Raw genomic sequence first — 109,974 nt, forward strand, 5'->3', positions numbered from 1 at the left:
CCGATGCCGTGAACGTCGGTCAGCTGCAGGCGGTCTCCACGGTGGCCAACAGCGGTTGGAACGTCACGGCGCAAGGCGCCAACGCGAGCAACGTCGCACCCGGCGCCACCGTGGATTTCTCTAGCCCGGACAGCAACCTGGCCATCACCAAGGGCGCCACTGACAATAAGCTGCGCTTTGCCCTGTCCCGCAACCTGGATGTGGATACCGTGACCCTCGGCACCACCCAGCTTCAGGCCAGCGGCCTGACCCTGACCGGTGGCCCGAGCATCACCACGGCCGGTATCGACGGCGGCGGCCTCAAGCTCAGCAATATCGCCGCCGGCACGGCGACCACCGATGCGGTCAATGTCGGTCAGCTGCAAGCCGTCTCCTCGGTCGCCAACAGCGGCTGGAACGTCACCGCGCAGGGCGCCAACGCGAGCAACGTCGCACCCGGCGCCACCGTGGACTTTGCCAGTGCGGACAGCAATCTCGCCATCACCAAGGGCGCCACTGACAATAAGCTGCGCTTTGCCCTGGCGCGCGATCTCAATCTGAACTCCGTGACCCTGGGCACCACTCAGCTGCAGGCCAATGGCCTGATGCTCGCTGGCGGGCCCAGCGTCACCGCTACCGGGATCGACGGCGGCGGCTTCAAGCTCGGTAATATCGCGGCCGGCAGCGCCGCCACCGATGCGGTCAACGTGGCGCAGCTGCAAGCCGTCTCCTCGGTCGCCAACAGTGGCTGGAACGTCACCGCCCAGGGGGCCAACGCCAGCAATGTCGCGCCCGGCGCCACCGTGGATTTCTCTAGCGCCGACAGCAACCTCGCCATCAACAAGGGCGCCTCCGACAACCATCTCCGCTTCACCTTGGCGCGCGATCTCAACCTGGACTCCATCACCCTGGGCGCCACCCAATTGCGCGCCAACGGCCTGACGCTCGCTGGCGGGCCCAGCGTCACCGCTACCGGCATCGACGGCGGCGGCTTCAAGCTCGGCAATATCGCGGCCGGCAGCGCCGCCACCGATGCAGTCAATGTCGCCCAAATGACGGCAACGGTCAGCAATGCCATCAACGGCGCGTTCCGCTATTACAGCGTCAATGACGGAGGGACGCCGGCAAGCAATCGCGCCAACGACGGCGCCACCGGGCTCCTGGCCATGGCGGTCGGCGTCGGCGCCAGCGCGTCCGCGGCGACCAGTTCGGCCATCGGCAGCCACAGTGCCGCCTCCGCCGTTGGCGCGACCGCGCTCGGCGCACATGCCATCGCCGCCGAGGTGAAAACGACAGCCGTGGGAGAGAACGCCAGGGCCAGCGCCGCCGGCAGCGTGGCCCTGGGCGCCGACGCCAGCGATGGCGGCCGCGGGGCGGAAACCTATGTCGGCAAATACTCGGGTGTCGCCAACACCACGTCCGGCACCGTGTCGGTCGGCAATGCCGCGACAGGTTCGACGCGCACCATCAGCAATGTGGCCGACGCCAGGGAAGCCACGGATGCCGTCAACCTGCGTCAGTTGGATGGCGCGATACAGGAGTCCAAGGCCTACACCGATACCAAATTGACGGGTGTCACCGACCTGCAGAACGGCACGGACGGCTTCTTCCAGGTCAAGAATACCGACGCCAAGGCCAAACCTGTTGTCTCGGGCAACAACGCCGCCGCCGCGGGCGCCGGCGCTGTCGCGGCGGGCACGAATTCTCTTGCGGTGGGAACCTCGGCCAGCGCCACGGCCGAGGGGGCCGTCGCGCTGGGCTCAGGCTCGGTGGCCGATCGCGCCAATACGGTTTCCGTCGGCTCGGCGTCGAACAAGCGCCAGATCGCCAATGTCGCGGCAGGGACCGAGGACAGCGATGCCGTCAATGTCAGCCAACTCAAGGCCGCGCAGGCGGGCGGCGTGCAGTACGAGCGCCAGGCCGATGGCAGCGCCGACTACAGCCGCATCAGCCTGAGCAACGGAGCCGCCGGCACCACTATCTCCAACCTCGCCCCCGGCGTGGCAGGCACGGACGCGGTCAACGTCAACCAGCTCAATGCCGGTATCGCCAGCGCCAATCAGTACACCGACCAGCGCTACGCTCAGACGCAGCGGCAGATCTCGTCGCTGCGCAGCGACGCCAATGCCGCGGTGGCCGGCGCCATTGCCCTGGCCAACCTTCCCCAGGCGTATGTGCCGGGCAAGAATATGTTGGCCGTAGGTCTCGGCTCCTACGAAGGACAAGGCGCGGTTTCCCTTGGGGTGTCGCGGCTCTCGAGCAATGGGCAATGGGTCTTCAAAGCCGGTAGCAGCGCCAATAGCCGTGGCAAGTTTGGCGTCGGCGCGGGTGTGGGTTTCCTATGGTGAAGAAAATGAAAAATCTGCGTTTTCTGGGCACAGGCGCCATCGCCGCCGCCCTCTCCCTGGCGGCCTGCGCCACCCTAGCCCAAAGCGCGCAGCCGGTCGCGCCATCCCCAGGCTTGGCCAGTCCGCGCATCATCGAAAAAGCCAACTATGGCGACTGGCGCGTCGTCTGCCTGGACCAGCCCGGCGGCCTGTGCAGCGCCTACCAGGAATTGCTTCAGCGCGACACCCGTCAACTGATCGCGCGGGTCGAACTCACGCGCGTGGAGCGCGACGGCCTGATGGCGACGCTGCTCTTGCCGCTGGGGATCCTGCTTGCCGAAGGCGTCGGCATCCAGGTCGATGGCAGCGGATCGACAACCCGTTATGCCTTCGCGGCCTGCCAACGGCGCGGCTGCATCGCCCAGCTGATGGTGGACGCCGACCTGAGACGCGCCCTGACGCAAGGCAAGCAGCTCACGCTTCTGGTGGCCGCCGGCAATGGTGAAAGATTAGGCCTTACGCTTTCGCTCCAGGGATTGACCACCGCCCTGGCCGAACTGCCCGCGCGCTGAGCGCGCAAGGCCTTACACAGTCGTCCAGTCGCCGCGCAGTTCGCTGTCGCGCAGGATTTGCAACAGGGTTTCGGCCGGCTGGCTCAAGCGCGCCGCGCCCAAGGTGACGAACTCCACGTCGGGCAAGGGCGGCAGCCGTGCGGCATTGACTGGCGGCGCCAGCCCGCGCCCGCTCATGAACTGCGGCCTTACGGTCAGCCCCAGGCCGCCGCGCGCGGCGGCGCTGCTGCCGGCCAGCGAACTGCTGGTGCACACGATGCGCCAGCTGGCGCCGGCCACGGCCAGGGCATCGAGCACCACCGAGCGCGTCACGCTGGGCTCGGCGGCCAGCACCAAGGGCAGCGGCTGCTCCAGGTCCACCTCGGTGCCGCTGCGCGCGATCCATTGCAGATGGCTGGTGAACAGCCGCGTGCCGCGCGTATCGCCCAGCCGCCGCTTGCCCACCAGCAGGTCGATGGCGCCGGCATCCAGCAATTCATACAGCCTGCCCGTCATGGCAATGGTGATCTGCAACTCCACGTCCGGATGGGCATTGCGAAAGGCAGCCAGGATGCCCGGCAAGGGACCCAGGGCAATATCGTCGGAACAGCCCAGCCTTACCCGCCCGCGCAAGCGCGGCGAACGGAACTGCGATTCCGCATGGGCCATGGCCTCCAGGATGACCCGCGCATGGACCAGCATGGCTTCGCCGTCGGGCGTGAGGGCGACCGTATGCGTGTCGCGCGTGAACAGGCGCCGCCCCACCGCGCCCTCCAGGCGGCGGATGTGTTCGCTGACCGTGGACTGGGTCAGGCCCAGGACGCGGCCGGCGGCCGAGAAGCTGTGCGAGGCAGCCACCGTCGCGAAGGTGCGCAGCCAGACAGGATTGAGCATGGCGTTGTTATCGATAATTTCGATAACAGTAAGTGTACCTAACGAATATCCCGATAGCCTGCCGCTCACTAGAATGACGGCACCGCACAGCGCAGTGTGCTTTGCCAGCCTTCAGGACCCGAGTAGTTCATGCCCAAGTCTTCCGCCCACACCGCCATGCTATGGACCGTAGCAGGCGGTTTTTTCATGCAGGCGCTCGATACCACCATCATCAACACGGCCTTGCCGTCGATGGCCAGCAGCCTGGGCGTGTCGGCCCTGGAAATGCATCCCGTGGTGGTGGCCTACACCTTGACCATGGCCCTGCTCACCCCGGCCTCGGGCTGGCTCTCCGACCGTTTCGGGTCGCGCCGGGTCTATTTCGTGTCCATCCTGCTCTTCGTGCTGGGCTCGGTCTTCTGTGCCCTGTCGCAGTCGCTGCCGCAATTGATCGCCGCGCGCGTGGTGCAAGGCGTGGGCGGCGCCATGCTGCTGCCGGTGGGCCGCCTGGCCGTGCTGCGCGCCATACGCGGCGAAGCCTATGTGGCCGCGCTGGCCATGATCTCCATCGCCGGCCAGGTGGGCCCTATCGTCGGGCCCACCCTGGGCGGCTGGTTTGTGCAATCCATGAGCTGGCACACCATCTTCCTGATCAACCTGCCTGTCGGCGCCCTCGGCCTGGTGGCGGTCTGGAAATACCTGCCCGATGACAGCCTGCCGGACGCGCCCCGCTTCGACTGGCTGGGCGGCGCCCTGCTGTCGCTGTGCATGGTGAGTTTTTCGCTCGCGCTGGAAGGTCCGGCCTCGTCCCACCGCCTGCTCACCGCCGGCCTGCTGCTAGGCCTGAGCCTGCTGTCCGTGGCGGCCTATATCTGGCATGCGCGGCGCCACCCCGATCCGCTGTTTCGCCTCGGCCTGTTCCAGGCGCCCAACTTCAGCGTGGGCCTGGCCGGCAATCTGGTCTGTCGCATCGGTTCGAGCGCCGTGCCCTTTCTGCTGCCGCTGCTGATGCAATTGCAACTGGGCTACAGCCCTCTGCACTCGGGGCTGATGCTGCTGCCGGCCGCCGTGTCCGGGGCCATCGCCAAGAGCGGGATCGCCCCCCTGCTCAAACGCCATGGCTACACCCGCTTCCTGATCTGGAACACGGTCATCGTGGGCGCGTCCATCGCGGCCTTCGCCACCTTCTCGCCCGTCACCCCCCTGTGGCTGGAGATCGCCGTGCTCTGCCTCTTCGGCGCCAGCAACTCCATGCAATTCGCCGCCATGAACGGCGTCACGCTCAAAGGCCTGCCGCCGCGCGACGCCGGCAGCGGCAACAGCCTCTTCTCCATGGTGCAGATGCTGGCCATCGGCCTGGGCGTGACGATCGGCGGCGGCCTGGTCTCGCTGTTTGCCGCCGGCGGTGACGCCGCCAACGCCTTCCGCATCGCCTTTGCCGTCACCGGCGCGGTCACAATGGCCTCCGCCCTGGTGTTTCGCCGCATCGACACCCCGGTCCAGCTCAGGCCGCAAGCGGCCTGAACCGCCTCGGGCCCCATCAGGGCAGCACGCTGGCCAGGCTGCTCGCCACCTCGATAAACATCGGCCCCTCGGCGCCCAACCCCTGCGCGATGGCCGCATCGATCTGCGCGGCCTGCGTGATGCGTTGCGCCGGCATGCCGTAGGCGCGCGCCAGCGCCAGAAAATCCGGGTTCGACAGCGTGGTGCCGCTTACGCGGCCGGGGTAGTGCCGCTCCTGGTGGATGCGGATGGACGCATAGCTGCCATTGTTGGACAGGATGAACAGGATGGGCAGGCGGCGCTGCGCCGCCAGGATCATTTCATTGCCCGTCATCAACAGGCCGCCGTCGCCCACCATGCACACCGCGCGCCGCCCGCGCAGCGCCGTGGCGAGGGCCGCGGGCACGCCATAACCCATGGCCCCGGCTATCGGCGACATCAGGCGCTGCGGATGCACAAAGGGAAAATGCCGGTAGACCGGCGCGGCGAAGGTGCCCGCGTCCAGGCAGACGACCAGGTCGGCCGGCGCCTGGCGCGCGACGCTGCGCACCACGGCCGTGAAGTCCACCCCGTCTTGCGGGGCGCGCTCGGGCCAGGCCGCGCGCGCCTCGTGCAGGGCGCGCAGGCGCGCGATCCAGGCCTGCCGGTCGGCGGGCGCCTGGCCGGCGCGCGCGGCCAGGGCGCGGGCCAGCGCCTCCGGGCTGCAGACCAGGCCATGGTCGGCGGCATGGTTAAGCCCGACGATATGCGGGTCGGGATAGCAGTGCGCCAGGGTCTGGGCCGGCTTGGGCAGCGCCGGAAAGGCATAGCCCTGGGTCGGGATATCGCCCAGCCGGGTGCCCAGGGCCAGGATGAAATCCGCCTCCTCGAAAGCCGCGATCTGCGCCGCCGGATTGGCCAGGCCCAGTTCGCCGACATAGTGCGGATGCGTGTTCGGAAAGACGTCATGGCGGCGGAAGGACACCGCCACTGGCAGGGACCAGGCCCGCGCCAACGCCAGCAGCGCCTCGCGTCCTCGCCCGGCCTCCAGCGCGCCGCCGGCGATCAGCAGCGGACGCCGCGCCCGCGCCAGGTCATGGACCAGGGCGTCCATGGCCGCGTCGTCGGGCAGGCTGGCCGCATGCGGCACGGCCCGCCAAGGGGGTTGCGCGGCCGCCTGCTGCTGGATGTCTTCGGGGATGACCAGCACCACGGGTCCCGGCGTGCCCGACGTCGCCATGCGCACGGCCTTGAAGGCCGCCTCGGCCAATTGCCCGGGCTCGGTGGGCTCGAACACCCATTTGGCGATATCGCCAAACATCTTCTGATAATCAATCTCCTGGAAGGCCTCGCGCCGCAAATCCTTCTTGGCCACCTGGCCCACCACCATGATGAGGGGCACGGCGTCCTGTTGCGCCGTGTGCACCGCGATGGCGGCATTGCTCATGCCCGGCCCCCGGCTGACCAGGGCCACCCCGGGGCGGCCGTTCAGCCGCGCATCGGCCATGGCCATATAGCCGGCCCCGCCCTCGTGGCGGCAGGTCACGGTGTCGATGCCCGGAAAGTCCACCAGGGCATCGAGGATGCCGAGATAGCTCTCGCCGGGGACGAGGAAAACGCGGTCCACGCCGTTGGCGGCAAGGACATTGAGCAAGGCGTGCGAAGCAGTCTGGAGCATGGATGGGCGCGGGACAAAAGGGATGGACCGCATTCTGGGCTCGGCTGACGGCCGGCTTCAATATCCCGCGGCCGTTATCAGCTATGCCGCTTGGGCATGGCTTGAAGCGGCGATTCCAGGCATCATCAGCGCCATGGAGCGGCAAGCCAAGGACTCAGCATGGACATCAAGCGTCTGGAGTATTTTCTCAGTGTGGCCGAGCACGGCAGTTTCTCGCGCGCGGCCAGCGTCATCGGCGTGGCCCAGCCCGCCCTGGGCCGCCAGGTCCAGCGCCTGGAGGAAAGCTGCGGCGCCCGCCTGTTCTACCGCCACGGGCGCGGCGTGTCGCTCACGCCCGAGGGCGAAGCCTTTCGCCAGCGCATCCAGCCCCTGATGCGCGAACTGGCCTCGGCCATGACCGGGCTGGCCGACAACGACCGCGCCGTCACCGGCCTGGTGCGCATCGGCATGACGCCGACCATCCTGTCGCTGCTGGGCCTGCCGCTCATCCAACGCCTGCGCGCGCGCCATCCCGGCCTGCGCCTGAACTTTCTGTCGGGCTATAGCGGCTATGTGCACGAATGGCTGGTCGACGGCCGGCTGGACATCGCCATCCTGCACGACGCGCGGCGCTCGCGCCATATCGGCGTGGACTTCCTGGGCGAGGCGCGCCTGTTCCTGATCTCGGCCCGGCCGCCGGCCCGCCTGCAGCGGGCCGATATGCAGACCCTGGCCGGCCTGCCGCTGGCCTTGCCCAGCGCCACGCACGGCCTGCGCCGCACCCTGGAGGCCGCCGCCGCCCGCGCCCGCGTCGCCCTCAAGGTGGAGTACGAGCTGGACGACCTCGACCTGATGAAAGCCATGGCCGTCACCGGCGCGGCCCACACCGTGCTCGCGCTGCCGGCCGTGGCCGAAGAATTGCGCAGCGGCAGCCTGCACGCCACGCCCCTGGGCTCGCCCCAGCTGGCCACCCGGCTCATGGTCGCCACCTCGGTGGCGCGCCCGCTCACGCGCGCGGCGCGCAGCGTGGCCGAAGAGCTGGCGCCCACCCTGCGCGACACCCTGGCGCGCAGCGGCATGGACCTGCACATCGATCCGGCCTAGTACAAAAAAGCATAGCTGATACAAGCGCGGCCCCATCGGCGCGCGGCCGGCGGGCGGCCAATAATGTCCGGCAATCCGCCCTGGCTCCGTCACGGCGCATCGACACAGCGCGCCCAGACGCGCATCCGGAGGAAGACCATGACCCGTCGCTGGACCCTTGCCCTGGCCTGCGCGGCCATGCTGGCCCCCGCCGCCAGCCAGGCCGCCCAGGATTATCCCAACCATCCCGTAAGCATCGTCGTGCCGGTGGCCGCCGGCGGCTCCATGGACATCGCCGGCCGCGCCCTGGCCCAGCACCTGAAAGACGCGCTCGGCCAGCCCGTCATCATCGAGAACAAGCCCGGCGGCAGCGGCAACATCGCCTATGGCCACGTGGCGCGCGCCAAGCCCGACGGCTACACCCTGCTGTTCTCCTATGAAGGTTTTCATGCCGGCAACCCCGCCCTGGCCGCCAACCTGCCCTGGGATCCGGTCAAGAGCTTCACCCCCATCGCCGAAGTCACCCGCGGCCCGCACGTCATCACCGTGCCCAAGACCTTGCCCGCCAAGGACTTGCGCGACTTCATCGCCATGGCGCAAAAACCCGACGCCGACCTCTATTACGGCTCCTCCGGCACCGGCTCCATCCAGCACCTGGGCACGGAACAATTCAAACTGCTGACCCATGCCCGCCTGACCCACGTGCCCTACAACGGCGCCGCGCCCGCCATGCAGGACCTGCTGGCCAACCGCGTACAACTGCTGATCACCACCCCGCCCACCGTCATCGGCCAGATACAGGCCGGCCAGCTGCGCGGCCTGGCCATCACCAGCAGCCGCCGCCACCCCATGCTGCCCGATGTGCCGACCACGGCCGAGGCCGGCCTGCCGGCCTTCCAGCTGGAAGCCTGGTTCTCCATCTTCGGCCCGGCCGGCATGCCGCCCGAGGTCGTGCGCAAACTGACCCAGGCCATGAAGACCGTCGTGACCTCGCCAGCCTTCCAGGACCAGATCATCAAGCAGGGCAATTACGCCAGCTACCAGCCGCCCGAAGTCGTGGGCGACCTGCTGAAGAAAGATCTCGCCCACTGGGCCGACGTCGTCAAGCAAGCCGGCATCACGGCCAACTGAGGCCGTCCACGAAGTGGCCAACATGGCGCTACAGGTGCACGGCGGCCTGGGTTACTCGGAGGAATACCCGATCGAACGCATCTTCCGCGATACGCGCGGGGGCATGATTCCCGAAGGCACCACCGAGATCCAGACATTGATCGCCGGACGCGAAATTCTGGGAATCAACGCGATCGCCTGAACGACGCGCATGGCCGCCGCCTTGCACCGGCAAGGGGCAACGCTTACCCTGGGCGCCATGGAACTGCGACAACTCCGTTACTTCGTGCGCGTGGCCGAACTGGGCAGCATCGGCCGCGCGGCGCGCGATCTCGATGTGGTGGCCTCCGCGCTAAGCCAGCAGATCAGCCGCCTGGAAAGCGAACTGTCCACGCGGCTGCTGCTGCGCACGCCCACCGGCGTGGTGCCCACGCCGGCCGGCCAGGCCTTTCTGCGCCAGGCCCAGCTCACGCTGCGCCATGCCGAAAGCGCCGTGGCCGCCGCGCGCGAGGCGCGCCTGTCGGGCATGGTCAGCGTGGGTTTCGCGCCCACCACGGCTTCGATGCTTGCCCGGCCCTTTTTCGCCGCCATGACCGAACGCTATCCCAGCGTGCGCCTGCACCTGGTCGAAGGCCTGTCGGGCAATCTCAACGAATCGCTGGCTTCGCGCCGCCTGGAACTGGCCGTGCTGTTCCAGAACGACGGCGGCAAGAGTCGGAATGCCATTCCTGTCCTGGACGAACGGCTCTTCCTGCTGGCGCGGCGCGGGCTGCTGCCGCTGGCCGATGGCCAGCCCGTGGCGATGGCGCAATTGGCGGGCTTGCCGCTGGCGGTGACCAGCAAGGCGCATGGGCTGCGCGCCTGGGTGCAGGCCGCCTTCGAGCGCGCCGGCCTGGAGCCGTGGATCGCGGTCGAGATCGACGGCCTGACCACGCTCATGGACATCGTGCAGGCCAATGCCATGGCCACCATACAACCCGGCGCGGCGGTCGCCCGCGTCGAAAGCGGCCTGCTGGACATGCATCCCATCGATGACCCCTTTCTGTTCCGGCGCAATCTGGTGAGCTGCCTGAACGAAGACGAGCTTTCGCCGGCGGCCATCGCCACCCGGGTCGTGCTCATCGACGTCATGCGCGGCCTGGTGCGCCATGGCAGCTGGCCGGGCGCCACCCTTCTCGATCCGTGATGCCCCCATGCCGGTGCGCGGTCTAGGCGGCGACCGGCCCGCCCGATACAGTCTTCACGACCAGCCCCCACCTCTCGGATCGTGATGACAGCACCCGGCATACTCTCCATCCCCTCTCTCCAATCCCAGTGCTCGCCCGAGGAATGGCAAGCCCGCGTCAACCTGGCCGCCTGCTACCGGCTGGTGGCGCTCTACGGGATGTCGGACATGATGGCCAATCACATCTCGGCCCGCGTGCCCGGCGAGGACAATGCCTTTCTGATCAATGCCTACGGCATGATGTACGAGGAGATCACCGCCTCCAGCCTCATCAAGGTGGACCTGGACGGGGACATCCTGGCCCGGCCCGATTTCGGGGCGCTGGACTACGGCATCAACAAGGCGGGCTATGTCATCCACAGCGCCATCCATGGCGCGCGCCACGACGTCGATTGCGTGATCCACACGCATAGCTGGGCCTCCATGGCCGTGTCCTCGCTGGAATGCGGCCTGCTGCCCGTCACCCAGACCGCCATGCGCTTCCTGAAAATCGGTTACCACGACTACCAGGGCGTGGTGCTGGACACGGCCGAGCAGGCCTCGCTGATCGCCGACCTGGGCGCGGGCGAGGCCCTCATCCTGCGCAACCACGGCGCGCTGACGGTCGGCCGCTCGGTGGGCGAAGCCTTCAATTGGATGCATCGCCTGGAGCTGGCCTGCCGCTCGCAGCTGGCCGCCATGGCGACAGGCAGCCCCTTCAAGGCCGTGCCGCCCGAGGTTCTCGAAGACACCTGGAACAACTACCAGCCGGGCACGCGCCGCCCCTATGGCCTGATGGAGTGGCCCGCCCTGCTGCGCAAGCTCGACCGCATGGATCCGGGCTACCGCCTCTGAGCGCCGACGGCTGGGGCGACGCCGCGCGCGTCCAGGGACAAGACCAACCATAACAAAGCAGAACCCCGAGGAGACATCATGAAACACCCTATCCTGGCCAGCGTCTTGCTGGCCTGCGCCTGTGCATCGGCCCAGGCCGCCGACTACCCTAATCACGCGGTCAAGACCGTGGTCGCCTTCTCGCCCGGCGGCACCACCGACACGCTCACGCGCAGCACCACCACCATCCTGGCCCGCGCCCTGGGCCAGCCCTTCGTGGTCGAGAACCGGCCCGGCGCCGGCGGCAACATCGGCACCGAATACGTGGTGCGCGCCGAACCCGACGGCTATACGCTCATCGTCAATTCGGTCGGGCCGGTGGCCGTCAACCCCTCCCTCATGAAGCTGCCCTACAATCCCCTGACCGACCTCGTGCCCATGGTGCAGATCGCCACGGTGCCCAATGTGCTGGTGGTGCCGCCATCCTCGCCGGCCAAGGACATCAAGGGCTTTCTCGAATACGCCCGGACGACCAAGAAGCCCCTGAACTACAGCTCGACCGGCGTGGGCACCTCGTCCCACCTCTCCAGCTATATGCTCATGGACCAGCTGGGCGTGCAGGCCACGCATATCCCCTACAAGGGCGCCGACGCCGTCAACGACCTGCTGGCCGGACGCATCGACTTCATGTTCGCCACCATCCCCTCGGTCATCGGCCAGATCCGCGCCGGCAAGCTTCGGCCGCTGGCCGTCAGCACCATCAAGCGCTCCTCGGCGCTGCCCGAGCTGCCCACCATCGCCGAATCCGGTTATCCAGGCTTCGACGCCGGTTCCTGGTTCGGCTTTTTCGGTCCCAAGGGCACCCCGCCCGCGGTGGTGGCCACCATCAACCGCGAGGTCAATGCCGCGCTGCCGGCCCTCAAGACGCAGATGCTCAACGAAGGCGCCGAACCGCTGGGCGGCACGCCCGAACAATTCGCCGCCTTCATCAAGAGCGAATACGACAAATGGGCCGTCCTCGTGAAGAAGTTCGATGCCCCCACCAACTGACGCCCCGCTGCGCATTCTCTGTTCCGAGGCCGACGCGCCGCGCCCGAGCCAAGGCCCGGCTCAGGCGCGGCCGGCCCGCTACGGCAAGGCGATCGGCCGCCACTCGGCCGCCAGCGCGAGCGGGCAGCCGGTGAGCTCCTGCAGTTCCTCGAACGCCAGGCCCGCCACCATCGCCCTGACCTGCATGCCCGCGGGCGTGATGTCCAGGATCGCCAGGTCGGTATAGATGCGGTCCACCACCCCGGCGCCCGTCAGCGGGTAGCTGCATTCGCGCACGATCTTGGGCTGTCCATCCTTGGTGAGATGTTCCATCGTGATGTAGACCTGGCGCGCCCCGGCCACCAGGTCCATGGCGCCGCCGACGGCTGGAATGGTGTCGGCCGCGCCCGTGTCCCAATTGGCCAGGTCGCCCTTTTCGGAGACCTGGAAGGCACCCAGCACCGTCAGATCCAGATGGCCGCCGCGCATCATCGCGAACGACACCACGTGGTCGGTGATGGATGCGCCCGGCAACAGCGTCACCGCCTCCTTGCTGGCGTTGATGAGGTCCAGGTCCAGCGGCGCGCCGGGATCGCCCGGCCCCATGCCGACGATGCCGTTTTCCGTGTGCAGGATCACGTCCCGTCCAGGCGGCAGAAAGGCCGCCACCAGCGTCGGAATGCCGATGCCCAGGTTGACGTAGGCGCCGTCCTCGATGTCCGACGCCACCAGGCGCGCGATGTCGCGCCGGCTGAGTTTTTCATAGCCCATGACCCGCTCCCACTTGCACCACCCGCTTGACGAAAATGCCCGGCGTCATCACGTGTTCGGGCGCAATGCCGCCCAACTCAACGATTTCGTCCACCTGGGCCACCGTCGTGGCGGCGGCCATGCACATGACCGGCGCGAAGTTGCGGCCCGCGTAGCGGTACACCAGGTTGCCCCAACGATCCGCCGTGCGCGCCTTGACGAAGGCGAAGTCGCCCTTGAGCGGCGACTCCAGCACATAGCCCACGCCGTCGATGACGCGGGTCTCCTTGCCCCGGGCCAGCGGCGTGCCGTAGGCCGTGGGGGTAAAAAAGGGCCCCAGACCCGCGCCGGCGGCGCGCATGCGCTCGGCCATCGTGCCTTGAGGCACGCATTCCAGCTCGACCTTGCCGGCCCGGTAGGCCTGCGCGAAAGCAGCCGCATTCGGGTTCTTGCGATCGGAGGACCGCGCGAACGAGCAGATCATCTTGCGCACCCGGCCGGCCCGCACCAGTTCGCTCAGCCCGCGTTCGCCGTTGCCCGCGTTGTTATTGACGATGGTCAGCTCGCGCGCGCCCTGGTCCAGCAGCGCGCAGACCAGTTCGGTCGGCACGCCCGAGGCGCCAAAGCCGCCGATAAGAATCACCGCCCCGTCCTGCACGCCCGCCACCGCGGCCGCCAGGGACTCTACTGTCTTGTCCAGCATGGATCTGTCTCCTCCGTCCTCAGCGCGTATCCGGGCCGCCGAGAATGGCGGTGGACTGACTGGACAGCGTGCCGCCGTTGCCATGCACCAGCGCGATGTCGGCGCCGGGCACCTGTCTTGCGCCCGCCTGGGCCCTGAGCTGGCGCACGGCCTCGATCACCAGGAAAATGCCATACATGCCGGGATGCACGCAGGACAGCCCGCCGCCATTGGTATTGACAGGCAGTCGGCCGCCCGGCGCGATCGCGCCGCCCTGCACAAAAGCCCCGCCCTCGCCTTTCCTGCAGAATCCCAGGTCCTCCAGGAAGAGCAGCGTATTGATCGTGAAGGCGTCATACAGCTCGGCCACATCCACGTCGGCCACCGTCAGGCCGGCCATCGCGAGCGCGCGCTTGCCCGACTCCGCCGCCGCGGTGACGGTCAGGTCGTCCATGGACGAAATCTGCCGGTTCCACACCGCCGTCGCGCTGCCCAGCACATACACCGGCGGCTGCTTCAGCTGGCGCGCGCGATCCGCCCGGACCAGCACATAGGCGCCGCCGCCGTCGCTCACCAGGCAGCAATCGCGCACGGTCAGCGGATCGGACACCGGACGCGAGGCCAGCACGTCGGCGATCGATAGCGGGTCGCGCATCGCCGCCTCCGGATTCAGCCGCGCCCAGGCGCGCGCGGCAACCGCCACTTCGGCCAGCTGCTCGCGCGTCGTGCCGTACTGGTGCATGTGCCGGGCGGCCGCCAGCGCGTAGGACGTCACGGGCTGCAGGGGCGAATAAGGATGTTCGAAGGGCTGGGGGTCCAGCAGCGTGCGCGCCTTCACGCCTTCTTTGCGGCCGAACACCGCCGTCTTTTGCGTGCTGCCGTAGCAGACCAGGACCGCATTGCACTGCCCGGACACCAGCGCCATCACCGAAGGCAGCAGGTGCGAGACGAAGCTGGATCCGCCCAGCATCGTGGCTTCGATGTAGCGGGGCCTCAGGCCCAGGTACTCGGCCACCGGCATGCTCCACATCGTGGCCGACGAACTGCAGGTCGCCAAGCCGTCGATGTCTCGCAGGGTCAGGCCGGCGTCCGCGACCGCGCGCGCGGCGGCCTGCGCCAGCACCTCCATTTCGGTATAGCCGTGGGCTTCGCCCAGGCCCGCCTGCCCCACCCCCGCGATGGCGACCTGTCCGCGCAGCGATTCCAGCGACATCATGCGGCCTCCGTCGGGACAAACACCAACAGCGGCAAGCCCTCGCCGCGCAGCACGCGGGCGCGGACCGGCATGCCGATGCGCAGGTCGTCGAGCGCCACACCATCAATGCGGCTCATCATGCGCACGCCTTCCTCCAGGTCGACAAGCGCCACGTTGTAGTCGCCGCCCGCATCGGGCTTGCGCCGCACGATGCTGAACGAATAGACCGTGCCCAGGCCCGACGGCTCGGTCCATGCCAGCTCCTGCGCGCCGCAGTGCATGCACAGCACGCGCGGGAAGAACTGATGCGCGCCGCAGGCCGCGCAGCGCTGGATACGGAAGCGGCCCTCGGCGAGATTCGAAAAATACTGTTCCTGCGGCCCGCGCGGCGCGCCGCCCTCCATTTCCTTCTGCATTGCCCTGTCTCCTGATTGTCCTGCGGGGCGGGCGCCCCTATTCCTCACAATTCCGAGAATGTCCGGCCTTGCGCGACCAGCCTTTCCAGCAAGGGCGCGGGACGCCACAATTCGCCGTGCGCCGCGTGGAACTGCCGTATCGTCGCCAGCACCTGGTCCAGCCCCTGCTGGTCGGCATAGAACAAGGGTCCGCCCCGGTGCACCGGGAATCCATAACCATTCACATAGATGACGTCGATGTCCGATGCGCGACGCGCAATGCCCTCTTCCAGAATGCGCGCGCCTTCATTGACCAGCGCATACATCGTGCGCTGCACAATCTCTTCATCCTCAACCACGCGGCGGGCGATGCCGTCCTCGCGCGCGCAGGTCTCGATCAGGGCCAGCACATCGGGGTCTTCCAGCGGCGTGCGGCTGCCGGGCTCATAGCGGTAGAAGCCGCTGCCCGTCTTCTGGCCAAAGCGTCCCTGCTCGCATAGCCGGTCGGCCACGCGCGAATAGCGCAGGTGCGCCGGGCGTGTGGGCGCCATGCGCTTGCGGAAGGCCCAGCTGATGTCCAGCCCCGCCATGTCGGCCATGCGCAAAGGCCCCATCGCCAGCCCGAAACGCTGCAGCGCCTCATCCACCTGCGACGGCGTCGCGCCTTCTTCTAGCAAAAAGTGCGCCTCGCGCGTATAGGGACTGACCATGCGGTTGCCGACGAAGCCGTCGCACACGCCCACCAGCACCGGCAACTTGCCGATTCTGCGCGCCAGCCGGAAGACGGCCGCCACGACATTGCCGTCGGTTTCCCGGCCTTTCACCACTTCCAGCAGGCGCATGACGTTGGCGGGGCTGAAGAAATGCATGCCCAGCACCTGCGCCGGACGCTTCGTGAACGCCGCGATTTCGTCGATGTCCAGCCGCGAGGTGTTCGACGCCAGAATCGCGCCGGGCTGGCAGATGCGGTCCAGCGCCTGGAAGATCTCGCGCTTGACGGCCATGTCCTCGAAGGCGGCCTCGATGACCAGATCGGCGTCGCGCAGCTCGTCCATCCGCAGGCTTCCGCGGATGCGCCCCTGGCGCTCTTCGACCTGCGCGGCGCTCAGCCTGCCCTTGGCCGCGGTGGCGGCGTAATTCTTCCTGATCGCGTCCCAACCGCGCGCCAGCGCCTGCGCCTCGCGCTCGACCAGCACCACTTCCAGGCCCGCATTGGCAAGACTCATGGCGATGCCGCCGCCCATGGTGCCCGCGCCCACCACGCCCACCCTGGCGATCGGCGCCTGGGCGCGCCAGTCGGGCGGCAGCTTGACGGCGGCGCGCTCGGCGAAGAAGAGATGCCGCTGCGCCTTGGACTGACTGCCGTTGACCAGTTCCAGAAAGCGCTCACGCTCGTGCGCCAGCCCATCGCCGAGCGTCGAATGGCTGGCGAAGGCCACGCAATCCACGCAGGCCAGCGGCGCCACGCAGCCGCGGTAGCGCCGCGCCGCTTCCTTCCGGGCGCGTTCGTACACCCCAGGATCGGCGGGCGCCGCCACCGGTCTTGCGCCCACGACCCGCGGCTCCAGCGGCGCATCCGCGACCGCCAGCGCATAAGCCGTCGCCCGCGCGATCAGATCCTTCGCGCAGACCTCGTCGACCAGACCCCATTCCGCCGCCAGACGGGCGTCGACAGGATCGCCGCCGCAGATCATGGACAGCGCCCGTTCGACGCCCACCAGGCGCGGCAGGCGCTGCGTGCCGCCGGCGCCGGGCAACACGCCCAGCTTCACCTCGGGCAGGCCCAGCGACGCGCCGGCCAGCACCAGGCGGTAGTGGCATCCCAGGGCCAGTTCCAGGCCGCCGCCCAGGGCGGCGCCGTGGATGGCGGCGACCACCGGCTTGGCCGCGCGCTCGATCCGGGCGATAAGCGCGCGCAGCGTCGGCTCGCGCGTCGACAGCGGCGTGTTGAATTCGCGGATCTCCGCGCCGCAGCAGAAAAAATCCCCCTCGCCCGCCAGCACCAGCGCGCGCACCGCTTCGTTGGCCAGCGCGGCGTCGATGGCCGCAAGCAGTTCACCGCGCAGCGCCGCGCTCAGGCTGTTGACCGGCGGATTGCGCAGTGTCAGCAGCGCGACGCGCCCTTCTTCCCGGAGTTCCGTTTGAATCAGCATGACCGCCTCACTCCAGTTCGACAACGGCCTGGCCTTCTTCCACCTCATCGCCTTCACCGACGAGCACGCGCGCCACCACGCCCGCGCGCTCCGCCTCCACGGGGATTTCCATCTTCATCGATTCGACCTTGGCGACGCTGTCGCCCGCCTCGATCCTTTGGCCGGGGCTGACGGTGACGGCGACCACACGGCCCACCACGGGGGTTTCCACTTTGAACATTAGCTGCTCCTGAATGTTGTCGTTACGAAGCTGTCTATATAAAGCTGTCGATACGCAGCGGCGAGGCCCTTAGGCGGCCTCGGACTGCGCTTCGTCCAGCATGCGGCCCACCATGCCGGTGCCCACGCGCCCGGCGCGAAACGCCGGGTCTTGGAGCACACGGCGCACAAAGGGGATGTTGGTCTTGACGCCTTCCACGCGGAAGCGCGCCAGCGCCGTGTCCAGCAGGTCCAGCGCCGATGCGCGCGTGGCGGCATGCGCGATCACCTTTGCCAGCATGGGGTCGTAATGGCTGGACACGCGGCAGCCTTCGGCGTAGCCGGTCTCGACGCGCACGCCGGGCATCGCGGGCGGCTGGAAGGCGCGCAGCACGCCGGGCGACGGCAGAAAGCGCACCGGGTCCTCGGCATAGACGCGCGCCTCGATGGCGTGGCCGCTCAGGGACGGCGGCCGCGGCAGCACGTCCGCCATGCGCTCGCCGGCCGCCAGCCTCAGCTGCGCGGCCACCAGGTCCACGCCGGTCACGGCTTCGGTCACCGCATGCTCGACCTGCAGGCGGGTGTTGATCTCCAGGAAGGAAAAGCCGCTGTCGGGCGTGTACAGCATCTCCACCGTGCCGATCACGTCGTAGCCCATCGTCGCCAGCATGGCCTCCAGGCGGGCGCCCATTTCCTCGATCGCCGCGCGCGGCAAGGCCGGAGCCGGGGCTTCTTCCAGCACCTTCTGGTGGCGGCGCTGTGTGGAGCAGTCGCGTTCGTACAGGCAGCGCACCTGCCCGTGGCGGTCGGCCAGGAACTGGAATTCCACGTGGCGCGGGTCGCGCAGCAGTTTTTCCAGATACAGATCCGAGCCGCCGAAGCTGCGTTCGGCGATCTGCCTGGCGCGCGTCCATTGCGCTTCCGCATCCTGCGGCCCCTCCAGGGCCAGCATGCCGATGCCGCCGCCGCCCGAGGCCGGCTTGATCAGCACCGGATAGCCCAGCTCCTGCGCGGCCTGGCGCAAGGCCGCGAGGTCATCGCCCAGCACCGCGCTGCTCGGCGCCATGGGCATGCCCAGCGCCCGCATGGCCTCGCGCGCCTGGGTCTTGTGCCCCAGCATGCGGATCCAGCGCGGCGACGGCCCGACAAAGACCAGGCCGGCATGCTCCACGGCCTCGGCGAAGGCCGCGTTCTCCGACAGAAAACCATAGCCGGGATGCAGGGCGTCCGCGCCCGTTTCGCGCGCGACACGCAGCAAGGTCTCCTGATTCAGATAGCTCTGCGTGGCGGGCGAAGCTCCGATCGGGACCGCCTGGTCGGCTTCGGACAGATACGGCAGATCACGGTCGGCCTCGGCATAGACGGCGACCGACGCTATCCCCAGGCCGCGCAAGGCGCGGATGACGCGCCGGGCGACGGCGCCGCGATTGGCTACGATGACTCGTTTCATATTGGGCTCCTGGCGTCAGGGGCGATAGCCAAAGGCGCGCGGGCCGGGTTCGCGCAGCGGCGCCGCCAGCTCCACGAATTCCTCCAGCGCCCGGCGCGTCGTGGCGGGGTCAATGATGTCCTCGACGACGAAGGCCTCGGCGCTGCGGAAAGGCGAGGTCAGGCTGCGCACGCGCGCCTCGATCTCGCGCATCTTGGCCTGCGGGTCCTCTGCGGCTTCGATCTCGGCCTTGTAGGCCACCTCCAGCCCGCCCTCCACCGGCAGCGAGCCCCATTGGGCGGACGGCCAGGCGTAGCGGAAGTTGAAGCGGCCCGCGCTCTGATGCCCGCCCGCCGCCACGCCGAAGGCCTTGCGCACGATGATCGAGCACCACGGCACCGTGGACTGGGCCACGGCCGTCAGCGCGCGCACGCCATAGCGCATGGCGCCGGCTTTCTCGGCGTTCAGCCCGATCTGGAAACCGGGCACGTCGACCAGGTTGATCACGGGCAGGTGAAAGGTCTCGGCCAGGTCGAGCAGCCGGGTGAATTTTTCGGCGGCCGGCCCGTCCCAGCCGCCGCCGTAGTGATAGGGATCGCTGCCGAATACCGCCACCGGCCAGCCGTCGATGCGGGCCAGGCCGGTGATGATGGCGCGTCCCCAGCGCTTGCCGATCTCCATGAACGACCCTTCGTCGACCAGGGTCTCCAGAATCGGCCGCATTTTGTAGACGGCCCGCGTGTCCGCGGGGATGGCGTCGCGCAGCCATTCCTGCGCGCCGGCGCGGCCCGGTTCCGCGGCCCGCGGCGGCAGCTCATGCACCGAACGCGGCAGATAGGAAAGAAAGCGGCGCACCTTGGCGAAGGCATCCTCTTCCGAGTCCGCCTCATCGTCCACCACGCCATTGCGGGTATGGATGTCGCTGCCGCCCAGCTCGTTCTTGTCGAGGTTCTGGCCGATGCGGGCCACGACGGGCGGCCCGGCGATGAAGAGCTGCGAGGTGTCGCGCACCATGACCGAGTAGTGGCTGGCCGCCACGCGGGCTGCGCCCAGGCCGGCCACCGATCCCAGCGCCAGCGAGGCGACGGGCACCGTGGCCAGGTTCTGCGCCATCAGCGGCCACATGCGCAGCTTGGGCAGCAACGTGTGGCCTTTGATTTCGATGTTGCGCACCGAGCCGCCGCCGCCCGTGCCGTCGACCAGCCGGATGAGCGGCAGGCGCAGGTCCTGCGCCATGCGTTCGGATTCGACCAGCTTGTCGCCGACCGCCCCGTCATTGGCGCCGCCGCGGACGGTGAAATCGTCGGCCGCGATGACGACCGGCCGGCCCTGCACCTTGGCGCGGCCGATCAGGAGGTTGGACGGGGTGAAGTCCGCCAGGCGGCCTTGCGCGTCATAGTCGCCGCTGCCCGCCAGGATCCCCACCTCCCGGAAGGATTCCGGATCGACCATCTTGTCTATGCGCTCGCGCACCGGCAGCTTGCCGTTCTCGCGGTGCCGGCGCACCTTCGCCTCGCCGCCCATGCGCGCCGCCAACTCCTTGCGCAACGCCAGTTCCTGCAGTTCCTTTTCCCAAGACACCTTGTGCTCCTTGCTGCCAATTGCCCACGCGGTCAGCGCCGCCGGTTCAGTCGATCTTGATGTTCGCGCGCTTGATCAGCGTTTCGTTCTGCTTGAGTTCGTCGACGATCTTCTGCCGGAACGCCTTGGGCGACTGCGTCGACGGATTGCCCTGCACCGCCAGCCGCGCGCGTACCGTCGGATCCTTGGCCGCCTCCGCGATTTCATGGTTCAGGCGCTCGACGATGGCCGGCGGGGTGCCGGCCGGCGCAAACACGCCCACCCAGAACGAGATGTCAAAACCTGGATAGCCCAGCTCGGCCACGGCGGGCACATCCGGCAGGTCATGCCAACGCTGCGCGGTGGACACGGCCAGCGCCTTCAGCTTGCCCGACTTGATGAGGGGCACGCCCGACAGGGTGTCAAAACCGAAGTCGACCTCCTTGGACAGCAACCCCGCCTCCATGGGCGCGGCCCCGCGGTAAGGCACGTGCAGCATCTGCACGTCGGACATCGTGGCCAGCTGCGCGCCGGCCAAGTGCATCAGGTTGCCGTTGCCGGCCGAACCGTAGCTGACCGTGTTGGGGTTGCGCCGCGCCAGCTCGACCAGCGACTTGACGTCCTTCACGCCAGCCACGCGCGCATTCTCGGTGTTGATGGTCAGGATGAAGGGCACGGAGACCACGGTGCTCACCGCCGCGAAGTCCTTCAGCGGGTCGTACTGCAGGTCCTTGTAAAGCAAGGGGTTGACGGTGATCGAACTGGAATTGCTGACCAGGATGGTGTAGCCGTCGGGCTTGGCCTGAGCCACCGCGCGGGCGGCGATCATGCCGTTGGCGCCCGTCCTGTTCTCCACGACAACCGTCTGGCCCATGCGATTGGCGAGCGCGTCGCCCACGATGCGCGCCACGGTGTCGATCGTGCTGCCCGGGCTGAAGCCCACGATGAACTTGACCGGGGCGTTGGGATAGTCGGCCGCGCTTGACGCCGCCGGCAACACGGCGCACCCGGCGAGCGCGCCTGCGGCCAGCCATTGTTTCACTGTCATGATGTGTCTCTTCCTTGATGGCAGGGATCCGCGCCGGGCGCTGCTTGGGCGCGCGGCTGCGGATTGCGTTGGTGGTCTACTGCGCTGCGACGGCGCCGGAGGCCTTGACGGCCTGGCCCCACTTCTCCTCTTCCTCTTTCATGAAGGCGGCGAACGCCTTCGGCGTGCTGTTGACGACTTCCCCGCCCAGCCCTTCGATGCGGGCCTGCATTTCTGGCGTGGCGACGATCTTGGACACGTCTTCATAGATGCGCTGCGCCTGCGCCTGCGGCAGAGCGGCCGGCGCCAGGATGCCGAACCAGGTGGCCGCCTCGAAGCCAGGCATGCCCGCCTCGGCGAAAGTCGGCACGTCGCGCAGCGCCTGCACCCGCTTGCCGTTGGCCACGGCCAGCGCGCGCAACTTGCCGGATTCGATCAGCGGCAGCGCCGAGGTGATGGTGGCCAGCATCATTTGCACCTGCCCGCCCGCCAGGTCCGTGAAGGCCGGCGCGTCGCCGCGGTAAGGCACATGCGTGATGTTCGACTGCGTGGCGATCTTGAAAAGCTCGCCGCTCAGATGCTGCGCCGTGCCATTGCCGGGCGAGGCAAAGTTCACCGAAGCGCCGTTCTGCTTCAGGTAGGCCAGGAATTCCGGCAGAGTCTTCGCCGGGATGGCGGGATTGATCACCAGCACCAGCGGCACCTTGGTCACCAGCGTGATCGGCGCGAAATCCTTGACGGGGTCGTAGTTGAGCTTGCTGTACAGATGGCCGCTGATCGTGTGCGCGGACGTCGTCATGAACAGCGTGTAGCCGTCGCCGCGCGCGCGGGCCACGGAGCTGGCGCCTATCGTCGTGCCGGCGCCGGCGCGGTTCTCAACGATGACCGATTGCCCCCACGACTGCGTGAGCCGCTCGGCCACGGCGCGCGCGACCACGTCCGTGGCGCCGCCGGCCGGATACGGCACGACCATGGTCACGGGTTTCGAGGGATAGGTGTCGGCGTGCGCCGTCGCCGCGAACAGCATCGCGGCGCAAGCCAGCGCGCGCAGCCAATTGCATTGCATGGGGAGGTCTCCTCTTGTCATCGATTGAAGGTTTGGTTTATTCTTGTCGTTCCGTTATACAGAACGCTTATTCTATTTTATATTTGTTCAAACCCGGGCTGTCAACGAATAAATACGCGCCGGCCGACAGCGCGAAACAGCGCCATCAAGAGAGGAATGACACTTCATGTCCGAATCATCGGAAACCCTTAAACCCATGCTGATCGGCGGCGAATGGATCGCCCAGGACGACGCCGCCTTCGACTCGGTCAACCCTGCCACCGGGGTCCGCAACTACCGGATCAGCGCGGCGTCGGACGCGCAGGTCGATCAGGCGGTGCAGGCGGCCTGGCAGGCGCAGCGCCAGCCCGCGTGGCGCGACATGCTGCCGCACCAGCGCGCCGCCATCCTGCGCCGCATTGCCGACGGCATGGACCAGAACGCAAGCTTGCTGGCGCAGCTGCAGATGATCGAGAACGGCAAGGTATGGGCCGAGTGCAAGGCGCAGGTGGCCAGCGCGGCCGCCACCTTCCGCTACTACGCCGGCGTGTGCGAAACGCTGGGCGCGGAAGTCACCCCCGCGCGCGGCAACTATCTGTCCATGACGCACTACGACCCCTACGGCGTGGTCGTGGCGATCACGCCCTGGAACTCGCCCCTGACCATGGAGGCGCAAAAGGTGGCGCCCGCGCTTGCCGCCGGCAACGCCGTCATTCTCAAACCCTCCGAAGTCACCTCGTCGCCGGCGCTGGCCCTGGGCCGCATCGCCCTGGAGGCCGGCTTGCCGCCGGGCATCCTGAATGTGGTGACCGGCCTGGGCGCCACCGTGGGACGTCGTCTGGTCGAGCACCCCGGCGTGCGCATGGTGTCCTTCACCGGAGGCACCGGCAGCGGCCGCGCCATCGCGCATGCCGCGGCGGAAAAGCTGATGCCCGTGGCGCTGGAGCTGGGCGGCAAGTCGCCGCATATCGTGTTCGCGGACGCCGACCAGGACGCCGCGATCGACGGCGTCATCGGCGGCATCTTCGAAGGCAGCGGCCAGTCCTGCGTGGCGGGCTCGCGGCTCTACGTGCAGCGCGGCATCGCCCAGGCCTTCATTGAAAAACTGGTGGCGCGCGCCGGCCGCCTGAAGGTCGATCTGCCCGACGCCGAAGGCGCGCAGATGGGCCCGATCGCGTCCTTCGGCCATCGCGAAAAGATCGAAAGCATGGTCGATGGCGCCAGGCGCGAAGGCGCCGAGGTGCTGCTGGGCGGCGCGCGCCCCGAGGGCAAGGCGCTGGAGGCTGGTGCCTTTTACCGCCCCACCATCCTGGGCGGCCTGTCGCGCGACGCCCACGTCGTGCGCGAAGAGATCTTCGGCCCGGTGCTCTGCGCCCTGATCTTCGACGACGAGGACGATCTGGTCGAGCAGGCCAATGACAGCGCCTATGGCCTGGCCTCCGGCATCTGGACGGCGGACTACCGCCGCGCCTGGCGCATCGCCCGGCGGCTGGAAGCGGGCAGCGTCTGGATCAACACCTACAAGCAGCTGTCCATCTCCACGCCCTTCGGCGGCTTCAAGCAAAGCGGCATCGGACGCGAAAAAGGCGTGAGCGGACTGCGCCTGTACCAGCAATCCAAGGGCATCTATTTCGGCATGTAGGCCGAACCGCTTTGCGCAAGATCCCTCGGGGCCGCCGGCCGCGGCCCATCCATCACTTCATCGGAGACTATCCTCATGCCTGAATTTCAACGAGCCGGCTTCATCGGCCTGGGCGTCATGGGCGAACCTATCTGCCGCAATCTGGCCGCCAAGAGCGGCCTGCCCGTGCTGGGCTGCGACAAAGACCCCGGCCCGCTGCAGCGGCTGGCCGCGCATGGCGTCAGGGCCGCGACGGCCCAGGAGATCATGCGCGATTGCGACGTGGTGTTCCTGTCCCTGCCCTCCGGCGAAATCGTGGCCCAGCTGGCCCGCGCGGCCGACGGCCTGCTGGCGAACGCGCGCGACGGCCAACTCATCGTGGACCTGAGCACCTCGCCGGTCGACCTGACCCGCGACCTGGCGGCCGAATTCGCCGCCAAGGGCGCCACCTTCATCGACGCGCCCGTGGCCCGCACGCGCGCCGCGGCCGAAGCCGGCACGCTGTCCGTCATGATCGGCGGCGACGAGCCGGTGTTTGCGCGCGTCAAGCCCCTGGTCTCGACCTTCGCCAACGAAATCACCCATTGCGGTCCCATCGGCAGCGGCCAGGTCGTGAAAATCCTCAACAACATGGTGCTGTTCGAGACCGTGCTGGCGCTGTCCGAGGCCCGCGCGATCGCGCGCCGCTCGGGCGTCGATCCGCAGGTCCTGCTGGAGACTTTCACGCGCGGTTCGGCGGATAGCTTCGCGTTGCGCAACCACGGCTTAAAGGCTATTCTTCCCGCAGACTTTCCGGAAAAAGCCTTTCCTGTGGACTACGCCCGCAAAGATCTGCGCTACGCGCTGGCGCTGGCGGAACAGACCGGCGTGCAGGCGCTGGGGGCCCGCAACGTGGACCACTGGTTCGAAGCGGCGCTCGCCCAGGGGCATGGCAACCGCTATTTCCCGGTCATCAGCCGGGTGATCGATCCGGAGTCGGGAACCCCCGCCTAATCACCCCCTACCATTCCCATGAGTCGTACCCCTACTCAGGACCATTCCACCGACGGCGTCGCCGCCGTCGAACGCGCCCTGACCATCGTCAGCGCCGTCGCGCAACGCACCGATCCCATCACGCTTGCCGATCTTTCCCGGGCCACGGGGTTTTACAAGAGCACGCTCTTGCGGCTCATCGCTTCACTGGAAAAGGCCGCCCTGGTGGTGCGGCGCGCCGACGGGCGCTACGCCCTCGGCCCCTATGCCCACCACCTGGGCCGCGCCTACGAAGCCACCTACCGCCTGACCGAAACCATCCTGCCGCTTCTGCAAGGGCTGGTCGACAAAGGCACGGAGAGCGCATCCTTTCATGCCTACCACGACGCGCGGACGCGCGTCTGCCTGCTGCGGGTGGATTCCCACCACTCCACGCTGGACCGCATCCGCGTCGGCGACCTCCTGCCGCTGGACAAAGGCGCGGCCGGCAAGCTGCTGACGGCCTATCTGGTCGACGGCGCATCCCCCCCCGAGGCCGGCCTGATGCTCACTTCCATGGGCGAGCGCGACCCGAACTGCGCCGCCGTGGCCAGCCCGGTGTTCGGCCCCGACGGCGACCTCTGCGGCGCCATCTCCCTGTCGGGCCCGAAAGAACGCTTTTCGGCGGCCGCCGTCAAGAAAATGGGCAAGCTCGTCCAGGATGCCGCCGCCGAGGCCACCCGCGCCCTGGGGGGCCGCTGGCCGTCCGGCAAATAGCCGTAAAACGGGCGGGTAAACGGCAAGCCGCGGCAAGACGCCCGCGACGGCGCCCGGATCCAGGAAGTGGCTTGCCGCGGCCCATGGGGCCATAGTGGATAGAATAGCGTTATCGCGGTGCGCGGCCGATTCCTCGCGCATCCGGGCAACAGGCGATACCACGGCTTTTCCAGACTACCAATGTCCCATTCGGGCGCATGATGTTCAGGAGAAAGAAAGATGGTCGACCGACGCGATTTTCTAAAGATTTCCGGGCATCTTGCGGGTGCCGCCATGCTGGGCGGCGCAGCGTGGCGCGCCGGCGCGGCCGAGGCCGAGGATGTCTCATATCTTCCGGCCACCGAACTGATCGCCCGATTCCGCTCCCGCCAGCTATCGCCGGTCGAGGTGCTGGAGGCGCAGATCCGCCGTATCGAGGCGCTGGATGGCAAGGTCGACAGCATCACGGTGAGGTTCTTTGACCAAGCGCGGCGGGCCGCGCGCGAGTCGGAGGCGCGCTACAAGGCGGGCAATCCGCGCCCGCTGGACGGCATTACCGTCGCGGTCAAGGACGAATATGACGTCAAGGGCTGGCGCACCACCATGGGCTCGATGCTGCTCAAGGACGCCCCGGTGGCGGCCGAAGACGGCCCGGTGATCGAGCGCCTGCGCGCCGCCGGCGCCATCTTCCATATCCAGACGACCGCGCCCGAGTTTTATGTCTGGATGACGACCGCCACCAAGCTCTGGGGCACGACGCGCAACCCCTGGAATCTCGCCTACACCCCTGGCGGTTCGTCGGGCGGTTCCGGCGCGGCGCTGGCCGCCGGCTTCACCACCCTCGCGCTTGGCTCCGATATGGGCGGCTCGATACGCATTCCATCATCGCAATGCGGCCTGTACGGCTTCAAGCCGCCATTCGGGCGGGTGCCGACAAGCGAAGTGCCCTATGAATCCGAAGGGCCGATGGCGCGCACCTTCGACGACCTGAACCTGTTCAGCGAGGCGATGGCCGGCCCCCACCCGCTCGTGCATTCCTCGATCCGCCCGAGGCTGCACTACCCGCCGCAATACGCTCCGGTCACCGGCTGGAAAATCGCCTACGATCCCATGCCCAAGCTCACGCCGCTCGATCCGGCCGTGGCGGCGGGCATGGCGCGAGCGGTCGAATCGCTGCGCCGCGCCGGCGTGACCGTGGACACCGTGGACGTCGGCTTCAACTCGGACGACATGGACACCTATATCACCGGCCTGATGTCGAGCAGCATGGGCGGCCTGATGGTGGACGCGCTCAAGGCCCCCGACCAACTCATGCCCTATACGCGCCATATGTTCGAGACCTTGAAGAGCAAGGTCGGCCCCGACGCCCTGGTCCGCAATGAAGAACTGCTCAACGCCTACCAGCGCCGCGTGCAGGAGACCGTGTTCACCAAGGGATACCGGGCGCTGATCATGCCGACCCTGGGCACGCCGCTGATTCCCGCCGAACATGGCTTGAAACCGACCACCGACACGGCAAGACTGGGCGGCCGGGACGTCACCGGGCTCAAATTCGCCCAGACCTGGGTGTGGAACATGCTGGGCCTCTACCCGGTCGTGTCGGCGCCCATCGGCCTGGGGCCCGGCAATATGCCGATGGGGATGCAGATCATCGCCGACACCTATGACGATCTCACCGCCTTTCAGCTCGCCTCGGCCTATTCGCGCGTGGCGCCGCCGCTGTACACCGGCACGGCGTTTCCGGATTTCCGGCGGCAGGCGGTCTAGCCAACACGAAGCCCCGCGCTCCGCGCGGGCTGGAGGCAGGCCCGCCTACGCCCCCTGCAGCAGCAAGACCACGCCATGCAGGGCCAGGCCGATCAGGCCGCCGACCAGGGTGCCGTTGAAGCGCACGTATTGCAGGTCGCGGCCGACGTTGAGTTCCAGCTCGTCGACCAGATGGCGCTCGTCCCAGTTCTTGACGGTGCGCGCGATGTGTTCGGTGACGCCGGCGCGCAGGCGGCCGGTCAGGCGGCGCGCCGCGCCGAGGATATGGGCGTTGAGCGCGGCGCGCACGTTCTCGTCGCGGCCGAGCTTGGCCGCCAGGCCGGCCAGGGCGGCCTCCAGGTGGCGCGCCAAGGCGGAGTCATCGCGTGAGAGGTCGCGCCGCAAGGCGCCGTGGATGTCGTCCCAGAGCGTCTGCACATAGGTCTGCACGCGCGGTTCGGCCAGCAGTTTTTCCTTGAGCAGGCGCACTTGCTCGCCTACTTCGGGGTCGTCGCGCAGGCGCGCGATGTAGTCGGCGATCCATTGTTCGTAATCCTGGCGCACCGGGTGGCCGGGTTCGGCCAGCACGTCGCGCAGTTCGTCCATGAGGGCCCGCGCCAGGCGGTCCGCGAGGTTGTCGGCCATGTTGTCGACCGAGGCCACGAGGTCGACGGTGGCGATGATGCGCGGCCATTCCTTGCGCGCGAACCGGACCAGCAGGTCCGAGGCGCGGGCCTTGACCTCTTCCTGGGAGAGATAGCCCGCCAGCCGTTCAAGGGCCGCGTCCAGCAATTCCTGGTGGCGGCCATCGCGGGTCAGCAGCGTCAGGAGTTCGCCGGCGGTCTGGGCGGCGTCCCAGCGGCGCACCGCGTCTTCGACAAAGTCGCGGATGGCCCGCCGCACGGCCTGTTCGTCCAGCAGTTCGAGCATCTGCAAGGCGGTCTGGCGCGCGCCCTGGGCCAACGCGCGCGCCTGGGCCGGACGCGCCAGCCAGCGCGCCAGGCGCGCGGCGGGGTCGAAGACCCGCAGGCGGTCCAGCAGGGTGTCCGGATCGAGGAAATGGTCGCGCACGAAGACGGCCAGGTTTTCGCCGATGCGGTCTTTGCTGTTGGGAATGATGGCGGTATGCGGAATGGGCAGGCCCAAGGGCCGGCGGAACAGGGCCACCACGGCAAACCAGTCGGCCAGCGCGCCCACCGTGGCCGCCTCGCAGAAGGCCCGCACCCAGGCCCAGGCGCCCTGCCCGCCCATGAGGTGGCTGGTCACGAAGCCGGCCACCATCATGAGGAGCAGGACCAGGGCCCAGCGTTTCATGCGGACCAGTTGGCGGCGGCGGAATTCGGGCGCGGAGAGGGTCTCGGACATGGCAAGACGGCGTGGAGCGACACCCAGAGCGTACACGACCCCGGGGATCGACAGACGCCGGGGCGCGCACCATAATGCCCGCAGCACCCGCCACAGGAGACGCGGCATGCCCGCCAAACGCTATCTGGACGACCTCGCCGTGGGAGATAGTTTCATCAGCGGCGAATACACCATCACGCGCGCCGAGATCATCGACTTCGCGCAGCGCTACGATCCCCAGCCCTTTCATCTGAGCGAAGAAGCCGCGCGCCAGTCCCTGTTCGGCGGCCTGGCGGCCAGCGGCTGGCATACGGCGGCGGTCAGCATGCGCCTGCTGGTGCAAAGCCTGCCGCTGGCCGGCGGCGTCATCGGCGCGGGCGGTGAAATCAGCTGGCCGCGCCCCACCCGCCCCGGCGATGTGCTGCGCGTGCGCAGCGAGATCATGCAGATCATGCCCTCGCGCTCCAAGCCAGACCGCGCCATCGTGCTGCTGCAAAGCGAAACCCTGAACCAGAACGCCGAGGTCGCGCAGCGCTTTGTGTCCAAGCTGGTGGTGTTCCGCCGGCCGGGCTAGCCGCCGGGCAAGGCCCACCAATCCGGCAGGAGCCGGCGCACGCGCGTCCAGCGGTAGCGGTCGTCGATCAGATGCACGCTGCCCTGGTCGGTCTCGGCGCGGATCACGCGGCCGGCCGCCTGCACCACTTTGCGCAGCCCGGGATAGAGATAGATGTAGTCGTAAGCCTGTTCGGCGCCGAAGCGCCGCGCCATGAGGCGCATCATGGCCTCGTTGACCGGGTTGAGCTGGGGCAGGCCCAGGGTGGCGATGAAGGCGCCCACCAGGCGCTGGCCCGGCAGGTCCACGCCCTCGGAGAAGGCGCCGCCCAGCACGGCGAAGCCCACGCCCTGGCCGCCCTCGACGAAGCGGGCCAGGAAGTCCTCGCGCTCGCCCTCGCCCATGCCCGGGGTCTGGCTCCAGACGGGCAGGCCCGGATGGTGGCGCGCCAGCCACTCGGCCACCTGGCGCGCATAGTCGAAGCTGCTCAGGAAGGCCAGGTAATTGCCGGGCCGCTCGCGGTATTGGCGGGCGATGATGGCGCCGATGGGCGCCACCGAGCGCTGGCGGTCCCGAAAGCGCGTGGACACATGCCCGGCCACGGTCACGGCCAGCTGTTCGGCCTGGAAAGGCGCGGGCACGTCCACCCAGGCCGTGGCCGCCGGCAGCCCCAGCATGTCGCGGTAGAAGCGCTCGGGACGCAGCGTGCCGGAGAACATCACCGTGCAATGCGCGCCCGCGTGGCGCGGCGCCAGGAAATTCGCCGGCACCACATTGCGCAGGCTCAGCTCGCTGTCCTCGCCCTCGCGCCGCAGATCGGCCAGGCTGTGGTCGCCGAACTGTTCGGCCAGGCGCGTGAACCGCAAGGCCTCGAAGTAGAAGGCCAACAGCGCGTCGTCGGCCGGCAGCGCCTGGGCCGCCCGGGCCTGGTGGTCGGCCACGGCCTGCACCAGTTTCTGCAGCGCGGCCAGCACGCCCGCGGGCACGCTGTCATGCACCGTGTAGTCCTCCTCGGCCTTGCGCGCCAGCGCCCGCCAGGCGCGCTTCAGGCCGTCCAGCGCGGCGCGCAAGGGCTGGGGCGCGACCCGGCGCGCGGCGCTCAGCGCCGACAGGCGCAGGCGGGCGCTATACATGGCGCGGGCGCGCTCGACCAGGTTGTGCGCCTCGTCCACCAGCACCGCCACCCGCCATTGGCAAGCCTGCGCCAGCATATGGAGCAAACCGTTGGCGTCGTAGTAGTAGTTGTAGTCGCCGATCACCACATCGGCCCAGCGGGCCATTTCCTGGTTGAGGAAGTAGGGGCAGAGGGCATGCTCGCGCGCCGCGCGGGCCAGCGCCGGCTGGGAATAATCGCCCGCGGCCTCCAGGGCTGCGCGCGCCGCCGGCAGCCGGTCATAGAAGCCGCGCGCCAGCGGGCAGGATTCGCCGTGGCAATGCTTGTCGGGATGCAGGCAGGCCTTGTCGCGCGCCAGCATCTCGACAACGCGCAGGCCGGGCGGCAATTGCGCCAGGGCGCGCAGGGCCAGCGCGCGGCCCGAGCCTTTGGCGGTGAGAAAGAACACCTTGTCCAGGCCCTGGGCCGCGCAGGCCTTCAAGGCCGGAAACAGCGTGCCCAGGGTCTTGCCGATGCCGGTGGGCGCCTGGGCCAGCAGGGCCCGGCCGTCGCGCGCGGCCCGGAACACGGCCACGGCCAGCTCGCGCTGCCCCGGCCGGAAATCGCCATGCGGAAAACGCATCGCCGACAGCGCGGCGTCGCGGGCGCGCCGGTGCAGGGCCTGGCGCCGGGCCCATTGCGCATAGGCATCGCAGGCCTGGCGAAAATGCTCGGCCAACGCCTCGGCGTCCTGCCACTCGGTCAGAGCCGTCTCGTCCAGCGTCTGGACATCGACATAGATGAGCGCCAGCGTCAGCCCCGGCAGGCCGCGCGCCTGGCATATCAGGTGGCCGTAGACGCGCGCCTGCGCCCAGTGCAGCGCGCGCTGGTTCTCGCCCATGGCGGCCAGATCGCCGCGGTAGGTCTTGATTTCTTCGAGGCGGGCCAGGCGGGCATCGAAGCCGTCGGCGCGCCCGCGCACGGTGAGCTCGCCATGCGCGCCGGACAGGGGGACCTCGCTCTCATAGCCGTCGCCGCGCCGTTCGGCCACGGCGGCATGCCCGGCCATGCCCTCCTGCGCGCTGGGCGCGGGCGTGAAGCGCAAGTCCAGGTCGCCGCGCTTGGCGCTGAATTCGCACAAGGCGCGCACGGCCACCGTCAATCGCATGCCCAGCTCACATAGCACACGCGCGCGGCGATGCCATGGCGCGCGCAATAGCGCAGCCAGGCGATCTGGTTGTCCTGCAGGCGGTCGCCCGGCCCCTTGACCTCGATGAATTCATAGCGGCGCTGCGCGGGCCAGAAACGGACCAGGTCCGGCAGGCCGCTGCGATGCGCCTTCAGGTCGGCCAGCAGGCGTTCGAACAGGCGGCGCAAATCCGCCGCCGGCAGGCAGCCCAGCGCCTGCTCCAGCAGTTCGGGGCCCAGCATGCCCCAGTGCACAAAGGGCGATTGCAGCCCCTGCTTGGCCGCGTAGCGCTCGCGGATCACGGCGCGGTAGCTGCCGTCGTCCAGCCGCGCCAGGCAGGCCTGGAACAGCGCGGCGCGCCGCGCCACGAAATCCGGCGTGTCGAGGTCGGCCGGGCCGCGCTGGAAGGGATGGAAAAACGCCCCCGGCAGCGGCGCGAAAATGGCCTCCCAGCACAAGAGCCCGAACAAGGCATTGACCAGGCCGCTCTCCACATAGTGCACCGGGCCGTCCGGGCTGCCGTAATGGTCGCGCACGACAAACTCCACCGGCCGGGCCTCGGCTGGCGGCGCCAGGCGGAGATGCTCGCTGACGAGCGCCGGCGCGGACGGGCGGCGCGGGGCGTCCAGGCCCAGCTGCCGCCGCAGGCGCGGCAGCATGCGCGCCAGGCGCTGGCTCTCGCCCTCGTCTTCGGGCTGCTCGGCCGCCCGCAGCGCCAGGGCGTAGGCTTCTTCGGGGCGGCCCTGCTGCTCCAGCACCCGCATCAGGCGGTGGCGCGCGCCGCGATAGTCGCACGCCCGGTAAGCCGCCTGCGCGCCGTCCCAGTCGCGCAGGCGCTCGCAGGCCTGGCCGATACGCATCAGCAGCTTGGCGCGCCGCGCCATCAGCCAGGGGTTGGCGCTGGCGGCCGCGCGGACCGCTTCGCGCAAGGCCGCGTCGGGGCCGGCCTCCTCGAGCTGTTCGCGCCAGCCGTGCAGGCGCAGATAATCCTCCACGTCGGCGCGGTGCTGGAAGGCGCGCGAATCGCGCGAAAAGTCCACGCGCTCGTACTGGAAGATGCCCAGGTCGGCCAGGACCAGTTCGTCCCATTGCTGGCGCAGATTGCCGAAGAACATCAGGCGCAGACGCTGGCAGACCGCGTCCACCCTCACCTGCCAGACCGCCTCGGCGGCCTGCGGCCACCAATCGCGGTGCGGCCGGGGGCCGGCGGCGTCCAGAGCCTGCAGCAGCGCCTCCTTGCGCAGCGCCGGCGCCAGCCCGGCCAGACGGGCCAGCTCGGCCTTGGTGTACAGCCGGCCCAGATCCTGGGCCGAGAGCTCGGGATTGGCGCTCAGCCAGCCCAGCGCCAGGAGCGGCGCGGCGGCCGCGGCGATATCGCCGATCTCGTCATAGGCCAGCTTGCTGGCGCGAAACAGGCCGCCCTTGCGCGCCAGCAGGCGCACCAGCAAGGCTTGCGAGGCCTGAGGCAGGCCGGAAAACCGGGTCAGAAAAGCGCGCTCTTCGGCGTCCAGCAGGTCGTCGTAGCGCTGCGCCACCCAGGCCAGCGCGCGCTGGAAGTTATGCAGGTAGTAATAGCGATGCGCAGGCAACATCGGAAACGCGGATGGCTGTATGGATATACAGCGGCATCATACCAGCAGCGTCGCCCGCTGCGGCAGCGGGATCTCCTCGTCGGGCTGGTCGCTGTCCGGATCGACCGGGATGTCCCCGGGCTCCGGCCCCGGGTCCTGCGGCGCGGGCCGGGGCGGCGTATGCAATAGACGGTGTCTCATGAGGCCTCCTGCCGGGGCCATCGCGCTGGCCGGGCCTGGCCCGCCAGCGCGGCGGCGCTCAGAACAGCGACGAGCGCGCGTTCTTGGCGCGCGGCTGGGGCTGCGCGCCATCGGCCCAGTTGGACTCGGTCTGCTCATCGGCCGAGGGCAGCCGCTCGATCAGGGCTTCGTTGGGGTCGCGCGAGATCTTGGGCGGGAAGTTGGGAACGTCCACCAGGCTGGTCGGCGGCAATACCTTGGCGTTGATGCTGACATGCCGGGCCGGATTGTCGGGTGCCGCCACCGCGTCTGCCTGTCGATCGGCCGCGCGGGACTCGATGTTGGCGGGATGGCGGCCTGCGGCCGCCGGCTTGTCGGCACGGGTATTCATGACTGCTCCTGTTTGTGGGCGCCCGATGGGCGCCGGCCATTCAGAACCTGCTCGGCGTCACGCCAGCATGACTGCGCCGGGCCGGATTGACAACTGCTGTCACCCCCAAGGCCCCGATGCTGACGTCACCCTGAATCTCTCTTTTACCCCGAAACGCCGGGATTTTCCGACACGGAATGTTTCAAATTGACCGGCTTTCTGGACGCCCTCTTGCGTCCCGCGTATGGTGAAACGACGCACGCTGTGAGCAGACCCAGGTCGACGACCCCGCCCCCGAACCGCCCGCCCGGCCCAGGAGGACCGCCATGCCCGACCGTATCGGCAAGATCGTCATCACGCATCCGGACCGCATCGTGCTGCGCGCGCCCGACACCCGCAAGCTGGACCTGGCGCGCTACTACGAGGCCATCGGCCCGCGCATCCTGCCGCATCTGCAGAAGCGCCGCGTCGCCCTGCTGCGCTATCCGGACGGTGCCGACAAGCCGGGTTTTTTCCAGAAGCACATCACCACCGATCTGCCCAAGGGCGTGAGCCGCGATGCCGCCGGCGACCTGACCATAGACAGCCTGGAGGGCCTGATCGCGCTGGTGCAGTGGGGCGTGATCGAGCTGCATACCTGGGGCTCGCGCGCGCCCAAGACCGAGGCGCCGGACCGCCTGACACTGGACCTGGATCCCGGCGAGGGCGTGGATTGGCGCGCCATCGTCGAAGGCGCCCAGCTGGCGCGCGGGCTCATGCAGGAAGTCGGCCTGGTGCCCTTTCTGAAATCCACCGGCGGCAAGGGGCTGCACCTGGTGGCGCCGCTCAAGCCCGCCGCCGGCTGGGACGACGTCAAGGCCCTGGCTCATGGCCTGGCGATGCGGCTGGAGACCGTGCTGCCCGAGCGCTTCGTCGCCAACATGGCCAAGGCCAAGCGGCGCGGCCGCATCTTCGTGGACTATCTGCGCAACGGCAACGGCGCGACCGCGATCGCGGCCTTTTCGGTGCGTGGGCGCGTCGGGGGGCCGGTATCCATGCCCCTGCCCTGGGACTTGCTGGACACCGGCGAGGATTTGCGCGGGCCGGCCTTCAATCTGCGCAATGCGCGCCAATGGGCCGAGGCCCATCCCGACCCCTGGGCCGACTATGCCGCCAGCCGCCGCCAGGTCGGCCCGCGCATGCTGGCCCGCCTGGGCCTGGCGCCCTCGGAACCCTGAATCGCCTCAGGGCACGAGCCGCTGGCGGCGCAGGCGCAAGGCATTGGCGATGACGCTCACCGATGACAGCGTCATGGCCAGCGCGGCCCATACCGGCGAGAGCAGCAGGCCGAAGAAGGGATAGAGCAGGCCTGCGGCCAAGGGGATGCCGACGGCGTTGTACACAAAGGCGAAGAACAGATTCTGGCGGATATTGCGCATGGTCGCGCGGGCCACCATGCGCGCCCGCGCGATCCCCATCAGATCGCCCTTGAGCAAGGTGATGCCGGCGCTTTCCATCGCCACATCGGTGCCGCCGCCCATGGCGATGCCCACATCGGCCTGCGCCAGCGCGGGCGCATCGTTGATGCCGTCGCCGGCCATGGCGACCACATGCTTCTGCCTCTGCCAATGGCGCACGATGGCCGCCTTGTCCTTGGGCAGCACCTCGGCCTGCACGGTGGCGATCCCGAGTTCGGCGGCCACCGCCTGCGCGGCGGCGCGCCCGTCGCCCGTCACCATGACCACCTGGATGCCGGCCTCGCGCAAGGCGGCCAGGGCCGGCGGCGTGGAAGCCTTGACCGCGTCGGCGATGGTCACATTGCCCGTGTAGCGGCCGTCGCGCGCCCCATGCAGCACCGTCGCATGGCCCGCTTCGTCCTGCCCCTCGGGCAGGACCACGCCGCGCGCCTTCAGAAAACGCCGGCTGCCGCAGAGGATGCGGCGCCCGCGCACCTCGCCCTCCACCCCCAGGCCGGCCCAGGCATGGAAATCCTCCACCGGCCACAGCCCGGTCCCGCGCTCGCGGGCCTCGGCCACAAGCGCCGCGGCCAGGGGATGCTCGCTGGCCCGCTCGACGCTGGCCAGCTCGGCCAGCACCTGCCCGGCCTCTTCGCCGGCGGCGGTATGAAGCTCCAGCACGCGCGGCCGGCCCTCGGTCAAGGTGCCTGTCTTGTCGACCAGCACCACATCGACCTGGGCCATTTTCTCCAGCACCGCGGCGTCGCGCACCAGCACCCCCATGCTGGCGGCCCGCCCCACCCCCACCATGATGGACATGGGCGTGGCCAGGCCAAGCGCGCAGGGGCAGGCGATGATGAGCACCGACACCAGGGCGATCAAGGCATGGCTGAACGCCGGCGCCGGGCCCAGGAAAAACCAGGCGGCGAAGGCCAGCGCGCCGGCCAGCAAGACCAGCGGCACGAAACGGCTGGCCACCATGTCGGCCTGGCGCTGCACCGGGGCGCGGCTGCGCTGGGCCTGGGCGACGAGCCGCACGATTTGCGACAGCAGCGTGTCGGCGCCGACGCGCTCGGCGCGCATCAAGAGCGCCCCCGTCTGGTTGACGGTGCCCGCCGTCAGCGGCTGGCCTTCGCGCTTGGGCACCGGCGCGGGCTCGCCGCTGACCATGGCTTCGTCGACCGTGCTGCGGCCTTCGATGACCACGCCGTCGACCGGGATTTTCTCTCCGGGACGCACACGCAGCACATCGCCCGCCACCACCTCGTCCAGCGGCACCTCGCGCTCATCGCCATCGGGCTGGCGCCGGACCGCCGTCTTGGGCGCCAGGTCGAGCAAGGCGCGGATCGCGCCCGAGGTGCGCTCGCGCGCCCGCAGCTCCAGCAGCTGCCCCAGCAGCACCAGCACGGTGATGACGGCCGCCGCCTCGAAATAGACCGCCACCGCGCCCTGGGGCCGGAACACCGGCGGGAACATCCCCGGCGCGAACGTGGCCACCATGCTGTAGAGCCAGGCCACCCCCGTCCCCATGCCGATCAGGGTGAACATATTGGGGCTGCGCTGGAGCAGCGAGTCCCAGGCGCGGACCAGGAAGGGCCAGCCCGCCCACAGCACCACGGGCGTGGCCAGGATGGCCTGCGCCAGATTGCCCGTCTGGGCGGCAAACGGCGGATGCCAGCCGAACAGGTGGCCGCCCATCTCCAGCAGGAAAATCGGCAGGGTCAGGATGAGGCCAATCCAGAATCGCCGGGTGAAATCCCGCAGTTCGGGGTTGGCCTCCTGGCCGCTGCTGGCGATCAAAGGCTCCAGGGCCATGCCGCATATCGGGCAGTGCCCCGGCCCCTGGCGCCGGATCTGCGGGTGCATGGGGCAGGTGTAGACGCCCGCCGCCATGGCCTGCGCCGCGCCGGCCGGGCCATGGTCATGGCCATGGTGATGGCTGTCGTGGTCGTGGTCCTGCTTGCCGGCTTGCGCCATGCGCGCTCTCCCTCTTTGGCCTTGCCTCACCTTAGCGGATGTCCGGGGGGGCCGGTCAAGCCGGCGCCAGCAAGGCGCATACCATCTCGACATGGCCCTCGCGCCAATAGCCTTCCCGGGCGGCCGCGTCCTGGTCCGAAATAATCCCTATCACCAGGGCGTGCACCACCGGCGAGAGCAGCAGCCAGACATGCCGGGCCGCCTCGGGCCGGCACAGCCCGCGCTCGGCCGCCAGCGCGATCAGCTCGGCCAGGGCCTGCTGCTGGCGCCGGCTATCGCTGCGCCAGCGGTCGATCAGCTCGGGCAGGCGCGCGCCCTCGGCCATCAACAGCCGGAAGGTGCTCATCAAGGCCGGCTGCGCGAAGGCGCCATGGATGCTGTCGACAAAGCGCTCGGCCAGCTCGCGCAGGCTGCCGACCCCTTCAAGCATGGCTTGCGGGTCGATGGGCGCGGGCTTGAGCCACTGGTCCAGCAAGGCGGCCAGGACCTCCTCCTTGCTCGTGAAATGCCCATACAGGCCGCCCTTGGACAGCTGCGCCCGCCGGGCGATGTCGTCCATGCGGGTGGCGGCGTAGCCGCGGGCCGAAAACTCGGCCAGGGCGGCGTCCAGAATCTGGCTGACGCGCACCTCGGCCGGCAGGCGCCGGCGCCCCCTCGGATCATTGCCTTGTTGTGAAATCGTCATGGGTATCGGACACTAGGGCCTGTTCATCGCAAGCCGATTACATACCGACTGGTCGGTCGTTACCTTGATTTTCGTCAAGGATTGCGCTGCGGCTTTGGCCGACAATCGTCCTGCGGGCCCACCCGTCCGCATCGCCGCAAGGCGTTTCCCCTTACCCAGCGGCGCCCACCCGGCGCCGTGCAGCTGAAGGTGGCAGGCACATGAGCAAGCGCAAGCCCTCCCGGCAAGGCATCTCCGCCCTGGACACGGCGGCCAAGGCGGCGCTTGCGCGCTGGACCGGCTCGCTCTCGCCGGCGGCGGGGCTGCTGGCCTGGACCGATTGGGCCGCCCACCTCGCCAACGCCCCCGGCAAACGCATGGCGCTGGCCGAGCTGGCCCTGCGCCAGACCGGCCAGCTGGCCCAATACCTGGGACAAACCGCCCTGCCGCCCACGGCCGGCGCGGCCCCCGCGCCGGCCCCGGATCGCCGCTTTGCCGATCCGGCCTGGCAGCAATGGCCCTTCAATATCTATCAGCAGCAGTTCCTGCTCGCGCAGCAATGGTGGGAAGCCGCCACGCGCGAGGTGCCGGGCGTCGAGCCGCACCATGCGCAGGTGGCCGCCTTCGCCGCGCGCCAATGGCTGGACATGCTCTCGCCCGGCAACACCCTCTGGACCAATCCCGTCGTCCTGCGCCAGACCTGGGAGGAAGGCGGCGCCAACCTGGCGCGCGGCGCGCGCAATGCCGTCGAGGACGCCCTGCGCGAACTCGGCCGCCAGCCGCCAGCCGGCGCCGAACACTTCCGGCCCGGCAAGGAAGTCGCCGTCACGCCCGGCAAGGTGGTGTTCCGCAACCGCCTGATCGAACTGCTCCAGTACGCGCCCGCCACCGAAACCGTCCATCCCGAGCCGGTGCTCATCGTGCCGGCCTGGATCATGAAGTACTACATCCTGGACCTCTCCCCGCACAATTCGCTCGTGCGCTATCTGGTCAGCCAGGGCTATACCGTGTTCTGTGTTTCCTGGAAGAATCCCGACGCCTCCTACCGCGACCTGGGCATGGACGAGTATCTGGACGAAGGCATCCAGGCCGCGCTGGCGGCCGTGGGCGCCATCGTCCCGGGCCAGCGGGTGCACGCCACCGGCTATTGCCTGGGCGGCACGCTGCTGGCCATCGCCGCGGCGGCGATGGCGCGCGATGGCGACGAGCGGCTGGCCAGCCTGTCGCTGTTCACCGCCCAGACCGATTTCAGCGAACCCGGCGAGCTGGGCCTGTTCATCGATGAAAGCCAGGTCAGCATGCTGGAGGCGCAGATGGCGCGCACCGGCTATCTGCGCGCCGGCCAGATGGCGGGCGCCTTCCAGATGCTGCGCCCCTACGACCTGTTGTGGTCGCGCATGGTCAATGATTATCTGCTCGGCCGGCGCCGCCCCATGTCCGACCTCATGGCCTGGAACGCCGACGCCACGCGCATGCCCGCGCGCATGCACGGCCAATACCTGCGCCGCCTCTTCCTGGACAACGACCTGGCGCAGAACCGCTACGAAGTGGGCGGCCGGCCCGTCATGCTCGGCGACCTGCGCCTGCCCATTTTCTCGGTCGGCACCGAAACCGACCACGTCGCGCCCTGGCGCTCGGTCTACAAGCTGCACTACCTGAGCCCCGCGCCGCTGACCTTCGTGCTGACCAGCGGCGGCCACAACGCCGGCATCGTGAGCGAGCCCGGCCATCCGCGCCGCGCCTATCGCATCCTGTGCCGGGCGGCCAACCAGCCCAGCCTCACCGCCGACGACTGGCTGGCCCAGGTGCCCCAGCAGGAGGGCTCCTGGTGGCCGGCCTGGGTGCAATGGCTGGACAGCCAGTCCGGCCCGGCCCGCGCCAAGCCGCCCGGCATGGGCGCGCCGCGCCGCAAGTTCCCGGTCCTGGGCGACGCGCCCGGCACCTATGTGTTGGAGAAGTGAAAACATGACCCGCCGCCTGCTCAGTCTTGCGATCAGCGCCAGCCTGCTTTCGGGCTGCATGTCGCTGGCGCCGGAACACACGCGCCCGCCCCTGCCCGTGGCCGCCACCTTCCCGCAGCCCGGCGCCCCGGTCAGCGAGACCGTGCCGGCGGCCGCCGTGGATTGGCAGTCTTTCTATACCGACCCCGAGCTGCGCGGCCTGATCGCGCGCGCCCTGATCAACAACCGCGACCTGCGCATGGCCGTGCTGCGCGTCGAAGAGGCGCGCGCCGCCTATGGCATCCAGCGCGCCGATCAATTCCCCACCCTGGGCGTGGGGGCCGACTTTCTGCGCCAGCGCAGCCCGGGCGACCTCAGCTTCACCGGCGAGCCGCTGACCGCCTCGCAATACCAGGTCGGCGTCGGCCTGGCCTCCTGGGAACTGGACTTCTGGGGCCGGGTGCGCAATCTCAAGGACGCCGCGCTGGAGAACTACCTGGCCACCGACGCGGCGCGCCAGGCCGCCACCCTGTCGCTCATCGCGCAGGTGGCCGACAGCTATCTCACCCTGCGCGAGCTCGACGAACGCCTGGCCCTCACGCGCGCCACCATCGCCAGCCGCGAAGAATCGCTGCGCATTTTCCGCCGCCGCTACGAGGTCGGCGCGATCTCCAAGCTGGACCTGACCCAGGTCGAAACGCTGTGGCAGCAGGCCAAGGCGCTGGGCGCCGAACTGGAACGCACGCGGGCCGCCCAGGCCCAGGCCCTGCAGGAACTCGTCGGCCAGCCCATCAGCCTGCCCGAGGCGCGCACGGCCCTGGATGACGATGCGCTCATGCGCGAGCTGCCGGCCGGGCTGCCCTCGGATCTGCTGACCAACCGCCCCGACATCGTGGCCGCCGAACATCAGCTCAAGGCCAACAATGCCAATATCGGCGCCGCGCGCGCGGCCTTCCTGCCGCAGATCACGCTCACCGGCGCCTTCGGCACCGCCAGCAGCCAGCTCGGCGGCCTGTTCGAGGGCGGCAGCCTGGCCTGGAATTTCGCGCCCAGCCTCAACCTGCCCATCTTCGACGCCGGCCGCCGCCAGGCCAATCTCGAACTGGCCCAGGCGCGCCAGCAGCAGGCCGTGGCGCAATACGAAAAGAGCATCCAGACCGCCTTCCGCGAAGTCGCCGACGCCTTGTCGGCCCGCTATTGGCTGGCCGAGCAGGTCAAGGTCCTGCACGCCACGGTCGACGCCCAGGCCGAACGCGAGCGCCTGGCCCGCCTGCGCTATGACCACGGCGCCTCGCCCTTTCTCGAAGTGCTCGACGCCCAGCGCGACCTGCTGGAAGCCCAGCAGCAATGGGTACGCACCCGGCGCGCGCTGCTGTCCAGCCAGGTGGCGCTGTACGCGGCCCTGGGCGGCGGCACCCATGCCCAGCCCGTCGAGGCCGCCGAGCCCGCCACCACCGAACATCCGTAACGAGGTCCCCCAAGATGAACGCCCGCAAATACCTGCCCTTGGCCATCGTCGCCGTCGTGGCCTTGCTCGGCTACTACGGTTGGCGCACCCTGAACGACCGCGGTCCCGGCGAGGGCTTTGTCAGCGGCAATGGCCGCATCGAAGCCACCGAGATCGACGTGGCGACCAAGCTGGCCGGCCGCGTCGAGGACGTGCTGGTCAATGAGGGCGCCTTCGTCAAGGCCGGCGAGCCCCTGGCCCGCATGCAGATCGACACCCTGAACGCCCAGCGCGAAGAGGCGCGCGCCCAGCACCAGCAGGCCATCAACGCCGCGGCCAGCGCGCGCGCGCAGATCGCCTTGCGCCAAAGCGACAAGGTCGCCGCCCAGGCCGTGGTGGTGCAACGCGAGAGCGAACTGGACGCCGCGCGCCGCCGCCTGGCGCGTTCGCAGACGCTGTCCAAGGAAGGCGCCTCCTCCATCCAGGAGCTGGACGATGACCGCGCGCGCATGAAGAGCGCCGAGGCCGCCGTCGCCGCGGCCCGCGCCCAGGTGGCCGCCGCCGACGCCGCCATCCAGGCCGCCCAGGCCGAAGAAGTCGGCGCGCGCTCGGCCATCGCCGCCGCCGATGCCACCATCGCCCGCATCCAGGCCGACATCGTCGACAGCGAGCTGCGCGCCCCGCGCGACGGCCGCGTGCAATACCGCGTCGCCCAGCCCGGCGAAGTGCTGGGCGCCGGCGGCAAAGTCCTCAACCTGGTGGACCTCTCCGATGTCTACATGACCTTCTTCCTGCCCGAGCAGGCGGCCGGCCGCGTGGCGCTGGGCACCGAAGTGCATATCGTGCTGGATGCCGCGCCCCAATACGTCATCCCCGCCTCGGTCAGCTTCGTGGCCAGCACCGCCCAATTCACGCCCAAGACCGTGGAGACGGCCAGCGAGCGCCAGAAGCTCATGTTCCGCGTCAAGGCCCAGATCAGCCCGGAACTGCTGCAGAAACACCTGACCCAGGTCAAGACCGGCCTGCCCGGCGTGGCCTGGATCAAGCTGGACCCCGATGCCAAGTGGCCCGCCAATCTTGAAGTCAAGGTGCCCTGATGGACGCGCCTGTCGCCCGGCTGGAGCATGTCACCCTGCGCTACGGCAAGACCGTCGCGCTGGATGACCTGAGCCAGGACATCCCGGCCGGCCGCATGGTCGGCCTCATCGGCCCGGACGGCGTGGGCAAGTCCAGCATGCTGGCCCTGGTGGCCGGCTCGCGCGCCGTGCAGCAGGGCAAGGTCACCGTGCTGGGCGGCGATATGGCCGATGCGCGCCATCGCGACCAGGTCTGCCCGCGCATCGCCTACATGCCCCAGGGCCTGGGCAAGAATCTCTACCCCACGCTCTCGGTCGAGGAAAACCTGCAGTTCTTCGGCCGCCTCTTCGGCCACGACGCGGGCGAGCGCCGCCGCCGCATCGACGATCTCACGCGCGCCACCGGCCTGGCCCCCTTCCTGGACCGGCCGGCCGGCAAGCTGTCCGGCGGCATGAAGCAGAAACTGGGCCTGTGCTGCGCGCTTATCCACGACCCGGACTTGCTCATCCTGGATGAACCCACCACCGGCGTCGATCCCTTGGCCCGCGCCCAGTTCTGGGATCTCATCAACCATATCCGCAAGGACCGCCAGGCCATGAGCGTCATTGTCGCCACGGCCTATATGGACGAGGCGCAGGGCTTTGACTGGCTGATCGCCATGGACGCCGGCCGCATCCTGGCCACGGGCACGCCGGCCGAACTGCTGAGCGCCACCCACAGCGACTCGCTGGAGGAAGCCTTTATCGCGCTGCTTCCGGAAGAGAAAAAACGCGGCCACCAGCCGGTCGAAATCCATCCCCTGGACGTCGATGAGCAGGCCGAGATCGCCATCGAAGCGCGTGATCTCACCATGCGCTTTGGCGATTTCGTGGCCGTGGACCACGTCAACTTCCGCATCCGCCGCGGCGAGATTTTCGGCTTCCTCGGATCCAACGGCTGCGGCAAGTCCACCACCATGAAGATGCTGACCGGCCTGCTGCCCGCCAGCGAAGGCCAGGCCTGGCTGTTCGGCAACGAGGTGGACCCGCGCGACCTCGATACGCGCCGCCGGGTGGGCTATATGTCGCAGGCCTTCTCGCTGTATGGCGAACTGACCGTGCGCCAGAACCTGGTGCTGCACGCGCGCCTGTTCCATGTCCCCGAGGCCGACATCCCCGACCGCGTCCAGGAGATGGTCGAGCGCTTCGACCTGGCCAATGCCCTGGATACGCTGCCCGACAACCTGCCGCTGGGCGTGCGCCAGCGCCTCTCGCTGGCCGTGGCCATGGTGCACAAGCCCGAGCTGCTGATTCTCGACGAGCCGACCTCGGGCGTGGACCCCGTGGCGCGCGACAACTTCTGGCGCCTGCTGATCGCGCTGTCGCGCCAGGACCAGGTCACCATCTTCATCTCCACCCACTTCATGAACGAGGCCCAGCGCTGCGACCGCATCTCGCTCATGCACGCCGGCCGGGTGCTGGTCAGCGACACGCCCGAGGCCATCACCCGCGAACGCGGCTCGGCCACCCTCGAAGAAGCCTTCATCGACTATCTGGTGGAGGCCGGCGCCGGCACCAAGCCGCAGGACGACGAGCAGGCCGCCGCCGAGCTCACCGCGCAGGAGCCGCCCAAGACACGCCGCCTGAAGGGTTTTCACTTCAGCCGCGCGGCCAGTTATATGTGGCGTGAGTCGCTGGAGCTGCAGCGCGACCCCGTGCGCGCCACCCTGGCCCTGGTCGGCTCGCTCATCCTGATGTGCGTCATGGGCCTGGGCATCAGCATGGATGTCGAAGACCTGCACTACGCGGTCCTGGACCGCGACCAGAGCAGCCTGAGCCACAACTATGCGCTCAATCTGTCGGGCTCGCGCTACTTCATCGAGCGCCCGCCCATCACCGACTATGCCGAAATGGACCGCCGCATGCGCAATGGCGAGCTTTCCCTGGCCATCGAGATCCCCCCGGGCTTCGCGCGCGATGTGCAGCGCGGCAAGGATGCGCAGATCGGCGTCTGGATCGACGGCGCCATGCCGCAGCGCGCCGAGACGGTGCGCGGCTATGTCCAGGGCATGCACCAGGGCTGGCTGCTGGACCAGGCGCGGCAGCACTATGGCTCCTCGGCCCACCTGCCGGTCAGCATCGAATCGCGCTTTCGCTACAACCCCGATGTGCGCAGCCTGCCGGCCATGGTGCCCGCCGTCATCCCCTTGCTGCTGCTGATGATGCCGGCCATGCTGACCGCCCTGGCCGTGGTGCGCGAAAAAGAGCTGGGCTCCATCATCAACCTCTACGTGACGCCGGTCACGCGGCTGGAGTTCCTGCTGGGCAAGCAGGCGCCCTACGTCGCCCTGGCCATGCTCAACTTCCTGCTCATGGTGCTGCTGGCCGTCACCGTGTTCGACGTGCCCATCACCGGCAGCTTCATCACTTTGCTGCTGGGCGCGCTGATCTATAGCGTGATCGCCACCGCCATCGGCCTGTTGGCCTCGACCTTCACGCGCAGCCAGATCGCCGCCCTGTTCTTCACCATGATGGGCACCATGGTCCCGGCGGTGCAGTTCGCCGGCCTGATCAACCCCGTGTCCTCGCTGGAGGGCGGCGGACGCCTGATCGGCCAGATCTATCCGGCCACCCATATGCTGACCATCACGCGCGGCGTCTTCAGCAAGGCCCTGCACCTGAACGATCTGTACAGCTCCTTCTGGCCGCTGCTCCTCGCCGTGCCCATCATCCTGGGCGCCTCGGTCTGGCTGCTGAAGAAGCAGGAGAGCTGAACCATGGGCCGACATCTCGCCAACATCTACCGCCTGGGCGTCAAGGAATTGTGGAGCCTGGCGCGCGACCCCATGATGCTGATCCTGATCGTGGTGTCCTTCACCGTCATGATCTACACCGCGGCCACGGCCGTGCCGGAAAGCCTGCACAACGCGCCCATCGCCGTGGTCGACGAAGACGTCTCGCCGTTGTCGCAGCGCATCGTCTCGGCCTTCTATCCGCCGCATTTCACGCCGCCGGCCAGCGTCACGCCAGCCGAGGCCGACGCCGGCATGGACCGCGGCCTCTACACATTCTGGATCAATATCCCGCCCAACTTCCAGCGCGACGTGCTGGCCGGCCGCCCCGCCGAGATCCAGCTGAATATCGACGCCACGCGCATGAGCCAGGCTTTCACGGGCAGCGGCTACATCCAGCAGATGATCAGCGACGAGGTCAATGCCTTCGTCAAGCGCTACCGCAAGATCGAGGCCCTGCCGGTGGACCTGGCCATACGCATGCGTTTCAACCCCAACCTGACACAATCGTGGTTTGGTGCGATGATGGAAATCATCAACAACGTCACCATGCTGTCCATCATCCTGACCGGGGCGGCACTGATCCGCGAACGCGAGCACGGCACCATAGAGCACCTCCTGGTGATGCCGGTCACGCCGACCGAAATCATGCTGGCCAAGGTCTGGTCCATGGGGCTGGTGGTGCTGGTCGCGGCCGGGCTGTCGCTCAGCTTCATTGTGCGCGGCGCGCTGCAGATCCCCATCGAGGGGTCCGTCGCCCTGTTCCTGACCGGGGCCGCGCTGCACCTGTTCGCCACCACCTCCATGGGGATCTTCATGGCCACGCTGGCGCGCAGCATGCCGCAGTTCGGCATGCTGCTGGTGCTGGTGCTGCTGCCCCTGCAGATGCTCTCGGGCGGCAGCACGCCGCGCGAAAGCATGCCGGAGTTCGTACAGAACCTCATGCTGGCCGCCCCCACCACGCACTTCGTGGAGCTGGGCCAGGCCATTCTCTACCGCGGCGCGGGCCTGAATGTCGTATGGGCGCCTTTCCTGGCGCTGTTGATCATAGGCAGCCTGCTGTTTGCCTTTTCGCTCGGGCGTTTTCGCAAGACCCTCAGCCAGCTGGCCTGAACGAGGGCCCTCCTTTTCACCTCTTATTGCAAGGACGGATCATGAAAAAAGCCACCACCTCCCCAAGCAGCCCGCCGGCGGCCTCCCTGCTGGGGGCCAATCTCGCTTATTGCCAGCGGCTGGCCGCGCTGGCCCAGGAAAGCCAGGCTCGCTGGGCCGAACTGGGTCGCCAGGTCTGGGGCGAAAACGCCAGCCGCTACCAGGCCACGCTCGCGCCCCTGGCGCAGACGCGCGACTGGCAGGACCTCGCGCCCGCCCTGGGCGACGTCGCACGCCAGCAATGGCAACAGCGCCTGAGCGCCGCCGAAGCGGTGGTGCACACCCTGCTGTCCGAGCAGACCGCCCTGGCCGCCGGCCTGTCCGAAGCCGCCAACGCCTGGCTGCAGGACGCCGCCTGCACCTGCAACGGCCTGGCCGGCATGCCGGCCGGCAAGCTCTGGGCCAGCATGGCCGAACAGATGAGCGCCGCCACCCAATCGCTGCAAGCCGCGGGAGACAAGCATGGACGCTGAACGCACGGCGCTGGTGACCGGCGGCATGGGCGCATTGGGCCAGGCCGTGGCCCATGCCCTGCACGATGCCGGGCACAAGGTCATCATCACCTGCCACCAGCAAGGCGCCGCCGTCGACGGCTGGCTGCAGGCGCAGCAGGCCGGCGGACGCGAGTTCCTGGCCTATGCCGTGGACGTGGCCGACCACGGTTCCTGCCGCCGGCTGGCCGAGGCCCTGGCCGCCGACGGCCACACAGTGGACATCCTGGTCAACAATGCCGGCGTCACGCGCGACGCCAGCCTGCGCAAGATGCGCCCCGAAGACTGGAGCGATGTCCTGCGCACCAACCTGGACTCCATGTTCAACATGACCCAGCCCTTCGTGGACGGCATGACCACGCGCGGCTGGGGCCGCATCGTCAACATCTCCTCGGTCAATGGTTTCAAGGGCGCGTTCGGCCAGACCAACTACGCGGCGGCCAAGGCCGGCATCCACGGCTTTACCAAGTCGCTGGCGCTGGAAGTCGCGCGCAAGGGCGTCACCGTCAATACCGTCTCGCCCGGCTACCTGGACTCGCCCATGGTGGCGGCCGTGCCGCCCGATGTGCTGCGCGACAAGGTGCTGCCCCAGATCCCGGTGGGCCGGCTGGGCAGGCCCGAAGAGATCGCCGCGCTCATCGCCTTCATATGCAGCGATCTCGCCGGCTTCATGACCGGCAGCAACGTCGCGATGAACGGCGGCCAGTACTGATCCCGGGCAGGCCGCTGTTGCCTTCAGGGGATTTGCGCGCTGTCAAAGCCGCGCGAATCCCGCTACCCTAAGATGGAATTGCGGGTTCCATTCACATAACACTCACACAGAGGTTGCCATGCTGAAGATTCTTGTCCCCATTGACGGTTCCGAATGCGCGCTGCGCGCGCTCAATGACGCCATCGGCCTGGCTAAGGAAAGCAGCGGCGGCGCGGAAATCCATCTGCTCAACGTGCAGGTGCCCATCGTCTCTGGCCACGCCAAGATGTTCCTGAGCAAGGAAACCATCGACGCCTATTACAAGGCCGAAAGCGACGAGGCGCTGGCCGCGGCCGTGGCCGCCGCCAAGGCGTCGGGCATCGCCTTCCATGCCGAGATGCGCAATGGCCAGTTCGGCGAAACCATCGCCAACTACGCCAAGGAAAAACACTGCGACCGCATCGTCATGGGCACGCGCGGCCTGGGCGCCGTGGGCGGCCTGGTGCTGGGCTCGGTGGCCCAGAAGGTCATCCACCTCTCGCCGGTGCCCGTGACCCTGGTCAAGTAAGGTCACCCGGCAGCAGACCCAGCGGGCTTCGGCCCGCTTTGTGCTTTCTGGCCCCCGGTCCAGCCTGTCGCCGGCTTGCGACCGCTCCCGGTGATGTGAAATATTTACGAGTTATTAACGAGTTACCACGGCATGCTTGTATCGTTTGTGCGGAATTTGCAATAATGTCCGCGCCCGCCCCGCGGGGCGTCCTGTCTCACAATCCTGCCTCACTCAACCGGCGAGACCCAAATGATCAAATCCGACGACACCGGCAAACTGATATTGCGCCTTGCGCTGGGCATCATCATCCTGCTGCACGGCCTGTCCAAGCTGAGTTCCGGCGTGGGCGGCATCGCGGGCATGCTTTCTTCGCACGGCCTGCCCGGCTTCATCGCCTATGGCGTGTATGTGGGCGAAATCCTCGGCCCGCTGTTGCTCATTCTCGGCATCTATACGCGCCTGGGCGCTTTCTTCGTCTTCGCCAATATGATCGTCGCCCTGCTGCTGGCGCACGCCAGCCAATTCGGCAGCCTCAATCCGCAGACCGGCGGCTGGGCGCTGGAACTGCAAGGCATGTTCCTCTTCACCGCGCTGGCCCTGATGTTCACCGGCGCCGGGCGCTTCAGCCTTGGCGGCACGGGCGGCCGCTGGAACTGAGCGTCAGGCCCCGCTTGCGCAAAAGCCCCCACGGGGGCTTTTGTGTTTTTTGCGGACCTTACTGGCGCATGCCGATGGCCAGGCGGTTCATGGCGCTCATCAGGGCGATGGCGAAGCTCAAATCGGCGATCTCCGCATCGCTGAAATGCGCCTTGAGCGGCTCGAAATCGGTATCGGGCGCGTGGGTCCGCGCCACATCGGCCAGGGACTCCGCCCAGGCCAGCGCCGCGCGCTCGCGCGCATCGAAATGCGAACTCACCTGCCAGCCGGCCAGGCTGTCGAGCTTGGCCTGCGGCACGCCCCCGGCGCGCAGCGCCGCCGCATGCATTTCCAGACAGAAGGCGCAGCCGTTGATCTGCGAAATACGCAGGTAGATGAGCTCGATGAAGGCCTTGCCCAGGCTGCTTTTGTCCAGGGCTTTCTTGGTGGCGAGCAGGCCTTGATAGGCCTCGGGAGACAGCGTGCCATAGGGCAGGCGCAGCGGGGTCATGACAGTTCTCCGGTCAGGATGGCGGGATGAAGAAAGGCGGCCAGGGCCTGGCGCGCCTGCGCCAGGTCTTCGGCCCTGGGGCGCAAACCCTGCAAGTACACGAAGCGCACGTCCTGGATGCCCAGAATGGACAGGGCGTAGCGCAGATAGGCCGTCAGGAAATCGGGCTGCCGGGCCTCGCTGCCCAGGAAAGGCGCGCCCGAACGCACCAGCACCAGGGTCGGGCGGTCCCGCAACAGGCCCACCTTGCCTTCGGGCGTGACGGTGAAACTGCGGTCTTTGCGCAGCACATAGTCCAGCCACAGCTTGAGCGCGGCCGGCACCGTGAAATTGTGCATGGGCGTGCTGATCAACAGCGCGTCGCTGTCCTCCAACTCGCCGATCAACTGCTCGGACAAGGCAAAAGCCGGATCGTCATGCGCGGCGCCCGAGGTGATGCCCTCGGCATAGTGCGCGGTCAGCGGCGCCAGCGGCCGGCCGGCCAGGCTGCGGGCCCGCACGCGCGGCGCGCCCGGGCCGGCCAGCATGTCGCGCACTTGGCGCACGCCCAGCGAAGCCTCGCGGTGCGGGCTGCAATCCAGGAAATAAAGCTGCTTCATGGGGATCTCGTCTACAGGGTCTGGCGGAAATGCATGGCCGCCGACAACAGCCCCTGGCGGAAGTAAAAACGCTGCGCCAGGGCATTGCCCAGGCCCGTGTCCAGCACCAGCTGGGCGCAGGCCTCGCGGCGCGCCTCTTCGCGCACCGCGTCGATCAGCATGGCGCCCACGCCCTGGCGCCGGGCCTCGTCGATGGTGACCAGGTCATCGATATAGATAAAGCGGCCGTAGATCAGGTTTTCCTGCAGGCGGTAGCCGGCCAGGCCCATGATCCTATCGCCGCGCCAGGCGGCCAGCAGGCGATAGCCCTGCCCGGCCTGGCGGCGCAGCTGCCCGACATAGGCCGGGACATCGCTCAAATGCGGCCGCAGTTCCCGCATGACGGCGAAACTGGCGAGGCAATCGGCCTCGGTTTCAATATGGCTTAGCCGGAGGGGGTTCATGATGCTCCTTGTGGTCCAGCCCTCACTTTAGGCGGATAATGTCCTAGTCATAAGGTCCAAGAATTGATTATTTGACTAGGACATCAAGCATGGACTTGCGGCAACTGCGGCCCAGCCGCGAGCACGACGCCCCCATTTATCTGCAACTGTACCGGCGCTTTCGCGAAGCCATCGCGGCCGGCAAGCTGCGGCCCGGCGACCGCGTGCCCTCGGTGCGCAGCCTGGCCAGCGAACTCAATCTGGCCCGCGGCACGGTGGAGCTGGCCTATCAATTGCTGGCCAGCGAGGGCTATTTCCTGGCGCGGGGGCCGGCCGGCACCGTGGTCTCTCCCCAGCTGGCCTCGCTGGAACCCGCGCGGGCGCCGGCCGCCCCGCCTGCTGGCGCCGCCCAGCGCCCGGCCGGCACCGCCAGGCATCCCTGGCCGTTTCAGCTTGGCCTGCCGGCGCTGGACGTCTTTCCGCGCAAGACCTGGGCGCGCCTGGCCGCCCAGGCCGCCCGCGACATGAGTGTTGCGGCCCTGAACTATCCGGATCCCGATGGCCACGAGGCCCTGCGCCGCGCCATCGCGGCCTATCTGGGCATCTCGCGCGGGATCGCCTGCGGCCATGAGCAGGTCTTCGTCACCCAGGGATACCGGGGCGCGCTGGAACTGGCCTGCCAGGCCGTCCTGCGGCGCGGCGACCTGGGCTGGCATGAAGACCCCGGCTATCGCTTTGCCCGCGCCTATCTGGAGCGCGCCGGCATGCGCCTGGCCGCGGTGCCGGTCGACGAGCAAGGCCTGTCCGTCGCCCAGGGCCGACGGATCGCCGAGGCCGCGCGTTTCGCGGTCGTCACCCCCACGCACCAGAGCCCCCTGGGCGTGGCGCTGTCGCTGCCGCGCCGCCTTGCCCTGCTGGAGTGGGCCGGCGAGCGCCAGGCCTGGATCATCGAAGACGATTACGACAGCGAATTCCGCTATCACGGCCGCCCCCTGCCCGCCCTCAAAAGCCTGGACCGCGATGGCCGTGTCCTATATACCGGCACATTCAGCAAAGTACTGTTTCCGGGGCTGCGCCTGGCCTATCTGGTCGTGCCCCTGGCGGAGGTCGAGCGCTTCCGCGCCGCGGCCCTGCATCTGCCCGGGCCGGCGCTGGCTCCCCAGGAGGCCACCACCCGCTTCATGGAACAAGGCCATTTCGCGCGCCACCTGCGCAGGATGCGCGCGCTGTACGCCACGCGGCGCGCCTACCTGGCGCAGGCCTTGGAGCAGTCCCTGGGGCGGCACCTGGAGGTGCAGAACCAGGCTGGCGGCATCCATATCCTGGCCCGCCTCAAGCCAGCCGGTCTCGCGGACGCGGCCCTCGCCGCGCGCGCCCAGGCGCGGGGGCTGGCCGTCCAGCCGCTGAGCCAATGGTATATGGGGCCGCCCACCGCCAGCGGCCTGCTGCTAGGCTTTACCAATATCGCCTCGCCCGACATGGCCGCCGGCCTGAGCGCCCAACTGGCCCGCGCCCTCGGCCTGAGGTCGTAATCAATGGTCACGATTGAATCGTTTCTGAGTGGTTTCAGGGGGAAACGCCCCGGCGGACTTATGGCCTAATCCACAGCAGCCAAGAAAAGCGCCCCTCACCCGCGCATGGCTGCACTGGAGCTTTGCATGATCCCGCGTCCCCGCCGCTATCCCTGTCTGTTGAGCCTGGCCCTGCTGGCCGCCAGCCTGCCCGCGCATGCCCAGGTCAGCTACGACCCGCCCGAGGCGGTCGAGGCCGCGCCCGCGGACGCCGATCCCGCCTCGGCCAATATGGCGCCTGTCGCCGTCAGCAACCAGGCGCCGCCGCCCCTGCCCGTCTACCAGCAGCCGCCCGTTCCCGGCGACGGCTATATCTGGGTGCCCGGCTATTGGGCCCGCAATGCCTACGGCTTTTACTGGGTGCCCGGCGCCTGGGTCATCGCCCCCTATGTCGGCGCGCTGTGGACCCCGGGCTACTGGGCCTTCGATCTGGGCGTCTACCGTTGGCATGCCGGCTACTGGGGGCCGCACGTCGGCTTTTATGGCGGCATCAACTACGGCTTCGGCTATATCGGCATCGGCTATGTCGGCGGCTATTGGCGCGACCGCGCGTTCTACTACAACCGCGCGATCACCAATGTGAACGTCAGGCGCGTAACCAATGTCTACGTGCACAACGTCACCATCAACAATATCGACCGCCGCCGCATCAGCTATCACGGCGGCCCCGGCGGCCTGGACCGCCGCCCCAGCCCGCAGGAAGACGCCGCGCGCAGGGACCGCCGCACGCCGCCCACCCGGGACCAGCTCGATCATGCGCGCTGGGCCGGCAACAACCGGGCTCAATGGGCCGGACGCGGCGACGGCCCGCGGCAGATGGTGGCCGACACCCCCATCGGGGGGCCGCGCGCCAATATGCGCTGGAACAGCGACGACTATCGCAACCCGCGCGGCCCGGCCAATGGCGGGCCCGGCAGCAACTTCGGCGGCAAGCGGCCGGATGATGCCCGGGCGCAGGGCGACCGTCCTTCCGCCGGGCGGCCCGACGCCGGCAACCGACCGCAGCAGGGCAATCGTCCTGACAACTTCAACCGGCCCGAACAGGGCAACCGCCCGGACAACGCCAACCGGCCGCAGCAGGGCAATCGCCCCGACAACGCCAACCGGCCGCAACAGGGCAATCGTCCTGACAACTTCAACCGGCCCGAACAGGGCAGCCGTCCCGACAACGCCAATCGGCCGCAGCAGGGCAATCGCCCCGACAACGCCAACCGGCCGCAACAGGGCAGCCGCCCCGACAACGCCAACCGGCCGCAGCAGGGCAACCGCCCCGACAACGCCAACCGGCCGCAGCAAGGCAACCGCCCCGACAACGCCAACCGGCCGCAGCAGGGCAACCGCCCGGACTACGCCAACCGGCCGCAGCAAGGCAACCGCCCGGACAACGCCAACCGGCCGCAACAGGTCAACCGCCCCGACAACGCCAGCCGGCCCGAGCGCATGAACCAACCGCCGGCACGGCCGCAAGCGCAAGAGGCACGCGCACCGCGCCCCGAAAGCCGTCCGGAAGGCCGCGGCCGCCCCGAAGGCGGCGGCCGCGGCGGTGACCGCGGCGAACGCAATTAGCGCAATAGAGCGCCCGGCACAGGGGCGCCCGGCTCAGGGGCGGCCGATCGCGGCCAGGTCATCCTGGTATTGCTTGCGGGCGCCCGCCTCGCAGGCCTTGCGTTCAGCCGGCGGCTGCGCGCGGCAGGCTTTGCGCGCCTCGGCATAAGCCGCGTCCGCTTCCTTGCGCGCGGTGCGCTTTTTCTCGGCTGGCGTGCGGTCTTCGCGCTGCCATTGGGGCGGATCCCCAGGCAGGGTCACCGGCGCCGGCGCGGGCTGGCCGCCAGGGGCGGCCGAGCCGCCATAAGACGGCGTCCGCGGCATCTGATAGCCCGCCGGCGGCGCCTGGCGTTGGTCGGGAGTGACCGGATAACCGGTCTGCGCCACCAGGGTCTGTGCATGGGCCGACCCGAGGGCCAAGCTGGCCAACAATATGAAGCGACGCATGGCAGCCTCCTCGTCTTGACGTGGTCAACGCCTTGAGCGTCGATCCGGGCGCGCGGAGCGTCAAGCCCAGGAGGTAATCGAATGTGTATGCGCCCTGGCGGGCCGTCACATCTGTCTGTAAATTAGAGTCCGGCCTCTGCGCGCACCCCGCGGCAAGCGGTCATGGAGATCATGATGAAACAACACGCCCTGATATTGGCCGCGGCCCTGGCGCTGGCCGCGCATGGCGGCGCGGCGCTGGCCGTGCTGGCACCGGGCGCCAAGGCCCCGGCCTTTACGGCGCAAGCCTCGCAAGGCGGGCAAGTCTTTGATTTCGACATGGCCCAGGCCCTCAAGAAAGGCCCCGTCGTGCTGTACTTTTACCCGGCCGCCTTCACGCAGGGCTGCACGATAGAAGCGCGCAATTTCGCCGAGGCCATCGACGAGTATCGCGCGCTGGGGGCTACGGTCATCGGGGTATCGGCCGACGATATCGAAACGCTCAAGAAGTTTTCGGTCAGCGAATGCCGCGGCAAGTTCGCCGTGGCGGCCGACGCCGACGGCAAGATCATGAAGGCCTACGATGCGGTATCGGACAAGCGTCCCGAGTCGGCCAAGCGCACCTCTTATGTGATCTCGCCCGCCGGCGAAGTGGTGTACGAGTACACCGATATCAGCCCCGAGCACCATGTGCCCAACACCCTGAAGGCCTTGAGGGCCTGGCGCGCCAGCCATCCCTCGGGCGAATAGGCGCGCCGACGCGCTAGCGCGCCTTGGGCGTGGCGGCCGGCTTGGCTTGGGACGGGCTGCCCTCCACCACGCGCAGCGCCTTCACCTCGACCTCCGAGGTGCCCATGAGTTCGCGGTCGAACTCGCCCGAGATCTCTATCTGGGTCTGGTCATTGATGGGGCTGCCCTGCGGAAAGAGATGGGCGTCGATCTCCACGCGAACCTGGCCCGTGCCATCGTCGAAGAGGTATTTCTCGTCATTGATCCGGCGCACCAGCCGGCCGCGCAGGACGACATGGGCGTCATCCGGCGCGGTGGACAGCATCTGCCGCACGGTCAGGTTGGGATCGAAGGCGGGCCCGACATACTGGGCCATGGATTGGCCGCCGGCCAGGGATAAGAGGAGGACGGCGGTCTTGATCAGCAGCAATCGCAAGCGCATGGCATTTCTCCGGGAAAAAGGCGTATCAGTGTAGATACGCCGCTTTTCAAGGCCGGAAAATGACATACAAAACGGGACCAGTCCTGTCAGATAATTTCCTTGACCACGTCGGCGGGCCGGCACAGCCGCGCGCCTTTTTCGGTCACCACGAAGGGGCGGTTGATCAGGATGGGATTCTCGACCATGGCGTCGAGCAGGTCCTCGTCGGAGAGCTGCGGGTCGTCGAGCTTGAGTTCTTGATAGAGCGCCTCCTTGCTGCGCACGGCCTGGCGCACGCTCAGGCCCGATTGCTGGATCAGGCCGGCCAGGGTCTGGCGCGAAGGCGGGGTCTTCAGGTACTCGATGACCGTGAGCGCATAACCGGCATCCTGCAGCATCTGCAGCACGGTGCGCGACGTCCCGCAGCGCGGGTTGTGATAGATGGTGGCGGAATGCTTGGCGGACATCTGGGGCTCCTGCGGATGATATGCCCCTAGTCTACCCCGCCCGCCCTCACTGGAAAGGCCAGACCGTCGGGTGGGTGCCCGGCGGTACCGAAGGCCGCGTCCAGCCGGCCGGCGTCGCCGAGAACTGCGCGGCGTGGCGCACCGCGCTCAACGCGCCGAAACCCGATTGCGTGGTTTCCAGCAGGCCGTCGATCGGCGGCATGGGACAGGACAGGCCATCGGCCACCCGGCCCAGGCCGCGCAGCCATTGCGCGGTGCGGGCCAGCGAGACGCGCACATGCCAGCTGCCTCCCTCTGTCGATTGGCGAGCCAGCGCGGCCTGCGCCCCGAAAGCCATCAGGAAACCGGAGGCGTAATCGAGAATCTGCACGGGCAGCGGCTTGGGTTCGGCCTGGCCCGCGGCCAGCGCCTCGGCATGGTTGAAGCCCGTGGCCGTCTGGACCAGCGAGTCAAAGCCGCGGCGGCCCGACCAGGGGCCATGGGTGCCATAGGCCGACAAGGACACATAGACGATGCCGGGCCGCAGGCGCGCGACTTCTTGCGGACCGAAACCCAGGGCATCCATGCCGCCCGGCCGGTAGCCCTGCACAAAGACATGGGCGCTGCGCAGCAGATTGCCCAGCGCGATGCGGCCATCGGCCGTCTCCAGGTCGGCATGCACCGAAAGCTTGCCGCGGCTGGTGTCGATGATGTTGTCGATATTGGGCAGATGCGGCGAATTGACAAGCATGACATCGGCGCCGTAGGCCGCCAGGGTGCGCCCGCCTACCGGCCCGGCGATGATGCGGGTCAGGTCCAGGACGCGGATGTCTTTCAGCGGGCGGGCATCATGGCCATACTTGGGCAGCGGCCGGGGATCGGCGTCGCCGATGCGCTCGATGCTCACCAGCGGTTGGCCGGCCAGGGCCGCCGCCTGCGGGTGCGCATCCCATTCCTCGAAGCTGCGCATGGCCGCCACCACCAGGCCGGCATCGGCGGCCACCTGTTCGAACTCCTGCGCTTTCCAGCGCTGCAGCGCCTGGGCGACGGCCTCGCGCGTGGCGCCGTCGCCGGTCGGACAGCCCAGCAAGGCCAGGGCCCCGTCGCGGTGATGGGCGAAGTTGGCGTGGATGCGGATCCAGCCGCCATCGCCGCAGCGATAGGTGCCGGTGATCTTGTCCCAGGGATTGGGCGTGATGCCGTTGATCGTGTAATAGCTGCGGCACTCCTGGGCGGCATGCAGCATGTCCACCGCCACGCGCTGGCGCGGCTTGCCGCGCAGATGCCAGAGTTCGGCGGCGGCGAGCGCGGCGGCCGCGATGCTGGCTTGCGCGGCCGTGCCCACGGCGAATGAAGAAGGCAGCACCGGCTCCACGCCACGCAGTTCGATGTGATCCAGCGACTCGTCCGGCAGACCCGCTTCGCGCCATATGGCCCGCAAGGCGGCGAGCGAACTGGTCTCGCGGTTGTCGAAAGCGCGGGCCCGGCTAAGGGGCGAACGCAAATCCATCAAATGTCCCATGGCGCAATATCTATATTTCTCTGGCATGACGATTACATGACCCCTTGCAGGGAAACGTCAAGCGCGGCGCGCGCCGTCGTGTTTCATGGTTTGACCGGACAGGCCTCAAATGCCGCGAAACCCCTGGGTCCTGCCATGCCTGGTCACATCTGTACCGGCCTATTACACAGTGGCGGGGCGGCCCGCTAGAATGACGCCCCGTCCTCCTCCCTGGCGACGATGATGCAAACCCTGGTCTGGCTGCGCAGCGATCTGCGCCTGCACGACAACCCGGCGCTGGCCGCCGCGGCAGCCCAAGGGCCGGTCCGCGCGGTGTTCCTCGCCGCGCCCGGCCAATGGCGGGCGCATGGCGACGCGCCCGTCAAAGTGGATTTCTGGCGCCGCAATGTGCTGGCGCTGGGCCGCTCGCTGGGAGAACTAGGCATCGAATTGCATGTGCTGCCGGTGCGCGATTGGTCGCGGGCGCCGCAAGCCCTGGCCGGTTTCTGCGCCTCGCATGGCATCGGCGCGGTTCACGTCAATGTCGAATGGGCCATCAATGAACAGCGCCGCGACCAGGCCTGCGAGGCCCGTCTGCGCGAGGCCGGCATCGCCTTTGTCCGCCACCACGGCGGCACCCTGTTGCCGCCGGGCAGCGTGCGCACCGGCAAGGGCGACCCCTACCGCGTGTTCACCCCTTATGCGCGCGCCTGCCGCGAGATCCTGCGCGCCGCGCCGCCGGCGGCGGTGCGCGCGCCCAAGGCCCAGGCCCCGGCCCGCGAGATGGCGCCCCTGCCGGCGAGCTGGCCCGAAGCCGCCCCCACCCTGGCCGCGCTGTGGCCGGCCGGCGAAGCCCATGCCCATGAGCGCCTGCGGGCCTTCCTGGACGAAGGCCTGGCGCGCTACCACGAGCGCCGCGACCTGCCGGCCCTGCCAGGCACCAGCGCCCTATCGCCCTATCTGGCCTGCGGCGTGCTGTCGCCGGCCCAATGCCTGCGCGCCGCGCTGCGAGCCAACCGGGGCGAGATCGACAGCGGCCAGGCCGGCGCGCGCGCCTGGATCACCGAATTGCTGTGGCGCGAGTTCTACCAGCATCTGCTGGCGGCCTACCCCGGCCTGTCCATGCACCGGCCCATGCGGCCGGAGACGGCGCATCTGGCCTGGCGCGATGCGCCGCAAGACCTGGCGGCCTGGCAATCCGGCCGCACCGGCATTCCCATCGTCGATGCCGCGCAGCGCCAATTGCTGGCCACCGGCTGGATGCACAACCGGCTGCGCATGGTGAGCGCCATGTTTCTGTCCAAAAACCTCTTGATCGACTGGCGCCTGGGCGAGGCCTGGTTCATGAACCATCTGGTGGACGGCGAGCTCGCGGCCAACAACGGCGGCTGGCAATGGAGCGCCTCCACGGGCGCGGACGCCGTGCCCTACTTCCGGGTGTTCAATCCCATCACTCAGTCGCGCCGCTTCGATCCGGACGCGGCCTTCCTGCGCCGCTGGCTGCCCGAACTGGCCGGGCTGGACGATAAGGCCATCCACGAACCCTCGGCGGGCGAACGCCGCGCGGCCGGCTATCCCGACGCCATCGTCGATCTGAAGGCCAGCCGGCTGCGCGCCATCGAGGCCTACGCGCGCCTGTCGCCGTCCTGAGCGCGGCGCTACAGCCCCTGTTTCTCGAGGCGGCGCAGAAACACCGTCAGCTCTTTGATGACCTGCTGGTCGCCATGGCCGCGCGCGGCCTCCATGCCGGACTCCCAGGCCTGCCGCGCGCCGGCCGCATCGCCGGCTTCCAGCAGCGCGCGGCCCAGCCATTTCCAGGCCACCGAGTAGTTGGGATCGAAGGCCAGCGCGGCGCGCAAATGCGCGATGGCCGGCGCATAGCGCTGCGCCTCGGCGTAGGCCTTGCCCAGGGAAAAACGCAACAACATGTTGTCCTGGCCCTTGGCAAGCATGGATTCAAGACGTTCGGTCAGGCCTTGCATGTCGCTGATACTCCAGAAAACTCGGTGAGGAATCGCGACCATGATAGCGGCCTGCCCCCGGAAAACAGGGAAAAACCATCTGTGTCGTGGCGTTTCAGCCGCGCCTCGGCAGGGCATTTATCGGCCATAGTACGGGTCTGATTTGCGTCTTTCCCGAGCCTGACCATGCCCTTGTCCCTGCCCAGCCCGCGCCACGCCGTCCTCGCCGTTCTGCTGGCCGCGGGCGCGCCGGCCATGCACGCCCAGGCGGCCGATGTCCCCGCCGATCTTTATGCGCGCGTGGACCGCATCACCTGGGGCGCCACGCCCGAGACCCTGGCGCAAGCCAGGCAGCAGGGCTATGAAGCCTGGCTGCAGGGGCAGCTCAAGCCCCCGGCCCGGCCCGCCCTGCCCCGCGAGGTCGCCGCCCGCATCGCGGCCCTGCCGATCTCCACCACGGACGCGGCCCAGGCCGCCGTGGCGCTGCGCGAACGCAGCCAGGCGGATAAACAGATCAAGAACGCGGACGCGCAGCTGCAGGCCCGCCGCGACACCAACAAGGCCATACGCGAGCGCGGCGAGCAGACGCGCGAACGCGCCGTCTGGCTGGCGCTGTACTCGCCCAATCAATTGCAGGAGCACATGACCTGGTTCTGGATGAACCACTTCAATGTCTGGCTCAACAAGGGCTATGTCGGCGCCGTGCTGGATGACTACGAAGCCCGCGCCGTGCGGCCCCATGCGCTGGGCAGCTTCCGCGACCTGCTGGAAGCCACGCTGCGCTCGCCGGCCATGCTTATGTATCTGGACAACGCGGCCAGCCGCGTGGGCAAGATCAATGAAAACTACGCCCGCGAACTCCTGGAGCTGCATACCCTGGGCGTGGACGGCGGCTACAGCCAGCGCGATGTGCAGGAGCTCGCCCGCATCCTGACCGGCGTCGGCGTCAACACGAGCGGCACGCCGCGCCGGGCCAAGGGTGCGCATGCCGCCGACCTGATCAGCGAAGGCCTGTTCGAGTTCAACCCGGCCGCCCATGACTACGGCGACAAGGTCTTGTTGGGCCACCCCATCAAGGGCCGCGGCTGGGCCGAGGTCGAGCAGGCCCTGGATATCCTCGCCAGCCATCCGGCCACGGCGCGCCACATCAGCCGCAAGCTCGCCACCTTCTTCGTGGCGGACGCGCCGCCCGAGGCCCTGGTGGACCAACTGAGCCGCAGCTTCACGCAAAGCCATGGCGACATCGCCGCCGTGCTGCGCGTGCTGTTCAATTCGCCGGCCTTCGCGGCCTCGCTCAAGGACGGCAAGTTCAAGGACCCGGTGCACTACGTCTATGCATCGCTGCGCCTGGCCCTGCATGATCAGCCGCCCCTGTCCAACGCCCGGGCCGTCGCCGCCCTGATCTCCACGCTGGGCCAGCCGCTCTACGGCCGCCTGACGCCCGACGGCTATCCCTTGACCCAGAACGACTGGGCCGGTTCCGGCCAGCTCAATGCCCGCTTCGAGGCCGCCCGCGCCATTGCCGCGGCCACCGGCACCTTCTATCGCGAGCCTGATCAGCCCATGCCGCGCGTCAAGCTCTCGCGCCTGTCCGAGGCCTATGGCCCAGCCTCGCCGTTTAATCAATGGCCGGCCGCCAGCCGCGAAGCCATCGGGCAGGCACGCAGCGTGACGGACGCCAATACCTATCTGCTGGCCGCGCCGCCCTTTATGCGGCGCTGACCTTCCTGACTTCCGAGACCCGCCATGAAGCGCCGTGACTTCCTCACCTTTGCCGCCAGCCTGCCGCTAACGCTGCATGCGACCCGTCTGCTGGCCGCGCCAGCCACCGACCAGCGCCTGCTGGTGGTCTTCATGCGCGGCGCCTACGACGCCGCCAGCCTGCTCATCCCGCAGAACGACTTCTATTACGAAAGCCGCGCCACGATCGCGATCCCGCGCGCCGGCAGCGGGGCCGGCGCCGCCCTGCCCCTGGCCGACCACTGGGGCCTGCATCCGGCGCTGGCCGGCTCCCTGCTGCCGTATTACCAACGAGGCGAACTCGCCTTCCTGCCCTTTGCCGGCACCGAGGACGTCACCCGCAGCCATTTCGAGACCCAGAACCGCATCGAGCGCGGCGCGGCGGCGGCCGACGGCGCGGGCCGCGAGACCTCGGGCTTCCTGAACCGCCTGGCCGCGCAGCTGGGCATGCCCGCGGCCGCTTTCACCCAGGACGTGCCGCAAATCTTCCGCGGCCAGGCCAAGGTGCCCAATATCAACCTGGCCGGTTCGGCGCGCAAGGCCCGCCTGGACGACGACCACGATCGCATCATCGCCAATATGTACCAGGACACGGGCCTGGCCTCGACCGTGGCCGAAGGCATGGAAATCAAGAGCGCGGCGCAAGGCATGGAGGCCGAGCAGAAAGAAGCCAATGGCAAATCCCTGTCCGTCACGCGGCTGCAGGCCGAGGCCCGGCGCATCGCCGGCTTTATGCGCGACCGCTACAACCTGGGCTTTGTGGATGTCGGCGGCTGGGACACCCATGTCAACCAGGGCGGCGCCCAGGGCCAGCTTTCCGGCAAGCTGGAACAGCTGGGCCAGGCCCTGGCCTCCTACGCCCAGGCCATGGGCCCGGCCTGGAAGAAAACCACGGTGGTGGTCATCAGCGAGTTCGGCCGCACCTTCCGTGAAAACGGCACGCGCGGCACCGACCATGGCCATGGCACCGTCTACTGGGTCATGGGCGGCCAGGTGCGCGGCGGACGCATCGCCGGCGAACAAATCGCCGTCCAGCCCGGCAAGCTCTTCCAGGACCGCGACTATCCGGTGCTCAACGAATACCGGGCCGTTTTCGCCGGCCTGTTCTCACGCCTCTACGGCCTGGACGACAAACGCCTGGCCGCCATCTTCCCCGGCGTGCGCCCCCGGGATCTCAAGCTGGTCTGAGCCCTGCCTGGCCCGCGCGCGGCGGCCGGGCTACACTTTCCGGTCGGGGCCCGCGCGGCCCCTCATCCATTCGGAGGCACAGCATGTCCACTCTCTATGACTTCAGCGCGGCATCCCTGGACGGCGCGTCTGTGCCGCTGTCGCGATGGCGCGGACAGGTCGTGCTGGTGGTCAACGTGGCCTCGCAATGCGGTTTCACGCCGCAATACTCCGGCCTGGAAGCGCTCTACCAGCGTTTCGAGGCCCAGGGATTTGCCGTGCTGGGCTTTCCCTGCAATCAGTTCGGCCGCCAGGAACCGGGCGACGCCGCCGAGATCCGCCAGTTCTGCGATACGCAGTACGGCATCAGCTTTCCCATGTTCGCCAAGATCGACGTCAATGGCGGCGACGCCCATCCGCTGTACCGCTGGCTCAAGGAACAAAAGCCGGGCGTGCTGGGCACCGAGGCCATCAAATGGAATTTCACGAAATTCCTGGTGGGCCGCGACGGCCAGGTCATCGCCCGCTATGCGCCCACCGACGCGCCCGACAGCCTGGCCGGCGCCATCGAACGCGCCCTGGCGGCCCCCGCCGAGGCCGCGTGAGGCTCAGGCCGCCAGGGGCGGCAGGCGGCGCTTGATCGGCGAGGTCTTGACGATGGCCGTGTTTGTCTCCGCGTAAGCGGTGATGCGCTCCAGGATGCCGTCCAGCTCGGCGATGGAGCGCAGGACCAGCCGGGCCACAAAGCAGTCGTCCCCGGTCACCTTGTCGCATTCGATAAAGGCCTCGATGGCCACGATCAGCGCCTCGACCTTGCGCAGCTGGCCCGGCAGCGGCCGGATCCGCACAATGGCGGTCAGCCCATACCCCAGGGCGGCCGGATCCAGTTCCACCCGGTAGCCCGTGATCACGCCCTGCTCCTCCAGGCGCCGTAGGCGCTCGGTCACGCTGGGCGCCGACATGCCGACCTGGCGCGCCAGCTCGGCCACGGGACTGCGCGCCTGGCGGTTCAGGCTGGCGATGAGGCGGCGGTCCACCGCGTCCAGGATGGGCTTATCGCTTTGAAAGGCTTTTTCCATTTTTTTCCTGCTTATCCAAGGAATTCGTGGAAATTGTCCTCGTATTATGCATGCACCAAGGGAGTTCCGGCTGGGATAATTTTTCCCATACCCACTCTCTCCGGAGTCCGTCATGCATACCCTCGGCGCGACGCCCGCCACCGAAACCGCCGGCCTGTGGCAGATGGCCGCCGCCATGACGCTGTCCGGCACCATCGGCCTCTTCGTGCTGGAATCAGGCCAAAGCGCCTGGAACGTGGTCTTCTTCCGCTGTCTGTTCGGCATGCTGGGCCTGGCCGCCTACGCGCAGCATCGGGGCATGCTGCGCCATCTGCGCCTGTCCCGGCGCGACTGGGCGCTGGCCCTGCTGTCGGGCGCGGCCCTGGTGATGAACTGGGTACTGCTCTTTTCCGCCTACCGCCTGGCTTCCATTTCGCTGGCCACGGCGGTCTACCATGTGCAGCCCTTTCTGCTCATCGGCCTGGGCGTGCTGGTCTTGCATGAAAAGCTCAGCCGCGCGCGCCTGGCCTGGACGGCGCTGGCCTTCGGCGGCCTGCTCTGCATCCTGCAATGGCGGCACGGCCCGGCGCCCGGCGGCTATCTGCTGGGGCTGTCGCTGGGCCTGGGCGCGGCCGCCTGCTATACGCTGACCGCGCTCATCGTCAAACAGCTCAAGCATGTGCCGCCCCAGGTGCTGGCGCTGGTCCAGGTCAGCCTGGGCGTCGTGATGCTGCTGCCCCTGGCCGATTTCTCGGCGCTGCCCGCCGCCCCCGCGCAATGGGCCTGCCTGCTGGCCCTCGGCCTGGTCCACACCAGCCTCATGTATATCCTGATGTATTCGGCCATCCAGCGCCTGCCGACCACCAGCGTGGCGGCGATGAGTTTCATCTATCCCGCCGTGGCCATCCTGCTGGACCTGGCCGTCTACGGCCAGCGCCTGGGCGCCTCGCAATGGCTGGGCGTGGGCCTGATCTTCCTGGCCGCGGCCGGCGTCAGCCTCGCGGGCCGTCGCTAAGGCCGGAAGGCGTCGGCGCGACCGCGCCGCGCTATCATGCTCGGATTCCGCGGGCGCCCGCCATGGCGCCCCTCCTGCCCGGAGCCCGACCTTGAGTGACACGCTGAATTTCCGGCGCGCCCGCGCCGCCGATCTTCCCGCCCTCGTCGCCCTTCTGAGCGACGATACGCTGGGCCGCGGCCGCGAAGACCCCTCGCAGCCGCCCAACCCGGCCTATGCGCGCGCCTTCGAGGACATCGAGCGCGATCCCAATCAGTTGCTGGCGGTGGCCGAACGCGCCGGCAAGGTCATCGGCTGCATGCAGATCAGCTTCATCCCCGGCCTGTCGCGCCAGGGCGCCTGGCGCGGTCAACTGGAGAGCGTGCGCGTGGCCGCCAGCGAACGCGGCGCCGGCACCGGGCGCGCCTTTTTCCACTGGGCCATTGAACAATGCCGCCAGCGCGGCTGCGCTCTGGTACAACTGACAACCGACAAGCAACGCGCCGACGCGCACCGCTTCTATCTCGCGCTGGGCTTTCATGCGACCCATGAGGGCATGAAGCTCGCGCTGCACTGACGGAGGGTCCGCCCATGCATGGCGAATACAAAGTCCCGGGCGGCAAACTGGTGGTCGCCGATCTGGCGGTCAGCAATGGCCTGCTCGCCGATGTCCGCATCAGCGGCGACTTCTTTCTCGAACCGCCCGAGGCGCTGGAGTCCATCAATCGCGCCTTGACCGGCCTGCCGGCCGAGGCCGACGAGACGCAGTTGAGCCAGGCCGTGCGCCAGGCCCTGCCGCCCGAGGCCGAGCTCTTCGGTTTTTCCCCCGAAGCCGTGGCCGTGGTCATCCGGAGAGCCCTCGCATGAGCCGCCCCGACTGGAAGGATTATCGCTGGCAGCTGCTGCACGAAGGCCCGCAGGACCCGCTGCTGCACATGGCCCTGGATGCCGTCATCACCGACGAAGTGGGCGCCGGGCTGCGCCCGCCCACGCTGCGCATCTGGGAATGGGCCGCGCCCGCCGTGGTGATCGGCCGTTTCCAATCGCTGCGCAACGAAGTCGATCCGCAGGGCGCGGACCGGCACGGCGTGCGTGTGGTGCGCCGCGTCAGCGGCGGCGGGGCCATGTTCATCGAGCCGGGCAATTCCATTACCTATTCGCTGTCCGTGCCCCAGGCGTTTGTCGCCGGCATGAGCTTCCAGGAGTCGTACGCCTTTCTGGATTCCTGGGTCATCAAGGCCCTGCATGACCTGGGCATCAAGGCCTGGTACCAGCCGCTGAACGACATCGCCTCCGAGGGCGGCAAGATCGGCGGGGCGGCCCAGGCGCGGCGCGGCAAGGCCGTGCTGCATCACGTCACCATGTCCTACGATATCGACGCCGACAAAATGGTGGAGGTGCTGCGCATCGGACGCGAGAAGCTTTCCGACAAAGGCACGACCAGCGCCAAGAAGCGCGTCGATCCGCTGCGCAGCCAGACCGGCCTGGCGCGCGAGGCCATCATCGAACGCATGCTCCAGACTTTCTCCGCCATGGCCCCGCTGGCGCCGGTGGCGCTGGCCGCCGGCACGCTGGCCGAGGCGCGCCGCCAGGTCGACGAGAAGTTCGGCACGCCGGAATGGCTGACACTGGTACCTTGAATCCCGCGCCGCCGGGTTTTTTTGCATCGAAGAGGCCCTATGCCCCAGATCCGCACGCTGTTTGCCCTGTTTCCGTTCCGGCTGGCCGCCGGCGCCAGCCTTGCCTTGCTGGCGGCCTGCGGCAGCGCGCCGCCCGCCAATATCAGCCTGCCGGCCGCCGGGTCGCCGCAGGCCACCGCCAGCGCCAGCATCGGCGACGTGAAGACACAGCGCATCGAATGGAAGGGCGTCAAGCCCGGCTGCACCGGCGAGTGCCCCACCATAGAAATCGACAGCGTGGCCTTCCCCGACATCCCCAAGCTGTCGCAGGCCGTGGACCACATCCTGGCCAGCCTGACCGGTGTGGACAGCAATCTGCGCGGCCAGTACGACAACCTGTCGGAGTACACGCAATACTTCTGGCGCAATGCCCAGGGGCGCGACGCCACGGTGTTCAAGGCCGGCGTCAAAGACGTGGCCCAGGGAGTGGTGTCGGTCGAGCTGCACACCAACCAGTACTTCACCGGCGCCGCGCACGGCATCCCGGCCACGCTCTATCTCAATTGGCAGCTGGCCGGCGGCCACCTGCTGCGCCTGGACGATATGCTCATCCCCGGCCGCCGTCCCGGCTATGTGCAGGCCCTGCAGCAGGCGCACCAGAAGTGGCTGGCCGGCAACGAGGACGCCAAGCGCGACCCCGCGGCCTACAACCGGATGTGGCCTTTCCAGGAGACCGACAACGTCGCCGTCACCCGTGAAGGCCTGGTCGCCAAATACGACGCCTATTCCATCGCCCCCTACTCCCATGGCGAGCCGGAATTGCTGCTGCCCTGGAGCGTGCTGCAAGGCGTGGTCAAGCCGGAGCTGCTGGGCGCCCAGCCCTGAGCCCGGCGTTCAGGCGCGCCGCCGGATCACCTCATCGATCAAGCCCCATTGCACCGCCTGCTCCGGGGTCATGAAGTGATCGCGATCCAGCGTGCGCTCGACCTCGGCCTCGTCGCGTCCGCAGTGTTCGGCATAACGCTGGATGACGCGCGCCTTGGTGCGCTGCATTTCCTCGGCCTGGATAAGGACGTCCGAGGCCTGGCCCTGCACGCCGCCCAGCGGCTGATGCACATGCAGGCTGGCGCTGGGCAAGGCGCTGCGATGCCCGGGCTCGCCCGCCATCAGCAAGAAGGAGCCCATGGAACGCGCCGTCCCCATGCATAGCGTATGCACCGGCGCCTGGATGTACTGCATGGTGTCATAAATCGCCAGGCCGCTCGAAATCACCCCGCCCGGCGAATTGATGTACAGATGGATGGGCTTGCCGGGGGACTCCGCCTCCAGGAAGAGCAGCTGGGCGCATACCAGCGCCGCGGTGTCATCGTTGACCTCGCCATGCAAAAAGATGATGCGTTCGCGCAGCAGGCGCGAGTAGATGTCGAACGAGCGCTCGCCGCGCCCGGAATGCTCGACCACCATGGGAACGAGCTGCATGGCTGCACGCATGAAGCGGACTCCTGCCGTGGGATTGGACAATACCGGCGCTTGCCGAAGGCGCGCCAGGACCGGAAACAGCGGACAGGCCTCAGGCCGCCAGCATCAAGGTGGCATCGTTGGCCGCCACCGGCGCGTGGACGATGGTCAGCGTCGTGCCTCCCCGCGCATTGGGGCGCAGGCTGAACCTGACCTCGCTTTCCACGCTGGGCGGTCCCTCGTCGCGCATGCGGTAGGCCACCTCCTGCCCTTCGCGGCAGGCCACCGGCCGGGCCTGGGCCAGCGCCGGCAACCATTGCGCGCGCAGAGGCGGCTGGGTGATGGCGCGCCATACCTTGGCCGGCGGCGCGTCCAGTTCGTATTCCAGCACCAGGCGCTCGGCCTCGGCATCGTGCTTCATGGGTCCATGTCCTTGAGCAGGGTCTTCAAGGCATCGATGCGCTCGGGCCAATACGCGCGGTACTTGGCTAGCCAGCGCGCCATGACGAACAGGCCCCGCGGATCGACCTCGTAGTTCACGTAGCGGCCTTGCCTTTCCTCGCGCACCAAGCCGGCCTGCCGCAATACCGCCAGATGCTGCGACATGGCGGATTGGCTGATCGTCAGCCCCTCGCGCAAGGCGCTGGCGTTCATGCGGCCCGCCGCGAGCCTCTCGAATATGCCCCGGCGCGTCGGATCGGCCAAGGCCTTGAAGATGTCGTTTTCCACCATGGATGACACATTAGCAGTTACTTATGTATCGTGCAAGCCCGCGAACGGACAGGCCGTAAAAAAAACCGCGCGGCATGCCGCGCGGTTTCCGATCCGCGATGACCCCGATGGCGACTCAGGGGTAGAGGCCGCGCACCTGGCGCGCCTGCAGGATGCGGGTGCAAGCCACGATGAAGGCGGCGGTGCGCAAGGTGACCTTGTGTTCGCGCGCCACTTGGGCGATGGCGGCATAGGCTTCGCGCATGATGCGCTCCAGGCGCTGGTTGATTTCGTCCTCGCTCCAGAAGAAGCTGGAGAAATCCTGCACCCACTCAAAGTACGACACGGTCACGCCGCCGGCGTTGGCCAGCACGTCGGGCACCACGTAGACACCGTTTTCGCGCAGGATGTCGTCGGCCTCGGGCGTGGTCGGGCCATTGGCGCCTTCGACCACGATCTTGGCCCGCACCTTGGGCGCATTGGCCGCGGTGATCTGCGACTCCAGTGCAGCCGGGATCAGGAAATCGGTGTCCAGCGTCCAGAACTCGGCATTGTCCAGCGCCGCGCCGCCCGAGAAGCCGGCCACGCCGCCGGTGGAGGCCACATGGGCCAGGAGTTTGTGCACGTCCAGGCCGGCGGCGTTGTGGATGGTGCCGGTGTGATCCTGGGCGGCGATCACCTGGGCGCCCGCCTCATGGAACAGGCGCGCGGCGGTGCCGCCCACATTGCCGAAGCCCTGCACGATGACCTTGGCGCCGGGCACGCTCACATTGCGGTCGCGCGCGGCCTCGCAGGCCACCACGAACACGCCGCGGCCGGTCGCCTCGACGCGGCCCAGGCTGCCGCCCAGGGCGATGGGCTTGCCGGTCACCACGCCCGTGGCGGTGGAGCCCTCGTTCATCGAGTAGGTGTCCATCATCCAGGCCATGGTCTGGGCGTTGGTGTTGACGTCGGGCGCCGGGATGTCCTTGGTCGGCCCGATGATGACGCCGATTTCGCTGGTGTAGCGGCGCGTCACGCGCTCAATCTCGGCGTGCGACAGCTTGCGCGGATCCAGGCGCACGCCGCCCTTGGCGCCGCCATAAGGCAGGTTCACGGCCGCGTTCTTGATCGACATCCAGGCCGCCAGCGCCATCACTTCCGACAGCGTCACATCCTGGTGGAAACGCACCCCGCCCTTGCCCGGGCCGCGCGAGGTGTTGTGCTGCACGCGATACCCCTCGAAGTGGGCGATGCTGCCGTTGTCGAGCTCGATCGGGACATCGACGATCAGCGCGCGCTTGGGACGCTTGAGCGTTTCGACCCAGCGCGCCAGCGAACCCAGATAGGGGGTCACGCGGTCGACTTGTTGCAGATACACCCCCCAGGGGCCGAGATGCTCGGCGTCCAGGTACGAGGGCAAGGCATGAACAGGGGCTTGAGACATAGGAACGCTCTCCGGGCTGAGTTTGGGAAATTCTACCCGCGAGATTAATACGTCACCATATATATAAGAAAAATATTTATTGGGGACGTATTTATTATCCAAGCGCCGCGCGCCATCGCCATGCAAGAAAAAAGGCGGCCCGCCGGGCCGCCCATCCATGGTCTGACTGCCGCCGCCTTCGCGGCCGCTCCTAACGCCAGGCGTTCAGGATACGCCAGGCCAGGCGCGCCGCCACGCGGGCGCCATGGTTGTCGATATCGAAGTCCGGATTGGCCTCGGCCAGGTCGGCCAGGCGCAGCTTGCCGCTGGCCGCCACCCGGGTGACGATGCGTTCGACCACTTCCAGCGGCACGCCATAGGCGGCCGGAGCCGACACGCCCGGCATCACCGAAGCCGGCAGGACATCGAGGTCCACCGTCAGGTAGACATGCCGCGCCTGCGCCAGCAGACGGTCCACGTCGGCCAGGCGCGCGGCCAGGTCGGCCTCGCGCATGTCCACATCCTCGACCCAGAAAGCGCCCACCTCTTCGGCGCGCGCGAACAGCGCGGCCGTATTGCTCAGGCGCGACACCCCCAGGCAGGCGTATTGCAGCGGCAGGCCGCGCTCGGCGCACAGCGTCACGACTTGATCGAAAGGCGTGCCCGAACTGGCCGGCCGGCCGGTGCGCAGATCGAAATGCGCATCCAGGTTCAGCACCAGCACCGGACCGGGGTCCTGGCCGCTGTCCAGCCATTGGCGCAGGCCCATGAAGCTGCCCCAGGCAATCTCGTGGCCACCGCCCAGGGCCAGGGTATGAGCCCCGGCCGCGAGCAGGCGCGCCACCTCGGCGGCATAGCGCTGTTGCGCGTCCTCCAGATTGCCGTCATCGCAGGCCACATCGCCAGCATCGTGCAGGATCTCCAGCCCGTGGGCCGGGATCCCGGCCAGCATGCGGCGGATGGCATGCGGCCCCTGCGCCGCGCCGGGACGGCCCTGGTTGCGCAGCACGCCGGCATCGCAGGCAAAGCCCAGCAAGGCGGCTTCGCCGGCGCGCGGCGCGCGTCCGGGCGGCGCGATCACATGCGCCATGCGGCGCGTATCGCCGCGCTCGCCGCTGTCGTCGCGCGCGCGCCAGACGGGTGTAACGGCCGGCGTCATGCCTGCGAACTCAGCACCGCCTGCAGGAACTCGCGCGTGCGCGGCTCGCGCGGCTGGCTGAAAATCGTCTCCGGCGGACCGGACTCCAGGATCACGCCGCCATCCATCACCGCCACCACATCGGCCACTTCGCGCGCAAAGCCCATTTCGTGCGTGACCACCATCATGGTCATGCCTTCCTTGGCCAGCAGCTTCATGACCTGCAGGACTTCGCCCACCAGCTCGGGGTCCAGCGCCGAGGTCGGCTCGTCGAACAACATGACGTCCGGCTTCATGGCCAGCGCGCGCGCGATCGCCACGCGCTGCTTCTGGCCGCCCGACAGCGAACCCGGCATGGCCGTGGTCTTGTGCGCCAGGCCCACCTTGGCCAGCAGGTCATGGGCCAGCTGTTCGGCCTCGGCGCGCGACAGGCCGCGCAAGGTGCGCGGGCCCACGGTGACGTTGTCCAGCACCGACAGGTGCGGAAAGAGATTGAAGGACTGGAACACCATGCCCACCTGCATGCGCAGGCGGTTCAGCTGGGCCTCGGGCAATTGCTTGCCATGATCCAGCAGCGCATGGCCGCAGATCTCGATCGTGCCCTGCTGGGCCACTTCCAGGCCATTGCAGCAGCGCAACAGCGTGCTCTTGCCCGAGCCGCTGGGCCCGATCACCACGACCACCTGCGAAGGCTTGACGTCGAAATCGATGCCGCGCAGCACCTCATGCTCGCCGAAGGCCTTGTGCAGCCCGCGGATCTTGATCATTTCTTGCGTGCTCATTGCACCATCCCTCCGGCGCGCAGGCGTTGCTCGACCTTGCGCAGAATCATCGTGGTCACCGTCGTGAGGACCAGGTAAATCAAGGCGACCACCAGATAGGTCTCCAGCGAACGGTAGGACACGCTGATGATCTTCTGCCCTTCATGCATCAGGTCATGGATGGTCAGCAGCGACACCAGGGCCGAATTCTTGATCAGGGCGATGAACTCATTGCCCAGCGGCGGGATCATGCGCACCACCGCCTGCGGCAGGATGATGATGCGCATGGCCTGCCCGGAAGACATGCCCAGCGAACGCGCGGCCTCGGTCTGGCCGCGGTCCACCGACTGGATCGCTCCCCGCACAATCTCCGACACATAGGCGCCCGAGTAGATGCCCAGGCCCAGCACGCCGCAGGCAAACGCCGGCAGCACGACGCCGAACTGCGGCAGGCCGAAGAACCAGATGAACAGCTGCACCAAGAGCGGCGTGCCGCGGAAAAACAGCAGATAGGTGCTGCACAGGTTGTAGATGATGCGGTTCTTGGGATTGAGCCGGCCGACCCCGACGAGCAGGCCGATCACACAGCCCAGCAGCAGCGCGCAGGCGGTCAATTCCACCGTGACGGCGGCCCCGCGCAGCAGGGCGTCGAAGTCAGCGAATACGGGAGCGAAATCCAGATTCATTTGGCGGGCGCCTCGAACCACTTGTTCAGCAGACGGTCGTAGGTGCCGTCGGCCTTGATCTTCTTGAGCGCGGCGTTCAGTTCGCCGGTCAGCTCAGGCTTGGACTTGGGCACGGCGATGCCGTATTCCTCGGTGGTGATCTGCTCGGTCAGCACGGTCAGGTCCTGGGTGCTTTGCGCGAACAGCTTGGCGGCGGGCTTGCCGGTCACCGCGGCATCGCTGCGGCCGATCTGCACCAGGTTGAACATTTCCTGGTTCTTCTCGACTTCGACGCGCTGCACCTTGGGATAGTTGTCGCGCAGATAGTTCACCGACTTGGTTCCCACCTGCACCGACACCCTGCGGCCGTCCAGGTCCTTCAGCGTCTTGACGGGGCCATCCTTCTTGGTCAGCACGACCAGGCCGCCGGCGTAGTACGGATCCGTGAAGTCCACCACCTTCTTGCGCTCATCGGTGATGTAGATGGCCGAGACGGCGATGTCGGCGCGGCCGGCCTGCAGGGCCGGGATCAGGCCCTTGAAATCAATGTCGATCCACTGGATCTTCTTGCCCATGGCCTGGCCCAGGGCCTCGACCAGTTCGATGTCAAAGCCGGTGCGCTTGCCGTCCTTGACGAATTCCATGGGCGGGAAGGTGGCGTCGGTCACGGCGCGGATGGTGTCTTCGGCGAAGCTGCTGGCGCTGGTCAGCGTCAGGCCCAGCGTCAGCGCGGCGGTCAGCAATTGGCGGCGAGTCGTCATGGTGCGTCCTATCGTTCAGGGTTGGCGAGGTACTTCAGTGGGCCGCCAATCGGGCGGAAATTCGTTCGGCGGCCGCCACGGTCATGGCGGCCAGGGATTGGGTGCGGCCGGCCGCGCGGGTCGACGGCGCCATCAGGGTGATGGAGGCGACCGCCTGGGCCGGGCGCCGGAAGACCGGCACGCTCACGCCCCAGACGCCGGCGTCGACTTCACTGTCGCTCATGGCATAGCCCTGGCGGCGGATGGCCAGCAGGTCGCGCTCCAGCGCGGCCAGGTCGGCGCCGGCCGCGCCGAGTTCTTCCAGGCGGGTCTGCAGGCGCGCGGCCGGCATGAAGGCCAGCAGCGACTTGGCCGAGGCGCCCTTGACCAGCGGCAAGCCCCGCCCTTTCACAAAAGAGCAGCGCAGGGGGTGCTGGCTTTCCACCATGTCCAGGCAGACGGCCTGGTCCTTGACGGCCACCAGCAGGCCCACGGTCTCTCCGGACTCGGCCGCCAGGCGCGCCATGTCGTCCTGCGACTCCTGGATCAGGAAAGACGATTGATCGAACCCGCGCGCCAATTGCACGCAAGCCGGCCCGGGCCCGTAGCAGCCCGCCTGCTCCAGCACAAAACCCCAGCGCTTGAGCAGGCCGATCTGCCGGTACAGCGTGCTTTGCGCCAGGCCGGTCTGTTCGGCCAGCGCGGCAATCGTCAAAGGGCTCTCATGGCGCGCCAGCGTGGCCAGTACATACAGCACACGGTCGGCGCCGCCAGCGATCTGTTCCTGCATCAATACCGTCTCTCAGACAGACATTCAGTGACAACAGATTAGCTTTTTTTCTCAAAACGCCAATGCAATATTCCCGATTTATGAGAATAACTCGGGAAAACCCCAGTCATATTTCCTGATTTTTGGGCATGGCGATACAAAAAAAGCCCCGCGATGGGGGCTTTGGGGAAAGACAGACGCGAGCCGCTTCAGTCGTAGGACTGCAGGCGAAGCCCCGACACGCCGCGCACGCCGGGCGCTTCGGCCGGGGCCGCCGGCTCGGTCGGCCGGCGCGCCGCGGCGGGCGCGGCGGGCGGCGCGGCGGCCGCGCCGGCGCCCCGCTGGGCTTCGCGGGCCTGCCAAGTCTTCTCGGAGACGCGCTGCAATTCTTCCGACAAGCTGCCCCACTTGCCGGCCAGGGCCCAATCGGCCGCCGTCTGGCCCTTGAGGTCCTGCGTGGTCGGATCCGCGCCGGCATCGAGCAGCAGCTGCACCATGGCCCGGTTGCCCGAATACCCCGCCATCATGAGCGGCGTGCGCCCCTCCGAGGATGGCGCATTGGCCATCGCCCCCTTGGACAGGAGCAGCTTGGCGGTATCGACCTGGCCCTTGGAGGCCGCGTAATGCAGAGGCGTCCATCCCAGGCGGTTGACCTCGGCGCCGCGCGCGATGAGCTTGCGCGCCCGCTCGGTCTGCCCGGCCAGGGCCAGATACATCAAGGGCGTTTCGCCGGCGGGGTTCTGGATATTGACGTCGGTGCGCGGGTCGGCCGCCAGCACGTCGAAAACCTCCCAGGCATCGTCGACCACCGCGCGCATGATGGCGGGCTGCCCGTTCTTGAAACGCACATTGGGATCGGCGCCGCGGGCCAGCAAGGCCTTCAGTTCGGCCGGGCGGTCATTGTGCACATAGAACCACCAGTTCTTGGGCACCTGCGCCGCCCCCGCCGCTGGCGAGGCGGCCAGGCTCAGGGCCATCAACGCCTGCGCCGCCACGGCGGCCATCTTGATTCTTGCCCTCATGCCCGGCTCCTTTAAGGTAAGAAATTACTTTTACTTATCGCTCTATCTTACTGAAAAGTTTAAAGAAATTTTCCGTCGAAGCCCGAGCGATCTCGGCCACCGGACGCCCCTGCAGCTCGGCGATCTTCTCGGCCACATGGATGACCTTGGAGGGGTCATTGAGCTTGCCGCGATACGGCACCGGCGCCAGATAGGGCGCGTCGGTTTCGATCAGCAAACGATCCAGCGGCATATTGCGCCCGACTTCGTGCACGATGCCGGCATTCTTGAACGTGACGATGCCCGAGAGCGAAATATGGAAATTGAGATCCATCGCGGCCTGGGCCATGTCCCAGGTCTCGGTGAAACAGTGCATCACCCCGCCGACCTCCTCGGCGCCCTCTTCCTTGAGAATGCGCACCGTGTCCTCGGCCGAGTTGCGGGTATGGATGATGAGCGGCAGCCGCGCCTGGCGGGCCGCCCGGATATGGCGGCGAAAGCGCTCGCGCTGCCAGTCCAGCGGTTCGCTCAGGCGGTAGTAGTCCAGCCCCGTCTCGCCGATGGCGACGACCTTGGGATCCTGGGCCAGCCGCAGCAGCTCCTCGGGCTCGGGGTCGGGCGTGTCCTCGTAATCGGGGTGCACGCCCACCGAGGCCCACAAATTGCCATGCGGACGGACGAGCGCCATCAGGCCGGGCCACTCCGGCATATTGACGCTGACCACCAGCGCATGCGTGACCTGGTTGGCCGCCATGCGCTCCAGCACGGCGGGCAGGTCGGAGGCCAGCTCCGGAAAATTCAAATGGCAGTGGGAATCTACATACATGGCGGAAAAATACGCAGGCCTAGCCTTGGCAGGATAGCACCACGCGCTGCAGTGCGGCATGGGCGAAAAGCTTGGCGTTCAGGGGATGCCCGGCCAGGGCGCGCTGGCGGGTGAGCCAGCGGCCGGTCTCGGCCAGGGGCGCGGGCCGGGCGCGGGCGGCGATGGCGGCCAGGGACTGGGCCAGGCTGGGAAAGTACCGCGCGGCGGCGCCATGGACGGCCAGGTTCAGATCGGTGAAGAAACGCTGCAACGTGGCCAGCCATTCGGCGGCGGGCTGCTTCTCCAGCGACTCGGCCAGGGTGCCGACATCGGGCGCGCGGCCGGCGGCCAGGCTCTCGGCCATGTCGGCCAGCCAGGCCGGCACGGGGCTGTCGGATTGCGCGGCCAGACGGCGCGCCGCAAGGGGCGCGCCGCCAGCGGCGGCCAGCCAGTCCTCGGCTTGCGCCACGCCCTGCCCGGCCAGCCATGCATGCGCCGTGGCGGCATCGGGCGTGGGCAGGGGCAGCCGGCGGCAGCGCGACACCAGGGTCGGCAATAGCCGGTCGGGCGCATCGGCGACCAGCAGGAAAACCGTATGGGCCGGCGGCTCTTCCAGCACCTTGAGCAAGGCATTGGCCGATACCGCGTTCAAGGCCTGGGCCGGATAGATCAGCGCGACGCGCCAGCCGCCGCGGTGGGTGGCCGTATTGAACCAGGACTCCAGGGCGCGGATCTGGTCGATGCGGATGTCCTTGGACGGTGCTTTCTTCGTGCCGGCGCCCGCGGCGGGCTCGGTCCCGTCTTCGGCGGCCTCGGCCGCCTCGGCGCCCTCCTCGGCGGCCAGCGCGTCGGGCCGCACGCGGCGCAGGTCAGGATGATTGCCCGCGGCCACCCAGGCGCAGGCCGGGCAGGCGCCGCAGGCCCGGCCCTGGCGGGGCGATTCGCACAACAGGCTGGCCGCGGCGGCCGCGGCGAAATCCAGCTTGCCGATGCCGGCCGCGCCATGGATGAGCCAGGCGTGGGCAAAGCGCTCGCGCTGCGCCAGCCAGGCGCGGGCGGTCTCCAGGTGCCAGGGAGCGAATTCGGCCAGGCTCATGCCGCGTTGCGCGCCAGAAAGCGCTGCAGATCGTCCTGCAGCGCGCGCCGGACCGTGTCCAGGGGCTGGCTGGCGTCGATGACATGGATGCGCCCGGGCTCGGCCGCCGCGCGCGCATGATAGGCCGCGCGCGTGCGCTCGAAAAAGGCCTCGGCCTCCTGCTCGAAACGATCGAGCTGGCGCTCGCCGGCCATGCGCGCGCGCGCCACGGCCAGCGGCACATCGAACAGCCAGGTCAGGTCGGGCCGCAGCGGCGGCCGCAGCCAGTGCTCAAGCTCGGCCACGCGGGCCGCGCCCAGCTCGCGCCCGCCGCCCTGATAGGCATAGGTCGCATCCGTGTAGCGGTCGCAGACCACCCAGGCGCCGCGCGCCAGGGCCGGGGCGATCACCTGGCGCAGATGCTCGCTGCGGGCGGCGAACATGATCAGTGTCTCGGTATCCAGGCCCATGGGCTCATTGAGCACCAGTTCGCGCAGGCGCTCGCCCAAGGGCGTGCCGCCCGGCTCGCGCGTGGACACAACCTCCAGGCCGTGCTGGCGCAAGCTGTCGACCAGCCAGGCGGTATGGGTGCTCTTGCCAGCGCCGTCCACACCTTCCAGCGTGATGAAGCGTCCTGTCATCAATTCTGCCCTTGTCCGAGGATGAAGCGGGATACGTTGCGATTGTGCTCCGTCAGGTTGGCCGAGAACTCGCTCGTGCCATTGCCGCGGGAGACAAAATACAGAAACTTGTGCTTTTCCGGCTGCACGGCGGCCGCCAGCGCCGCGCGTCCGGCCGCCGCGATGGGCGTGGGCGGCAGGCCGGGCCGGGTGTAGGTGTTCCAGGGCGTGTCGGTCTGCAAATCGCGCCGCCGGATGCGGCCTTGGTAATTCTCGCCCATGCCGTAGATCACGGTGGGGTCGGTCTGCAGCAGCATGCCGATGCGCAGGCGGTTGGCGAACACGCCCGCGATGCGCGCGCGTTCCGGCCCATGGCCGGTTTCCTTCTCGATAATGGACGCCATGATCAGCGCCTCATAGGGCGTGGCCATGGGCAGGTCGGGGTCGCGCTTGGCCCAGGTGGCGGTCAGCACGCGCTGGCCCTCTTCATAGGCGCGGCGCAGGATGTCGTAATCGGTGCTGCCCGGGGTGAAGATATAAGTGTCCGGGAAGAACATGCCCTCGGGATGCTTGATGTCCGCGCCCAGTTTTTCCATCAGCGCCTCGTCGCTGATGTCGCCCAAGGTCTGCTTGACGTCGGGATGCACGCGCAGCGCGGCGCGGATCTGCCGGAAGGTCCAGCCCTCGACGAAGGTGATCTGGCGCTGCGACATATCGCCGCGCGCCAGGCGCTCCAGCAGCAGCCAGGGACTGTCCCCGTTGATGGCCTGATAGCCGCCCGCCTTGATGTCCTTGTCGCGCTCGGACAGCCGCGCCATCCATACGAAACCCGGCTCCCAGACCGGCACGCCGGCGGCATTGAGCGTGCGCGCGATGGCGCGCGGGGTGGCGCCGGGATCGACGACAAAATCCACCCGGTCCGCGGCCAGCCGTATGGGCTGGTTCATCCAGTACCAGGCGCCGGCCGCGGCGCCGGCGACGGCCAGCACCACCGCCAGCAACAGCAGCAGAAAATAGAAACCAAGGCTTTTTTTCATAAGAGTGCGCAGTTTAATGGATCGTGGCGAGCCGCGCCGCCCCTGCGGCCGGCACGGGCTTGCCGCGCCCGGCGCCGGCTCGCGGGTATCATGAGGCGTTTGCACAACCGCCCGTCATGCCAGCCTCAGTCATGCACCCACTGACCGATTCGATCCTCTCCCGCCCCGAAGGTTCGCCGCGCTTTGCCCCCCTGTCCGGGCTGCGTGTCCTCACCGCCGCCGGCCCCGACGCCCCCGGCTTTCTGCACGGCCAGCTCACCCAGGATGTCAACGGGCTGCCGCCCGACGGCGCCCGGCTGGCGGGCTATTGCACCGCCAAAGGCCGGCTGCTGGCCACGCTGGTCATGTGGCGCGCCGGCGCCGAATCCATCGAGGCCCTCGTGCGCGCCGACCTGGCCGAGGCCCTGGTCAAGCGGCTGTCGATGTTTGTGCTGCGCGCCAAGGTCAAGATCGGCCTGGCCGAGCGCGCCGTGGCCGGCGTGAGCGCCAGCCCCGCGCAGCTCGACGCCCTGTCGCAGGCCGCCGGCGGCGCCCTGCCCGCCACGGCCTGGGCGCGCGCCGACCTGCCCAGCGGCACCTGGATCGCCGCCCCCGGCGCCAGCCCGCGCTGGTGGTGGGTGGCCGATGCCGCGCAGATCCAGAGCCATGGCGCCGCGCTGGCGGCCCTGCTCGGCAAGGATGACGAAGACAGCTGGCGCGCCGCCGACCTGGCCGCCGGCCTGCCCTGGATTGCCGCGGCCACGCAAGACCTGTTCATTCCGCAAACCGTCAATCTTGAACTGATCGGCGGCGTCAGCTTCACCAAGGGCTGCTATCCCGGCCAGGAAGTCGTCGCCCGCAGCCATTACCGCGGCACGGTCAAGCGCCGCATGGCCCATGGCACCACGGCCTTGCCCGTGCCCGCCGCCGGCACCGACGTCTACGACGCCGCCGACCCCGGCGAACCCGTGGGCCGCGTGGTCGATGCCGCGCGCGCCGGCGATGCCGCCAGCCTGCTGTTCGAAACCACGCTGGCCGCCCTGCCCGCCGGGCAGCTGCGCCTGGGCGCGCCCGACGGCCCGGCCATCACGCTGGCCGAGCTGCCCTACGCCATCCAGGAATAAGCGCTCAGACGGTCACGTTGAACAAGGCGCCCACGCCGGCGGTCAAGGCCATGGCGGCGGCGCCCAGCACCGTGACCCGCAGGGCCGCGCGCCCCATGGGCGCGCCGCCGGCACGCGCCGCGATGGCGCCCAGGACGCCCAGGCCCACCACCGAAGCCACTGTCACGATCACGATCAAGCTGCTCAGCGGCGCGACCGCCGACACCAGCAAGGGCAAGGCGGCGCCGCTGGCGAAAGACCCGGCCGAGGCCAGCGCGGCCTGCACCGGCTGCGCGCGGTTGTACATCGAAATCCCCAACTCGTCGCGCGCATGCGCATCCAGCGCGTTGTGGCGCGTCAGCTGCTCGGCCACCGTAAGCGCGACCGCCGGCTCCACGCCGCGCTTCACGTAGATATTGGTGAGCTCCTGCAGCTCCTGCGCCGAATTGACCTTCAAGGAGCGCTGCTCGATGCGCAGATCGGCCGCCTCGATATCGGCCTGCGAGTGCACCGAGACATATTCGCCCGCCGCCATCGACAAGGCGCCGGCCACCAGCGCGGCGATCCCCGAGGTCAGGATGATTTCATGCGAGACCTGCGCCGCCGCCACGCCCGTGATCAGGCTGGCCGTGGACACGATGCCGTCGTTGGCCCCCAAGACGGCGGCACGCAACCAATTGGCGCGGAAAATACGGTGATGTTCTGGGGCGGGCATGCGGACTCCGGATTCAAGGCAAGGCGAGTATAGGCCGCCCGCCCCGCGCGCATAAAGAGGGGCGCCGCAAGTCGTGAATGCGAATTCGTCTAGGAGTCAAACGCCGAGGCATGCCTCGGCGTTTGAGCAGCCCTCAATCGCGATCGTTGGCGTAGAGATTGACGATGCTGGAGAAGTCCAGCCGGCCGCTGCCGCCATTGCTGTGCAGGCTGTAGAGATTGCGCGCCAGCTCGCCCAGGGGAATGGACGAGCGCGAGGCCAGGGCCGACTCGGCGGCCAGCCCCAGATCCTTGAGCATCAGGTCCACGCCGAAGCCGCCGGCATAGCCCTTGGACGCCGGCGCATGCTCCATCACGCCCGGCCAGGGGTTGTAGAGCTCGGTCGCCCAGTTGCGCCCCGAGCTCTTGGCGATGATGTCCGACAGCACCTTGGGGTCCAGACCATTGGCCACGCCCAGGGCCAGGGCCTCGGAGGTGCCCGCCATCAGGATGCCCAACAGCATGTTGTTGCAGATCTTGGCGACCTGGCCCGCGCCCGCCTCCCCGGCATGGAAGATGTTCTTGCCCATCTTCTCCAGCACGGGGCGCGCGCGCTCCAGGGCGGCGGGCGCGCCGCCGACGATGAAGGTCAGCGTGCCGGCCACCGCGCCGCCCGTGCCGCCCGACACCGGCGCATCGATCATCTCCAGGCCGCGCACCTGGGCGGCGGCGGCCACCTTGCGCGCCGAATCCGGCGCGATGGTGCTGCAATCGATGACCAGGGCGCCGGCCGGGATCTTGCCCAGCAGGTTCTGCTCCAGATAGAGACCCTCGACGTGCTTGCTGGCCGGCAGCATGGTGATGACGACGTCGACGCCCTGGACGGCGGCGTCGGCACTGGCCGCGGCGCGGGCGCCGGCGCCGGTCAGCCGCGCGACGGCGTCGGCGACCAGGTCGAACACGACCACCTCATGGCCCGCCTTGACCAGGTTCAGCGCCATCGGGGCGCCCATATTGCCCAGACCGATGAATGCAATACTGCTCATGATGCCTGTCTCCTGCCTGTGGTTTCGTTATGGAAAGGGCTGCTCAGGCCGCGCCTGGGCCCAGGTCGGCCAGCGGATGCGTCGTGCCCGCCGGCCACGGTTCCTCGAAAAAGCGCTGCACCCAGGCCTCGTCGGCCTCGGCCAGCGTCGCGGGCCGCCAGCGCGGCTGCTTGTCCTTGTCGATCAGCAAGGCCCGTATCCCTTCCTGGAAATCGCCCTCGGCCACGCAGGCCAGCGCCGCCACGTATTCGCTGCGGAACACATCGGCCAGCGAGCGCAGGCGCGTGCGCTGCAACAGCGCGAAAGCCAGGCGCGCCGACCCCGGCGAACCCGCCAGCATGGTCTTGGCCGCGCGCGCCAGCCAGGGATCGGCATGGTCTTTCAGGGCCGCGATCTCCTCGTAGACCTCGTCGAGCCGGTTGCTGCCGCACACGCTGTTGACCTGGAAGGCGTGCTGGCGCAGCGGCCCCGGCTCCAGCGGCGCGCGCGGCTCGTGCGCCAGCAAGGCCTGGCGCAACAGGCCATCATTGATCGAGCGCGGCGCCAGATTGCCCGTGCCCGGCCCGCCCGGCTGGCTGGCCCAGGGCTGGCGCATCAACGCCTCGCAAAAGCGCGGCCAATCGGCGCAATCCAGGCGGAAATCCGCCATGCCGGCATAAATGGCGTCGGAGGCGTTCAGGTTGGCGCCCGTCAGCGCCAGGAACAGCCCGATGCGCCCCGGCATGCGATTGAGCAGCCAGGTGCCGCCCACGTCCGGGAAAAGACCGATGCTGATCTCGGGCATGGCAAGACGCGAGCTCTCGCTGACCACGCGGTGGCTGGCGCCCATCATCAAGCCCACGCCCCCGCCCATCACGATGCCATGGCCCCAGCACAAAATAGGCTTGGGATAGGTGTGGATGCGGAAATCCAGGCGGTATTCGCGCTCGAAGAAGTCGCGCGCATAAGGATTGGCCCAAGGCCCCTGCCCGCGGTGCTCCAGCATGCTGGCATACAGCCCATGCAGGTCGCCGCCGGCGCAGAACGCCCTGTCGCCCGCGCCTTGCAGGATCACCAGGGCCACGGCCGGATCGCGGGCCCAGGCCTGCAGGCGGGCATCGAGCAGATCGACCATCTCCAGCGAAAGGCCATTCAGCGTCTGCGGCGCATTGAGGGTGGCCACCCCCAGCCGCGAACCATTGTCGGCAATGCGTTCTTCAAACAGTACAGCGTCGCTCATCGAATATCGGCTCCCTTCTCGAGCAGCTGGCGGGCCACGATCACGCGCATGATCTCGTTGGTCCCCTCCAGGATCTGGTGTACGCGAGTATCGCGCACCAGGCGCTCCAGAGGATAGTCCCGCAAATACCCATAGCCGCCGTGGATCTGCTGTGCGTCCAGGCAGATCTGGAAGCCCATGTCGGTGGCGAAACGCTTGGCCATGGCGCAATACGTGCCGGCGTCGGCCGAGCCGCTGTCGAGCTTGCAGGCCGCCAGGCGCACCATCTGCCGCGCGGCCACCAGATGGGTGGCCATGTCGGCCAGCTTGAACTGCAGGGCCTGGAACTCCGACAGCTTGCGGTTGAACTGGCGCCGCTCGTCCATGTAGCGGCGCGCCGCGTCCAGCGCGCCCTGGGCCGCGCCCACCGAGCAGGTGCCGATGTTGATGCGTCCGCCGTCCAGGCCCTTCATGGCGATCTTGAAGCCCTCGCCCTCGGCGCCCAGCATATTGCGCGCCGGCACCCGCACATGCTCGAAGCTGATGGGCCGGGTGGACTGGCTGTTCCAGCCCATTTTTTCTTCCTTGCGGCCATAGGTGATGCCGGGCGCATCCGCCGGCACCGCGAAGGCCGAGACGCCCGAAGGCCCCGCCCCGCCGGTGCGCGCCATGACCACCAGCAGATCGGTGTCGCCGCCGCCGGAAATAAAGGCCTTGGCGCCGCTGATGAGAAAGTCGCCGCCATCGCGTTCGGCCCGCGTGGCCAGCGAACCCGCATCCGAGCCGGCATTGGGCTCGGTCAGACAATAGGAGGCCAGTTTCTCGCCGCTGGCCAGCAGCGGCCCCCACTGCTCGCGGACCTCGGCGCTGCCCCATTGGCCCACCATCCAGGTCGCCATATTGTGGATGGTCAGGAAGGCCGTGGTGGAAGGATCCACGGCGGCCATTTCTTCGAAGACCAATGTGGCGTCCAGGCGCGGCAGGCCCAGCCCGCCGATCGCTTCGCTGGCATAGATGGCGCAGAAACCCAGCTCGCCCGCGCGGGCGAAAGCCTCGCGCGGGAAGATGCCCTCGGCGTCCCAGCGCGCCGCATGGGGCGCCAATTCGCCCTGCGCATAGTCCCGCGCAGCCTGCGCGAACGCGCGCTGCTCTTCGGTGAGTTCGAGATCCACAGCCTGTCTCCTGAAATTGGTATGGTCCACCCGCCGTGCTTCGGTCTTGTGAACCTGGCGCCGTCATTTTGGCATGACGTTAACGTAAACGTAAATCAGCAGCGATGATAGGCCAAGTCGGGCGGCCTGCTTGTCTTGGCGACGACAATGCTGCGTCGCAACAAACTCAGAGCAGGCCAGCTGGCCGTGGGCGCCCCGCCGCCAGGCGGCGATGTTCGGCGCGCCGGCGGCGCGACTCCTTGGGATCGAAGGTCAGGGGACGATAGATCTCGACCCGGTCGCCAGAGGCCAGCGGCGTGCGCGGCTGGCCCCGGCGTCCGTAGACGCCCACCCCGTGCTGCCAGGGGTCGACGCCCGGAAAATCCTCGCCAAAGCCGCTGGCCGCCACGGCGTCGGCCAGCGTGGCGCCGGCCGGCAGGGTCAGCTCGCGCATCCAGACGCCATCCGGGCGCGCGTGGCAGACCGTGATGCGCAATTCATTCGCCATAGACCTGCTGGGCCCGCTTGGTGAAAGACTCGATGAAACTGGTGGCGATGCGGTTGAACACCGGCCCGACCACCATCTCCAGCGCCCGGTTGGAAAACGCATACTCCAGCGTGAACAGCACCTTGCAGGCGTCCTCGGCCAGCGGCTGGAACACCCAATTGCCCACCAGGCTGGAAAAAGGCCCGTCCACCAGCTCCAGGTCGATGCGATTGGGATAATCGTGGGTATTGCGCGTGGTAAAACGCTGCTTCATCCCCGCGAAACTGATCAGCACCGACGCCTGCATGCCGTGTTCCGTGCGCGACTGCACCTCGGTGCCGCCGCACCAAGGCATGAATTCCGGGTATTTCTCCACCCCGGCCACCAGATCGAACATCTGGGCCGCGCTGTACGGAACCAGGACGGAGCGTTGTACTTTGTGCATCGCCTATCGCAAATCGCTAGAATGATCGGATTTTACCGGCATCGCGCGTCCCATACATTGCCTCTATGAGCATTATCGATAATCGCAAGGCTTCGCACGACTATTTCATCGAAGACCGCTATGAGGCCGGCATTGTGCTGCAAGGCTGGGAGGTCAAGGCCATCCGTGCCGGCCGCGTCCAGCTCAAGGAGAGCTACGTCATCGTGCGCGACGGCGAACTCTACCTGCTCGGCATGCATGTCAGCCCCCTGCCTACCGCTTCGACCCACATCCACCCCGATGCCGTGCGCACGCGCAAGCTGCTGCTCAAGGCCGAAGAGATCCACAAGCTGATCGGCAAGGTCGAGCAGCGCGGCTTCACGCTCGTGCCCCTGAACCTGCACTACAAAAACGGCCGCATCAAGCTGGACTTCGCCCTGGGCCGCGGCAAGAAACTCTACGACAAGCGCGACACCGCGCGCGAAAAAGACTGGGAGCGCGAGCGCGAACGTGTCATGAAGCACGACACGCGCCGCCGCGACGGCTGATCCCAGTTCAGACGGGGCATGCCAGGTCCACCCGGCTGCGCCCGCCCGCCTTGGCTCGGTACAGGGCCTGGTCGGCCCGCTGGACGGCGGTCTGCAGGGCCTCGGCGCCATCCCAGCTGCTCACCCCGCCGCTGAAGGTGTAGCGCAGCTGGATGTCGCCATATTGGCAAGGCATGGCGTCCAGGGCGGCCAGCATGCGGGCGGCCAGGGCCTGCGCCTCCTGCGCGCTGGCGCCCGGCAGCGCCGCGATGAACTCCTCGCCGCCCAACCGGCCCAAGGCATCGCCCGGACGCAGCGCCGCGCTCGCCACCGCGGCAAAATGGCGCAGCACGGCATCGCCGGCCGCATGGCCCATGCTGTCGTTGACCTGCTTGAAATGATCGATGTCCAGGATGAGCAGCGCCAGCGGCCTGCCGGCGCGCGCCCCCAGCCGCTGAGCCCCCTGCCACCAGGCTTTGCGCGACAGCACGCCGGTCAGGAAATCGGTATTGGCCTCGCGTTCGCGCTCGATCAGCATGCGGTCGTGGATCATCATGATCATGCCCAGCGTGAGACTGGGCATGATGACCACGCCCAAGGACAGGAACACGATATTCCAGACCGTCGGCGCCAGCAGGCCGGGGATGGCGTCCACGCCCAGGGCGTAGACGGCCATGCGCGTGCCATGACCCAGGATCGCGACCAGGGCCAGGCTCAACATGAAAATCTGGCTGTAGGCAAAACGCTGGCGGCGCGAGCGCCACACCGACCAGGCCAGCAGCGCCAGCAGCGATGTATACATGAGCGAAGCCAGCACGATGCGCGCGCTCACGTCCGGGCTGATGTAGGTGTAATAGGCCAGCGCCACCATGAGCACGGCCACGCCGCCCAGCATGGGCCGCCAGGGGACGGGCTGGTCCAGGAAGCGCCGCAAGGCCGCCACGAACAGGACGCCGCCCATCGTGAACAGCAGATTGGCCAGCAGCACCCCCAGCCAGGGCGGCGCGCTGGCCTGCTGCACCATGAACAACATGGCCACGATGGTGGCCACATTGGCCCCCATCGCCTCGCGTATCCCCGGCATGCCGCTGCGCCACAAGGAGCCCAGCACGCAAAGGTCGATGAGCGCTGCCAGCGCGGTGATCAGGAGCAGATTGCTTGGAGCGAGCATGCGGGATCGCCAGCGGCGCGGGCCGCTGGCGGCGTGACTTAGCTGCGGGTGGACTTCACGATGGTCATCGCGGAAGCCACCAGCCCTCCCACATCGGACAGATTGGACGGCAGGATGAGCGTATTGCCTTCCTTGGCGACCTCGCCAAAAGCCTCGACATAGCGTTCGGCGACCTTGAGATTGACCGCCTCCATGCCCCCGGGCTGGCGCACGGCCTCGCCCACCTGGGTGATGGCCTTGGCCGTGGCCTCGGCGATGGCCAGCACGGCCGCCGCCTCGCCCTGCGCCTTGTTGATCTGGGCCTGCTTCTCGCCTTCGGAACGGGCGATGGCCGCTTCGCGTTCGCCGGTGGCGATGTTGATCTGCTCCTGCCGGCGGCCCTCGGAGGCGGCGATCAGGGCGCGTTTTTCGCGCTCGGCGGTGATCTGGGCCTGCATGGCGCGCAGAATCTCGGCCGGCGGCGTCAGGTCCTTGATTTCGTAGCGCAGGACCTTCACGCCCCAATTCAGGGCGGCCTCGTCCAGCGAGGCCACGATGGTCGTGTTGATGAAGTCGCGCTCCTCGAAGGTGCGATCCAGCTCCAGCTTGCCGATGACCGAACGCAGCGTGGTCTGCGACAGCTGGGTGATGGCCGAAATATAGTTCGACGAGCCATAGGAGGCGCGCATCGCGTCGGTCACCTGGAAATACAGCACGCCATCGACCTGCAACTGCGTATTGTCCCGGGTAATGCAGACCTGGCTGGGCACATCGAGCGGGATTTCCTTGAGCGAATGCTTATAAGCCACGCGCTCGATGAAGGGAATCACGAAACCCGCGCCCGGCGACAGGACGCGGTCGAATTTGCCCAGCCGCTCGACCACCCAGGCATGTTGCTGCGGCACGATGGCGATGGCCTTGATGACGACCAAGAGCGCCAGGACGACGATGATCACCAGCACCGTGGTTGATGTATCAAACGGCATGATTCCCCCTACGGAAAATAACCCGGCGCCGCCTCAGCGGGCCGGTTTGGACTTGGGCGCGAGCACCAGCACCGCGCCATGGATTTCAGTGATGACATGCGGACCGGGCTGCCGGGGCTGACCATCGGCCAGCCGGACCTCCCACGACGCGCCGCGGTATTGCACCCGTGCGCCGCCGGCATCCGACCAATGCTCGACATTGACAGTCTGCCCGATGTCCAGGTTGACCGCGGCATTGCGCGCGGCATTGACCTCGCGTTTCTTGAGTATGCCCCGGCGGCGCAGCACCAGCAGGCCCAGCAGGGCGACCAGCGCGCAGGCCAGCAGCTGCCATTCCAGCGCCAGGCCCGCCCAGGCCACCAGGCCGGCTGCCGTCAACCCCAGCGCCACCAGAAGCAGATAGAAGGTGCCCGAGCTCACTTCGCCTATCAGGGCCGCCGCCGCCAGGCCGAACCAGATCCACATGAACATCCCTCCCGGGAAACCGATGTCTACGATTGTACGGGCTCCCGGGCGACTGGGTGCGCGTTTCCTGCGGCGGCCGTCCCGACAGGAAACGTCCGACACCTTGGGCCCGCCCGCCTACATCGGGTCTGATACTTACAAACCTCTGATTCGCCACCGAATCCTCCTGTGACACTCGCGCCCAGGCGCTTCCACTGTCCGGAAGTCCGCCGTACAGGAGAGTTATTCATGAACCGACACCGATCTCGACGACCGCATCGTCCGGCCGCGCCTGTCTCCGCGGCCCAACACCGCCACAGCCTCTTCCAACCCGCCCCGGGCGGCGGCCAGGCGCCGCGCGGCCTGCCTCTGCGCCTGCTCGGCACCCTGCTGTTCGGCACGCTGTCCACGCCGGCGGTGCTGGCCGCCGATGTCAATGGCCCCCAGGTCATCAACATCCAGGCCCCTGATGCGCGCGGTATTTCGCACAACCGCCATGAGCACTTCGACATCCATCAGCCGGGCATGGTTCTGAACAACAGCGCCCAGGCAGGCCAGTCCCAGCTGGCCGGCCAGCTGGCCGCCAACCCCAATCTCAAGGGCGGGCCCAGCGCCAGCACCATCATCAATGAAGTGACCGGGTTGCAACGCTCGTCGCTGCAAGGCGCGCTCGAAGTCTTCGGCCAGCGTGCAAACGTCATCATCGCCAACCCCAACGGCATCACGGCCGATGGCTTGCGCACCATCAACGTCAACGACCTGACGCTGACCACCGGCGTGGTCGGCCAGAACGCCCGCGACCCGCTGCTGCGCGTCACGCAGGGCGATATCGAAATCACCGGCAGCGGCGTGGACACCACCGGCCTGCAGCTCTTCGATGTCATGGCCAAGTCGGTCGCCATCAACGGCCCCATCGGCCGGGGCCACGATACCGATCTGCGCGTGACGGCCGGCTCGTCGCAGCGCGACCGGATCGACAGCGCCCCCAAGGGCACCGGGGACTTCTCCATGGGGCAACCGGCCATCAGCGGCAGCCTGGCCGGTTCCATGTATGGACGCAACATCCTGCTGCAAACGACGGACAGCGGCGCGGGCGTGCGCCACGAAGGCGCGATCACCGGCATGGGCCAGCTGCGCGTGCTGGCCAATGGCGACATCACGCTGCATGAGGTGAACAACAAGGACGCGATGGCGGCCGTCACCCACGGCGGCCGCGTCAGCCGGCAGCAATATGCCGCCGCCCGGAACCAGGCGGCCGATATCCGCAGCAGCCATGGTTCGGTCCAGATCGACAAGGCCAGCCTGGCGCGCCTGGCGCGCGTCAACGCCGGCAATAACGTCGACCTCACGGCCGTCGAGCAATCCGGCCTCGTCGAGGTCAAGGCCGGCGCATCCGCCCACATCGGCAAAGTGGATCACACCCGTGAGCTGCGAGTGGAGGCCGCCAGCATCGACCTGAACGAAGTGGGCGACAACGTGGGCGCCGGCCGCTTCGAGGCCAGCCATGGCATTTCCCTCAATCAGCAGGATGTCCGCTTCCAGGATGCCCTCTTCCTGCAAGCCGAGCATATCTCCTTCGGCAACTCCCTGGCTGCGCGGCAGGTCGAGATCCGCGCCGGCGACTGGTCGCTGGCCGGGCACCAGCGCATCAGCGCCGATGACCAGCTGGCCCTCTCCGGCAGGCAGATCACGCTGCAGGAGGGCTCGGTCCTCAAGGGTGGCGATATCCTGGCCACCGTAGAGAACCTGTTTGAAAACGCGGGCGACATCAGCGCCGAGCGCGTCGTCGAACTGAAAGGCAAGAACCTGCGCGCCCAACGCAATGAATGGGGCAGCCCGATGCCGACGCCTTCCGGCATCGAGCTGCGCAACTACGGCAAGATCACGGGCGGCACGGTCGCGCTGGACCTCAACCAGGCGGAAAACCAGGGATCGATACAGGCCAAGGACGACCTGCAAGTCTATCTTGACCGCCGGCTGTTCAACATGGGCAATGTGCAGGCGGGCAGGATCACGGCCAGGATCTCCGGCGAACAGGCCCAGGGCCTCCTGAACCAGGGGACGCTGGCCGCCACCGGGGACATCGTCCTGCATGTCAACGGCAATGTGCTCAACGAGCATGGCGGCAAGATCACCGCGGGCCGCGACCTGTCCATCGGCAGCGCCGCCGACAGCCTGTACGGCGGGCGCCTCATGACCGTCCTGAATACCGCCGCGACCATGGCGGCGGGGCACGACATGACCATCCAGGCCCGCGACGCCATCGTGAATCTCGGCGGCCAGCTCACCGCCGGCCATGAGCGCCGCCTGGAAGCGCCCATCGTCATTGACGATCCGAACGCCGACGCGAGCCGCTACACGGTCTACGGCGGCCTTGAAGACCGGCTCGCCGCGGCCGGCCAGACGGCCAACGACGCCCATGCCAGCCTGCAGCGCCAGCAAGCCGATGCCGGCCACGCCCATCACTGGGGAGCCCCCCAGGCGGACGAGGGATGGCCGACGTCGCACCCGAGCGAAGAGGCGCAGCCGGACGAGCAAGCGCGAAACCTCGACGCCGAACGCCAGCGTCACCTGGACGTGCAGAAACGCCGTGAGGCCGAGATGCAGCGCCGCCAGGCAGAGCAGCAGCGCCGCGAGCATGTGGAAAATTTCCGTCTGGCGCATCAGCAGTGGGAACAGCAGCTGGCGTCGCAGCCGCAGCCGCAGCCGCAACCGGAACCGGAGCCGGAGCCGGAGCCGCAACCCCTGCCGCAGCCGCTGCCCGAACCACAGCCGGAGCCGACGCCGGAGCCCATGCCTGAGCCGGACCTGGAGCCGGAGCTGGATCCGGAGTTCGATCTGCCGATAGAACTGCATCCCGAGCTGGAACGCGAGCTGGAACTGGAGCTGCATCCCGGCCTGGAGGAGGAACTGGAGCTGGAGATACATCCGGGGATGGAGACGCAGCCCGAACCGGCGCCGCAGCCGGAGCCGGAGCCTGAACCACAGCCGGAACCGATGCCGCAACCGCCGCACAGCCAGGCCACGCAACAGCAAGACCGCGAGGCCGAGCGGCGGCGCCACCAGGCCATCAAGCAACGTGCCGATGCCGAGCGGCAGCGCCAGCAGGAACGCCGCGAGCGCCTCGAAAAGTTCCGCCTGGCCGAGCAGCAGCGCCCCAAGAGTGAAGAGGAGCTGCAGGCCGTGGCGCAGAACAATAAAGAGGCCGCTGAACGCAACGCCCGTCTGATGCGCGGCGAACTTTAACAGCGCCTAAGCCGGGAGGCAGCGATCCTGCCCCCTGGCGATTCGGGCCGGCCAGAAGCCGCCCCCCGGCCCAACGGCGCACAAAAAAAAGGCGGCAGCCCCTGGGGGCTGCCGCCTTTATCCTTGGACGCGCCGCGTCAGGACTTGGCCAGTTGCTGCCAGGTGTCGACCACGGTGTCCGGGTTCAGCGACATGGACAGAATGCCTTCGTCCTTGAGCCACTGGGCGAAATCCGGGTGGTCGCTGGGGCCCTGGCCGCAGATGCCGACATACTTGTTGGCCGCCAGGCAGGCCTGGATGGCCCGGCGCAGCATGAACTTGACCGCGTCGTCGCGCTCGTCGAAATCGGCGGCCAGCAGTTCCATGCCGGAATCCCGGTCCAGGCCCAGGGTGAGCTGGGTCATGTCGTTCGAGCCGATCGAGAAGCCGTCAAAGTACTCCAGGAACTGCTCGGCCAGGATGGCATTGGAGGGCACTTCGCACATCATGATCAGGCGCAGGCCGTTTTCGCCGCGCTTCAGGCCGTGGGCGGCCAGCAGCTCGACCACCTTGCGCGCCTGGCCGACGGTGCGCACGAAGGGCACCATGATCTCGACATTGGTCAGGCCCATTTCGTCGCGGACCTTTTTCAGGGCTTCGCATTCCATGCGGAAGCACTCGGCGAAGTCCTCGGCGATGTAGCGCGACGCGCCGCGGAAGCCCAGCATGGGGTTCTCTTCCTCGGGCTCGTAGCGCGAGCCGCCCACCAGCTTGCGGTACTCGTTGGACTTGAAGTCCGACATGCGCACGATGACCGACTTGGGCCAGAAGGCCGCGCCGATGGTCGCCACGCCTTCGGCCAGCTTCTCGACGAAGAAGGCGCGCGGGCTGGCATGGCCGCGGGCGGCCGACTCCACCGCCTTCTTGAGCTCGCCGTCCACATTGGGATAATCGAGCACGGCCTTGGGGTGGATGCCGATGTTGTTGTTGATGATGAACTCCAGGCGGGCCAGGCCCACGCCGGAATTCGGAATCTGCGCGAAGTCGAAGGCGAGCTGGGGGTTGCCCACGTTCATCATGATCTTGACGTCGATCGGCGGCATGGCGCCGCGGCGCACTTCCTCGACTTCGGTCTCGATCAGGCCGTCGTAGATCCGGCCTTCGTCGCCTTCGGCGCAGGAGACGGTCACCGGCTGGCCTTCCTTGAGGATGTCGGTGGCGTCGCCGCAGCCCACAACGGCCGGGATGCCCAGTTCGCGCGCGATGATGGCGGCGTGGCAAGTGCGCCCGCCGCGGTTGGTGACGATGGCCGAAGCCCGCTTCATCACCGGCTCCCAGTTGGGGTCGGTCATGTCGGTCACCAGCACGTCGCCCGGCTGGACCTTGTCCATCTCGGAGACGTCGCCCACGACGCGGACCGGGCCCGCGCCGATCTTCTGGCCGATGGCGCGGCCCGTGGCCAGCACGCGGCCGGTGGCCTTCAGGCGGTAGCGCTGCTGCACGTCATTGCCGGTCTGCTGCGACTTCACGGTTTCGGGACGCGCCTGCAGGATGTAGATCTTGCCGTCCACGCCGTCGCGGCCCCATTCGATGTCCATGGGGCGCTGGTAGTGCTTCTCGATGATGACGGCATAGCGCGCCAGCTCGATGACTTCTTCGTCGGTCAGCGAGTAGCGGTTGCGCTCGGAGACGGGCACATCCACCGTGCGCACGGCGCGGCCTTCGCTGCGCTCGGGGTCGAATTCCATCTTGATGAGCTTGGAACCGATGCGGCGGCTGAGGATGGGATAGTGGCCGGTCTCCAGGGCATGCTTGAAGACATAGAACTCGTCCGGATTGACCGCGCCCTGCACCACCGTTTCGCCCAGGCCATAAGACGAGGTGATAAAGACGACCTCTTCAAAACCGGATTCGGTGTCGATGGTGAACATCACGCCGGCGCTGCCCTTGTCGGAGCGCACCATGCGTTGCACGCCGGCCGACAGGGCGACTTCGGCGTGGGCATAGCCCTTGTGCACGCGATAGGAGATCGCGCGGTCGTTGTACAGCGAGGCGAACACATGGCGGATCTTGTCCAGCACATCGTCGATGCCGACGACGTTCAGGAAGGTCTCCTGCTGGCCGGCGAAGGAGGCGTCGGGCAGATCTTCGGCCGTGGCCGAGGAACGCACGGCAAAAGAACCCTTGCCGTCAGCGTCGAGCTTGGCGAAGTTTTCGCGGATGGCCTGCTCGAACGCCGGCGAGAACGGCGCATCGATGATCCACTGGCGGATTTCAGCGCCGGCCACGGCGAGTTCGCGCACATCCTCCGGATTGAGCGTGGCCAGGCGTTCTGCGATACGCTTGTCCAGGCCCGAAGCCGTCAGGAAGTCACGAAAGGCCTGCGCGGTCGTGGCAAAGCCGCCCGGGACACGGACGCCCGCGCCGGACAGCTGACTGATCATTTCGCCAAGTGATGCGTTCTTGCCTCCTACCGAGTCCACATCCGACATGCGGAGCTGCTCGAAACTAACGACATACGACATTGAAGTCACCTTTTACAATGGAAGAAAGCGAGTTTGGTCAGGACAGAAAAACCCTGCGCTGACCAAACTGGCCTAGGTGCCCTTGGGGTGACTTTTCAGGGGTCTGATTGTACTCGTTCGGGTAGTCCCTAGCCCTTCCCTGGTTGGAATTTTTTACATATGACCGCAAGCCCGATAGTCCGCACTGTCTACATCGTCTCCGATAGCACTGGCATCACCGCGGAAACCTTCAGCCATTCCGTGCTTTCGCAGTTCGACCAGGTCGAATTCAAGCCCATCCGGCTACCATTTATCGACACCTTGGAGAAGGCCGACGAGACAGCCGCCCGCATCAATCGCAATGCGGACGAAACCGGCGTTCCGCCCATTGTTTTCAGCACCCTGGTCAATCCCGAGATCCTTACCCGGGTGCGCCAGGCCAATGGCGTCTTCCTGGACCTTTTCGGCACCTTCGTCAGCCATATCGAGCAGGCGCTGGGCCTGAAGTCCAGCCATTCGATCGGGCGCTCCCATATGGCGGCGGATTCCGAGAAGTACCGCAACCGTATCGACGCCATCAATTTCAGCCTGGCCCACGACGACGGACAATTCGTCAACCAGCTGGACCAGGCCGATGTCATCCTCGTGGGCGTCTCACGCTGCGGCAAAACCCCCACCAGCCTCTACCTGGCCATGCAATACGCCATCAAGGCGGCCAATTTCCCGCTCACGCCCGATGATTTCGAGCGCAACAGCCTGCCCAAGACCATCGCGCCCTATCGCAGCAAACTCTTCGGGCTGTCCATCCAGCCCGACCGCCTGGCCGAGGTCCGCAATGAGCGCCGGCCCAACAGCCAGTACGCCACCATCGAGCAATGCCGCTACGAAGTGGCCGAGGCCGAGCGCATGATGCGGCGCGAAGGCATTTCCTGGCTGTCGACCACCACCAAGTCCATCGAGGAGATCGCCACCACGGTGCTGCAGGAAGTCGGACTGGGCCGCTACTGAACCCGGGGCGCTCAGCGCCGCCAGGACGGCATGCGCACCGGCGTGGACAGGGGGACGAACCAGCTTTCGGCCGGCAGGTAATAGCCCATCAGCCGGCCGTTGGATTCGACCAGATAGGCCTCGCGCTCGCGGCTTTCGGCGCGCACCACGAAGCGCGCGTCCAGGCGGCGGTAGACGTCGCCCTGGGCGACCGCGCCGACCCGCCGCCAACGCGAATCCTCCGGCAGGCTGCGGCCCTCGTCGCCCGACAGGGCGGCCGGCACGGCGCGCGGCAGGATCACGATGCGGTCGCCCTCGCCGCCGCGCACGGGCACCATGGCGGCGCGCTCGCGGCCGGCGCAGGCCAACAGACTCAGCACCAGCGCGGCGCCGGCCAGTGCGCGCGCGGCACGAAAAAATCGATTCATTGACTGCGCTCCCAGAGAATGCCCGCCAGCATAGCGAAAGCCGGGCGCGGGAGCGAGGGCATCAGCGCGACATCGACTGACGGCGCTGCTCGAACAGGCAGATGGCGGCCGCGGCGCCCACATTGAGCGACTCGACCGCCTGGGCGTCGTGCGGGATGCGCAGACGCAGACCGGCCCGGGCCTGCAAGGCCGGATCCACGCCCTGCCCCTCATGCCCGAAGACCCAGGCCAGGGCCGGCGGCAGCGCCGTGGCGAAAAGGTCCTCGGACTGATCCAGGGACGTGACCGCCAAGGGCAGCCGCAGACGCTCGTGCAAGGCCAGCAGGTCCACGTGCTCGTGGATCTCCAGCGCGAAGTGCGCGCCCTGGCCGCTGCGCAGCACCTTGGGCGACCAGGCCGCCGCGGTGCCGGTGGCCAGGAAAGCCAGACGGATGCCGGCCGCCGCGCAGGTGCGCAGCAGGCTGCCCACATTGCCGGGGTCCTGGATGCGGTCCAGCAGGACGCAATTGGCGCTGATCTGCCGCGGCAGTTCCGGCTGCGGCGCCCGCACCACGAAAGCCACGCCCTGATCGCCTTCGACGCTGCCCAGGCCGCGCATCAGGCGCGCGTCCAGGGCCAGGCAACGCGCCTCGGGCACCCGCCGCGCCAGATCGGCCAGCTCCGGATGCGCCAGGCGCTCGGCGTCGAAAACCGCCTGATCGGGCGCGCCATGGCGCGCCAGCCAGGCCTGGCACAGATGCACGCCCTCGAGCAGCACGGGCGCGCCGCGCCTGCCGGCCTGTTCGGCCAGGCGGTAAAGCGCCTTGACGGCGGGATTGTCACGCGAGGAGATGAACTTCATGCCAGGGCGCCAAAGGCCTTGATGGGCGCAAAGCTGCGCCGGTGTTCGGGACAAGGACCGTGGGCGCGCAGGCGCTCCAGGTGCAGGGCCGTGCCATAGCCTTTGTGCTGGTCGAAGGCGTATTGCGGATAGAGCGCATGCAGGCGCAGCAGGTCGCTGTCGCGCGCGGTCTTGGCCAGGATGGAAGCCGCCGAAATCGCCGGCACCAGGGCATCGCCCTTGATGACGGTCTGCACCGTGCAGCGCAGGCGCGGCGCCTGGTTGCCGTCGACCAGCGCCACCCGCGGCGCCCTGCCCAGGCCCAGCACCGCGCGCTCCATCGCCAGCAGCGTGGCGCGCAGAATATTGAGGCTGTCGATCTCCTCGACGCTGGCGCTGGCGATGCACCAGGCGAGCGCGCCGGCCTTGATTTCCTCGGCCAGGACTTCGCGCCGTTCAGCCTTCAGGACCTTGGAGTCGGCCAGGCCTTCGATGGGCCGCTCCGGGTCGAGCATGACCGCGGCGGCGTAGACCGCCCCCGCCAGCGGGCCCCTGCCCGCCTCGTCGACGCCGGCCACGCCGTGCACCGGATAGATGGGCTCGCCGAACAGATCAGCCTGGGCCATGGGCGACCTCCAGGATGGCCTGCGCGGCCAGCGCGGGCGTATCGCGCAACAGCGCCTCATGCAGGGCCGTAAAGCGCGCCTCGATGCGCGCCGCATGGTCCTTGTCCGTCAGCGCGGCCCAGGTGGCCTCGGCCAGTTTCTCGGGCGTGGCGTCGTCCTGCAGCAGCTCGGGCACCGCAAAGTCCTTGAGCAGCACATTGGGCAGCCCCACCCAGGGCAGATAGGGGCGCTGCTGGCCGGATTTCCAGGCCATGATGCGCCGCATCCAGGGCGACAGCACGTAGGAGATCACCATGGGCCGCTTGTAGAGGGCCGTCTCCAGCGTGGCCGTGCCGCTGGCCACCAGGACCGCGTCGGCGGCCTCCATGACGCTCCAGGCCACCGGCGTGCCGCTGTCCTGCCGCAGGTCCTCGACGGTCACGCAGCGCAGCCCGGGCACGGGATACTGCGCCAGGATCTGCTCGAACTCGGCGCGGCGCTGGGGATTGACCATGGGCACCACGCAGCGCAGGGCCGGATCCTGGCGCAGCAGGATCTGGGCCGCCGCCAGGAAACGCGGCGCCAGGATGCGGATTTCGGAAGAGCGGCTGCCCGGCAGGATGGCCAGCACGCGCTCGTCGGGCTGCAGGCCCAATCGGGCCCGGGCCGCGGCGCGATCAGGCCGCATCGGGATGACGCCGGCCAGCGGATGGCCCACATAGGTCACCGGTATGCCTTCCTTTTGGTAGATCTCTTCCTCGAAGGGAAAGAGCACCAGCATATGGGAGACGGCGGCGCGTATCTTGTGGATGCGCTCATAGCGCCAGGCCCAGATCGAAGGGCCCACGAAATGCACGGTGGGGATGCCCGCCTGGCGCAGTTGCAGCTCCAGGCGCAGATTGAAATCGGGCGCGTCTATGCCGACGAATGCCGCCGGGCGCGCGGCCAGCAGGCGCCGCTTGGTGTCGCCATAAATGGACAGCAGGCTGGGAATGCGCTTGAGCGCATCGACATAGCCGAAGACGGACAGCGCGTGCATGGGATGCCAGGCCTCGAAGCCCCTGGCCTGCATCTGCGGCCCGCCTATGCCGGCGCAATGCACATCGGGGGCCCGCGCTTGCAGGCCCCCGATGATGCGTCCGGCCAGCAGATCGCCCGAAGGCTCGCCGGCCACCATGCCTATGGACAGGCTCATGGACGGATGATGCCGCGGTTGGAAGCGTCCAGGAAGTCCAGCAGCACCTGCAGGACTTCGGCGACTTCGGGTTCGGATTGCTGGCGGGCGCGCAGTTCGGCGCGCGCCTCGTCCAGCGCCAGGCCGCGCCGGTACAGGATTTTGTAGGCCTCGCGCAGCGCCGAGATACTGGCCGGCGAAAAACCGCGGCGCTTCAGGCCCTCGACATTGATCCCCACCGGACGGCAGGGATTGCCCGCGCTCAGCACATAGGGCGGCGTATCCTGCATGAGCGAGCTGTTGCCGCCCGTCATGCTGTGCGCGCCGATCTTGGAGAACTGATGCACGCCGGTCAGGCCGCCGACGATGGCCCAGTCGCCCACGTGCACATGGCCGCCGAGCTGGACCGAATTGGCCAGAATGGTGTTGTTGCCGATGTGGCAGTCATGGGCGATATGCACATAGGCCATGATCCAATTGTCATTGCCCAACGTGGTCACGCCGCCATCCTGCACCGTGCCGGTATTGAAGGTGGTGAACTCGCGCACCGTGTTGCGGTCACCGATCACCAGCCGAGTCGCCTCGCCTGCGTACTTCTTGTCCTGCGGCATGCCGCCGATGGAGCAGAAACGATAGAAGCGATTATCCCGTCCGATGGTGGTCACGCCATCGATGACGCAGTGCGGGCCGATCTCGGTGCCGGCGCCGATGGTCACATCGGGGCCCACCACGCTATACGGGCCTATCGTGGCCGAATGATCGATGCGGGCGGCCGGATCGACCACCGCGGTGGGATGAATATTTGCGGACATTTACTCTTCCAGACTGCGAATGGCGCACATCAGTTTGGCCTCGGCCACCAGCTGCCCATCCACCAGGGCCCGTCCCTGATACTTGCAGATGGTGCGGCTCAGGCGCTCGGCTTCGACTTCGATGCGCAGCTGGTCGCCCGGCACCACCGGACGGCGGAAGCGCGCACCGTCTATACCCACCAGATAATACGCCGTCTTGCTGCCTTCGCACTTCAGGCCGCCGTTCTCGTCGGTAAACGAAAACAGGGCCGACGCCTGCGCCATCGCCTCGACAATCAGCACCCCCGGCATCACGGGGTGATGGGGGAAATGGCCATTGAAGAAAGGTTCGTTGATGGAGACGTTCTTGACGGCCACGATGGATTTACCAGGCACCATCTCCAGCACCCGGTCGATCAGCAGCATCGGGTAGCGATGCGGCAGACGCTCCATAATCCCCTTGATGTCGAGTTCCATGACTTTCGTTCCTGCGATATGAATAGAGGGCGCGAGGCCGCCCGCGGACGGCCTCGCGTAAACTTGTTTCGCCACGCGGACGCTACGCTTTTTCGAGCGTTCGCACCCGGCGGCGCAATTGGGCCAGCTGTTGTATCACGGCGGCGTTGCGTTGCCACTCGCCATGTTCGGCATACGGATAGACACCGGTGTAGCGGCCGGGCTTGCTGATGCTCGACGTCACGGGCGTGCCGCCCGAGATCGTCACGTCGTCGCAGATGCTCAGGTGGCCCGAGAACATGGCCGCCCCGCCCACGATGCAACGTTCGCCTATCGTGGTCGAACCCGCCACGCCCGTGCAGGCCGCGATTGCCGTATGCGCCCCGACACGCACGTTATGCGCGATCATGATCAGATTGTCGAGCTTCACGCCATCGCCGATGACGGTGTCTTCCAGGGCGCCGCGGTCGATGGTGGTGTTGGCGCCGATTTCGACGTCGTCACCAATCGTTACCCCGCCCAATTGCGGAATCTTACCCCAGGCGCCCTTGCCCAGGGTGGGATCGGGCGCGAAGCCAAAGCCGTCGGCGCCCAGGACCACGCCGCTATGCACGATGGCCCGCGCGCCGATGGTCACCCGCTCGTAGAGGGTCACGCGGGCGTTCAGGCGGCTGTCCGGGCCGATGTGGCAGTCCCTGCCGATCACACAGGCCGGGCCGATGACGGCGCCGCGGCCGATGACCGCGCCGGACTCGATCACGCATTGCGGCCCCACACTGGCGCCGTCCTCGATGACGGCATCCTCGGCCACCACCGCGCTGGGGTGCACGCCGGCCGCGGGCAAGCCGCGCCGTTCGGCGTCAAACCACTGCGCCAGCCGCGCGTACAGCAGGTAGGGGTGCTTACAGACCACGAACCGTTGCGTACTGCCCTGCTCGCGCTGGGCCTGGGCGACGTCGGGGCTGACGATCACCGCCGCCGCGCCGGTCGTGGCCAGTTGGCCCTGGTAGCGGGGATTGGAGAGAAAGGAGATTTCGTGCGCGCCGGCCGAAGCCAGCGTGCCGATACCGGCGATCAGCGGCAACTCCGCGCCGCCGGTATCGAGCTGCGGGTCCAGCCCTTGCGTACTGGCCCGGGACAATAAAGCGTCCAGACGCGGCGCCCGGGCAGGATCCAGCAATACAGGCATGGGACGATCAGCGGCCCAGAGCCTGGATCACCTTGTCGGTGATGTCGACGCGCGGATTGACCGTCACGGCGTCCTGGACGATGAGATCGTAGTTCTCTTGCTCGGCGATGCGCTTGATGGCCTCATTGGCCTTGGTCACGATGCCCGAGAACTCTTCGTTGCGGCGGCGGTTGAAGTCTTCCTGGAATTCGCGGCGCTTGCGCTGCAGGTCCATGTCCAGGTTGGAGAGCTCGCGCTGGCGCTTGACACGATCGGACTCGGACAGCACCGGGGCGTCCTTGTCGAACTTCTCGGCCTGGCTGCGCAGTTGCGTGCCCATGCGCTGCAGCTCGTCGTCGCGGCGCTTGAACTCGCCTTCGATCTTGCTTTGCGCGGCCTTCGCCGGACCGGATTCACGCAGGATCCGCTCCGTGTTCACGAAGCCGATCTTGGTGCCTTGCGCCTGCGCCGTCGTCACCGCCGCCGAGCCGAACAGCAGTGCACCCGCCAGCGCCAGGGACGTCGCCAGTTTGCCGGCGCGCCGGCCCGAGGTGTTGAGTGCGAAATCAGACATCATGAAATTCTCACCTTTTGGAAGGTAAAGGGCAAAAACAATATTGTGCCACTAAACCGCAGGGGCGCGAGCCTTGGCCCATGACCCCATGTTTCAACCGTTACGAATAAACCCTTGGACCCAGCCAATAATAAATCGGGCCCGCGGGTAATAATCGATGCCTTAAACAAGACCTTGATTCAGATCATCAGAAACCGGTACCGATCTGAAACTGGAAACTCTGCTTGTCGTCGCCGGACTTGGCGTTGAGCGGACGCGCGTAGGACAGTTGCAGCGGACCCAGCGGCGACTGCCACGACAGGCCGATACCGGCCGAGTAGCGCCAGCCGCAAGGATCTTCGACCGGATCGGAGGCCTTGCCCGCCGTGCAAGCCATGCCGCTGCCGGCCGAGACCTGGCCTGCGTCGGCAAAGACAAACCAGCGCAGGGTGCGGTCCTTGTTGGCGCCGGGGAACGGCAGGTAGAGCTGCGCGTTGGCGATGATGCGGCGCGAACCGCCCAGATAGTCGCCCGTATCCACGTCGCGCGGACCCAGCGAGGCGCCGTCGTAGCCGCGCACCGTGCCGATGCCGCCGCCGTAGACGTTCTTGATCACCGGATAGTCCTTGCCGCCATAGGAACGGCCGTAATCGACCATGCCGTTAAGCGCCAGGGTGTAGCTGCGGCCCAGGGGCAGGAAGTACTGCTGCTGCGCGGTGAGCAGGTAGTACTTCAGGTCCATGGTGGAGAGATCGCCCTTCAGGCGGGTGTAGGAACCCTTGGTCGGCGCCAGGGCGCTGTCGCGCGTGTCCTTGGACCAGCCCGTATTGAAGATGAAGGCGTCGGTCGAATCGCCGTACTGGTCGACGAAATTGCGATAGGCGCGCGGCGAGTTGGTGTAGAGATCGATCTGGTTGCGCTCGAAGCTGCCGCCCAGGAAGATGCGGTCATACTCCGAGATCGGCACCCCGAAGTTCATGCCCAGGCCCATGGCCTTGACGCGGTAGTCGCCGTCGTTGTTGTTCCAGGGCTCGGTGACGCGGTAGTACAGCGAGGTCGTGCGGCTGATCCCTTCCTTGGTGAAATAGGGATCGGTGTGCGACAGCACGGCGGCGCGATTGGTCTGGCTGGTGTTGACCTGCAAGGACAGATTGGTGCCGCTGCCGAACACGTTGTCTTCGCTGATGCCGGCCGACAGGATGGCCTTGTCGGTCGAGCCGTAGCCCACGCCGAGGTTGATCATGCCGGTGGGCTTTTCTTTCACGTCGACATTGACGTCGACCTGGTCGGGCGAGCCGGGCACCGGTTCGGTCTTGACGTTGACCTCGTTGAAATAGCCCAGGCGGTCGACACGGTCGCGCGACACCTTGATGTCGCCGGCGTCGTACCAGGCGGCCTCCTGCTGGCGCATTTCGCGCCGCACGACCTGATCCCGGGTGCGGGTGTTGCCGCCGATCTGGATACGGCGCACATAGACGCGGCGGCTCGGATCGACGTAGAAGGTGACGTCGGCCTCGTGCTTTTCGCGATCCAGCTGCGGGTTGGGGTTGACGTTGGCGAAGGCGTAGCCCAGCTCGCCCAGGTAGTCGGTGAGCGCCTTGGCCGAATTATTGGCCTTGGAGGCCGAGAACACTTCGTCGGGCTTGAGTTCGATGAGCTTGTTGATCTCGCCGTCCAGGCCCAGCAGGTTGCCGGCCAGCTTCACGCTGCGCACCTTGTAGGGCTCGCCTTCGTGCACGGTGACAGTGATGAAGATGTCCTTGCGGTCGGGCGAGATGGTGACCTGGGGCGGCTCGGCCGAGAACTCCAGGTAGCCGCGATCGAGATAATAGGAGCGCAGGCGCTCGACATCGCCTTCGAGTTTTTCGCGCGAGTACTTGTCGGTATTGGTGTACCAGGTGAGCCAGCCCGGCGTGGTCAGGTCGAACTGGTCAAGCAGCTCGCTCTCCGAGAACGCCTTGTTGCCGACGATGCGGATCTCGCGGATCTTGGCGACGTCGCCTTCGAAGACGTCGAAACTCACGCCCACGCGGTTGCGCGGCAGCGGCGTGACGGTGGACGTCACCTCCACGCCGTACTTGCCCTTGCTCAGGTACTGTTCCTTGAGCTCGTACTGGGCGCGCTCAAGCATGGACTGGTCGAAGATGCGGCCTTCGCCGAAACCCACTTGCGACAGCGACTTGATAATGTTCTTGGATTCGAACTCGCGCATGCCGTTGAAGCTGATCGACGCGATGGTCGGCCGCTCCTGCACGACGACCACCACGACGTTGTTCTCGGTGCGGATCTGCACGTCGCTGAAAAAGCCCGTGCCGTAGAGGCGGCGGATGGCTTCGGTCGCATCGGCGTCGGTGAACTTCTCGCCCACCTTGACGGGCAGATAACCGAAGACCGTGCCCGCGTCAGTGCGCTGGATACCCTCGACGCGAATGTCGCGCACGACGAAAGGGTCGAAAGCATAGGCCAGGGCCGGCAAAAGCAGCGCGGCAATCAGGCTGGGCAATTTGGCGGCTTTGAGCAGATGCCGTTGCGTGTGCCTTTTTTGCATTGCGCCCCTCTGGTGATTAATCATCCGGCGAAAAGACATCCTTTGCTATCCTTGGTCGTGCAAATGGCGGGGGATTTTATTCGATTCGCGCCTAGGTGAACAGGCGCGCAAAATCGTTGAACAGGGCCAACCCCATGAGGCCCGCCAACAAGCCGATACCGGCACGCTGCCCGATGTCGATCCAACGATCGGGCACCGGACGCCCTCTGACAATTTCGACGAGATAGTACAGCAGATGCCCGCCATCCAGCATGGGTATGGGCAGCAGGTTGAGCACGCCGAGGCTGATACTGATCAGGGCGAGATAGGCGATATAGGCTTCGAGCCCGATGCGGGCCGTCTGGCCCGCATAATCGGCGATGGTGACCGGACCGCTGATATTGCGCCAGGACACCTCGCCCAGCACCATGCGGCCCATCATGCGCAGCGACAGCCAGGCCGTGTCCCAGGTGCGCTGCACGCCGCGCCAGAGGCTGTCGACCGGGCCGAAACGCTCAAGCACCATGGGGACGTCGCCGCCGAGCTGCACGCCGATGCGGCCGATGACCTGCCCCTGCACCGTTTCGGCGCGCGGCGTCACGGTCAGGCTCAGGGCGGCGCCGTCGCGCCGCAGGGTGAGCGCCAGCGGCTTGCCGGCATATTGCTGCACGACGCGCACCAGCGCGCCGGCGTCGGCCACGGGCTGGCCGGCCGCGGTCAGCACCAGATCGCCTTCGCGCAGGCCGGCGGCCTCGCCCGCGCCCCCGGCGATCACGCCGCGCACCACCGGCTTGGCGGCCTGCAGCCGCAGGCCGGCAATCTGGACCGGATCAGCCTCGGAGGGATCCAGGCGTTCGTCGGGCGGCAAGGCCAGCGTCAGCGTGCGCGGCGCGCCGTTTTCGCCGCGGACCTCCAGCTGCACGGCGGCGCCCGAGGACAGGCGGTCGAACAGGCGCCAGCGCGCATCCGTCCACGAGGCGACGGCGCGGCCGTCCACCGCCTCGATGCGGTCGCCGGCGGCCACGCCGGCCGCGGCCGCGGCGCTGTGCTCGGCCGGCTGGCCCAGGATGGCGGCGGGCACCTGGGTGCCCACCATGTTCAGGCCGGCGTAGAGGGCGACGGCCAGGATGAGGTTGAAGATGGGACCGGCCGCGACGATGGCGAAACGCCGCCCCACGGGCTGGGTATTGAAGGCCTCGGCCGCCTGCGCCGGCGTGGCGCCGGGCGGCGGATCATCCTGCATCTTGACGTAGCCGCCCAACGGGATGGCCGAGACCGCCCACTCCGTGCCGTTGCGGTCGCGGCGGCGCAGCAGCACGCGGCCAAAGCCCACGGAAAAGCGCAGCACCCGCACGCCGCACAGGCGCGCCACCCAATAATGGCCTAGCTCGTGGAAGGTGATGAGGATGCCCAGCGCGACGACAAAGGCGAGCAGGGTAAAAATCATGTAGGAGGACCCATACTGAACCGGGCCTTGCGGCCCGGTGGGGAGTCGACGGCCCCGACCGCCCTCCCCGGCACCGGCGGAAAGGAGAAATCAGGCCAGGCCAAGGTTGCCGGCATACGCGCGCACTTCGGCATCCAGGTCAAGCACGTCAGTCAATCGGTCAAGCGTAACAGAAGGACGCCCGGCCTGCCACTCAAGCGCGGCCTCGATGACGCGCGCGATCCAGGGATATGGCAGGCGGCCTTCCAGGAAACCGGCGACGGCGACTTCATTGGCGGCGTTGAGGGTCACACAGGCGGCCTGGCCGGCGCGCAGCGCCGCGTAGGCCAGCGCCAGGCAGGGGAAACGCTGCAGATCGGGGGCCTCGAACTCCAACCGGCCCCATTTCACCAGATCCAGCGGGCTGACCCCGGGATCCAGGCGCCGCGGAAAGCCCAGGCCGTAGGAAATCGGGGTACGCATATCCGGCTGCCCCATCTGCGCCAGCACGGAGCCATCCTCGTACTCGACCATGGAGTGGACGACGCTCTGGGGATGGATCAGCACCTCGATGCGCTCGGCCGGCATGGCGAAAAGCCAGTGCGCCTCGATGACTTCGAGCCCCTTGTTGAGCATGGTGGCCGAGTCGACCGAAATCTTGCGGCCCATGCTCCAGTTGGGATGGGCGCAGGCCTGATCCGGGGTGACATCGGCCAGGTCGGCCGGGTCGTGGCGCCGGAACGGCCCGCCCGAGGCCGTCAGGATGAGTTTGCGCACCCCCGGCGCCGGCGCCAGCGGCGCCTCGGCGCGGCCGGTTTGCGGCAGGCACTGGAAAATGGCGTTGTGTTCGCTGTCGATGGGCAGCAGTTCGGCGCCGGACTGGCGCACCGCGGCCATGAAGAGCGAGCCGGCGGCCACCAGGGCCTCTTTATTGGCCAGCAGCACCCGCTTGCCGGATTGCGCCGCGGCCAGCGCGGCCGGCAGGCCGGCCGCGCCCACGATGGCGGCCATGACGGTGTCGCAGCCGGGGTCGGCCGCCGTGTCGGCCAGCGCCTGGGCGCCCACCCGGACCTCGGGCATGGGGCCCGCGCCCTTCCAGGCCTGGCGAAAGCGCGCCGCCGCCGCATCGTCGGGCACGACGACCACGGCCGCGCCGGTGACGGCCGCCTGGGCCGCCAGCTTGTCCATGCGGCTGAAGGCCGACAGGGCGTAGACCCCGAAATGCTCGGGATAGCGTGCAATGACATCCAGGGTGCTGTCGCCGATCGACCCGGTCGATCCCAGCACCGCGATGCGTTTGAAACCGCTCAAAACAGAACTCCAGACATGAGCAAGGCGACAGGCGCCACCGGCAGGACCGCGTCGATGCGATCGTAGACCCCGCCGTGCCCGGGCAGGAGATTGCTCGAATCCTTGCGCCCGGCGCGACGCTTGAGCAGCGACTCGAACAGATCGCCCACGATGGACAATACGCCCAGCAGGGCCGCGGCGGGAATCGCCAGGCCCAGGCCGCGGCCAAGCAGATCCTGGCCGAAAGTCCCGGGGAAATAACCGCTGCCCACGGTCCAGAGGACCGCGCCGGCCACCCCGGCCACCGCGCCGGCCACGGTCTTGCCGGGGCTGACCTTGGGCGCGAGCTTGCGTTTTCCGAACGCGCGCCCGGCAAAATAGGCGGCGATATCGGCCACCCAGACCAGTGCCAGCAGCGACACGACGTAGACCGGGCCGCGCAGCACGAACAACAGCGCCAGCGCCGACCAGGCGGCCAGCACGGCGAACACGGCGAAGACCGACCAGACCAGGCTGACCGGATCGGCGTCGGCACGCCCGCGGTAGACGGCGCCGAAGGCGCCCAGCACCCAGATCACGGCCACGGCGGGGATAAGCCCCCTGACCACCCAGGCCGTCACGTAGACGGCCTCGCCCTGCCCCCGCAGCCAGACGTCGGCCAGCCAGAGCATGGCCAGAAAGAGCAGCGCGGGCACGCCGACGGCGATGGCCGTGGCGCCGGGCGGCAGGGTCAGCCGCAGCCATTCCCAGGCCGCGCAGGCCGCGCCCAACGCCAGCAGCGCCACAAACCACCAGGGATTGGCGCTGGCCAGGGTGGCGGCCAGCACGGCCAGAAGCACCACGGCGGTAACAATACGCTGACCCAGCATGGACCGTCTCCTCGGATTGGATGTTGGCGTCAGCGCCCGGTGTTCAATTGCGCGCTCGTGCGCCCGAAGCGGCGCTCGCGGCCGCCGTACCACTCGAACGCGGCCTCAAGCTGCTCGGCGCCGAAGTCGGGCCAATAGGCGTCGCTGAAATACAGCTCGGTATAAGCCAGCTGCCAGATAAGAAAATTGGAAATACGCTGCTCTCCGCCCGTGCGGATGAACAGGTCGGGTTCGGGCGCCCAGGCCATGGACAGATGCTGGGCAAGCCGGGACTCGTCGATGTCCTGCGGCCGGGCGGCCAGGCCGGGCTCGGCCTGGAGCATGGCGCGGGTGGCCTGCAGGATGTCCCAGCGGCCGCCATAATTGGCCGCGATGCTCAGGTGCAGGCGGTCATTGCCGCGGGTGCGCTCCTGGGCGGCATGGATCAGTTCCTGCAGCCGCGGCTCGAAGGCCGACAGATCGCCCACGACGTGCAGGCGCACGCCCTGCTCCTGCAGCTTGTCGACCTCGCGCTCCAGCGCCTGGACGAAAAGGCGCATCAACAGCGACACTTCGTCGGCCGGACGGCGCCAGTTCTCGGAGCTGAAGGCAAAAAGGGTCAGATAGCGCACGCCCCGGCGGCCGCAGGCCTCGACCACCCGGCGCACCGCTTGCACACCCTTGGCGTGGCCGGCCGTGCGCGGCAGATGGCGGCGCGTCGCCCAGCGGCCGTTGCCGTCCATGATGATGGCAACGTGCCTGGGAATCGCGCCGGTTTCAGGAATCGCCTGGGTGGAACTTGTTGCCATGTCGTATGCGCCTCACGCCGCCCGGGGCGGCCGCGAAGCCTTGAAAAACCAGCGCCGCCTCTCTTCCCTGCCGCAGCCGGGCTGGGCGGCGGCATGGCGGCGGCGGCGCAAAACGCCATCGTCCTTGAAAAACCGCCACAGCGCAAATCCATGGCCGCGGCGGCTTCCCGATCAGACGGTCATGATCTCCGCTTCTTTTTGCGCGACCATCTTGTCGATGTCGGCCACGGCGCGATCGGTCAGCTTCTGGACGTCGTCCTGGGCGCGGCGCTCGTCGTCCTCGGAGATCTCCTTGTCCTTGACCAGCTTCTTGAGGCCTTCGTTGGCCTCGCGGCGCAGGTTGCGCACGGCGACCTTGGCGTCTTCGCCTTCGCTGCGCACGACCTTGGTCAGGTCACGGCGGCGCTCCTCGGTCAAGGGCGGCATCGGCACGCGGATGGTGTCGCCCAGCGAGACCGGGTTCAGGCCCAGGTCGGATTCACGGATGGCCTTTTCGATCGGGCCGGCCATCTGCTTTTCGTAGGGCTGCACGCTGATGGTGCGGGCATCGACCAGGTTGACGTTGGCGACCTGGCCCACCGGCACCGGCGAACCGTAGTACTCCACCTGCACGTGGTCCAGGATGCCCGTATGGGCGCGGCCGGTGCGGATCTTGGCCAGGTTGGTCTTGAGCGTGTCGAGCGACTTGCTCATCCTGGAATCGGCCGATTTACGAATATCTGCGACGCTCATGGTGTTTCCTTTATTAAACGTGCACCAGAGTGCCTTCGTCCTCGCCTCCGACCACGCGCTTGAGCGCGCCGGACTTGTTGATCGAAAACACTTTGATAGGCAATTTCTGGTCGCGGCACAGCGCGAAAGCCGTGGCGTCCATGACTTCGAGGCGGCGCACGATGGCTTCGTCGAAGCTGATGCGCGCGTAGCGCGTGGCCGTCGGATCCTTGTTGGGATCCGCGCTGTAGATGCCGTCGACCTTGGTGGCCTTCAGGACGATCTCCGCGCCGATTTCCGCGCCGCGCAGGGCCGCGGCGGTATCGGTCGTGAAGAAGGGATTGCCCGTGCCGGCGGCAAAAATGACGACCTTGCCCTCTTCGAGGTAGCGCAGCGCCTTGGGACGGATATAGGGTTCGACGACCTGATCGATGTTCAGGGCCGACTGCACGCGGGTATCCACCCCCTTGTGCTTCAACGCATCCTGCAGGGCAAGCGCGTTCATGATCGTGGCCATCATGCCCATGTAGTCGGCGGTCGCGCGGTCCATGCCCTGCGCGCCCGGGGCGACCCCACGGAAGATATTGCCACCACCGATGACGATGGCCAGCTCGACGCCCATGGCGGCGACTTCGGCGATCTCATCGGTCATGCGGACGATGGTGGAGCGATTGATGCCGAAAGCATCGTCGCCCATCAGCGCCTCGCCGGAAAGTTTGAGAAGAACCCGTTTATATGATCTGCTGCTCATAGGTGATATCCCGAGAAACGATCCGACGAAAGTGTAAGACAAGAAATAGGCCGGTCACAGAGGATTTGGCCCCTCTGCGCCGGCCCTTAGGCACTAATTTGAGCGTCAGGCGCGGCCAGCGGCGGCGGCGGCGACTTCAGCGGCAAAATCGGTGGTCTTCTTCTCGATGCCTTCACCAACGACGTAGAGGACGAATTGCTTGATCGAGGCGCCCTTTTCCTTGAGCATCTGCTCGACCGATTGCTTGTCGTTCTTGACGAAGGGCTGGGACATCAGCGTGACTTCCTTCAGGAACTTCTGCACCGAACCTTCGACCATCTTGGCGACGATTTCGGCCGGCTTGCCCGACTCGGCGGCCTTCTGCTCGGCGACCGAACGCTCGGTGGCGATGTCGTCGGCCGACACGCCGTCGGCATTCAGGGCCTTGGGCTTGGTGGCGGCGATGTGCATGGCCAGGTCCTTGCCCACTTCTTCGGCGCCGGCATACTCCACCAGCACGCCGATGCGGCCGCCGTGCACGTAGCTGGCCAGCGAGTCCGGGGTTTCGATGCGCTGGAAGCGGCGGATCGAGATGTTCTCGCCGATCTTGCCGACCAGGGCGGTGCGGGTGGTTTCGACGGTGCCTTCGCCAAAGGGCAGCGCGGACAGCGCGGCGACGTCGGCGGGGTTCTGGGTGGCGACCAGCTCGGCCAGCTTGTTGACGAACTCGACGAAATCCGGGTTCTTGGCAACAAAGTCGGTTTCGCAGTTGACTTCGATGACGGCGCCTTGCTTGCCGCCGATGAACAGGCCGATCAGGCCTTCGGCGGTCACGCGGGTGGCGGCCTTGCTGGCCTTGTTGCCCAGCTTGACGCGCAGGATCTCTTCGGCGCGCGCCAGATCGCCTTCGGCTTCCGTCAGGGCCTTCTTGCACTCCATCATGGGCGCATCGGTCTTCTCGCGCAGTTCCTTGACCAGGGCGGCGGTAATTTCAGCCATGTTTGCTCCAATTCGCTAAGACATGCCCCGGAAGAACCGGGGCATATGGTTTGATTCGTGGTGACACCCGGCCAGCTGCGCCGGGCCTGAGGCGGGAGCCCGCCTCGGCATGATCGCCGCCGGATGTTTCACCCGGCGGCCCGGTGCATCAGGCCTGGCCGTCTTGCACTTCGACGAACTCTTCCTGGCCTTCGGCGATCTCTTCGACCAGGCCGTTCAGGTTTTGTTCGCGGCCTTCCAGCACGGCGTCGGCGATGCCCTTGGCGTACAGCGCGATGGCGCGGGCCGAGTCGTCGTTGCCGGGGATGACGTAGTCCACGCCATCGGGCGAGTGGTTGGTGTCAACCACGGCCACGACCGGGATACCCAGCGTGCGGGCTTCGGCCACGGCAATCTTGTGGTAGCCGACGTCGATCACGAACAGGGCGTCGGGCAGGCCGTTCATGTCCTTGATGCCGCCGATCGACTTGTTCAGCTTGTCCAGTTCGCGCTGGAACAGCAGGCCTTCTTTCTTGGTCAGGCGCTCGACGCTGCCGTCGGCGACCATGGCTTCCATGTCCTTCAGGCGCTTGATCGAGCTCTTGACGGTCTTGAAGTTGGTCAGCATGCCGCCCAGCCAGCGGGCATCGACGTAGGGCATGCCGCAGCGCTGGGCTTCGGCCGCGACCAGCTCACGGGCGGCGCGCTTGGTGCCGACGAACAGGATGTTGCCGCCGCGGGCAGCCAGCTGCTTGACGAACTTGGTGGCTTCCTGGAACTTGCCGACGGTCTGTTCCAGGTTGATGATGTGAATCTTGTTGCGGTGACCGAAGATGTAGGGAGCCATCTTCGGGTTCCAGTAACGGGTCTGGTGACCGAAGTGGACACCGGCTTCGAGCATTTCGCGCATGAGGGACATATCAAACTCCGAGGGTTGGGTCTTGCGTCTTGCCTGCACCGGCTCACCGGCACCCTGGGTGGCTAGACGCGCGATTTCCTGGTCGGCACCATTGCCGGACAGGATGGTTGCAGAAAACGGGTCGGCCGATCGCGCCCACGCCCGGGACCAGCCCGGCAACGCGCGCGACAAACC

The 109,974-nt window shown here is 67.9% G+C and carries 108 protein-coding genes and 1 pseudogene; 40 read left to right on the forward strand and 69 right to left on the reverse strand.

Annotated elements, in window-relative coordinates; translation table 11 throughout:
- On the forward strand, positions 1–2,327 hold a 2,327-nt coding region (locus L540_RS16655), incomplete at its 5' end, for a YadA-like family protein (RefSeq protein ID WP_048026551.1).
- A 5-nt stretch (positions 2,328–2,332) separates the two neighbouring features.
- Complete coding sequence (locus tag L540_RS16660) at positions 2,333–2,878, forward strand: invasion associated locus B family protein (protein ID WP_165590430.1); 546 nt, start codon at positions 2,333–2,335, stop codon at positions 2,876–2,878.
- 12 nt (positions 2,879–2,890) lie between these two features.
- On the opposite strand, the gene L540_RS16665 is transcribed toward L540_RS16660, so the two are convergent.
- Entirely contained in the window at positions 2,891–3,751 is an 861-nt protein-coding gene (locus tag L540_RS16665) for a LysR family transcriptional regulator (protein ID WP_043208169.1), read from the reverse strand.
- A gap of 129 nt (positions 3,752–3,880) precedes the next feature.
- On the opposite strand from L540_RS16665, the gene L540_RS16670 reads away from it, so the two are divergent.
- The gene (locus tag L540_RS16670; protein WP_165590431.1) at positions 3,881–5,254 is read left to right on the forward strand and encodes a DHA2 family efflux MFS transporter permease subunit; all 1,374 of its coding nucleotides are present in this window, start codon (positions 3,881–3,883) and stop codon (positions 5,252–5,254) included.
- A 16-nt stretch (positions 5,255–5,270) separates the two neighbouring features.
- On the opposite strand, the gene L540_RS16675 is transcribed toward L540_RS16670, so the two are convergent.
- Positions 5,271–6,890 (reverse strand): thiamine pyrophosphate-binding protein, encoded by a 1,620-nt coding sequence (locus tag L540_RS16675; protein WP_165590432.1) that lies wholly within the window; start codon positions 6,888–6,890, stop codon positions 5,271–5,273.
- A 159-nt stretch (positions 6,891–7,049) separates the two neighbouring features.
- On the opposite strand from L540_RS16675, the gene L540_RS16680 reads away from it, so the two are divergent.
- The 6 genes and pseudogenes from L540_RS16680 (at position 7,050) to L540_RS16700 (ending at position 12,150) form a co-directional block, all read left to right on the forward strand.
- Positions 7,050–7,973, forward strand: a complete 924-nt coding sequence (locus L540_RS16680) for a LysR family transcriptional regulator (protein WP_043208162.1) — start codon at positions 7,050–7,052, stop codon at positions 7,971–7,973.
- A 138-nt stretch (positions 7,974–8,111) separates the two neighbouring features.
- Positions 8,112–9,083, forward strand: a complete 972-nt coding sequence (locus tag L540_RS16685; RefSeq protein WP_048026553.1) for a Bug family tripartite tricarboxylate transporter substrate binding protein — start codon at positions 8,112–8,114, stop codon at positions 9,081–9,083.
- A pseudogene (locus L540_RS21610) lies at positions 9,079–9,264 on the forward strand (acyl-CoA dehydrogenase family protein); the annotation flags it as partial. The gene L540_RS16685 and the pseudogene L540_RS21610, both read left to right, overlap by 5 nt.
- 57 nt (positions 9,265–9,321) lie before the next feature.
- Positions 9,322–10,248 carry a LysR family transcriptional regulator gene (locus L540_RS16690; RefSeq protein WP_043208160.1) on the forward strand — a complete coding sequence of 309 codons (927 nt, stop codon included), beginning with the start codon at positions 9,322–9,324 and terminating at the stop codon, positions 10,246–10,248.
- A gap of 84 nt (positions 10,249–10,332) precedes the next feature.
- On the forward strand, positions 10,333–11,121 hold the full coding sequence (locus L540_RS16695; protein WP_043208157.1) for a class II aldolase/adducin family protein: 789 nt from the start codon (positions 10,333–10,335) through the stop codon (positions 11,119–11,121).
- A gap of 78 nt (positions 11,122–11,199) precedes the next feature.
- Complete coding sequence (locus L540_RS16700) at positions 11,200–12,150, forward strand: Bug family tripartite tricarboxylate transporter substrate binding protein (protein WP_197085664.1); 951 nt, start codon at positions 11,200–11,202, stop codon at positions 12,148–12,150.
- Between the two features lie 78 nt (positions 12,151–12,228).
- Here the strand turns inward: L540_RS16700 and L540_RS16705 are convergent, their stop codons facing one another.
- From L540_RS16705 to L540_RS16750, 10 genes are all read right to left on the reverse strand, one after another.
- The gene (locus tag L540_RS16705; RefSeq protein ID WP_043208154.1) at positions 12,229–12,900 is read right to left on the reverse strand and encodes a 3-oxoacid CoA-transferase subunit B; all 672 of its coding nucleotides are present in this window, start codon (positions 12,898–12,900) and stop codon (positions 12,229–12,231) included.
- Positions 12,890–13,582 (reverse strand): 3-oxoacid CoA-transferase subunit A, encoded by a 693-nt coding sequence (locus L540_RS16710; RefSeq protein ID WP_043208152.1) that lies wholly within the window; start codon positions 13,580–13,582, stop codon positions 12,890–12,892. Before L540_RS16710 ends, L540_RS16705 begins: the two co-directional genes overlap by 11 nt.
- Positions 13,583–13,601: 19 nt before the next feature.
- Positions 13,602–14,774, reverse strand: a complete 1,173-nt coding sequence (locus L540_RS16715; protein ID WP_043208258.1) for a thiolase — start codon at positions 14,772–14,774, stop codon at positions 13,602–13,604.
- A complete protein-coding gene (locus tag L540_RS16720; RefSeq protein WP_109842566.1) occupies positions 14,774–15,172 on the reverse strand; it encodes a Zn-ribbon domain-containing OB-fold protein in 399 nt (132 codons plus the stop codon). Before L540_RS16720 ends, L540_RS16715 begins: the two co-directional genes overlap by 1 nt.
- A gap of 44 nt (positions 15,173–15,216) precedes the next feature.
- Positions 15,217–17,304 carry a 3-hydroxyacyl-CoA dehydrogenase NAD-binding domain-containing protein gene (locus L540_RS16725; protein WP_048026555.1) on the reverse strand — a complete coding sequence of 696 codons (2,088 nt, stop codon included), beginning with the start codon at positions 17,302–17,304 and terminating at the stop codon, positions 15,217–15,219.
- A 7-nt stretch (positions 17,305–17,311) separates the two neighbouring features.
- Positions 17,312–17,524, reverse strand: a complete 213-nt coding sequence (locus L540_RS16730) for an acyl-CoA carboxylase biotin carboxyl carrier protein subunit (protein WP_043208148.1) — start codon at positions 17,522–17,524, stop codon at positions 17,312–17,314.
- Positions 17,525–17,593: 69 nt separating this feature from the next.
- Positions 17,594–18,952, reverse strand: coding sequence for an acetyl-CoA carboxylase biotin carboxylase subunit (locus tag L540_RS16735; protein ID WP_043208146.1), 1,359 nt, complete (start codon positions 18,950–18,952; stop codon positions 17,594–17,596).
- A 15-nt stretch (positions 18,953–18,967) separates the two neighbouring features.
- Positions 18,968–20,455: an acyl-CoA carboxylase subunit beta gene (locus tag L540_RS16740; protein WP_372433002.1), complete on the reverse strand. Its 1,488-nt coding sequence runs from the start codon at positions 20,453–20,455 to the stop codon at positions 18,968–18,970.
- Positions 20,456–20,558: 103 nt separating this feature from the next.
- Positions 20,559–21,539: a Bug family tripartite tricarboxylate transporter substrate binding protein gene (locus L540_RS16745; RefSeq protein WP_043208142.1), complete on the reverse strand. Its 981-nt coding sequence runs from the start codon at positions 21,537–21,539 to the stop codon at positions 20,559–20,561.
- A gap of 76 nt (positions 21,540–21,615) precedes the next feature.
- On the reverse strand, positions 21,616–22,584 hold the full coding sequence (locus L540_RS16750; protein WP_043208140.1) for a tripartite tricarboxylate transporter substrate binding protein: 969 nt from the start codon (positions 22,582–22,584) through the stop codon (positions 21,616–21,618).
- A 166-nt stretch (positions 22,585–22,750) separates the two neighbouring features.
- On the opposite strand from L540_RS16750, the gene L540_RS16755 reads away from it, so the two are divergent.
- The 4 genes from L540_RS16755 (at position 22,751) to L540_RS16770 (ending at position 27,658) form a co-directional block, all read left to right on the forward strand.
- Positions 22,751–24,205: an aldehyde dehydrogenase gene (locus tag L540_RS16755; protein WP_043208138.1), complete on the forward strand. Its 1,455-nt coding sequence runs from the start codon at positions 22,751–22,753 to the stop codon at positions 24,203–24,205.
- 75 nt (positions 24,206–24,280) lie between these two features.
- The gene (locus tag L540_RS16760; RefSeq protein WP_043208135.1) at positions 24,281–25,177 is read left to right on the forward strand and encodes an NAD(P)-dependent oxidoreductase; all 897 of its coding nucleotides are present in this window, start codon (positions 24,281–24,283) and stop codon (positions 25,175–25,177) included.
- Positions 25,178–25,195: 18 nt separating this feature from the next.
- A complete protein-coding gene (locus L540_RS16765) occupies positions 25,196–25,912 on the forward strand; it encodes an IclR family transcriptional regulator (protein WP_043208133.1) in 717 nt (238 codons plus the stop codon).
- Between the two features lie 219 nt (positions 25,913–26,131).
- A complete protein-coding gene (locus L540_RS16770) occupies positions 26,132–27,658 on the forward strand; it encodes an amidase (protein ID WP_043208131.1) in 1,527 nt (508 codons plus the stop codon).
- A gap of 45 nt (positions 27,659–27,703) precedes the next feature.
- Here the strand turns inward: L540_RS16770 and L540_RS16775 are convergent, their stop codons facing one another.
- Positions 27,704–29,002: a DUF445 domain-containing protein gene (locus L540_RS16775; protein WP_043208128.1), complete on the reverse strand. Its 1,299-nt coding sequence runs from the start codon at positions 29,000–29,002 to the stop codon at positions 27,704–27,706.
- A gap of 106 nt (positions 29,003–29,108) precedes the next feature.
- Between L540_RS16775 and L540_RS16780 the strand changes: the two genes are divergently transcribed.
- Positions 29,109–29,555 (forward strand): MaoC family dehydratase, encoded by a 447-nt coding sequence (locus L540_RS16780; RefSeq protein WP_043208125.1) that lies wholly within the window; start codon positions 29,109–29,111, stop codon positions 29,553–29,555.
- Here L540_RS16780 and L540_RS16785 read toward each other — a convergent pair.
- Genes L540_RS16785 through L540_RS16795 form a run of 4 tightly spaced genes read right to left on the reverse strand, consistent with a single transcriptional unit; the run spans position 29,552 to position 33,958 of the window.
- On the reverse strand, positions 29,552–31,795 hold the full coding sequence (locus L540_RS16785; protein ID WP_043208122.1) for an ATP-dependent DNA helicase: 2,244 nt from the start codon (positions 31,793–31,795) through the stop codon (positions 29,552–29,554). The two genes, L540_RS16780 and L540_RS16785, sit on opposite strands and share 4 nt — an antisense overlap.
- The gene (locus L540_RS16790) at positions 31,786–33,408 is read right to left on the reverse strand and encodes a VRR-NUC domain-containing protein (RefSeq protein WP_043208120.1); all 1,623 of its coding nucleotides are present in this window, start codon (positions 33,406–33,408) and stop codon (positions 31,786–31,788) included. Before L540_RS16790 ends, L540_RS16785 begins: the two co-directional genes overlap by 10 nt.
- A gap of 36 nt (positions 33,409–33,444) precedes the next feature.
- Positions 33,445–33,588 carry a hypothetical protein gene (locus L540_RS21910; protein ID WP_165590429.1) on the reverse strand — a complete coding sequence of 48 codons (144 nt, stop codon included), beginning with the start codon at positions 33,586–33,588 and terminating at the stop codon, positions 33,445–33,447.
- A gap of 58 nt (positions 33,589–33,646) precedes the next feature.
- The gene (locus L540_RS16795; protein WP_043208119.1) at positions 33,647–33,958 is read right to left on the reverse strand and encodes a hypothetical protein; all 312 of its coding nucleotides are present in this window, start codon (positions 33,956–33,958) and stop codon (positions 33,647–33,649) included.
- Between the two features lie 305 nt (positions 33,959–34,263).
- On the opposite strand from L540_RS16795, the gene ligD reads away from it, so the two are divergent.
- Entirely contained in the window at positions 34,264–35,154 is an 891-nt protein-coding gene (gene ligD, locus L540_RS16800) for a non-homologous end-joining DNA ligase (protein ID WP_048026557.1), read from the forward strand.
- Positions 35,155–35,160: 6 nt separating this feature from the next.
- Here ligD and L540_RS16805 read toward each other — a convergent pair whose 3' ends face one another.
- A complete protein-coding gene (locus tag L540_RS16805; protein ID WP_197085665.1) occupies positions 35,161–37,350 on the reverse strand; it encodes a copper-transporting P-type ATPase in 2,190 nt (729 codons plus the stop codon).
- 55 nt (positions 37,351–37,405) lie between these two features.
- Complete coding sequence (locus L540_RS16810) at positions 37,406–38,035, reverse strand: TetR/AcrR family transcriptional regulator (RefSeq protein ID WP_043208117.1); 630 nt, start codon at positions 38,033–38,035, stop codon at positions 37,406–37,408.
- Positions 38,036–38,235: 200 nt separating this feature from the next.
- Here L540_RS16810 and L540_RS16815 point away from each other — a divergent pair, with 200 nt between their 5' ends.
- From L540_RS16815 to L540_RS16855, 9 genes are all read left to right on the forward strand, one after another.
- Positions 38,236–39,975, forward strand: coding sequence for a PHA/PHB synthase family protein (locus tag L540_RS16815; protein WP_048026559.1), 1,740 nt, complete (start codon positions 38,236–38,238; stop codon positions 39,973–39,975).
- A gap of 4 nt (positions 39,976–39,979) precedes the next feature.
- Positions 39,980–41,422: an efflux transporter outer membrane subunit gene (locus tag L540_RS16820; RefSeq protein ID WP_043208114.1), complete on the forward strand. Its 1,443-nt coding sequence runs from the start codon at positions 39,980–39,982 to the stop codon at positions 41,420–41,422.
- Between the two features lie 14 nt (positions 41,423–41,436).
- Positions 41,437–42,498 carry an HlyD family secretion protein gene (locus L540_RS16825; protein ID WP_043208111.1) on the forward strand — a complete coding sequence of 354 codons (1,062 nt, stop codon included), beginning with the start codon at positions 41,437–41,439 and terminating at the stop codon, positions 42,496–42,498.
- A complete protein-coding gene (rbbA, locus tag L540_RS16830; protein WP_043208109.1) occupies positions 42,498–45,230 on the forward strand; it encodes a ribosome-associated ATPase/putative transporter RbbA in 2,733 nt (910 codons plus the stop codon). Before L540_RS16825 ends, rbbA begins: the two co-directional genes overlap by 1 nt.
- A 3-nt stretch (positions 45,231–45,233) precedes the next feature.
- Positions 45,234–46,361, forward strand: coding sequence for an ABC transporter permease (locus L540_RS16835; protein WP_043208107.1), 1,128 nt, complete (start codon positions 45,234–45,236; stop codon positions 46,359–46,361).
- 41 nt (positions 46,362–46,402) lie between these two features.
- Positions 46,403–46,873, forward strand: a complete 471-nt coding sequence (locus tag L540_RS16840) for a hypothetical protein (RefSeq protein ID WP_043208104.1) — start codon at positions 46,403–46,405, stop codon at positions 46,871–46,873.
- Positions 46,863–47,603 carry an acetoacetyl-CoA reductase gene (gene phbB / locus L540_RS16845; RefSeq protein ID WP_043208103.1) on the forward strand — a complete coding sequence of 247 codons (741 nt, stop codon included), beginning with the start codon at positions 46,863–46,865 and terminating at the stop codon, positions 47,601–47,603. The genes L540_RS16840 and phbB overlap by 11 nt, the downstream gene beginning before the upstream one ends.
- Positions 47,604–47,721: 118 nt before the next feature.
- Positions 47,722–48,150 carry a universal stress protein gene (locus tag L540_RS16850; protein ID WP_043208101.1) on the forward strand — a complete coding sequence of 143 codons (429 nt, stop codon included), beginning with the start codon at positions 47,722–47,724 and terminating at the stop codon, positions 48,148–48,150.
- A gap of 231 nt (positions 48,151–48,381) precedes the next feature.
- Positions 48,382–48,789, forward strand: coding sequence for a DoxX family protein (locus tag L540_RS16855; RefSeq protein ID WP_043208100.1), 408 nt, complete (start codon positions 48,382–48,384; stop codon positions 48,787–48,789).
- Positions 48,790–48,847: 58 nt separating this feature from the next.
- On the opposite strand, the gene L540_RS16860 is transcribed toward L540_RS16855, so the two are convergent.
- Genes L540_RS16860 through L540_RS16870 form a run of 3 tightly spaced genes read right to left on the reverse strand, consistent with a single transcriptional unit; the run spans position 48,848 to position 50,321 of the window.
- Complete coding sequence (locus L540_RS16860; RefSeq protein WP_043208098.1) at positions 48,848–49,279, reverse strand: carboxymuconolactone decarboxylase family protein; 432 nt, start codon at positions 49,277–49,279, stop codon at positions 48,848–48,850.
- Positions 49,276–49,878 (reverse strand): FMN-dependent NADH-azoreductase, encoded by a 603-nt coding sequence (locus L540_RS16865; protein WP_043208096.1) that lies wholly within the window; start codon positions 49,876–49,878, stop codon positions 49,276–49,278. The genes L540_RS16860 and L540_RS16865 overlap by 4 nt, the downstream gene beginning before the upstream one ends.
- Positions 49,879–49,889: 11 nt before the next feature.
- A complete protein-coding gene (locus L540_RS16870; RefSeq protein WP_043208094.1) occupies positions 49,890–50,321 on the reverse strand; it encodes a GNAT family N-acetyltransferase in 432 nt (143 codons plus the stop codon).
- Positions 50,322–50,410: 89 nt separating this feature from the next.
- Between L540_RS16870 and pdxR the strand changes: the two genes are divergently transcribed.
- Positions 50,411–51,832: a MocR-like pyridoxine biosynthesis transcription factor PdxR gene (pdxR, locus tag L540_RS16875; RefSeq protein WP_043208092.1), complete on the forward strand. Its 1,422-nt coding sequence runs from the start codon at positions 50,411–50,413 to the stop codon at positions 51,830–51,832.
- Between the two features lie 126 nt (positions 51,833–51,958).
- Complete coding sequence (locus L540_RS16880; protein WP_048026561.1) at positions 51,959–53,437, forward strand: YXWGXW repeat-containing protein; 1,479 nt, start codon at positions 51,959–51,961, stop codon at positions 53,435–53,437.
- Between the two features lie 33 nt (positions 53,438–53,470).
- Here L540_RS16880 and L540_RS16885 read toward each other — a convergent pair whose 3' ends face one another.
- Complete coding sequence (locus L540_RS16885) at positions 53,471–53,863, reverse strand: hypothetical protein (RefSeq protein ID WP_053073233.1); 393 nt, start codon at positions 53,861–53,863, stop codon at positions 53,471–53,473.
- 174 nt (positions 53,864–54,037) lie between these two features.
- On the opposite strand from L540_RS16885, the gene L540_RS16890 reads away from it, so the two are divergent.
- A complete protein-coding gene (locus tag L540_RS16890; RefSeq protein ID WP_043208243.1) occupies positions 54,038–54,592 on the forward strand; it encodes a peroxiredoxin in 555 nt (184 codons plus the stop codon).
- Positions 54,593–54,605: 13 nt separating this feature from the next.
- Here the strand turns inward: L540_RS16890 and L540_RS16895 are convergent, their stop codons facing one another.
- The 3 genes from L540_RS16895 to L540_RS16905 all read right to left on the reverse strand — a co-directional run bounded on the left by L540_RS16895 (position 54,606) and on the right by L540_RS16905 (position 56,948).
- The gene (locus L540_RS16895; protein WP_043208087.1) at positions 54,606–55,013 is read right to left on the reverse strand and encodes a NirD/YgiW/YdeI family stress tolerance protein; all 408 of its coding nucleotides are present in this window, start codon (positions 55,011–55,013) and stop codon (positions 54,606–54,608) included.
- 86 nt (positions 55,014–55,099) lie between these two features.
- Positions 55,100–55,459: an arsenate reductase (glutaredoxin) gene (gene arsC, locus L540_RS16900; RefSeq protein WP_043208085.1), complete on the reverse strand. Its 360-nt coding sequence runs from the start codon at positions 55,457–55,459 to the stop codon at positions 55,100–55,102.
- A 46-nt stretch (positions 55,460–55,505) separates the two neighbouring features.
- The gene (locus L540_RS16905; RefSeq protein ID WP_048026563.1) at positions 55,506–56,948 is read right to left on the reverse strand and encodes a CoA transferase; all 1,443 of its coding nucleotides are present in this window, start codon (positions 56,946–56,948) and stop codon (positions 55,506–55,508) included.
- A 231-nt stretch (positions 56,949–57,179) separates the two neighbouring features.
- On the opposite strand from L540_RS16905, the gene phrB reads away from it, so the two are divergent.
- Positions 57,180–58,589, forward strand: coding sequence for a deoxyribodipyrimidine photo-lyase (gene phrB, locus L540_RS16910; RefSeq protein ID WP_231584848.1), 1,410 nt, complete (start codon positions 57,180–57,182; stop codon positions 58,587–58,589).
- A gap of 8 nt (positions 58,590–58,597) precedes the next feature.
- On the opposite strand, the gene L540_RS16915 is transcribed toward phrB, so the two are convergent.
- Positions 58,598–58,921: a tetratricopeptide repeat protein gene (locus L540_RS16915; RefSeq protein WP_082149673.1), complete on the reverse strand. Its 324-nt coding sequence runs from the start codon at positions 58,919–58,921 to the stop codon at positions 58,598–58,600.
- Between the two features lie 165 nt (positions 58,922–59,086).
- Here L540_RS16915 and L540_RS16920 point away from each other — a divergent pair, with 165 nt between their 5' ends.
- The 3 genes from L540_RS16920 (at position 59,087) to L540_RS16930 (ending at position 62,412) form a co-directional block, all read left to right on the forward strand.
- Entirely contained in the window at positions 59,087–60,622 is a 1,536-nt protein-coding gene (locus L540_RS16920; RefSeq protein ID WP_043208079.1) for a DUF1800 domain-containing protein, read from the forward strand.
- Between the two features lie 24 nt (positions 60,623–60,646).
- Positions 60,647–61,828 (forward strand): DUF1501 domain-containing protein, encoded by a 1,182-nt coding sequence (locus L540_RS16925; RefSeq protein WP_043208078.1) that lies wholly within the window; start codon positions 60,647–60,649, stop codon positions 61,826–61,828.
- A gap of 83 nt (positions 61,829–61,911) precedes the next feature.
- A complete protein-coding gene (locus L540_RS16930; protein ID WP_043208076.1) occupies positions 61,912–62,412 on the forward strand; it encodes a glutathione peroxidase in 501 nt (166 codons plus the stop codon).
- Between the two features lie 3 nt (positions 62,413–62,415).
- Here the strand turns inward: L540_RS16930 and L540_RS16935 are convergent, their stop codons facing one another.
- Positions 62,416–62,886, reverse strand: a complete 471-nt coding sequence (locus L540_RS16935) for an Lrp/AsnC family transcriptional regulator (RefSeq protein ID WP_043208073.1) — start codon at positions 62,884–62,886, stop codon at positions 62,416–62,418.
- A 112-nt stretch (positions 62,887–62,998) separates the two neighbouring features.
- Here L540_RS16935 and L540_RS16940 point away from each other — a divergent pair, with 112 nt between their 5' ends.
- The 5 genes from L540_RS16940 to L540_RS16960 all read left to right on the forward strand — a co-directional run bounded on the left by L540_RS16940 (position 62,999) and on the right by L540_RS16960 (position 66,363).
- Positions 62,999–63,880: a DMT family transporter gene (locus L540_RS16940; protein ID WP_043208071.1), complete on the forward strand. Its 882-nt coding sequence runs from the start codon at positions 62,999–63,001 to the stop codon at positions 63,878–63,880.
- Between the two features lie 91 nt (positions 63,881–63,971).
- On the forward strand, positions 63,972–64,436 hold the full coding sequence (locus L540_RS16945; protein WP_043208069.1) for a GNAT family N-acetyltransferase: 465 nt from the start codon (positions 63,972–63,974) through the stop codon (positions 64,434–64,436).
- 14 nt (positions 64,437–64,450) lie between these two features.
- Positions 64,451–64,726 carry a lipoate protein ligase C-terminal domain-containing protein gene (locus L540_RS16950; RefSeq protein WP_043208068.1) on the forward strand — a complete coding sequence of 92 codons (276 nt, stop codon included), beginning with the start codon at positions 64,451–64,453 and terminating at the stop codon, positions 64,724–64,726.
- Positions 64,723–65,499: a lipoate--protein ligase family protein gene (locus tag L540_RS16955; protein WP_043208066.1), complete on the forward strand. Its 777-nt coding sequence runs from the start codon at positions 64,723–64,725 to the stop codon at positions 65,497–65,499. The genes L540_RS16950 and L540_RS16955 overlap by 4 nt, the downstream gene beginning before the upstream one ends.
- Before the next feature lie 39 nt (positions 65,500–65,538).
- Positions 65,539–66,363, forward strand: a complete 825-nt coding sequence (locus L540_RS16960) for an RsiV family protein (protein WP_043208064.1) — start codon at positions 65,539–65,541, stop codon at positions 66,361–66,363.
- A gap of 9 nt (positions 66,364–66,372) precedes the next feature.
- Here the strand turns inward: L540_RS16960 and L540_RS16965 are convergent, their stop codons facing one another.
- The 14 genes from L540_RS16965 to mltG all read right to left on the reverse strand — a co-directional run bounded on the left by L540_RS16965 (position 66,373) and on the right by mltG (position 77,663).
- Positions 66,373–66,969 carry an ATP-dependent Clp protease proteolytic subunit gene (locus L540_RS16965; RefSeq protein WP_043208063.1) on the reverse strand — a complete coding sequence of 199 codons (597 nt, stop codon included), beginning with the start codon at positions 66,967–66,969 and terminating at the stop codon, positions 66,373–66,375.
- A gap of 79 nt (positions 66,970–67,048) precedes the next feature.
- Positions 67,049–67,357, reverse strand: coding sequence for an SRPBCC family protein (locus tag L540_RS16970; protein WP_043208060.1), 309 nt, complete (start codon positions 67,355–67,357; stop codon positions 67,049–67,051).
- Positions 67,354–67,668, reverse strand: a complete 315-nt coding sequence (locus L540_RS16975) for an ArsR/SmtB family transcription factor (protein ID WP_043208059.1) — start codon at positions 67,666–67,668, stop codon at positions 67,354–67,356. The genes L540_RS16970 and L540_RS16975 overlap by 4 nt, the downstream gene beginning before the upstream one ends.
- Positions 67,669–67,783: 115 nt before the next feature.
- Positions 67,784–69,073, reverse strand: a complete 1,290-nt coding sequence (locus tag L540_RS16980; protein WP_043208057.1) for a Glu/Leu/Phe/Val family dehydrogenase — start codon at positions 69,071–69,073, stop codon at positions 67,784–67,786.
- 190 nt (positions 69,074–69,263) lie between these two features.
- Positions 69,264–70,211: a formimidoylglutamase gene (gene hutG / locus L540_RS16985; protein WP_043208055.1), complete on the reverse strand. Its 948-nt coding sequence runs from the start codon at positions 70,209–70,211 to the stop codon at positions 69,264–69,266.
- Positions 70,208–70,972 carry an amino acid ABC transporter ATP-binding protein gene (locus L540_RS16990; RefSeq protein ID WP_043208052.1) on the reverse strand — a complete coding sequence of 255 codons (765 nt, stop codon included), beginning with the start codon at positions 70,970–70,972 and terminating at the stop codon, positions 70,208–70,210. The genes hutG and L540_RS16990 overlap by 4 nt, the downstream gene beginning before the upstream one ends.
- Positions 70,969–71,637 carry an amino acid ABC transporter permease gene (locus L540_RS16995; RefSeq protein ID WP_043208050.1) on the reverse strand — a complete coding sequence of 223 codons (669 nt, stop codon included), beginning with the start codon at positions 71,635–71,637 and terminating at the stop codon, positions 70,969–70,971. The genes L540_RS16990 and L540_RS16995 overlap by 4 nt, the downstream gene beginning before the upstream one ends.
- Positions 71,634–72,377, reverse strand: a complete 744-nt coding sequence (locus tag L540_RS17000; RefSeq protein WP_029581171.1) for a transporter substrate-binding domain-containing protein — start codon at positions 72,375–72,377, stop codon at positions 71,634–71,636. The genes L540_RS16995 and L540_RS17000 overlap by 4 nt, the downstream gene beginning before the upstream one ends.
- Before the next feature lie 34 nt (positions 72,378–72,411).
- Positions 72,412–73,146, reverse strand: a complete 735-nt coding sequence (locus tag L540_RS17005; protein ID WP_043208240.1) for an IclR family transcriptional regulator — start codon at positions 73,144–73,146, stop codon at positions 72,412–72,414.
- 188 nt (positions 73,147–73,334) lie between these two features.
- Positions 73,335–74,147: an ankyrin repeat domain-containing protein gene (locus L540_RS17010; RefSeq protein ID WP_231584851.1), complete on the reverse strand. Its 813-nt coding sequence runs from the start codon at positions 74,145–74,147 to the stop codon at positions 73,335–73,337.
- Positions 74,148–74,181: 34 nt separating this feature from the next.
- On the reverse strand, positions 74,182–74,952 hold the full coding sequence (locus L540_RS17015) for a TatD family hydrolase (RefSeq protein ID WP_043208044.1): 771 nt from the start codon (positions 74,950–74,952) through the stop codon (positions 74,182–74,184).
- Positions 74,953–74,971: 19 nt separating this feature from the next.
- Positions 74,972–76,027 carry a DNA polymerase III subunit delta' gene (gene holB / locus L540_RS17020; protein WP_043208042.1) on the reverse strand — a complete coding sequence of 352 codons (1,056 nt, stop codon included), beginning with the start codon at positions 76,025–76,027 and terminating at the stop codon, positions 74,972–74,974.
- Complete coding sequence (gene tmk, locus L540_RS17025; protein WP_043208039.1) at positions 76,024–76,647, reverse strand: dTMP kinase; 624 nt, start codon at positions 76,645–76,647, stop codon at positions 76,024–76,026. Before tmk ends, holB begins: the two co-directional genes overlap by 4 nt.
- Positions 76,647–77,663 (reverse strand): endolytic transglycosylase MltG, encoded by a 1,017-nt coding sequence (gene mltG / locus L540_RS17030; RefSeq protein ID WP_043208037.1) that lies wholly within the window; start codon positions 77,661–77,663, stop codon positions 76,647–76,649. Before mltG ends, tmk begins: the two co-directional genes overlap by 1 nt.
- A gap of 131 nt (positions 77,664–77,794) precedes the next feature.
- Between mltG and ygfZ the strand changes: the two genes are divergently transcribed.
- Complete coding sequence (ygfZ, locus tag L540_RS17035; RefSeq protein WP_043208034.1) at positions 77,795–78,766, forward strand: CAF17-like 4Fe-4S cluster assembly/insertion protein YgfZ; 972 nt, start codon at positions 77,795–77,797, stop codon at positions 78,764–78,766.
- 4 nt (positions 78,767–78,770) lie between these two features.
- Here ygfZ and L540_RS17040 read toward each other — a convergent pair whose 3' ends face one another.
- The 6 genes from L540_RS17040 to L540_RS17065 form a co-directional block, all read right to left on the reverse strand.
- Positions 78,771–79,460, reverse strand: a complete 690-nt coding sequence (locus tag L540_RS17040) for a VIT1/CCC1 transporter family protein (RefSeq protein WP_043208032.1) — start codon at positions 79,458–79,460, stop codon at positions 78,771–78,773.
- Positions 79,461–79,593: 133 nt separating this feature from the next.
- On the reverse strand, positions 79,594–80,484 hold the full coding sequence (mmsB, locus tag L540_RS17045) for a 3-hydroxyisobutyrate dehydrogenase (protein ID WP_043208030.1): 891 nt from the start codon (positions 80,482–80,484) through the stop codon (positions 79,594–79,596).
- Positions 80,485–80,527: 43 nt separating this feature from the next.
- Entirely contained in the window at positions 80,528–81,703 is a 1,176-nt protein-coding gene (locus L540_RS17050) for an enoyl-CoA hydratase/isomerase family protein (protein ID WP_043208027.1), read from the reverse strand.
- Positions 81,700–82,854: an acyl-CoA dehydrogenase family protein gene (locus L540_RS17055; protein ID WP_043208025.1), complete on the reverse strand. Its 1,155-nt coding sequence runs from the start codon at positions 82,852–82,854 to the stop codon at positions 81,700–81,702. The genes L540_RS17050 and L540_RS17055 overlap by 4 nt, the downstream gene beginning before the upstream one ends.
- 166 nt (positions 82,855–83,020) lie before the next feature.
- Entirely contained in the window at positions 83,021–83,341 is a 321-nt protein-coding gene (locus L540_RS17060; protein WP_043208022.1) for an RnfH family protein, read from the reverse strand.
- Complete coding sequence (locus L540_RS17065) at positions 83,331–83,765, reverse strand: type II toxin-antitoxin system RatA family toxin (RefSeq protein ID WP_043208020.1); 435 nt, start codon at positions 83,763–83,765, stop codon at positions 83,331–83,333. Before L540_RS17065 ends, L540_RS17060 begins: the two co-directional genes overlap by 11 nt.
- A 65-nt stretch (positions 83,766–83,830) precedes the next feature.
- Here L540_RS17065 and smpB point away from each other — a divergent pair, with 65 nt between their 5' ends.
- Complete coding sequence (gene smpB, locus L540_RS17070; RefSeq protein WP_029581185.1) at positions 83,831–84,292, forward strand: SsrA-binding protein SmpB; 462 nt, start codon at positions 83,831–83,833, stop codon at positions 84,290–84,292.
- A gap of 7 nt (positions 84,293–84,299) precedes the next feature.
- On the opposite strand, the gene L540_RS17075 is transcribed toward smpB, so the two are convergent.
- The 3 genes from L540_RS17075 to L540_RS17085 are packed head-to-tail and all read right to left on the reverse strand — an operon-like array spanning position 84,300 to position 86,872.
- Positions 84,300–85,442 carry a GGDEF domain-containing protein gene (locus L540_RS17075; protein ID WP_197085666.1) on the reverse strand — a complete coding sequence of 381 codons (1,143 nt, stop codon included), beginning with the start codon at positions 85,440–85,442 and terminating at the stop codon, positions 84,300–84,302.
- Between the two features lie 38 nt (positions 85,443–85,480).
- Entirely contained in the window at positions 85,481–86,407 is a 927-nt protein-coding gene (locus L540_RS17080; RefSeq protein WP_043208016.1) for an SPFH domain-containing protein, read from the reverse strand.
- A 33-nt stretch (positions 86,408–86,440) separates the two neighbouring features.
- The gene (locus L540_RS17085) at positions 86,441–86,872 is read right to left on the reverse strand and encodes an NfeD family protein (protein ID WP_043208235.1); all 432 of its coding nucleotides are present in this window, start codon (positions 86,870–86,872) and stop codon (positions 86,441–86,443) included.
- Positions 86,873–87,100: 228 nt separating this feature from the next.
- Here L540_RS17085 and L540_RS17090 point away from each other — a divergent pair, with 228 nt between their 5' ends.
- Positions 87,101–90,097, forward strand: a complete 2,997-nt coding sequence (locus L540_RS17090; RefSeq protein WP_043208014.1) for a filamentous hemagglutinin N-terminal domain-containing protein — start codon at positions 87,101–87,103, stop codon at positions 90,095–90,097.
- A gap of 137 nt (positions 90,098–90,234) precedes the next feature.
- On the opposite strand, the gene ppsA is transcribed toward L540_RS17090, so the two are convergent.
- The gene (gene ppsA, locus L540_RS17095; protein ID WP_043208012.1) at positions 90,235–92,601 is read right to left on the reverse strand and encodes a phosphoenolpyruvate synthase; all 2,367 of its coding nucleotides are present in this window, start codon (positions 92,599–92,601) and stop codon (positions 90,235–90,237) included.
- 159 nt (positions 92,602–92,760) lie between these two features.
- Here ppsA and ppsR point away from each other — a divergent pair, with 159 nt between their 5' ends.
- Positions 92,761–93,588 carry a posphoenolpyruvate synthetase regulatory kinase/phosphorylase PpsR gene (ppsR, locus tag L540_RS17100; protein ID WP_043208010.1) on the forward strand — a complete coding sequence of 276 codons (828 nt, stop codon included), beginning with the start codon at positions 92,761–92,763 and terminating at the stop codon, positions 93,586–93,588.
- Positions 93,589–93,599: 11 nt separating this feature from the next.
- On the opposite strand, the gene L540_RS17105 is transcribed toward ppsR, so the two are convergent.
- From L540_RS17105 to rpsB, 17 genes are all read right to left on the reverse strand, one after another.
- On the reverse strand, positions 93,600–93,995 hold the full coding sequence (locus L540_RS17105) for a hypothetical protein (RefSeq protein WP_043208009.1): 396 nt from the start codon (positions 93,993–93,995) through the stop codon (positions 93,600–93,602).
- Between the two features lie 61 nt (positions 93,996–94,056).
- Positions 94,057–94,836 carry a TrmH family RNA methyltransferase gene (locus L540_RS17110; RefSeq protein WP_043208007.1) on the reverse strand — a complete coding sequence of 260 codons (780 nt, stop codon included), beginning with the start codon at positions 94,834–94,836 and terminating at the stop codon, positions 94,057–94,059.
- Entirely contained in the window at positions 94,833–95,441 is a 609-nt protein-coding gene (rnhB, locus tag L540_RS17115; protein ID WP_043208004.1) for a ribonuclease HII, read from the reverse strand. The genes L540_RS17110 and rnhB overlap by 4 nt, the downstream gene beginning before the upstream one ends.
- Positions 95,428–96,615 carry a lipid-A-disaccharide synthase gene (gene lpxB, locus L540_RS17120; RefSeq protein ID WP_043208002.1) on the reverse strand — a complete coding sequence of 396 codons (1,188 nt, stop codon included), beginning with the start codon at positions 96,613–96,615 and terminating at the stop codon, positions 95,428–95,430. Before lpxB ends, rnhB begins: the two co-directional genes overlap by 14 nt.
- The gene (gene lpxA / locus L540_RS17125; protein ID WP_043208000.1) at positions 96,612–97,406 is read right to left on the reverse strand and encodes an acyl-ACP--UDP-N-acetylglucosamine O-acyltransferase; all 795 of its coding nucleotides are present in this window, start codon (positions 97,404–97,406) and stop codon (positions 96,612–96,614) included. The genes lpxB and lpxA overlap by 4 nt, the downstream gene beginning before the upstream one ends.
- Positions 97,407–97,862, reverse strand: a complete 456-nt coding sequence (gene fabZ, locus L540_RS17130) for a 3-hydroxyacyl-ACP dehydratase FabZ (RefSeq protein ID WP_043207998.1) — start codon at positions 97,860–97,862, stop codon at positions 97,407–97,409.
- 82 nt (positions 97,863–97,944) lie between these two features.
- Positions 97,945–99,030 (reverse strand): UDP-3-O-(3-hydroxymyristoyl)glucosamine N-acyltransferase, encoded by a 1,086-nt coding sequence (gene lpxD / locus L540_RS17135; protein WP_043207996.1) that lies wholly within the window; start codon positions 99,028–99,030, stop codon positions 97,945–97,947.
- Between the two features lie 7 nt (positions 99,031–99,037).
- Positions 99,038–99,586: an OmpH/Skp family outer membrane protein gene (locus tag L540_RS17140; protein WP_043207992.1), complete on the reverse strand. Its 549-nt coding sequence runs from the start codon at positions 99,584–99,586 to the stop codon at positions 99,038–99,040.
- Positions 99,587–99,770: 184 nt separating this feature from the next.
- Positions 99,771–102,149 carry an outer membrane protein assembly factor BamA gene (gene bamA, locus L540_RS17145; RefSeq protein ID WP_109842564.1) on the reverse strand — a complete coding sequence of 793 codons (2,379 nt, stop codon included), beginning with the start codon at positions 102,147–102,149 and terminating at the stop codon, positions 99,771–99,773.
- A 52-nt stretch (positions 102,150–102,201) separates the two neighbouring features.
- Positions 102,202–103,536 (reverse strand): RIP metalloprotease RseP, encoded by a 1,335-nt coding sequence (gene rseP / locus L540_RS17150; protein WP_043207988.1) that lies wholly within the window; start codon positions 103,534–103,536, stop codon positions 102,202–102,204.
- A 90-nt stretch (positions 103,537–103,626) separates the two neighbouring features.
- Complete coding sequence (locus L540_RS17155; protein ID WP_043207987.1) at positions 103,627–104,826, reverse strand: 1-deoxy-D-xylulose-5-phosphate reductoisomerase; 1,200 nt, start codon at positions 104,824–104,826, stop codon at positions 103,627–103,629.
- The gene (locus tag L540_RS17160) at positions 104,823–105,674 is read right to left on the reverse strand and encodes a phosphatidate cytidylyltransferase (protein ID WP_043207985.1); all 852 of its coding nucleotides are present in this window, start codon (positions 105,672–105,674) and stop codon (positions 104,823–104,825) included. Before L540_RS17160 ends, L540_RS17155 begins: the two co-directional genes overlap by 4 nt.
- Before the next feature lie 29 nt (positions 105,675–105,703).
- Positions 105,704–106,462, reverse strand: a complete 759-nt coding sequence (uppS, locus tag L540_RS17165) for a polyprenyl diphosphate synthase (RefSeq protein WP_043207984.1) — start codon at positions 106,460–106,462, stop codon at positions 105,704–105,706.
- Between the two features lie 171 nt (positions 106,463–106,633).
- The gene (gene frr / locus L540_RS17170) at positions 106,634–107,194 is read right to left on the reverse strand and encodes a ribosome recycling factor (protein WP_043207983.1); all 561 of its coding nucleotides are present in this window, start codon (positions 107,192–107,194) and stop codon (positions 106,634–106,636) included.
- Between the two features lie 13 nt (positions 107,195–107,207).
- A complete protein-coding gene (gene pyrH / locus L540_RS17175) occupies positions 107,208–107,924 on the reverse strand; it encodes a UMP kinase (protein ID WP_043207981.1) in 717 nt (238 codons plus the stop codon).
- 105 nt (positions 107,925–108,029) lie between these two features.
- Positions 108,030–108,902 carry a translation elongation factor Ts gene (gene tsf / locus L540_RS17180; protein ID WP_043207979.1) on the reverse strand — a complete coding sequence of 291 codons (873 nt, stop codon included), beginning with the start codon at positions 108,900–108,902 and terminating at the stop codon, positions 108,030–108,032.
- A 148-nt stretch (positions 108,903–109,050) separates the two neighbouring features.
- Entirely contained in the window at positions 109,051–109,800 is a 750-nt protein-coding gene (gene rpsB / locus L540_RS17185) for a 30S ribosomal protein S2 (protein WP_043207976.1), read from the reverse strand.
- Between the last annotated feature and the right edge of the window lie 174 nt (positions 109,801–109,974).

Source organism: Bordetella pseudohinzii, from assembly GCF_000657795.2.
Classification (GTDB): Bacteria; Pseudomonadota; Gammaproteobacteria; order Burkholderiales; family Burkholderiaceae_B; genus Bordetella; species Bordetella pseudohinzii.

What these genes read in the sequence shown, in the direction of transcription:
- L540_RS16660 (WP_165590430.1), top strand. Translation starts at nt 2,333, where the DNA reads ATGAAAAATCTGCGTTTTCTGGGCACAGGCGCCATCGCCGCCGCCCTC.
- L540_RS16665 (WP_043208169.1), bottom strand. Translation starts at nt 3,751, where the DNA reads ATGCTCAATCCTGTCTGGCTGCGCACCTTCGCGACGGTGGCTGCCTCG.
- L540_RS16670 (WP_165590431.1), top strand. Translation starts at nt 3,881, where the DNA reads ATGCCCAAGTCTTCCGCCCACACCGCCATGCTATGGACCGTAGCAGGC.
- L540_RS16675 (WP_165590432.1), bottom strand. Translation starts at nt 6,890, where the DNA reads ATGCTCCAGACTGCTTCGCACGCCTTGCTCAATGTCCTTGCCGCCAAC.
- L540_RS16680 (WP_043208162.1), top strand. Translation starts at nt 7,050, where the DNA reads ATGGACATCAAGCGTCTGGAGTATTTTCTCAGTGTGGCCGAGCACGGC.
- L540_RS16685 (WP_048026553.1), top strand. Translation starts at nt 8,112, where the DNA reads ATGACCCGTCGCTGGACCCTTGCCCTGGCCTGCGCGGCCATGCTGGCC.
- L540_RS16690 (WP_043208160.1), top strand. Translation starts at nt 9,322, where the DNA reads ATGGAACTGCGACAACTCCGTTACTTCGTGCGCGTGGCCGAACTGGGC.
- L540_RS16695 (WP_043208157.1), top strand. Translation starts at nt 10,333, where the DNA reads ATGACAGCACCCGGCATACTCTCCATCCCCTCTCTCCAATCCCAGTGC.
- L540_RS16700 (WP_197085664.1), top strand. Translation starts at nt 11,200, where the DNA reads ATGAAACACCCTATCCTGGCCAGCGTCTTGCTGGCCTGCGCCTGTGCA.
- L540_RS16705 (WP_043208154.1), bottom strand. Translation starts at nt 12,900, where the DNA reads ATGGGCTATGAAAAACTCAGCCGGCGCGACATCGCGCGCCTGGTGGCG.
- L540_RS16710 (WP_043208152.1), bottom strand. Translation starts at nt 13,582, where the DNA reads ATGCTGGACAAGACAGTAGAGTCCCTGGCGGCCGCGGTGGCGGGCGTG.
- L540_RS16715 (WP_043208258.1), bottom strand. Translation starts at nt 14,774, where the DNA reads ATGTCGCTGGAATCGCTGCGCGGACAGGTCGCCATCGCGGGGGTGGGG.
- L540_RS16720 (WP_109842566.1), bottom strand. Translation starts at nt 15,172, where the DNA reads ATGCAGAAGGAAATGGAGGGCGGCGCGCCGCGCGGGCCGCAGGAACAG.
- L540_RS16725 (WP_048026555.1), bottom strand. Translation starts at nt 17,304, where the DNA reads ATGCTGATTCAAACGGAACTCCGGGAAGAAGGGCGCGTCGCGCTGCTG.
- L540_RS16730 (WP_043208148.1), bottom strand. Translation starts at nt 17,524, where the DNA reads ATGTTCAAAGTGGAAACCCCCGTGGTGGGCCGTGTGGTCGCCGTCACC.
- L540_RS16735 (WP_043208146.1), bottom strand. Translation starts at nt 18,952, where the DNA reads ATGAAACGAGTCATCGTAGCCAATCGCGGCGCCGTCGCCCGGCGCGTC.
- L540_RS16740 (WP_372433002.1), bottom strand. Translation starts at nt 20,455, where the DNA reads ATGGGCGGCGAGGCGAAGGTGCGCCGGCACCGCGAGAACGGCAAGCTG.
- L540_RS16745 (WP_043208142.1), bottom strand. Translation starts at nt 21,539, where the DNA reads ATGACAGTGAAACAATGGCTGGCCGCAGGCGCGCTCGCCGGGTGCGCC.
- L540_RS16750 (WP_043208140.1), bottom strand. Translation starts at nt 22,584, where the DNA reads ATGCAATGCAATTGGCTGCGCGCGCTGGCTTGCGCCGCGATGCTGTTC.
- L540_RS16755 (WP_043208138.1), top strand. Translation starts at nt 22,751, where the DNA reads ATGTCCGAATCATCGGAAACCCTTAAACCCATGCTGATCGGCGGCGAA.
- L540_RS16760 (WP_043208135.1), top strand. Translation starts at nt 24,281, where the DNA reads ATGCCTGAATTTCAACGAGCCGGCTTCATCGGCCTGGGCGTCATGGGC.
- L540_RS16765 (WP_043208133.1), top strand. Translation starts at nt 25,196, where the DNA reads ATGAGTCGTACCCCTACTCAGGACCATTCCACCGACGGCGTCGCCGCC.
- L540_RS16770 (WP_043208131.1), top strand. Translation starts at nt 26,132, where the DNA reads ATGGTCGACCGACGCGATTTTCTAAAGATTTCCGGGCATCTTGCGGGT.
- L540_RS16775 (WP_043208128.1), bottom strand. Translation starts at nt 29,002, where the DNA reads ATGTCCGAGACCCTCTCCGCGCCCGAATTCCGCCGCCGCCAACTGGTC.
- L540_RS16780 (WP_043208125.1), top strand. Translation starts at nt 29,109, where the DNA reads ATGCCCGCCAAACGCTATCTGGACGACCTCGCCGTGGGAGATAGTTTC.
- L540_RS16785 (WP_043208122.1), bottom strand. Translation starts at nt 31,795, where the DNA reads ATGCGATTGACGGTGGCCGTGCGCGCCTTGTGCGAATTCAGCGCCAAG.
- L540_RS16790 (WP_043208120.1), bottom strand. Translation starts at nt 33,408, where the DNA reads ATGTTGCCTGCGCATCGCTATTACTACCTGCATAACTTCCAGCGCGCG.
- L540_RS21910 (WP_165590429.1), bottom strand. Translation starts at nt 33,588, where the DNA reads ATGAGACACCGTCTATTGCATACGCCGCCCCGGCCCGCGCCGCAGGAC.
- L540_RS16795 (WP_043208119.1), bottom strand. Translation starts at nt 33,958, where the DNA reads ATGAATACCCGTGCCGACAAGCCGGCGGCCGCAGGCCGCCATCCCGCC.
- ligD (WP_048026557.1), top strand. Translation starts at nt 34,264, where the DNA reads ATGCCCGACCGTATCGGCAAGATCGTCATCACGCATCCGGACCGCATC.
- L540_RS16805 (WP_197085665.1), bottom strand. Translation starts at nt 37,350, where the DNA reads ATGGCGCAAGCCGGCAAGCAGGACCACGACCACGACAGCCATCACCAT.
- L540_RS16810 (WP_043208117.1), bottom strand. Translation starts at nt 38,035, where the DNA reads ATGACGATTTCACAACAAGGCAATGATCCGAGGGGGCGCCGGCGCCTG.
- L540_RS16815 (WP_048026559.1), top strand. Translation starts at nt 38,236, where the DNA reads ATGAGCAAGCGCAAGCCCTCCCGGCAAGGCATCTCCGCCCTGGACACG.
- L540_RS16820 (WP_043208114.1), top strand. Translation starts at nt 39,980, where the DNA reads ATGACCCGCCGCCTGCTCAGTCTTGCGATCAGCGCCAGCCTGCTTTCG.
- L540_RS16825 (WP_043208111.1), top strand. Translation starts at nt 41,437, where the DNA reads ATGAACGCCCGCAAATACCTGCCCTTGGCCATCGTCGCCGTCGTGGCC.
- rbbA (WP_043208109.1), top strand. Translation starts at nt 42,498, where the DNA reads ATGGACGCGCCTGTCGCCCGGCTGGAGCATGTCACCCTGCGCTACGGC.
- L540_RS16835 (WP_043208107.1), top strand. Translation starts at nt 45,234, where the DNA reads ATGGGCCGACATCTCGCCAACATCTACCGCCTGGGCGTCAAGGAATTG.
- L540_RS16840 (WP_043208104.1), top strand. Translation starts at nt 46,403, where the DNA reads ATGAAAAAAGCCACCACCTCCCCAAGCAGCCCGCCGGCGGCCTCCCTG.
- phbB (WP_043208103.1), top strand. Translation starts at nt 46,863, where the DNA reads ATGGACGCTGAACGCACGGCGCTGGTGACCGGCGGCATGGGCGCATTG.
- L540_RS16850 (WP_043208101.1), top strand. Translation starts at nt 47,722, where the DNA reads ATGCTGAAGATTCTTGTCCCCATTGACGGTTCCGAATGCGCGCTGCGC.
- L540_RS16855 (WP_043208100.1), top strand. Translation starts at nt 48,382, where the DNA reads ATGATCAAATCCGACGACACCGGCAAACTGATATTGCGCCTTGCGCTG.
- L540_RS16860 (WP_043208098.1), bottom strand. Translation starts at nt 49,279, where the DNA reads ATGACCCCGCTGCGCCTGCCCTATGGCACGCTGTCTCCCGAGGCCTAT.
- L540_RS16865 (WP_043208096.1), bottom strand. Translation starts at nt 49,878, where the DNA reads ATGAAGCAGCTTTATTTCCTGGATTGCAGCCCGCACCGCGAGGCTTCG.
- L540_RS16870 (WP_043208094.1), bottom strand. Translation starts at nt 50,321, where the DNA reads ATGAACCCCCTCCGGCTAAGCCATATTGAAACCGAGGCCGATTGCCTC.
- pdxR (WP_043208092.1), top strand. Translation starts at nt 50,411, where the DNA reads ATGGACTTGCGGCAACTGCGGCCCAGCCGCGAGCACGACGCCCCCATT.
- L540_RS16880 (WP_048026561.1), top strand. Translation starts at nt 51,959, where the DNA reads ATGATCCCGCGTCCCCGCCGCTATCCCTGTCTGTTGAGCCTGGCCCTG.
- L540_RS16885 (WP_053073233.1), bottom strand. Translation starts at nt 53,863, where the DNA reads ATGCGTCGCTTCATATTGTTGGCCAGCTTGGCCCTCGGGTCGGCCCAT.
- L540_RS16890 (WP_043208243.1), top strand. Translation starts at nt 54,038, where the DNA reads ATGAAACAACACGCCCTGATATTGGCCGCGGCCCTGGCGCTGGCCGCG.
- L540_RS16895 (WP_043208087.1), bottom strand. Translation starts at nt 55,013, where the DNA reads ATGCGCTTGCGATTGCTGCTGATCAAGACCGCCGTCCTCCTCTTATCC.
- arsC (WP_043208085.1), bottom strand. Translation starts at nt 55,459, where the DNA reads ATGTCCGCCAAGCATTCCGCCACCATCTATCACAACCCGCGCTGCGGG.
- L540_RS16905 (WP_048026563.1), bottom strand. Translation starts at nt 56,948, where the DNA reads ATGGATTTGCGTTCGCCCCTTAGCCGGGCCCGCGCTTTCGACAACCGC.
- phrB (WP_231584848.1), top strand. Translation starts at nt 57,180, where the DNA reads ATGATGCAAACCCTGGTCTGGCTGCGCAGCGATCTGCGCCTGCACGAC.
- L540_RS16915 (WP_082149673.1), bottom strand. Translation starts at nt 58,921, where the DNA reads ATGCAAGGCCTGACCGAACGTCTTGAATCCATGCTTGCCAAGGGCCAG.
- L540_RS16920 (WP_043208079.1), top strand. Translation starts at nt 59,087, where the DNA reads ATGCCCTTGTCCCTGCCCAGCCCGCGCCACGCCGTCCTCGCCGTTCTG.
- L540_RS16925 (WP_043208078.1), top strand. Translation starts at nt 60,647, where the DNA reads ATGAAGCGCCGTGACTTCCTCACCTTTGCCGCCAGCCTGCCGCTAACG.
- L540_RS16930 (WP_043208076.1), top strand. Translation starts at nt 61,912, where the DNA reads ATGTCCACTCTCTATGACTTCAGCGCGGCATCCCTGGACGGCGCGTCT.
- L540_RS16935 (WP_043208073.1), bottom strand. Translation starts at nt 62,886, where the DNA reads ATGGAAAAAGCCTTTCAAAGCGATAAGCCCATCCTGGACGCGGTGGAC.
- L540_RS16940 (WP_043208071.1), top strand. Translation starts at nt 62,999, where the DNA reads ATGCATACCCTCGGCGCGACGCCCGCCACCGAAACCGCCGGCCTGTGG.
- L540_RS16950 (WP_043208068.1), top strand. Translation starts at nt 64,451, where the DNA reads ATGCATGGCGAATACAAAGTCCCGGGCGGCAAACTGGTGGTCGCCGAT.
- L540_RS16955 (WP_043208066.1), top strand. Translation starts at nt 64,723, where the DNA reads ATGAGCCGCCCCGACTGGAAGGATTATCGCTGGCAGCTGCTGCACGAA.
- L540_RS16960 (WP_043208064.1), top strand. Translation starts at nt 65,539, where the DNA reads ATGCCCCAGATCCGCACGCTGTTTGCCCTGTTTCCGTTCCGGCTGGCC.
- L540_RS16965 (WP_043208063.1), bottom strand. Translation starts at nt 66,969, where the DNA reads ATGCGTGCAGCCATGCAGCTCGTTCCCATGGTGGTCGAGCATTCCGGG.
- L540_RS16970 (WP_043208060.1), bottom strand. Translation starts at nt 67,357, where the DNA reads ATGAAGCACGATGCCGAGGCCGAGCGCCTGGTGCTGGAATACGAACTG.
- L540_RS16975 (WP_043208059.1), bottom strand. Translation starts at nt 67,668, where the DNA reads ATGGTGGAAAACGACATCTTCAAGGCCTTGGCCGATCCGACGCGCCGG.
- L540_RS16980 (WP_043208057.1), bottom strand. Translation starts at nt 69,073, where the DNA reads ATGTCTCAAGCCCCTGTTCATGCCTTGCCCTCGTACCTGGACGCCGAG.
- hutG (WP_043208055.1), bottom strand. Translation starts at nt 70,211, where the DNA reads ATGACGCCGGCCGTTACACCCGTCTGGCGCGCGCGCGACGACAGCGGC.
- L540_RS16990 (WP_043208052.1), bottom strand. Translation starts at nt 70,972, where the DNA reads ATGAGCACGCAAGAAATGATCAAGATCCGCGGGCTGCACAAGGCCTTC.
- L540_RS16995 (WP_043208050.1), bottom strand. Translation starts at nt 71,637, where the DNA reads ATGAATCTGGATTTCGCTCCCGTATTCGCTGACTTCGACGCCCTGCTG.
- L540_RS17000 (WP_029581171.1), bottom strand. Translation starts at nt 72,377, where the DNA reads ATGACGACTCGCCGCCAATTGCTGACCGCCGCGCTGACGCTGGGCCTG.
- L540_RS17005 (WP_043208240.1), bottom strand. Translation starts at nt 73,146, where the DNA reads ATGCAGGAACAGATCGCTGGCGGCGCCGACCGTGTGCTGTATGTACTG.
- L540_RS17010 (WP_231584851.1), bottom strand. Translation starts at nt 74,147, where the DNA reads ATGAGGGCAAGAATCAAGATGGCCGCCGTGGCGGCGCAGGCGTTGATG.
- L540_RS17015 (WP_043208044.1), bottom strand. Translation starts at nt 74,952, where the DNA reads ATGTATGTAGATTCCCACTGCCATTTGAATTTTCCGGAGCTGGCCTCC.
- holB (WP_043208042.1), bottom strand. Translation starts at nt 76,027, where the DNA reads ATGAGCCTGGCCGAATTCGCTCCCTGGCACCTGGAGACCGCCCGCGCC.
- tmk (WP_043208039.1), bottom strand. Translation starts at nt 76,647, where the DNA reads ATGACAGGACGCTTCATCACGCTGGAAGGTGTGGACGGCGCTGGCAAG.
- mltG (WP_043208037.1), bottom strand. Translation starts at nt 77,663, where the DNA reads ATGAAAAAAAGCCTTGGTTTCTATTTTCTGCTGCTGTTGCTGGCGGTG.
- ygfZ (WP_043208034.1), top strand. Translation starts at nt 77,795, where the DNA reads ATGCACCCACTGACCGATTCGATCCTCTCCCGCCCCGAAGGTTCGCCG.
- L540_RS17040 (WP_043208032.1), bottom strand. Translation starts at nt 79,460, where the DNA reads ATGCCCGCCCCAGAACATCACCGTATTTTCCGCGCCAATTGGTTGCGT.
- mmsB (WP_043208030.1), bottom strand. Translation starts at nt 80,484, where the DNA reads ATGAGCAGTATTGCATTCATCGGTCTGGGCAATATGGGCGCCCCGATG.
- L540_RS17050 (WP_043208027.1), bottom strand. Translation starts at nt 81,703, where the DNA reads ATGAGCGACGCTGTACTGTTTGAAGAACGCATTGCCGACAATGGTTCG.
- L540_RS17060 (WP_043208022.1), bottom strand. Translation starts at nt 83,341, where the DNA reads ATGGCGAATGAATTGCGCATCACGGTCTGCCACGCGCGCCCGGATGGC.
- L540_RS17065 (WP_043208020.1), bottom strand. Translation starts at nt 83,765, where the DNA reads ATGCACAAAGTACAACGCTCCGTCCTGGTTCCGTACAGCGCGGCCCAG.
- smpB (WP_029581185.1), top strand. Translation starts at nt 83,831, where the DNA reads ATGAGCATTATCGATAATCGCAAGGCTTCGCACGACTATTTCATCGAA.
- L540_RS17075 (WP_197085666.1), bottom strand. Translation starts at nt 85,442, where the DNA reads ATGCTCGCTCCAAGCAATCTGCTCCTGATCACCGCGCTGGCAGCGCTC.
- L540_RS17080 (WP_043208016.1), bottom strand. Translation starts at nt 86,407, where the DNA reads ATGCCGTTTGATACATCAACCACGGTGCTGGTGATCATCGTCGTCCTG.
- L540_RS17085 (WP_043208235.1), bottom strand. Translation starts at nt 86,872, where the DNA reads ATGTGGATCTGGTTCGGCCTGGCGGCGGCGGCCCTGATAGGCGAAGTG.
- L540_RS17090 (WP_043208014.1), top strand. Translation starts at nt 87,101, where the DNA reads ATGAACCGACACCGATCTCGACGACCGCATCGTCCGGCCGCGCCTGTC.
- ppsA (WP_043208012.1), bottom strand. Translation starts at nt 92,601, where the DNA reads ATGTCGTATGTCGTTAGTTTCGAGCAGCTCCGCATGTCGGATGTGGAC.
- ppsR (WP_043208010.1), top strand. Translation starts at nt 92,761, where the DNA reads ATGACCGCAAGCCCGATAGTCCGCACTGTCTACATCGTCTCCGATAGC.
- L540_RS17105 (WP_043208009.1), bottom strand. Translation starts at nt 93,995, where the DNA reads ATGAATCGATTTTTTCGTGCCGCGCGCGCACTGGCCGGCGCCGCGCTG.
- L540_RS17110 (WP_043208007.1), bottom strand. Translation starts at nt 94,836, where the DNA reads ATGAAGTTCATCTCCTCGCGTGACAATCCCGCCGTCAAGGCGCTTTAC.
- rnhB (WP_043208004.1), bottom strand. Translation starts at nt 95,441, where the DNA reads ATGGCCCAGGCTGATCTGTTCGGCGAGCCCATCTATCCGGTGCACGGC.
- lpxB (WP_043208002.1), bottom strand. Translation starts at nt 96,615, where the DNA reads ATGAGCCTGTCCATAGGCATGGTGGCCGGCGAGCCTTCGGGCGATCTG.
- lpxA (WP_043208000.1), bottom strand. Translation starts at nt 97,406, where the DNA reads ATGTCCGCAAATATTCATCCCACCGCGGTGGTCGATCCGGCCGCCCGC.
- fabZ (WP_043207998.1), bottom strand. Translation starts at nt 97,862, where the DNA reads ATGGAACTCGACATCAAGGGGATTATGGAGCGTCTGCCGCATCGCTAC.
- lpxD (WP_043207996.1), bottom strand. Translation starts at nt 99,030, where the DNA reads ATGCCTGTATTGCTGGATCCTGCCCGGGCGCCGCGTCTGGACGCTTTA.
- L540_RS17140 (WP_043207992.1), bottom strand. Translation starts at nt 99,586, where the DNA reads ATGATGTCTGATTTCGCACTCAACACCTCGGGCCGGCGCGCCGGCAAA.
- bamA (WP_109842564.1), bottom strand. Translation starts at nt 102,149, where the DNA reads ATGTCTTTTCGCCGGATGATTAATCACCAGAGGGGCGCAATGCAAAAA.
- rseP (WP_043207988.1), bottom strand. Translation starts at nt 103,536, where the DNA reads ATGATTTTTACCCTGCTCGCCTTTGTCGTCGCGCTGGGCATCCTCATC.
- L540_RS17160 (WP_043207985.1), bottom strand. Translation starts at nt 105,674, where the DNA reads ATGCTGGGTCAGCGTATTGTTACCGCCGTGGTGCTTCTGGCCGTGCTG.
- uppS (WP_043207984.1), bottom strand. Translation starts at nt 106,462, where the DNA reads ATGGCAACAAGTTCCACCCAGGCGATTCCTGAAACCGGCGCGATTCCC.
- frr (WP_043207983.1), bottom strand. Translation starts at nt 107,194, where the DNA reads ATGAGCGTCGCAGATATTCGTAAATCGGCCGATTCCAGGATGAGCAAG.
- pyrH (WP_043207981.1), bottom strand. Translation starts at nt 107,924, where the DNA reads ATGAGCAGCAGATCATATAAACGGGTTCTTCTCAAACTTTCCGGCGAG.
- tsf (WP_043207979.1), bottom strand. Translation starts at nt 108,902, where the DNA reads ATGGCTGAAATTACCGCCGCCCTGGTCAAGGAACTGCGCGAGAAGACC.
- rpsB (WP_043207976.1), bottom strand. Translation starts at nt 109,800, where the DNA reads ATGTCCCTCATGCGCGAAATGCTCGAAGCCGGTGTCCACTTCGGTCAC.